This is a genomic window from Rickettsia montanensis str. OSU 85-930, assembly GCF_000284175.1.
Lineage (GTDB): Bacteria > Pseudomonadota > Alphaproteobacteria > Rickettsiales > Rickettsiaceae > Rickettsia > Rickettsia rickettsii.
In genome coordinates this window covers 345,425-459,711 of the sequence record NC_017043.1, presented here as the reverse complement: position 1 = coordinate 459,711, position 114,287 = coordinate 345,425, and the positions used below count along the sequence as shown (strand labels likewise).

The window sequence follows — 114,287 nt, the reverse complement described above, 5'->3', positions numbered from 1 at the left end:
TGCTTGGTATTTAGGTCTGTTATTTTTGCATCGGGATAAATTTCGGTAATATATTCTGTTACTTTTGGTCGAGATTCCAATGGCTCACCATAGGGATCATTATACATAAAGTTTATATTACCTTTATCATCTTTACTAGCCATTAAGAGTAACCAATGTTTATGTCCTGTATTTAGTGGTATAATTGCAGGCTTATTATCTAGTATTAAACCCTCTACTGTAACACGAAGAGTATCTTTTAGTATTTCCGGCTCTTCTAAAGAGGCATGATGAAATATAGAGAACATATTCTTATCTATATTTGCTTCCAATATATTTTTTATATCATCTTCAGTGTATAAATAAGTAGGTTGTTTTATATTTCCTGTATTATAAACACCAACTTGATCTTCAGTATTTATAACCGGTGATGATTTTTTTTCAGGTATCTGCTGTTTTGGCTCTATTACTGGTTTGGCTAATTGTTGTTCTGCTTTTAGAGATTCCTTATACATTTCCTGTGGAATTCCTAATTTTCCCCATGGTTTTTGATTATTAGCGGGAGCTTGCTGTTGCGGTGGATTTATAGAAGATGCAATAGTGGTTAGTGGTTCTTCTGTTATTGTCGGCTTTGCTTCCGTAGTTGGAGTTGTTGATTCGTGAGTTTTAGGTTCTTCTTTTTTGCCAAATATTGCTTCTTTAAAACTAGTTATTATATCTTTAAAATAGTTAAAAATTCTTTTTAAAAAACCTTGCGGTTGTGGTTGGTTTGCTTTTGGAGGTTCATATGATGTTGTTTGTTCTACTTGTATATCCTTAGGTCTATCATTCATAACTTTCTTTGTATTAAAATTAAAGTCAATAGGATTTACCTCAGTTTTACCTAAATCTTTTTGAAATTGCCTAGATATTTGTGATACATATTTTTTTAAGTTTTCAGCAGCATTATTTGAATCTTTTAAGATTTCATTAATTTCGAGTTTCAATCCGTAAATTTGATCTTCAGAGGTAATACCGAATTTAGCAGTGATAAGATTTGTTGCTTCGTCTGCAGAAAGAGGCCAAGTTTCTATAATCACTCTACCGCCTTGATTTTTAGCGTTTTTTATTATTTTATCTAGCTTTTCTTTATCAGGTATTGTACCGGAAAGTAATTGATCAATTTTACGATCATATACAAGATTGTTAAAAACAGATGTTACTAAACTTATATCCGTAATTGTAGTGGCTTTATCTTTTGGTACTATACCATCGGCTATAGATAAATTTTGATCTGCTTCATTTGTAAAAAAAACATGATCAACTTTTTTCATAATTTGCTTCCAATAAGCTTCTAGTTCAGAATTTTGGGGTAATGAATTATATTGATCAAAAGTAATAGTAGTTTTTATATTTAAATTTTGTAAATTAATTAAATCTTGTACCTTAAAAATAGGTTGTATATTATTGTTATTAAGTTGAATATTAAAAATCGGTGTTTTGCCCTTTTTGCGGGATTCTTGTAAGATCTCCGAAAAAATACGTTCTTTATCGGGTATATGTGATGTTTTATTAACTTCTAGCCGGATAATAGGCAGTTTATTTTGAACTTCCTGCTTGTTTATTTTCTCTAATATCCGATCTTTATCTCCAAGTAAAAGAGTAAATATAATAGGCTCAGCCATTACTAACCTTTATTAAAAGAATATTAGGTTCTGTGAAAATTTCTAATTGATTTACTATTTTAAGATATTTTTTAGCGAAAATTAATAAGGTTTTTGAAGGAATAGTTATTCATATTTTAAAAAAATCTTATAATTTGCAGCAAAAAAGAGCCAGAATTAAATCTTTTTAGAAACCTTCACAGAATCTACATATAATTATTAGAATTTTTGAGCTTTAAATCAAGCTATATTTAATAATCCGTGCTTTAGCTTATATAATTTATCCATTTTATGTGCTAACTCATGGTTATGTGTTACCATAATAACTGCGGTATTTTGTTCTCTTGCTACTTTTAAAAATAAATTAAATACTTCATTTGTAGTTTTTGGATCTAAATTACCTGTCGGTTCATCTGCTAAAATAATTTTCGGCTTATTAATTAAGCTCCGAGCTATAGCGACCCGTTGTTGTTCTCCTCCCGATAATTCTCCGGGCATATTATAGAGTTTTTTCCCAAGCCCTAAATCATCTAATATCTTTGTTGCATCTTCTATTACTTCTTTTTGATCAAGACCACTAATAAGCCTTGGCATAATAACATTTTCAAGAGCGGTAAAATCTTTAAGTAAATGATGTTGTTGATAGATAAAACCTAAATAATGAAGACGAATGAGATGATATTTTTGATACTTGCTATTGGGTATGATGACTTGACCGTTTGTAGGTTTATCAAGCAAGCCGGCAATATGTAGTAAAGTTGATTTGCCGCTACCTGAAGAACCTATTATAGCGATTAATTCACCTTCATTAACCGTTAGATTAAGATCATCTAGTACTCTAACAATAGTTTTGCCTTGGTTGTAATGTTTTGAGATATTTTTTAAAATGAGGACTGTATTACTCATATCTTAGGGCATCCACGGGATTTAATTTTGAGGCTCTATAAGAAGGATAAATTGTCGCAAGAAAACACAATATTATAGATAAAGAGGTAATTAAAATAATATCCTCAGCTCTTACTTTTGAAGGTAAACTATAAAGAAAATAAATAGCTGCCTCGAAAATTTTAGTACCGGTTATACGTTCCAAATAATTCTTGATAGTTTGAATATTATACGCAAAGGTAACACCAAGGATTACACCTAGTGTTGTGCCAAGTAATCCTATAAACATTCCGTTATAGATAAAAATAAGCATTATTTGCTTAGTGCTTGCTCCCATAGTTCTAAGAATTGCAATATCTGAAGTTTTATCTTTAACAAGCATAAATAAGCTTGAAATAATATTAAATGCGGCAACCGTAATAATTAAAGATAGAATAGTAAACATAGCCGTACGCTCAACAGCAAGAGCACTTAAAAATTGTGAATTTAAGATTTGCCAATTAAATACATATAAGGTTGGACCTAATAGTGATTGTATTTTATATGAATATGCGAGAGCTTTATCGGGATCTAGACTATTAATTTCGATTAAATTAATATCGTCGCCGAGAGATAAGAAATTTTGTGCTGCGGTAAGTGGCATTAATATCGTTGTCAAATCATAATCATACATACCGCTATTGAAAATTGCTATAACTTTAAATTCTTTTGATCTTGGCATACTGCCAAAGGCGGTAGAAACTGAATTCGGTGAAATTAATCTAATCTTATCCCCAACGGTTACGCCTAAATTGCTTGCTAATTGTTCTCCGAGTGCTATTACGTTTTTGCCGTGAAAATTATCAAAACTACCAAAATTTACATTTTTAAAAATTTCATTTCTTACACTTAGATCCTTTAAGTTCATACCTTTAACAAGCACACCGCTATTATTACTTTTACCAAGAGCCAAAGCTTGACCGTGAGCAATGAATGTTACATGCTTTACATAATCTTGTTTTAGGAGTTTGGCTTTAATCTCTTCATAGTTATCGATACTACCACCTTGCCGATTTATCACTATATCCCCATTTAAGCCGATAATATTTTTAGTAAGCTCTATATGAAAACCGTTCATAACGGACATGACTATTATCAATGCTGCAACGCCGATCATTACGCCCACTAAAGAAAAGGCAGAAATAATAGAAACAAACTTTTCGTTTTTCTTAGCTCTAAAATATCTGAAAGCTATCTTGAAGATAAAATTGTTATTGATCATTTGTTTATTTTTTCTTACATCCGTTTCTAGGTTATTCCTGCGTGAATCAGCTTTTTTGTCATTGCGAGCAGCCGTAGGCTGCGTGGCAATCGTATGAAATAATAACAAATTCCTGAGATTGCTTCGTCAAAACTTACAGTTTTTCCTCGCAATGACGACACAATTGATGACATAAAGACATCTACACGTTACTAGAAATCTCAAAGACTTTATCGTACTTAAATAATTTAGGTAATATTACTAACCCAAATAGCGTAACACTGGATATAGTAATGCCAAGAGGAGTAAAAGTACCGTTATATAAAAATCCTACTAATTGCAGCCCAAATGCCGTTAAAATTAATCTAGCCGCAGTGAAAACAGCCGCCATACGAGCTTTACCGTCCGGAATAGCTTCTAAAAGCAATGGCCATAATATGTTAATCGGATATATCATGCCAAGAGATAATAATAAAGTAACTATTGTTATGGTTAAAGGATTATTAATATTATATACAACTAATATGCTATTTCCTAGTAGGAATAGTATTATAAATATAACTCCAAAATAGAAGCAATTTTTAATACCGAATTTTTTAAAGCAATAACCGCTTGAAAAGCTCATAATTGAGAATAGAGCCGCCATTGCTCCTTGATAAAGTCCGAAATATTCTAAAGTTACACCTAAATCTTGCATATATAAAATAGGAGCAATCCCAATAAATATCCAATATCCTTGTGCAAGAAATATCATTGTAAGTATATAATATATAGCTTTTGGCGATTTGAAGATAGGTATATATTCTTTTAAAGAAATACGTATTTTTTTATTAACTTCTCTTTTGGGAATAAATAATATACCAAGAGTTAGGCTGATCAAACCTGCTATAAGCAACAAAACAAAATTGCCATGCCAGCCCCAAAATAAATTGACGTAGCTACCTATAACTGGTGCTATTGCCATAGAAAGGGCAATAGTGCCGTTTAAAATGCCCATTAATCTTTGCTGTTCTTGTACCGAATAAATATCGGCAAGAACAACATATACTAGCACTGCAACCGATGATATCCCGCATCCTTGCAAAAATCTTCCAAATAATATAACTGCATAATTATTTGCAAATACACAAAATAAACTACCAAGATTAAAAATCAGTAAACCGAGTATAATAATCGGTCTGCGTCCGTACCTATCTCCTAAATTACCGACTATAAGTGAAGTAATACAATAAGCAGTTAGATTAACACCAAGTAGTAACTCTGTCATAAAAGTTGAAAGGTTGAATGTATCTTGTATTTCAGGAAAACTTGGAACGAATAAATCTATTTCCGCTCCAGCGAGTATTTCCATGATGATTACGGTAATAATTAATTTCATAAGTAATTGTTAGTTTGAGGTTATTTTAGCAAAGTATTATTGAATCCGAAAGCCTGCGCGATGTCATCCCTGTGAGGCATTGTTGCATAGATACCAAGTCGTCATTGCGAGCGAACGTTAGTGAGCATGGCAATCTCAGGAATTCTTCCCAAGATTGCTTCGTCAATTTACTATTGTAAATTTTCTTGCAATGACGGAAAAACCGATCCACGCAACAACATTTTTGCGGGAATGACATAAATAAGGGCACAGGAATGGCAGTAAAGCCACACAACAAATTAGCTTTCCATATTCTTATAGCTTACAATAATTAGTGTATTGTTTACTAAAGAAAGAATAAATGAATATTTATGCTCGTCTAGCAATTTTCATTTATCAGGAGTATATACATGACACGGTAACAGGAAGACTGAAAGGAAGTTGCAAGCAGAAACTTTTAGTGATATATGTTAAGAATAATGATTCCTAACATGTGAGACTATTAACAAAATAAATTTTAAAGCTAATTAAATTTATTTTTACTGCAAATTATAAGGCTTTTTTGAAATAGGATTAACTATTCCTTCAAAAACCTTATTAATTTTCGCTAAAAATTCTTTTTAATTATCAATTAAAATTATTTTGTTAACAGTCCCCTATCAATTTAAAAAATTAATTAAAATATTACTGATTAATTCCTAAAGCTTGTTTTTGAGTATCGGTAGTATTCTCCATTACCCACTTTTGAACATCAGGACTTAACATATTATACTGACCTGCTGTTAAACTAGCAACCCAAGCTTGTTGATCGTCAGTACTCATAGCTTGTATTTGGGTTGTTGTAATTGAAGCTGGGTCAGGCATTTGCATTGATGAAGCAAACACTGGGCTTGCGAAAGCTAGAATTAATAAAATCTTTAATAAATTTTTCATTTTGTAAACCTTTTTTGTTTTGTAATTACGATTATAACAAAGCCACGGCAGCTTTCAAGCTAAATTATATTAAACATTTAAATTTTTTTATACTAAGGAACTTTATATTGTAATAAATATATCAATTATATACTTTATTGTCATTCCCGCGAAAGCGGGAATCCAGTAAAAAGCGTTCAGTATCATACCGTGGCTTGACCACGGGCTCTTGTGTCACAGAACGCCCTAAGATACCACGATCAAGTTGTGGTATGACATTAAGGTTGACTGGATTCCCACTTTCGTGGGAATGACACACCCCTTTATATTGTTAACTGCTCTCTGCAAATATTTCGATAAATTTCTGAGTTTTTAGATAAATCATTATGTGATCCTTCAGCGACTACTCCTCCTTTATCTATTACTAAAATATAATCAGCTGATTCTATACTACTAATTCGATGGGCAATTGATATAATAATGTTCCCTTTCATTATTTTTTTTATAGACTCTAGTAATTTCTGTTCGCTCATCGTATCTAAAGCACTCATTGCCTCATCAAGAAGCAAAATTTGCGGCATGCGTAGTAATGCTCTAGCAACCGCTATTCTTTGTTTCTGTCCTCCTGATAATCTAACCCCTCTTTCACCGATTTTAGCATTTATACCGTCATGAAGTTTAGCAGCAAATTCTTCTATTCCTGTAATTTTTATTATCTCATTTATTTCGTCGTCGCTTGCTTTATTATTACCGAATATAATATTTGATTTTATAGTGCCGGAAAAAATGCTAGCCTCTTGAGGAACATAGGCAATTAATTTACGAATTTCAGCAGGATTTAAAAGAGTTATATCTTGATTGTTAATAAGGATAGTGCCGTTTTCTTGCCGGTAAAAACGCAGCAGTAACTGCATCACAGTACTTTTTCCTGCACCTGATCTACCTACAATACCAAGAAACTTATTGGCATTTATCTTCAAAGACATATTATTAATAATCCTTAAATTAGGTCTTGAATGATAGGTAAAATCGACATTTTTGAATTCTATTGAGATTGGATTGGAATTATTTAATTCTAAATAATTATTATGTGCTACAGGTGTCTTATCTATAATTGTAATTATTCTCTCAAGGGCTGTAACAGGTAAATGCATTTCGCTTAGTAGCTCAAAAATACCGCCACAGCTAACTCCGGCGATAATCGCATAATAAATAAACGAGATAATTTGTCCCGCAGATAAATGACCTTGCACTATATCTGAAGCTCCGATCCAAACGACTAAAGTAATCGCAAGAAATATAACGGCTATTGAAATCGCAAAGAATAAAGCACGAATTTTTAAACGGGTTTTGCAGTATATTAAATAGTTTTGTAATTTAGTGTCAAAATCGGCAATTTTGTTTATTTGATGGTTAAAAGCATAAATAGCTCTAATATTATTAAAGGTTTCATCAATATCCGATGCTAAAAGTGACTTAGATTCTAGAGCTTTTTTAGATAAAACCTTAACATGCTTGCCGAATTTAATTAAAGGAATTAATAAGATAGGAATGGTAATAATTACTATAGAAGCGAGTTTAAAGCTTTCAAAAAACATTAATGTAATGCCGCCAATTAGCATCACCGAATTGCGAATAAAAAAAGATAAGAAATTAACGATTAGAGTAGATATTTGATCTATATCATTTGTTAGGCGTGAAATTATATCGCCGATTTTTAGTTCTTCAAACTCTGCAATTTCATAATTAATTAAATTACTATAAGCTTCTTTTCTTATTTGATTAACTGCCTTTTCAGCAACATTATTGATAAAATATGAACGAAAAAAACTAGCAATACTTAAGATGATAATTAATAAACAAATATATAATATAGATTTATCAACCGATAAAATATGGTCTTTGCTCAAGCCTTTATCAACTAAATTTCTAAAAACACTACCGATTAGTAATAATGAAGCTGATACGCTAAGTAAAGAGATCATAACGATGATCAAATCTTTTTTATAGAACCTTAGATATTTAGCTAGTCTATATAAAAGTTTGATATCCATAAGAAAAAAATGTCATTGCGAGCGACTGTAGGCGTTGTTGCATGGATGTCAAATCGTCATTGCGAGGAGCGAAGCGACGTGGCAATCCAGAAAAATAATAAAATTCGTCAATTACTTTGTAATTTTCTTCGCAATGATGATTTGGTAACCACACAACAATTCCAAAATATGGGGCGAGTGACGGGATTCGAACCCGCGACCCTCAGAACCACAACCTGATGCTCTAACCAACTGAGCTACACCCGCCATAAATTAACAATGTAAATTTAGATTATCAGAAGGAGTTAGTCAAGAATATTTATTGTATTAACATGTATTATTTGACTTATATATTATAACTATATATAGTTACAACATGAATCAGTATATAAAACTTATAAGTAAAGCTAAACAAAATCCTAAAGGATTGAGTTTCTCTGATTCGTACTTTAATGACTAAGTGCGATTGGGTTAAAGATAGGCAAAAAGGTAGCCATCAGATTTGGTACTCGCCCAAAGGAAATAGGTTATCTATTCACACTTTTGGAAATATGGCAAAAGAATATCAAGTTCGACAATTTTTAAACTTTGCAAAAGGAAATGAAGATGAAAACAAATGATACATTTGACGGGTTTACTATAGAACTTTTTAAAGATACGGATGGAGATTGGCTAGCAAGATTTGAGGAGCCACCGAATGTATCAGCTTTTGGCAATTCGCCTGAAAAAGCACTGCAAGAATTACAACAAGCTTGGACTTTAATGAAAGAAAGTTACATAAGTCATAATCAATCTATTCCCTTAGCTCCGTCTAGGAAAGAGTATAGCGGACAGTTTAATGTTAGAGTAGATAAACGTGTGCATCGAGCTTTAGTACTTGAAGCACTTAGAGCAAAAATTAGTTTAAATGCTTTAGTATCTCAAAAATTAACTTTATCGGTAAAACAATGAAAAAAAAAGCAGTTATTTTATTAAGCGGTGGACCTGATTCTACTACGGTTCTTGAGATAGTTAGCAAAATGGATTATGAAATTTATGCTCTAAGTTTTAATTATCATAGACGCAATGGTCCGGAAGTCCAAAAAATCCAAGGATTAATTAAAGATTATAATGTAAAACAACATAGGGTTATTAATATTGATTTGCAGTCATTTATCGGTTCTGCATTGACTGATGATAATATAGATGTACCAAAATTTAAAAACACAGATCAATTACCAAGTGACATACCGGTTACTTATGTACCGGCACGTAATACAATATTTTTAAGCTACGCACTAGGAGTTGCTGAGGTTATAGGAGCTAGAGATATTTTTATTGGGGTACACACTAATGATTATACTAACTATCCTGATTGTCGTCCTGAATATATAAAATTTTTTGAAGCAATGGCAAATTTAGCAACTAGGGTAGGAGTAAATGGAGAAAAAATTACTGTCCATGCTCCTTTAATAAATATGACCAAAGAGCAAATAATTAAAAAAGGGCTTGAGCTTGGAGTAGATTATAGTAAAACAATATCATGTTATGATCCAACAGAAGACGGTTTATCTTGTGGTCAATGTCTATCATGCATTGCACGACTTGATGCTTTTAAAAAGAATAATGTACAAGACCCGATTAAGTATGTATAATTATAGATATATACTCGTTATTTAAAAATCTTCTGTATAATATGAGAATATGCAATATTTATATTATAAAGAAAAATAGTCAGTATATATGATAAATAGAGGACATTTATATGCCCCTTTTCCTGTGCTTGATTTAAACGATATAGTTTTACGAGAGTTAGCCGCGGAGGATGCACAAGATTATTTTAATTATATGAGTAAGCCGGAAATGGCTATTTATATAACTGATAGCAATAGGCCTAAAGACATAGAAGAAGCTGGAGAAGAAATACGTTATTGGTCTAGTTTATATAAAAATCATAGAAGTTTTTATTGGGGAATTGCCATTAAAGACGATAATAAATTAATAGGTACTGCTGGTTTTAATATAATAAATCTAGAGCATCATAGAGCAGAAATAAGTTATGATCTAGATCCTAATTTTTGGGGTCAAGGTATGATGTTGAAATCTATAAAGAATATTTTAAAATTTGCTGATTATATTGGTATTATAAGAGTACAAGCAACAGTAATTACTGATAATTTTCGTTCGATTAATCTTCTTGAGAGATGCGGTTTTGCTAGGGAAGGAATTCTTAAAAAATACGAAATAGTTGCAAATGAGCATAAAGATTATTATATGTACGCAAGAGTATTATAGTAAGAATTGTTAAAATAAACATAAAACAGAAAGTTAATGGTAGTAGACGCTGATAAAAAAGAATTGATTTGTTCGTTTTGTAGTAAAAAACAACATGAAGTAAAAAAACTGATAGCAGGTCCTGCAGTATTTATTTGTGATGAATGTATAGATTTATGTACAGATATTATGAAAGAAGAAAGTAAAGTTGCTTTAAAGCAAATTACTTCTTCAATTCCAACGCCGCAAAAAATATGTGAAATTCTAAATGATTATGTAGTTGGGCAAGATCAAGCGAAAAAGATTTTAGCAGTAGCGGTTTATAACCATTATAAGAGGCTTGGATATGTACAATCCAGTAATAATGACGTTGAGCTTAATAAGTCGAATATCTTACTGATTGGTCCTACCGGCTCAGGAAAAACTTTACTTGCTCAAACGCTTGCTAAAATTTTAGACGTACCTTTTACTATGGCGGATGCTACTTCTTTAACGGAAGCTGGGTATGTCGGTGAAGATGTTGAGAATATATTACTACGTTTATTGATAGCAGCTGAGTTTAATATAGCAAAAGCACAAAAAGGTATAATTTATATTGACGAGGTTGATAAAATTGCCCGTAAATCGGAGAATCCTTCTATTACACGGGATGTATCGGGTGAAGGAGTACAGCAGGCATTACTTAAAATTATGGAAGGAACAGTTGCTTCCGTGCCTCCTCAAGGCGGTAGGAAACACCCACAACAAGATTTCGTACAGTTAGATACTTCAAATATTTTATTTATTTGCGGTGGTGCTTTTATGGGGATTGATAGCATGATAACCTCAAGAACTAATCATAGTTCTATAGGCTTTGCAGCTAACGTAAATATAGATAAAGAGAAAAATAATAGTGAGATTCTTAAATCCCTAGAGATTGAGGATTTAACTAAATTCGGTTTAATTCCTGAATTTATCGGTAGATTACCCATCGTTACTACTTTAGATGAGTTAGACAAAAAAGCTTTAATTACAATTTTAACTAAGCCTAAGAACGCCATAGTAAAGCAATATCAGAAACAATTTGAGCTTGATGATGCTGAGCTTGTAATTGACGATTCAGCCTTAGAAGCTATTGCCGAAAAAGCTCTAGCTAAAAAGACGGGAGCAAGAGGACTTCGTTCAATACTTGAGCATCTTTTGCTTGATAGTATGTATAAAGTTGCCGAGCTAAAAAAACAGCGTGTTACTATTACAAAAGAGGTAGTTAACGGCTTAGTCGAACCGATGATGACCTCTCTCATTTCTACAAAATCAAACAAAAAACAACCGATTATTGAAGATATACCGGCGTAAATATTATTTCTTCTCTATGTCATTCCCGCGAAAGCGGGAATCCAGAAAAATAACTTCAATATTGATATAAGAAGTTACACATGCGATAAAGTAAACATATACAACACAAGTTTTTATATGTTTTACTGGATTCTCGCCTACGTGGGAATGACATAAACGAGCCTGCAACAAGACCTACGACTGCTCGTAATGATGGGTTGGTATCCACACAACAACGCCGGCTTGACCACGGGACAATACTAATTTAGTATAAAATTTATCCTAAACTAGTATTATAGCGGTTTAAGTACCATTAAGAAAAAAATAATGCTCAAACTGATAAATGCCGGCCAGCCTAGGTAGAACCATAATTTAAATAATTTATAATATTTTTCCGGTAGGGGTAATTCGCTGTTTTAATGCTTCAAGTGCCATATTTCGTAGTTGAATTTGAATCCATACCACCGGAAGCCGACAACTACCGGCGATTATGTACCCGATATAAGTTAAGGTAAGCCATAAATCAGAATAATTATAGCCAAGCATATTTACTAATATTATACCGCTAACCGGTTGAATTATCACAGTTGGAGTAGTAAAAAGAAGATCAGCAATAACTGTAGTGCAAGCTGCATATGCCGTTGCATTCAAATCACCGATTTTATTTGCCCACCACATAAAAAAAGCAGTACCAATTCCAGTACCAAAAATGGTAGAGCTAGTAATATGAATAGTTTTTATAAAGAGATAATCCATTATTTATCTCGTTCTATCGCCATGAATACTAAAGTAAGTAATATTATTGGAATATTTTTAAATATCGGACCAAGCGGATCTAGCCACAATATTGGCTTAAGATATGTTAATAGTAGAGTATAAGCTAGTATTAATAAAATTTGTAAACTACATATCCTATTTATTTTATTTTTGATAATTAGTAGAATTCCAAGAATAATATCTGTAAAGCAGCTTCCATATAACATGTAAGGTGCTATTTGTTTATCAAATCCTAGTGATATTATAATTTGCATACTAGCATCATAAGCAAAAATGCTTGAAATAATTCCTGTCATTATCCAAAATAGTCCTAAGACAATTTTTATTATAGGTTTTAAAAAATAAAGCCTAGCGTGCCATATGGATCGTACGGTTAAAGGTGCGGTTGCAAAACCTTGTTGCAAGTTTCTAGGGATTATAGAAGTAAAATCGATAAAATCTTTTTTATCAGCAATATTAGGTTGAAGTAACATATTATACGCAGTAGAATTTAATGGGTCCTATTTTTAGAAAATCCCCTAATTTAGCTGCTATTTTAATGAATATTAAAGGAATTTTTATTAGTCTTCCAGGATTGACTCCAAGCCATCTTCTAAATCCAAGCAAGATATACTTCATGGTCACTATGTTTGGTCCAACTATTTTTAATAATGTGTGGATTTTTCCTTCCCTTTCTATACAGTGAATAATTACTTTCGTTAAATCATCAATATGAATAGGTTGAAATTGTTGTAAACCATCACCTATTAAAGGAATAAAATACGGTAATGTTGCAAGAGCCCTAAATAGCGAGGTACCACCATAACAACCGCTTGCGTAAACAAGAGACGGTTGTAAAATTACTCAGTCTATATTTTCTAATTTTTGTAAATATTCTTCAGCTGCTTTTTTAGTTAAAGCATAAACAGTGTTTTTTTCATCATCTATTCCAAGAGCTGAAGTATGAATAGTTCTTTGTACGTTAGTAAGGTTGCAAGCCTTAAATAGAGCCTTTGGACCATTGACATGAACATTGTCAATATTATTAGCATGACTAGACGTTAACACACCTGATACATTAATAACTATATCTATGTTATTTAATCTATTTATCCAGCTTTGTGGTGTTAGGTCTATATTAAAATCACAGTATATCACTTCTGCAGTAGGGAATTTTTCCTGGTCGATTCAACATCTCTAACACAGCATATTACTTTATATTGAAATTATGAGTAATAAACTAGAAGTGATAATAAAATATTATAATGATATATCAAATTTAGGCGTAAGATTATGGAAAACTACTACAGCACTTGCTAGTTTTAATTTAGGTGAGGTATGGAAAATATGGTTCTGTGATAAAAATTTTAAAGATCTACCGACACTAGATCAAAGTTTGATTTATACTCAATATTTAGAAACAATGTTAAGTAAAGTAGCTGCTACCGGAAAGTATCAAGATAATAATATTGATCATTCTCAGTGGAGCAATTGTTTTGAAGAGCTAAATAATCGAGATCATTCTGAACACTTGATTAAAGCAGCCAAAGAAATCGATGCTATGGCATATCCTCTGACGAGAGAGTATTTTTTATATCGCTATATAGCTAAAGCAATATTACTTATACAAACACTTTAAATGTGTCTTCCTCTTATGAAAACGAGTTTAATATAGTAAAAAAAGCTCATTTAAATTTTGCAAATTATCTTAATTCATTAGAGCAAAGTCTTACTAGAATAGAAAAAGCTACTGATACGTATAATGAAGATCACAAAATTGCTTCTTGGTTAACCGAAAAATCAGCTTTAGTTAGTAATCATTCAGGTAAAATAGCAATTACTTATGTTTCTTTTATAGTGGGTGTAATTGCTTTACGTTCATATGTAATTGACGCAAAGGATCCTTGGTATGAATTATGTGCTTTACGACCACTAGCCTTGCGATGCTACAAATTTTATTATCTTTTCCCGGTACGGTCTTGTCAAATAGACAAACTAAAGAGATTAATAATAATATGTTTCAAGCATTAGAAAATAACAATGACAATGCTGAAGATGTTAAATTTTTATTTGATCACACTCCAAGCTTTGCTAATGATACTATTAATCGTATAATTGCATATACGGGCTTTACGATGGTATACAGTTGCAGGAGTAGTAGAAGAACAAAGTAAAGTTATAAATTTTATGCAAAATAAATTAATTAAATTTTTGCATGATAAAATTGTACCGGCTTTAATTGGGAATAAGAAATTTACAGCTGAAGAAATTAAACCATATTTTCAGTTACTATATAAACATTCCAAAAAAGATAAGAATACGCAAATAAAACTTCAGGCAATATATAATAAACTTACCAATCAAGATATAGATTTTAACAATGTTGAATCAGACATTAGTATCCATCATGGATGGAAGAGTACTGCTATATGTTCGGCAATAGCCACACTGATTTTGGATTATATCTGTTTTTATTTTCGTAATCCAGCATTAGAATTTTATGAAGATCCAATGTTTTATGCATCAACTTCTGTGAAATTTATGCGTTTTGCTTCTTTATTAGTATCAACATATTGCGGCAATAAAGTTATAGAAAATATCACCAGCGAAAAATTAACTAATGATGTGTTTTTTCAAAAGTTTTACTATAATGATGTGGCAAGATTGACCGTAGCGATAGTACCTTTAATAATGTTTGAGTTTATTAAAGATTTAAAATTCTTAAGTCTTGCAACTTTAATAGATGTTTTAACAACTGCTATATCGGATTTAAATGTCGGCAAGGTAATTAGTAGTATAGGCAAGAATATTGCCGAGAAAACCGCTACTACCCTTACTTGGCTTAATAAGGTTGCCTCAGGCACAAACGATGATACAGTTATTGATATTGATACTACAGAAGCATTACCATGCTTAGGTTTTGTGGACACTGCTAATTGATTTGCTATTTTGCAGCAAAAAATAGCCAAAATTAAATCTTTTTAGCAATGTCCACAAAACCTAGATTAAGGTTGTAAAATTTACGTTATTTAATGTGCTCTTCCCATTTCAAATATAATTGAATCTTCAGAATTAAGTGTTGCATGTATTAAAAAAGGCAAGGTGACATAGGACTGCACTTCGCTATGCATAAAAGCTTGGTACATTACATTATCAATCTCTAAAGTAAAGTTTTTGAGCAGCTTTTAAGTGTATCAAATAACCTGTAGTTGTATTAAAGTAACCACCATGACCTATCTTCTTTAAATACGGATTATTGTAAATATTATAAAATACTTTATTTTTAGAAGGTAAATGCTTAAGCATTGTTAAAAATTTATTATGGAAATCGTCATTTAGTATAGCATCATCTTCTATTATTAGGGCATAAGGTATATTGTCTTTAACCATTTTAAGCCAAATTTCTCTATGGCTACAATAACAACCGAGTTCACCTGCCGTTAAAGTATGATTTAATATTTTGCTATCGGAATAATAATTTATATTTTCCGAAGGACAAAGTACAGTATAACCGTTATCAAGGGATAAAAGAGCAGGGTTATTTTTTACATCTAAGCCGGTAAATCTTTTTCCCCATGCATCTGTTATAGATAAATTATAACCGTCTACTGCACTAAACCTTTCATAGAATAAATTATTATTGTCGATTCGACAATAATATTGTTTACTAATATTGTTATATCTATCAGTGTTGCGATCTAGGTTTACTATAAAAATTTTAATATCTTTTTCTTCAAGTGGAGCAGAACCTATTTGATAAGTTTTTAAAAATATAAAAAGCAATGATAAACAAATAATTATAATTGATATTATAAAAATAGTTTTTAATTTATCGCATTATAGGTTATTTAATAAAGGTAATTTTTTTCTTAATTTTTCTTTTACTGCGATGTAATTATTGTCTGAAGTCGGTGCAATCTTTATTATATATCTTATAATATTTTTCATCATCTTTATCAACAGAAATGATATAATTATATAAATCTTCTTCTGAATAATCTTTAGCAAATATTACTGCATTAGGGTTTACATCTTTTATATAACTTTTATCTGCATAATATATAGGTACTGCTCCTGCTAAATAAGTTTGAAAAGGTTTTTCAGTAACATACCCCTCATATGTTTTATTTTCAAAAGCAATAACAAATTTACATTTAGATAACCATTCACGAGTTTTTTTTGGTATAATTGTAGATTCAGTATTTAAATATACCGTCGCTTACTACTTTTTTATACAGCGACAATTTATGAAAAAATCGATTTCTTGCTATGCAGCCGTCGTTTTCAGGATCTTCTATACCGTTAGAGACTAAGAAACAAGCAAAATACGTTTTGTTCGGATTGTATTTTGAGCGTTTATATTCAGTACTGACGTCATTAGTACAATACATATAATATAAAGGTATTCTTATATAATTTGGATGATCTATATAATCAAAACCTATAGATATATCATAATTTTCTAGCTTTGGTCTAACGGACTCACCGGAAATATCTTTATACTATCTTTATTACTAATAGTTCTTTGACCAAAAACACTATCAATAATAAGGTCATAATTGTTATGATCTATAACAATTGTTCGTCCGTTTTCTTCAATGATTTCTTTTATCATCGGTAGCTCGTCTATTGTAAAGCCCGGCCACATATTAATAAAACTCACTCTTATAGCATGTTTGTTTTCTTTTTTAGGAGCTTTAATCTTATATGCTTATACATAGTAACAATATGGTTATACAAATTATGGAAAGTTTTTTTTAACATTTAAATTACCTATTACGAGAAAAATTTATTTATAATTTTTCTGCTATTTGTGGTGGATTTTCTGCTTCCACTTCAATAATCTCAGATTTAGAGGAAACGATTTGATAACGTTCTAAGGTAGCCGGCATGGCTTTATTACCTGAATCAATACCGAGTTTTTGAATATTCTTTACTCTTGACATAAAATTACGATTAAACGAGGCAGCAAATTTATCGTAATTAGTAACCATATTATGCAGGTTATTACCGATCTTTTGAGAATAATCTGCCATAGTACCGATGGAGCTTAATAGCTTTCTCACTTCTTCAATGATTACCTTATAATTTTCCGAGCGGCGATGATCGGTAATTTGAAATTTTGCAAATGATAGCATATTCATAAGTCCGCTAGGTCCTACCGGAAAGATATTACAGCCCCAAGCTTTTTGTAAAAATTCAGGGTCGGCTGCAATAACTTTCTCAACCGCTTGTTCAGTCGGCAAAAACATTAAAGTAATAACATTGTTAAAGCTCTGATCCTTTTTGTTTAGATTAGTTAAAATATTTGCGGCATAGTCTTTATTCGCCAAGGATTTTAAATGGTAATTCATAGTTTTATTAAGACTCATGTCATTATCTTGCTCGTCTACAAGAAACTTTGAAGCTTTAGAATCAATAACCATTAAATTACCGGAAGGAAGAAAAATGAGCGCATCAGGTCTTAGCTTTCCGCTATCTGATGTAGTTAGACCGTATTGCATAATGAAATCTAAATTAGGACGTAAGCCCGAAGATTTTAAGATATTCTCAAGGGTAATCTCAGCAAGTAGCCCCGCCCCGATCGGAGAAAGCAGAGACTGTTTTATCAAATCAACCGTACCTTTTGATTGCTCTATATCTTTATTTAATGCTCCCACCATCGTAATTAACCGCTCAAACTCACTATTAAATTTTTCTGAAGCAGTAGCGATATTTTTCTCGGCTAGCTCTCTTGCCGCCGTGTTTTCCATTTTATGTATCGCTATTAATTGCTTAGACAAATCTTGACCTAAATCAAATAACGCAGCTTTAGCCGATGAAAATGACTCTTCTCTTATTTTTTCTGAATCCTTAATAGTCTGTTCTTGATATTCTATTTTACACTTCAATTGCTCAATTTTCTGTAAATATCCTATCTTTTCTTGATTTAATAATTGGTTGTTATTGCTAATTTCTAGATTCTGCTCTGATAAAAATTGTAACTGTGTCCTTAAGGTTTTAGTTTTTACATAAAACCAAATTATTAGCGCTAATAAAATAAGTAGCGTAGTTATAATAGTTGGTAATAAATAAGGCATAGAATGAAGCAAAGTTTAATGTTAAATAATACTAAAGTACCGCATAATTTGTACTAATTATTTTGGCATTGCCTAGAAAAGGTTGATATAGTCATTGCGAGTTACTGCAGGTGTTGTTGCATGGCTCGTTTTATGTCATGCCTGCGCAGGTCTTGTTGTGTGGACCGAAAAACCCGTTTGGTGTTATGCCGTGGCTTGACCACGATATCCAAAAAAACAACTTAAAATACTAAAATTTTAATGTTTTAAACTGGATCCCGCGATCAAGTCACGGGATGACAATTAGGAAACTGGTCCACGCAACAAAGCATTCCCGCTTTCGTGGGAATGACATTGGAAGGCTAAACTATAAAACAACTTTTTCTAGGCAATGCTCAATTTCAATACTACAAGTAAGACTATTTCGTTACTGATATCGAAATAGTCTTGACCATTTCGATATTAGTCTATAATATTTTTATAAACTTATAGAAATATTATAATGGATAGGTTATATAAAAAGCAAGTTGAAGAATATCTAACAAATTACGGTAAGCTTGTATTTATAAGCGGAGCAAGGCAAGTAGGAAAAACTACAATATCAAAACAAGTAATTAAGCCTAATCCTAATTCAATTTACCTAAATTGGGATTATCTAGAAGATAGAAATAAAATCTTAAACAAACACACCGAACTTTTTTAAAATCTACTTTCTACTATATCCGATAAGAAACCGTGCTTAATATTAGATGAAATTCATAAATATAAAGATTGGAAAAATCTTGTAAAAGGATTTTATGATAAATTCGGAGAAAATATTTAATTTATTATAACAGGTAGTGCCAAATTAAATATATATAAAAAAGGCGGCGATAGCCTAATGGGACGTTATATAAGTTTAACCGTGCATCCGTTATCGGTATCTGAAATAGCTAAAAATTTTGATAATTACATTGATTATATAAAAAGCCCCAAAAATATCACTATAGATGAATTTGAAGCTTTAATAAATTTTGGAGGATTTGCGGAAAGTTATTTAAAAGCAACTGCTAAATTTCATAGAATATGGAGTAATCAAAGATTCGAGCAATTATTTAGAGAAGATGTAAGAAATACTGAGGATATCAACAATATTTATGCGTTAGAATTACTTGTTAGCATTATCAATGAGCAAGCAGGCTCATTAATAAGCTATACAAACCTTGCTAACAAAGTTAGAGTTGCAGACCAAACAATAAGAAGATGGCTCTCGAATATGGCTCTCTTTGCTAGAAAAGCATTATTATTGTTTTGCTATCAAACCTTGGTCTAAAAATGTTGTAAAAAGTTTGATCAAAGAGCCCCAAATTTACCTTTGGGATTGGTCGCAAATAAAAGATATAGGAGCGAGATTTGAAAATCTTGTAGTTTCTCACCTTTTAAAAGCTGTATATTTTTGGAACGAAACAGGGCTTGGTGATTTTGGTTTATACTATCTTCGTGATAAACAAAAACGTGAAGTCGATTTATTAATAACAAAAGATAACCAACCGTGGATTTTAGTGGAAGCAAAAGTAAGTGACTCAACCGTTTCTTTAAGCTTAAAATATTTTCATGAATTACTTAAACCTGAGTTTAGTTTTCAAGTAATTCAAAATAAACAAGCTATTTCGGGCTCTTGCTTTGATAAACCGGGTTTATGGATAGTACCGGCTATTACTTTCTTATCTCAACTTGTTTGATATGAATTTTTGCAAAAAAGATAATCTAGGCAAGTGTAAATCATATAACTATTTCGTTGCTTATATCGAAATAGTCATTACCAATTCGACATTTAATTATAAGCTGTATCCTCGCACATACCACTAAATGTAGTTGGATTGACTATATTCACTTTATCTTCTAGCGGTCCGAGTGGTTGAGCCGGCTTTAACAATTCCGGCGTTAATATAAATTTAGTTTTTTTCTCGATATTCGATAAAAAAGGTAAATGTAAGCTATGAGGGCTGTATATTATTGCATATTTATCCCATTCTAGATATTGTCTATTCAAATTCTCTTTATATTCAGATGGACCATATACTTCTATACTACCAAATTTATATTTTTTTAAAGGATATAGCTCATAATCATAAAAAAAATCATTTGGATATTTATTACGCATACTTTGATTAAAATGAACAAATTTATCATTTTCTTTATGAAATACGAAAATATCTAAGCATCTTTCCCCGCAAATTACATAAATTTCATTATGTTTAACACGATATCCTAATTGTTCAAATTGCGGTAATATTTGTTGCAAACGTATTTCGTCTTCATGCATAATGCCGATATCTAAATCATCGTCAAAAGGAATTATGCCTTGATGTCTAACGGCTCCAAGCAGAGTGCCGCTGTCTATCCAATAATTAATATTATTCTTACCAAGTAGCTCATGAGTGTCTTTCATTAACTGATAAAGTGCAATAGCTTTTTTCTCGCTAATCCTGTATTTTTTTACTTGTTCATCACTTAAGGTTACATATCGCCAATCATGTTCTAATATATAAGCATAACACAATATACCGACGAAAATAGTAAGAATTAAGCGTAAAATATTTTTAAAGGATAATGTCGACTTTAATTTTATCACCTTGAACCTTAAATTACATTTTCCATGCTGATATAATATTTTTTTAATCTATATAAAACAACCGGTTATGACTTTTTTATCTCAATTTGTTTAAAAGCTTATTCTATCCTCTAAAGGGCTAAAAGGCTGAGCCGGTTTTAACAATTCCGGCGTTAATATAAATTTAGTTTTTTTCTCGATATTCGATAAAAAAGGTAAATGTAAGCTATGGGGCTGCTCTATCACTGCATACTTATCCCATTCTGGATATTGCCTATTTAGATTTCCTATAGGATCAGCGGGACCGTAAACCTCTATACTACCGAATTTATATTTTTTTAAAGGATATAATTCATTATCATAAAATGAACTCTTCGGATATTTATTTCGAGCCGCTAAATTAGTATGTATAAATTTGTTTTGTTCTTTATGAAAAATGAAAATATCTAAACAAGCTTTTTTGCATATATTATAAGCTCTCTCATAGGAAACAGTATAACCGAGTTGCTCAAATTGCGGTAATATTTGTTGCAAACGTATTTCGTCTTCATGCATAATGCCGATATCTAAATCATCGTCAAAAGGAATTATGCCTTGATGTCTAACGGCTCCAAGCAGAGTGCCGCTGTCTATCCAATAATTAATATTATTCTTACCAAGTAGCTCATGAGTGTCTTTCATTAACTGATAAAGTGCAATAGCTTTTTTCTCGCTAATCCTGTATTTTTTTACTTGTTCATCACTTAAGGTTACATATCGCCAATCATGTTCTAATATATAAGCATAAAAAAATATCCCGGCAAATATAATTAATATTAAACCTATAATATTTTTAAAGAATAATATTGACTTTAATTTTATCATCTTTCATCTCAAATTGTATTTCTTCTGCCGATGTGACGTTTTTTAAATCTTCTGCTAATTCTGCAGATAATACTATGCCGCTAACTTCAAGCAATTTTATTGGAGCTTTTATAGATAGATTCTTCTCAGCTTTGAATTTTCTGACGATATCTAGTATTTCAAGCAGCCCTTCTGCTCCTTTTGCATCGATTTCATAATTTAAGTCACTGTAATTAACCCAGCTACCTTTAACATGAATAGAATTTTCACTATATAATATTTGGTATAATTCTTCGGTAATATGCGGCATGAAAGGTGCAAATAGTTTCAGTAACGTTTGCATAACATGATATAAAGTTAATATGCTACTATATTGTCCTTGTGGATTTTTGTTTTCCTCATCATAGCTTCTTGTTTTGCTTATTTCTAAATAATTATCACAAAATACCACCCAAAAGAATTTTTCCGTCAGATGCATAGCATTTGCATATTCGTAGTTTTGTAACTCATTTGTAGCTAGCTTGACTAATTCCACTAGCTTATTAACCATCCATTTATCAAACTCGTTAGTGATTTTTTCTTTAATATCGAGCAAACTCGCTTTTTTATCTTCACCTTTCAGTTTATCAAAATGTATAGAAACAAATTTAGCGGCATTCCATAGCTTGTTAACAAGCCTTTTGCCGTTTTTCATAACGTCTTCAGAATAGGCGGTATCAGCACCTAGCTTTGAATTTGCCGACCAATAACGTATCACGTCGGAACCATATTGTTCTAGCAGTTTTTCAGGAACTAAAACACTGCCCTTAGATTTTGACATTTTACTTCGATCTTCAGCTAAACACCAACCGCTTACCATGATGTTTTTCCACGGCAAAGTATTTTGGTGTAAATGAGCTTTTAAAATAGTATAGAACGCCCAAGTTCTGATAATTTCATGTGCTTGAGGTCTTAAATCCATCGGAAATAATTTATCGTGCCTATCTTTATTAACAGCGAAATCGTCAGAAATCCCATGAGTAGAAAGTTGAGGCGAAACGGAACTTGTTGCCCAAGTATCCATTACGTCATAATCAGGTTCTACTTCCTCTTTACTATAACCCATAGGTAAATCTTTTAACGGATCGATAGGCAGCTGCGTAACATTGGCATATAAGATTTTTCCTTCCTCACCTACTCTTTTAGAGTACCAAACAGGGAAAGGCACGCCAAAATAACGCTGCCTACTTATACACCAATCCCAACTAATGGCATTAATCCAATTCTCTAAACGAATCTTCATATTTTTAGGATGCCAATTTAACTCATTTGCTCTTTTAAGCAATTCTTCTTTATGTGATATAGTTTTAACGAACCATTGCGGTACAGTTAGTATCTCAAGAGGAGCACCTGACCTCTCGGCACATTTAATGGTATGGGTGATGTCTTCTTGTTTAATAAGCAACTCTTGTTCTTTTAAAATATCTATTATTTTTGTTCGAGCTTCTTTAATTTTCAATCCATCTATAGAAGTTTCATGTTGGAAGTCTATTGTACCTTTTTTAGTGATAATAGTTTTTAAAGGTAAATTATGCGTCTTCCACCAAGTAATATCCGTTTGATCACCAAACGTACAGCACATTACCAGCCCCGTACCTTTATCTTGTTGTACTAAAGGGTCAGCAAGCAGTGGAACTTTCTCATTAAACAGTGGGGTTATAGCTGATTTACCTGCTAGATGCTTATAACGTTCATCGTCAGGGTGATAAAATACGGCTACGCAAGCCGGTAATAACTCAGGTCTGGTAGTGGCTATAGTAAGCGGGTCTCCTTGCTCGGTTTTAAACGTAATATAATTCATGAAAGAGGTTTTTTCCTTATCCTCAATATCGGCTTGGGCAAGAGCTGTACCATCTACTGGATCCCATAAAATCGGTTGATTAGCACGATAAATTTCCTCTTTTTGTACTAAATCAAGAAAAGACATTTGTGATATTTTTCGTGATAACGGACTAATAGTTTGGTACTCTAAACTCCAATCAACCGATAAAGCTATTTGGTTAAATAGACTTCTAAACTTTTCTTCTTCACTTTCTACTACCTCTTCGCAAATTTTTATAAATTCAGATCGATCCATATTATAAGCTTTGATCTGTTTCTGCTTTTCAACCAGTCTCTCGGTCGGTAGCCCGTTATCGTCAAAACCCATAGGATAAAAGATATTTTTACCCATCATACGCTGAAAACGTACAATAAAGTCGGTTTGCGTATAGCTATAAACATGACCGATATGTAACTGCCCTGAAACTGTCGGAGGCGGAGTATCGATTACATAGGTTTCTTCTTTTGCAACGTTTGGATTATAAGCATAAATTTGTCTCTCTTGCCAAATTTGCTGCCACTTTTGTTCATTTTCGGTAAAATTATAATTTTTTGGAAATTCTTTCATAGATTTTGTAGTTGATTCAAGAATATTATTATAAAGGTTATATGTGATTATGACAATAGATGCTTTTCTTTGGGAGGATATGGATATTTAGGATTTGTGCAAGTGGTGCTTGCATGATTAATTACTTTTGAGCGAACAAAAGTTTCTTGAAGACCTATAATTTTGGCAATAACAGGAATTTTAAAGCCTGACTGAACATTTCCTTCGCTATAATTACTGCCTTATTATGTTCGCCCTCAGCTTTGCCTATCTCAATACCCTGCACCTTTCCTTCATCTCTATATGTATCAGCGATAGTTTTCATAATAGTATCCTTATCTTGTGGTAATAGATGTGTATCCAATACTTCTACTAATTCCGGTTGTTTTTGTTTTGATAATTTTGCGTCATTATACCATAAGAACGATCTTAGGTAAATATAACCTTTTTCTTTATCCAATATTATAATATGCTTAAACTCTGTTAAAAATTTCTCCCATAGTTTTATCATATCCTGCATATGGATATGCTGCATCATATATTCTAGCATACCTAAATGTTTTTTCTTGACGATTTCATCATCTGTCATAGCTTAAAATCTACTAATTGATAATCTTCCGCCATTAATTTCTTTGCCATCACACTATCAGTAAATAAACTCCACAGATTTCTTGGAGCATTATAAATTTCTTTACCGTTGTAAATAACTAAATTATAAACTAGCGGCAATTTATCCTTTCCTTGCTTATGTCTTTTACATAATAATAGTGTATATTTCCATAACCGCAAAGCCGTCCAATAATCAATTGTTGATTGGGCCTCTACTAATACATAAACAAATGCTTCTTCTTTATTATTGGTGCTAATTTTATATGTTATATTACTATATTGCTTATTTAAAGATTCCTCAATGTAGCTTTCTTGTTCTACCGTTATTTTTGATAAATCTACTAAACTCTTAAAATCATCGGGTAAATAATATTCCAAAAATTCTTGTGCTACTACCGGGTTGTTCATTATTATTTTTACTAATGAATCATGTTTTAATTTTTTAGCCATAAAAATCTAGTAGCTTTATTTCGTGGCGTATTTTATCTTAAATTATCTATAATATCCATATTTAAATTTAAAGTTTAATATGCTAATTCTAGACAAACTTTTACTTACTTTAAAATTAATGCGTGCAGATAAGCTGGTAGCTTATTTGCTGGTTTTTTTCCCTGCTTTATTTGGGCTACTGCTTGCAAACCCTTCAAGAACGGAGTTAATACATTTATTACCGTTATTTATTTTAGGTAGTATAACAGCTAGAAGTAGCGGGTGTATTATTAACGATATATTTGATAGAAAATTTGATAAGCATGTCGCAAGGACTAAAGAGCGACCTTTAGCTAGCAAGGCTTTATCTGTTTCTTATGCTATTTTGATACTCTTTATTCTTAGCGTTATCTCACTTTGTATTTTGCTACTTTTAAACAAAACAGCCATATATACAGGTTTTTTTGCGGTAATAATGATTAGCCTATACCCGTTAATGAAACGTATTACTTATTTCCCGCAAATCTTTTTGGGATTTACCTTTAAGCTAGGGGCCTTAATAGCTTATGCGGCAGTTCAGGATACACTTGATATAGCAGCGATTATTATGTATTTAGCATGCTGTTTTTGGGCCATCGGTTATGATACGATTTACGGATATATGGATATAAAAGATGATAAGAAAATAGGAGTGAAATCGTTAAGTATATATTTAGAGAACAAGCATTCTAAGCTTTGGCTTTATATATGTTATATAGGTTTTATATTGTTATTTATTCTAGCAACAAAAATGGCTAACCATAATATCGACTATTTACCTATTTTAGCTGCTTTAATTTTACTGATATTGCAAGTAGCAACTCTTGATATTGAAAATCCTGCCAATTGTATGACAAGATTCAGAGCTAATAATTATATCGGATTAGTTTTGAGTATGGTGTTTTATTAAATTCTTGTCCTAATCACAGTCTTGTTAGGGATTAGATAATGTTCTTGATGTCATTCCTGCGAAAGCAGGAATCCATAAAAATAACATTAATATTGCTGTAAGTATTACATTTCTAGTAAAAAACATATAAGAATTTAATTTTTATATGTTTTACTGGATTCCTGCTTTCGCAGGAATGACATTGACCCGTGCAACAACTCCTCTAACAGCCCATAAAGTTGCCATCGATATTGCGGTTATATAAACCGCAATTGATAAAGAGTTGCCGGTTACGTACCATAGCATTAGGCAGATTGACGGAGTAAGACGTCCGATTAATGAAGCACCTATACTACTGCCAATACCGACTAACATATATTTATCGGCAGTTTTAAATAAATCATTTAGCCAGCAGTTTAAAGGTGCCAAGAACCCGATACCGAGTATTATAATCCAAATACGTACAAAATTAACATACCATATAGATGAATTATTCAAGCAGAGCCATAAAGGAATTATGCTTAAACTCATTAAAATAAGAGTACCGTTTAGTATTTTAAGGTAATGTAACTTTTTTGTTAGATGCCCTATTATCGGAATCATAATCATATCAAAAATTAGAAACTCAGTATTAAATTTTATCATTATTTCGAGTGATATATCAGTGATAAGCGGAATAAAACTATTCATAAAGACGAAAGGCACTATATAAGTCATATATGAGAAACCTATGGCAAAACTAATGCGTAAGATACTTAGTTTACAGTTCCAAATTGTAGTTAAGTCTTGTAATAGTGATGATACTACGTCATTGCGAGGAAAGGACCTAGGTGTCATACCGTGGCTTGACCACAGTATCCAAAAATTACGTAAAGTAATTTTATCTTTTTTCTTGGATCCCGCGATCAAGCCGCGGGGTGACAATGAGGGCTTTACTACAATATCCTCGCTCTTTCTTAAAAAATAACCTATCAATGTTGTAAGCCCGCCAAATATGAAACATAAACGCCAATATGTATTATACTCTACATTTAAAACTATAGTACTGATAAATGAAGCAAGAATAATACCGACCATAGTAGATGTTTGATAAAGGTAAGAAGCTTTAAACGCTTTTTTTTCTTCTTTATTCTCTAAAATAAATAATTTAGCAATGGCACATTCACCCTCGGAATATACTCCTTGCAACGTTTTAAGCAACACTAATAATAGCGGTGCAAGCCAGCCTATTTGAGCATGTGAAGGTATTAAACCGATTAGGCTAGTTGTTAAAGCAACGCCGATTAAAGAGTAAGATAAAGCAAAAACACCGCCGTATTTTTTAGCAATTACGCCAAAAAAATAAGAGCCTATGGGACGTGTAAATAAAGACGTAGCAAGAACACTATAGGTAAGTATTAAAGCAATGACTTTATCATGATTCGGAAAAAAAATACCAGCAAGTAGCGGAGCAAGAAACCCATAAAGTGCAGTATCGAAATGATCCATCGCATTACCGATTAGGATCGAAAAATCCCTTTTACTTAATGAATTATTCATATATTAATAATTTAAAATTTATAATAAATTATACTCGATGAACTTGGAACATTGGTGACAATGTCTTTGTAAGTCCTCGGATGCTGAACGTTTAATATACTCTCCACTCCTCGGCTTACAGACCGATTACTCTTTCCCAAGTTGATCTTCGTATAACAGCTCTTCATTTTGTAGGAGTATATAAGTATGTAATCTTTCTTGTAAATATTTTTTTAAGAGATATGATTATAAAGTTATAGCTTAAAGTAATTGTAATGAATGAATAATTTGAAACAAGGAAAGTTTATTACATTTGAGGGAGGGGAAGGGATAGGCAAATCTACTCAATCTCAAATGCTCTATGAATATTTACAATCTCAAAATATTCCCGTTATTTTAACTCGTGAAGTTGGTGGTACTATTGTAGCCGAAAAAATGCGTGAAATTCTAGTACATGAAGAATTACTACCCACGTCCGAGCTATTACAAGTTATGGCAGCACGTTATGATCATATGGTACGGAAAATTATACCAGCTCTACAAGAGGGACATATTGTAATATGTGATAGGTTTATTGACTCAACTGCATGTTATCAAGGATTAGAGCTAGAAAACGGCATAGATTTAGTTTATAATCTGCACAAAACTTTAATGCCTTCTCTTATGCCGGATATTACGTTTTTTATTGACGTAGAGCCGGATACTGCTATTAAGAGAGTCAATTCACGAAATATGAGCAATAAATTTGACATAAGAGGTATAGATTTTTATAAAAAAATCTATGATTGCTTTAAAGAATTAAGTAATAGATTTCCTGAGAGAATAAAAACAATTAAAACTTTAGATTTAAGTCCACTTGAAGTACATGAGTTAATAAAAAAGCATTTATGAACAATACTTACTACATTACTACCCCTATATATTACGTTAACGATGTTCCCCATATCGGTCATGCTTATACTAGCGTTGCAAGTGACGTAATCGCTCGTTTCATGCGACTTCGAGGTTTCGATGTAATGTTTTTAACAGGTACTGACGAACATGGGCAGAAAGTAGAAAAAGCAGCTATTAATAAAAATATTGACCCACAAAAATTTACCGATCAAACATCCGAGAGTTTTCGTCATCTGATGACTGCTATGCATATTTCCAATGATGATTTTATCAGAACAACGGAACACAGGCATAAAGAAGCTGTAGCTGTTTTTTGGCAGAAATTACTAGATAACGGTACTATTTATGAAGGTTTTTATGAAGGGTGGTATGCAGTGCGAGATGAGGCTTTTTTTGATGAGTCGGAACTTACGAGTGACGGTTTAGCACCGACGGGTGCTCCAGTTGAATGGGTTAAAGAGCCTAGCTATTTCTTTAATCTTTCAAAATGGCAGGATAAATTGCTTGAGTTTTATGAAGCAAACCCTGATTTTATCAGACCTATATCAAGGCGTAACGAAGTAATTAGCTTTGTTAAATCGGGTTTAAAAGATTTATCGGTATCGCGTACTACTTTTAACTGGGGAATAAAAGTGTCAAACAATGAAAAACATATAATTTATGTTTGGCTTGATGCACTGGCTAATTATATTTCAGCACTCGGTTATCCTGACGAACAAAGTAATTACGGTAAGTTTTGGCCGGCTGATTTACATGTAGTCGGTAAAGATATCTTGCGTTTTCATGCCGTCTATTGGCCTGCTTTCTTAATGGCTGCAGAAGTTCCGCTGCCGAAAACAATTATGGTTCATGGCTGGTGGACACATGAGGGGCGGAAAATCTCTAAATCTCTTGGTAATACCATTGATCCGATTAAGTTAATTGATGAATTCGGTGTTGATCAAGTTAGGTATTTTCTGATGCGTGAAGTAACTTTTGGTGCGGACGGCAATTTTGCTCGTAGTAATTTAATTACCCGTATTAATAGCGAGTTGTCAAACAAAATAGGTAATTTATTACAGCGTACTACATCTTTTGTTTATAAGAATAATGATGCCAAAGTGCCTTTGCTTACGCAAGGTGTTATAGATAAAATATATGAGCTACCGATTTTAAAAACCGCAAGTAAATTTGTCGAGCAGAATATTTTATTGATGGACAAAACAGAGATTAATAAAATTCTTGAAAATATTATTAATTTGGCCGAAGAGGCAAATATCTATATTGATAGCGCAGCACCCTGGAATTTGAAAAAAACCGATCCAGATAAAACGTTAGAAGTGTTATACGCTTTACTAGAAGTTTTACGCTATATTGCGATAATGCTTCTGCCTTTTATACCGAGTTCAGCAAATAAAATGCTTGATCAGTTAGGGGTAAATAAAGAAGAACGTCTATTTAAGCATTTAATACGTGATTATACTTTAACAGCGGGTAGCAATATTTTAGAACCTACTATAATATTTCCAAAATTTGAATAGTGTGTCATATCGTGGCGAGACCGCAGTATGGCACACCTACTAAGAGTATAATATGTTAATAGATTCACATTGTCATCTTAATTTACGTAGTAACTTGTCATCCCGCGATGCGATCGCGAGATCCAGTGAGGGTATTAAAACAACTAATATTAGTTGTTTTCTAGATACCGTAGTCAAGCCATGGTATGACGCAGTGCTTTTAGATTCTGTCATTCAAAGAGCATTAGAAAATAATGTGCAGTATATGCAAACTATCTGCACTAAAATTGAAGATTTACCTATTATTTTAGAGATAGCTGAAAAATATGAAAATGTTTTTGCGAGTGTTGGGGTGCATCCGTGTGAAGTGAATTCTTTTATTAGTCATTGCGAAGCATTGCAAGTGCTGTGGCAATCTCAGGAAGCTTGGACAAGATTGCTACGTCAAGACTACGTCTTTCCGAACTCAGATGCTGAGGCAATTATTATGCTAACCCAGCATCCGAAAATTATCGGAATCGGTGAAACGGGGCTTGATTATTATCATCAGCCTTACGATCAAAAATTACAAAAAGATTCGTTTGTAGCACATATACATGCGGCGTCTAGTACACGCCTGCCTGTTATTGTTCATACAAGAGAAGCAGACGAAGATACTATTGACATTTTAACCTCAGAAATGCGTAACAGCAAATTTCCAGGTTTAATACATTGCTTTACCTCTTCAAAAAATCTGGCGGCAAAAATGCTAGATATCGGTTTATATATTTCAATGTCAGGGATTATAACTTTCAAGAATGCTACTGATTTACAAGAAATAGTCAAATATATACCGCTTGATAGGTTATTAATAGAAACCGACACTCCTTACTTAGCTCCTACGCCTATGCGCGGCAAACAAAACGAACCGGCATTTGTTAGGTATGTTGCTGAAAAAGTTGCCGAACTCAAAAATATAACATCAAAAGAAGTAGCAAATGTTACTACTCATAACTTCAAAACATTATTTTCTAAATTTGAAAAATATATAAATAATACTTTATAAAAACATCAAGTTTGATAATTTAAAGTTGAAATTTTTAAAATAATATGTATATTTTATAGTATTTCAATTATTAGTATATTTGATATGGAATTTAATCGCAAAAATGCCATCATTGGTTTTTTAAAAGCACATGAAGATCAGAAATTTACCTCTTATGGCATAGCTGAATGGCTTGTAGAAAATCACATTGACGAAGCAAGACTCAAAGCAAATGCAAGTACAAATAAGAGATTGTTAGAAGCAAAGACTCAAGAAGAAAAAGATAAGGAGATTATAGGAATTGATGCAGGTGAAATTAGCAGTAGTAAGCTTTTTGCTGAACGAAGACAAGAACCTAATATTAGAATAGAGCTAAAACCTAAGCTAAAGTTTTATTATTCGCAAAACCCTGATTACTGTGTCAATAATGAACAAACCACAGAACCTACAATAAATGCAAATAAAGAAGATAAAATAACCGCAGTGTAAGTATGTGATGCACTTGCATTATATCTTCAAAACAAATTGAAGATTCATAATATGCCTATTAAGCATAATTTTTCTTCAAATAAACAAGGAACTAAAGGTAATAATAAATGGTTACACCCAGATTGGGTAGGTATGGAAGTTCTTAATGAAAAGTGGAGTTCACTAATTAAAGATTGTGCTAAATATTATGCAGGAAAACAAGCAAAGCTTTGGTCTTTTGAAGCAAAAAAAATTATCAATCGTAGTAATTTACGAGAATCTTTTTTTCAGGCTTTATCAAATTCCTCATGGGCACGTTATGGTTATTTAGTTGCTACTGATTTAATTGAAAGTAGATAAAATGATACTAGGCATGGTATAGGATTTATTTTAGTAGATATAGAAAATCCTGAAGATAGTAAAATATCAATTCCTGCTAGAGAAAGACCGGAAATAGATTGGAATATGGCTAATAGGTTAGCAGAAGAGAATAAAAATTTAAGCCGTGAATCCTAAAATTAATGTACTGAGAAATTTTTAGTGTTAAACTAAACTTATATTAATTATTTTTAAATTTGTGGATAAATTATGATTAACTGTGATTTAAGTACTAATTATACATATTATATGTTAGAGGGGCTTAGAGCACAAATTGCTCCAATGCATTTAGGTATCAGAATTCTAAAAGAAGCATATGAACATGAGTCATTAGAAGATAACGGTTTTGCAAGAATTATGCATGCTTATTTAACGCTTTGTGAACGCATGACTAGAAAATATGAAAAACCCTTAATATCCTTGAAACAATTATTGATGATAAAACCTGTAACATTAATGAAAAAGTTATACTAAAAAAGTCTTTTTGTGAACTAAGGCATTTTCAGAAAATAGGTTTAAAAAAAGAATTACCTCAATTATTAATAGTAACACACATGGCGGGACATCACGCTACTTTACTTAGAACAACAGTACAAGAATTATTACCGTATACCGATATTTATATTACAGATTGGACGGAAGCCAGTTATGTGCTGCTTGAAGTAGGGTATTTTGATATGGATGATTATATTGATTACGTAATGGAGTTTATCAATTTTATAGGACCGCATGTTCACACTATGGCAGTTTGCCAACCTACTGTTCCACTGCTTGCCGCCATTAGCTTAATGTCGGAGAGTAATAGTCCAAATGTGCCGAGTTCGATGATTTTGATGGGTGGCCCTATAGATGCTAGAAAAAATCCCACGGCAGTTAATGAATTCGCTCAAAGTAAAAGTTTAGAATGGTTCTGCCAAATGGTTACAATGCAGGTGCCGCCAAACTATCCCGGACATGGTAGACAAAGTATATCCCGGCTTCCTCCAACTTGCCGGCTTTATGAGTTTAAACTTATTTCGTCATATAGATTCATATTTAGAATTATGGCAAAGTTTATTAAATTCTGATTATAAAAAAGCCGATCATACTATTAAATTTTATGATGAGTATTTAGCAGGTATGGATATGCCGGTAGGGTTTTACTTACAAACTATAGATGAAGTATTCCAACAATTTTCGTTAGCAAGAGGTAAATTAGTTTCTGAGAAACGTCCGATCGATTTAAAACATACTTACTAAATGTGCTTTATGCGGTGTTGAAGGGGAATTAGATGATATTGCAGCGGTAGGGCACACAAAAGCTGCTTTAAACCTTTGTTCAAATATACCTAGAATCAATGAAAAGATACCATTTACAAAAAGGAGCAGGGCATTACGGGGTATTTAGCGGAAGTAAATTTAAACAGTTTATAGTGCCTATTATCAAAGATTTTATCTATGATTTTGATAAAACTAATTTCAAGCAATCTAAACTTAAGGCAGTATAAAAATAGTCATTACGAGCGGGCATTGCCTGCGTGGATTGTTTTTTCCGTCATTGCGAGGAAATTACGTAAGTAATTGACGCAGCAATTCAGTGAAAAATGCTGATTTACAGCATTTTTTTGTTATTTTTTCTGGATTGTCACGCTCCTTTCAGTCGCTCGCAATGACGGGGTGGTATCCACGCAACAATGCCTTGCTGGAATGATATCGCAGCCATACAACAAGATCATAATTAAAGGAGAAGTGTGGTAATCTAGTATTCAACTCTTATTAGTTTTTTGAATTTCTTGTTGTTGCTGTTGTTTGTATTCTTCCGCTTTTTCTTCTATGTAATTAAAAAAGAAATAAGTAAAAGTTAAAAAACCGGTCAAAATAATACCAAATGTTATTAGTATTGCTTTAAGTTGCTTTCGTGAATCTTCTGCTTTTAACCTTTTCTCTTCTTCATCTATGTCTTCATCATTTTTGACTTCAGATATTATTATTTGTTCTTCTGTAGTATTTTCCATGTTGTAACTCAACTAAAATGAACCGCTTTATTACTAAGTTGTTCCTATAACTTACAGATTTCTGAAGTTTATAAGATTAGCTATATTTGAATGATGAGGTTTAAACTCATAAAAATAGGATATATAAGCAATAACGCTATGTCAATAGCCTTGAATATTAGCGGTGTTCAACCAAGGTTATACATATTATTATAATTTGAGTCTCCTAACATTGAAGTATTTAAAGTATCGGAGTAAGCAGCTGATAATATAGCATCATCAAAAGATAGTCTTGAATAAAATTGTTAACAGTAGATTCAAAGCTTGTATATTTTATAGGATTATGAATAAACAAGCTGTGTACATTCTGTATTTCCTAATTTACTTCCAATCAATGTTAATAACATAGAGTTATATTCATCTTGGGGGTTACGATTAATTATTTCGTAAGTTTTAGCAAGAATATAACAAGCTTCGTTATTTCCCTTCATAGTTTCTAATTTTATTTCTTCAGAAGATAAAATATTATTTAGAAAAGCTTTTTCATATATTTCATAATTCGGTGATGAATCAGATTTTCCGTTAAAAGGAGCAGTAAATAGGATTTTAGCTTTCTCTAGATCATTCATTTTAATTTTGCTCTATTTTCATTACTAATTCTTTGATTTCATTCATTTTTGATTTATCGGCAACCAAAAGACCGTTCATAGTATCGATAATTATGACATTGTCAAGACCTACTACGGTAGTTAATTTATTATTAGAACTAATGAAAGAGTTTGTAGTATTGCTTGTACGTTTCCCTCGCAATAATTATCGTTTATATTCCGGTGTTTTACCTGTAATAAGGAATGCCAAGTACCAAGATCGTTCCAAGCAAAATCGGCTTTTATCATGACCATTCCCGAAATATATTCCATTATGGCATTGTCTATAGAAATTGCTGCGATTTCATTATAAGCCTCATTGTCTATTGCCAAACTATTCTCATTTTTTACGACAGTATTAAATGCTTTTTCTGCAATACAGAATAAATCAGGTTGAAGGTTCATTGCTAAGTTTAAGAAGAAGTTAACATCGTATACACAAATTCCTGAATTCCAAAAATATTCATTACTTAAAATGTTTGTTTGCTTGCTCTAATATAGGTTTTTCAATGAAATGATTAACTAGATAAACATTTTCTGCAATTGATAATCCTGTGTTTATATAGCCATACTCGGCGCTTATAACATTTATAGGAATACCTATAGTGCAAATGCCGAATTCATTAACATAATGTAAAGCTTTATTTATAGTATTAAGATAATTTATATCATCCGCTATATGATGGTCTGAAGGTAGTAACACTACAATATCAAATCCTTGTGCTTTAGCCGATAATGTCGTAATAATGGCACAAACGGCAGTATTTTTTTGTAAAGGCTCGGTAATTAATGCTATTTCTACATCTATTTCTGTTGCTTGTTCTTTAGTGATTGATTCATATTTTTTGGAAGTAATAATAGTAGGTTGTCCTAAAAATTTATTTCGGTTTAATGTTTGCTGAAGTTTTTAAAGTTAGATCACTCAATATTTTTTTAAACTGTTTCGGTTTATCCTTAGATGACAAAGGCCATAGTCTTTTACCGTTACCTCCTGCCCATAATCACCGGCTTTATTAGACTCCTTGCATAATCTCCTTCTAAAGGTAATTTGTATACCTTTGATACTTCAAGATTTTTGGTACGTTAAATTTCGGGATTTGCCTGTGCTCACGTATTGTTATACGCTGTGCAGGCTCACCACTTATTTGACTTCCAACTTTTGAAGTATCTGCGATATACGTCGATCCAATACTCGCATCCTCACTTACCTTTTTGTATGCTGCGGTGCTGCGTTTCGTGTCTCCTTCAAACTCCTCTTTATAAGATAGGTTATGCAAGGAGTCTACTTTCATATATTTTACAACTATTAATTTAATAAATAATAAAGAGCTTTATAAATAGTTTTAAAAAATATGTCAAGTGAATTAACTATATTGGCAAGTTTTACAATAAAAAGTACTTCTGCCTGAGTGTTTTGTCTTGATAATAGTGCTAGAGCAGCTTAAACAACTTTGTCCCTCTCTACCGTAAACTGTAAATTGCTGAGTAAAATAACCAGGTTTGTTATCGCCGTTTACAAAATCTTTAAGAGTAGTACCGCCGGCAGTGATAGCTTTAGTTAACACATCTCTAATCGATTTAATTAAATTTTCTATTTCATCATCCCTTAAATCGCTACCTGATTTATCCGGATGAATTCTAGCTAAATGAAGACTTTCGGAAGCATAGATATTACCGACTCCGACTATAACTCTATTATCCATAATCAAGTTTTTTATCGGTATTTTTTTAGTTTGTAGCTTATCTTTTAGATATTCTAACGTCAATAAATCAGAAAAAGGCTCTATGCCTAAATCATTAAAAAATTCTTTTTCTAAGAGATCAGTCTTAAAACTATAAATCATACCGAATCGTCTAGTATCGTTGAAAATTAACTTTTCGCCGTTACTTAAATCAAAAATCACATGATCGTGTTTTTGAGTTTTATAATTAGCAGATTGCAGAGTAAATCTACCGCTCATGCCTAGATGAACTATTAAAGAATAATCATTATTAAAATCTATAATTAAATATTTTGCACGACGCCTAACATCCAGTATATTAGTATTTAAGATTTCTGTAGCTAAAAGTGGGGATAGCTTATAACGTAAATTATCTCTTTTTAACTCTACATTTTCTATAATAAGCCCGATTAGCTTATCTTTTAGAGAGTTTTTAAGAGTTTCTACTTCAGGAAGTTCCGGCATTTGATACTAATATTTATAATAAAAAACTATGAACCAAACAAATTTTGGCCTTAAAAAAGTAGACTACACTAAAAAACAAGGTTTAGTAAATAACGTTTTTTCTAATGTCGCTGATAAGTATGATTTAATGAATGACTTAATGAGTTTGGGATTACATCGCTTATGGAAAGATGAATTTATTAGGCAAATTCCAAATCTTAACTCTCATATATTAGATGTTGCTAGTGGTAGCGGTGATATTGCTTTAAAACTTGCTAAAAAAGCAAGAGATAGAGTTAATAATATCTCTTTAACTTTAAGTGATATTAATGAAGAAATGTTAAAGCAAGCTAAGAAAAAAGCAATAGATCTGAATTTATTTCAAAATCTTAAATTTACTGTAGCAAGTGCTGAAGAACTACCGTTTCCGGATGATAGTTTTGATTATTATACTATAGCATTCGGTATTAGAAACGTACCTGATATAAATAAGGCTTTAAAGGAAGCATGTAGGGTTTTAAAGCCAATGGGCAAGTTTATATGTCTTGAGTTTTCAAAAGTAAAGGAAGGGTACATAAAAGATTTCTATAAATTCTACTCATTTAATATTATACCGAGTATTGGTCAAATGATAGCGGGTAATAAAGAGGCATATGAATATTTGGTCGAAAGTATAGATTTATTCCCCTCACAAGACGAGTTTAGAATAATGATTAAAGACGCCGGTTTTGAGGAGGTCGGTTATAAAAATCTAAGTGGCGGAATAGTTGCTATCCACAGTGCGTATACTCGATGAACTTCAAAAATTGGCTACGTCGTTCTACAAGATCTGCGGTACTCACGTATTAAGTATACGATCCGCTCCTCGACTTGTGAACTCCTTGCTCTTTTTGAAGTTGAGCTTCGTATACTACTCTTTATTTTACTTCGGAGTATATAATAGATGATAAGTAATTTTTTTAATTTAATACGTATTTTTCGTATCATCAGTAAAAAGCAAATCTTAATTGATTCAAGAAGCCCTAAATATTTCAGGTTTATCGGTTATATATTAGCCTTATTTTTTGCTCCGGTCTCGTTAATAAAAAAATCACGGGAAGATTACGGCAAACGCTTAATAGATTGTTTAAGTGATCTTGGACCTATTTATATAAAATTCGGACAAACTCTTTCGACAAGAGCCGATTTAGTAGGAGCAGAGATAGCAGGTTATTTAAGATTACTGCAAGATAAGCTACCTCCGTTTGATGGTGGGGTGGCTAGAAGGTTGATAACGTCATTGCGAGGAGACATTTATGTCGACGAAGCAATCTCAGCAAGCCAACAAAAGATTGCCACGCAGTCTACGACTGTGAGTCATGACGCCCTCCCTTTCTTACACCTCGACGATACCCCCATCGCTGCCGCATCAATTTCGCAGGTACATAAAGCACAACTTATAACCGGTGAATATGTTGCGGTAAAAATTTTGCGTCCGGACATTCATAAAAAATATAACAGAGATATTAAGCTGTTATATTTTCTTGCAAAAATTATCTCAAAATTTTCTAAAGCAAAAAGGCTAAAACCGATTAAAGTAGTCGATAAATTTCATGAAACTATGAAATTTGAGCTTGATTTACGTTTAGAGGCGGCAGCAGCTTCTGAGCTTACGGATAATATGCGAAATGATATTAACGTGATAATCCCTAAAATATATTGGGATTTAACATCAGAAAATATACTAACCACCGAGTGGTTAGACGGCACTTCTATATATGATACTTTGCTACTAAAGGAAATGGGGTTAGAGCCTGCAAAAATATCTCAGGATTTTGCCGTAATGTTTTTCAATCAAGCCTATAGAGACGGATTTTTTCATGCTGATTTACATGCAGGGAATATTTTAGTGAATAAGCAAGGTAAGATAATTTTACTTGATTTCGGTATTATGGGCAGACTTAAAGAAAAAGATCGTTTAGCCGTTGCCGAAAGTCTATTTGGCTTTTTAAGGCGTGATTATAAATTAGTTGCTAAAGTACATTTAAGAGCCGGCTACATCCCATCAAATACCGACTTAGATTTATTCGCTCAAAGTTGTAGAGCAGTTACCGAGCCTATAGTAGGGACGCCCATAAAAAATATTTCCATAGGTAAGCTGCTTGCACATTTATTTAAAATCACGGAAGATTTCGGCATGGAAGTACAACCGGAGTTGTTGCTATTGCAAAAGACTTTAATAATGGTGGAAGGGATAGGCAGACAGTTAGATGGTAATGTTAATATGTGGCAGCTTGCCGAACCTTGGATTAAAAAATGGGCCGTGAAAAATCTAAGCCCTGAAGCGAAGTTGTTACGATTGGTAAAGCATGACCTAGATAGCCTAGAGGATATTATTTGACATATAAAAATTATTAATAGTATAGCCTTATATATTAAGAAATTTATTATTATGAAACTAAAAGATTTAGTTATTAAATATCCTATTACTACTCCTTTTTTGGTTGATTGTAAAAAATTAGTATTTCCTTCAGATAAAGAACAAAAATATAAAAGAGACCTAAAAGAAAAAATAGGAGAGGAAGGGTTTGAAAAATTAATGGCTTTAGATAAAATTGTTCAATGCCCCGAAAACTTAGAAAATATAGCTTTAGTAAGTATAGAAAAACATCTCGATAAACCACTTATAGTAGTGAAATTGTTTAATGATGTACAACGTGAATATTATAAATCCATATAGATCCCGATAATAATATTAAATCGATTTTGCATTTCTCAGAAATATATTTTATCGGTGATGTAGGGTGAATGCCGGCTGAAGTTTTAAAACGCGAGTATAATGTCGGTACTATACAGCAAAAATTTTTACCGAAAATCATGGAATTATGGCCTGACCCTTACTATTACAACTGGATTCAGAAAAATAAAGAGTATAACAACCCGGATATAGATCTTCAGGTAATGGAGAATATCGTTTTATTGTGTAGAGAGGTTAGTATGGATTTACCAGTAAATGAAAAATTATAGTAAAAAACCATTGCAAGATAACCATGACTTTTAAAATTAACAAAAATTAAAAAGTAAAATTTTATAAACCTTTAAATTATATAAAGGTATTTAAATATCTAAAAACCAAAGGCAAGAGCAGGAATCCATTGATAATATAAGGCGACAGCTTGATGAAGAATATAAAAACCTTTCGTGGGTTCAAGTTGGATATTTAGCTCTTGGAGCTGAAACAGGTAACAAAAAATATGATGAGTTAAATAAAAGATATCTAGATCTTAATAGAGATAATTTAGGTATAATACAAAGTGTTATCCAAGCAGTCGGGAATGTTCCTAGTGCATTGCAGTTTACCTGGGAGGCTTCTCAAGTTTTACCTGATCTTGCACTGGAGCTTAATAACCTCAGAAAAGCGAGAAGTGCTACCACTAGTGTAGGTTCTATTGAAGCTGGTTGCAAGATGATAGCAGATGCAGAATCGCTTATAAAAAAATGTGCTTCTGTTTTACATTCCGAAATTATATCCAATAGTTCAAAAGAAACTCTTTTACAGTCTAAAGTTATCCCATATCTTCTCACGCCTATTTTAAATAAGAGGTTTAGCAAAATAACAAAAAACTTTCAAACTTCCGAAACAGAAAAAACAAATGTATTAGACAAAATAAGTCCTAAATTTATCAGAGAATTATCTACACTAGGAGTAGGTTTAATATCTAAAGCACTAGAAAGCGATTTAAACCCAAAAGTACAAGAAATATATAAGAATATTAAACAAAAAAACGCGTCATCTCAAGGTGCTATATTAAAAATATACATGACATTATTACTTCATACAAAGTAAAACCCCTTCTTAATCACGAGTTAGTACAATTTTAAAAAATCCTGATAATCAAAAGGGGTTAGTTCAAATTACGGAAAATATAATAAATAATAAAGCACAAAAAATCGCTAAACCTGAATTAAATACAGTAGCACTACTTGTAAATTCTAGCGAAAAATTAATTGAAAGTACTCCTTCAGCTATAAAAGCTTATAGTCAGCTTAAAGAAAATCAGCGTTGGACTAAAATTAACCTAAATATGGAAGGGTTAGATACTGAAACTAAAAAAGAGTTATTAAAAGGCAAAAAACCTCAAATAGTAGAGTTAGTTGAAAATGCCAAAAAAATTATTGATAATTTATCTCCTGTTTTAGAAAAAGAATTACCGCGATATTTAGTGTTTTAAAGCATCCTAAAGTAACAGAAAGAATAGCATTCACAAGGGAAAGATCCGGAGCATAGGGCATTAGATGCATCTACGCCTTTTTTAAAAGATGCTCTGCCGTCAATTACTAAACTTGCAAGCCTCGTTCTTGCCGGTAGCGATAAAGTTGCTGATATAATACAAAAATTTCAGTTAATTAAGCCACTTCCAAAGGAAGAGAAATCAAAAGAAGAAAAGGTAAAAGAGGTAAAGGAATTGATTAGTCCTTTGATACAAATTAAAAACCATAATCCGGAAATAAGCAAAATAATTGAAAAAGACCTTCCTGAACTATTAACAAAACATGCAAGTAGTTTAGGACTGGTTGTAGATGAGTTTTGAAATAAAACACCTAAGGGTCAAAAATTAAAATTAGATGGTAAAAAATTAGTAAAGATAGCCGGTAAACATGCACCTGAATTAATTCAAATTGCCGATAAATTTAGCAAACATGAATACGGTAAAATTATATTGCTGGCGTTAAAATTATTATCAGACCCAAAAGTGCTAGGAGTAGTAGCAGAAACTATAGTTAATTTAGGAAAAAGTAAGTTTAGTAAAGATAAAGAAGCGGTAGGACCGCATATAAGTAAGGTATTAGAAGAAAGACAAAGAGAGATAAGAAAATCCGGTAGAGGAGCCTAGGTCCTGTGCACTTTGTAATAGAATAATCATAATTATGGCTCTTTTTAGCTGGAAATTATAAAATTTTTTTGAAATATGCATAACTATTCCTTCAAAAATCTTATTAATTTTCGCTTAAAAATATCTCATAATTATAATCATTAATCAAAAGTGCACAGGACCTAGAAACATCTTGCTATTATTTGATTAAAATTATATTGTAAATTCAAAGTGTCGTTATGAAATTACAAGGATGATAGAAAGAAATTATTATCTAACACATATCACAGGTGCCCTTGAGATATTTCCTATTTGTACCATTCTCGGTCCAAGGCAATGTGGTAAAACTACTTTAGCTCACGCTTATATTAAACAGCTTAAAGAAGATGAAAAGAGCTACTTTTTTGACCTTGAGGATCCGACTCACTTAGATCAATTTAAGAATCTTAAAACAACTCTTGAGCCTTTAAACGGTTTAATAGTAATTGATGAAATTCAAAGACAACCTGAAATTTTTCCTTATTTAAGAGTTCTTGCTGACTGTTCAAACAAAAAATTTTTAATATTAGGTAGTGCTTCTGGAGAATTATTGCGACAATCTTCAGAATCATTAGCCGGCCGTATTGAATATACGGAGCTTACTCCGTTCAATTTAATAGAGATAAATGATTTTAGGGAGTTATGGTTAAGAGGTGGTTTTCCTAAATCATATTTAGCAAAAAATTATGTCCAAAGTCTTAGGTGGCGTAATAGCTACATCACTAGTTTTATCGAGCGTGATTTGCCTAGTTTAGGAATATCTCTTAATGCACATGTAATGAGGCAGTTATGGATGATGCTTGCTCATAATCATGGGCAATTATTAAATTATAGCGAGCTTGGAAGGTCGCTCGGTTTAACGGATATGACTATCAAACGTTATACTGAAATATTAGAGAAAACTTTTATGATTCGGTTATTAAAACCTTGGTATGAAAATATCTCAAAACGTCAAGTGAAAGCACCGAAAGTCTATATACGAGATAGCGGAATACTACATGCATTATTAGGGATTCACGAACATGATTGGTATGTTCATCCAAAACGCGGTCTTTCATTTGAAGGGTTTGTAATAGAGGAGTTAATACGTAAATTTAAAACGGATACAGAGTATTTTTTTTGGCGAACGCAAACAGGAGCAGAATTAGATTTATTAATTATTAAGAATGGTAAGAAATACGGCTTTGAAGTAAAAAATGCTGATGCTCCTAGTATTACTAAATTAATGCATACCGTTCTTGCCGATTTGCAGTTAGAACATTTATATATTGTTACCGCCGGGAATAATACATATAAAAAAACAGAAAAAATAAGTGTAGTTGGAATAGCGAACTTATCTAATTTACAGCTTGGTTAAAGTATATAAGTTACCATATTTCATTACCTTTAGTCTTATTATTACTTAATAATTCATGATGACAATTAGAATCAGTAATATTATCTAGTAATATATCTAATTCAGATTTTTCGGTGCTAATAACTAAACTGTTATTAATTAATTTTAAACTACACATACGGGTTTTTAGTTTTGACGTAAATGAATCTAATAGGAACGCCCGGCATGTCAAAAGCCTCACGCATCTTGTTTACTAAATACCTAGTATAGCTATCGGTAATTTTTTCCGGATTATTGGAGAATAGCTTGAAAGTAGGGGGGCGGGTTTTTGTTTGAGTCATATATTTTACACGCACTCTTCTGCCGCCTTTTTGTAAAGGCAGTGGATGTGCTTCCGTAGTAAAATTAAGCCATTCATTTAATTTGCTAGTAGTTATTTTCTTATTCCAAATTTTATAAATTTTAAGACAAGCATCTAGCACTTGTTCAATATTTTGTTTATTTATTGCTGAAATGAATAGAACGGGGATACCTTTAACCTGAGGCAAATGAGTATTTATCTGATAATAAAATTCTTCCTGAAATGTTTCTTTTTCGGATTCTTTAACTAAATCCCATTTATTCACTACTATAACTATACTTCTTCCTTCATTTACCACATGGCTTGCAATATTTAAATCTTGCTGTTTTAAAGGAGCTAAAGCATCAATCATTAAGATTACGGTATTAGCAAATTTAATACTGTTAATAGTATCCGATGCCGATAATTTTTCTAAAGATTCTGTAATAGTAGATTTCTTGCGGAGTCCTGCCGTATCAATCAATTTAATATGATTATTTTTATATTGCCAATCAATTTCAATTGATTCACGAGTAATGCCGGCTTCAGGACCGGTTAATAATCTTTCATCATTAATAAGAGCGTTTATAAAAGTAGATTTTCCGGCGTTAGGTCTGCCACTAACTACTACCTGCAAACAATCTCCTTTAATTGGATCGGCTATATTTGTCTCGATTGATTCTTCTTCAGGTAACTTGGCAATAATTTCGTCATATAAATCAATTAAGCCTGTGCCATGCTCGGCAGAGATAGCCATCATACTATCAAACCCTAATTTGTAGTACTCTTTATCAAAATCAAAAGCTTTCTCACATTTATTAACTACCAATATAGCAGGCTTATTATATTTTCTAACAAAACTACTAAGTAGCTTATCATCAGGTAATATTCCGCTTCTACCGTCAACCATAAAGCAAATTAAATCTGCCTCTAAAATTGCTTTAGTAGTCTGCTCCATTAACCTCTCTCCCATACTATTAGGATTCTCGTCAAGTCCTGGGGTATCAATTAACAAAAATTCAAAAGAGCCGATTTTGCCGTCTGTATATTTTCTATCTCTAGTGACGCCTGGCAAATTGTGAACGATAGCTTTTTTACGTATGCTTAATCTGTTGAAAAGCGTTGATTTGCCTACATTCGGACGACCAATTAAAGTAATGATTTTCTTAGTCATTATTAATATATTATTATAGTTAAGAGAACTAATAATGCCCCGATAAAACCTACTATATTTGCTATTATAATAGGTGTATTTTTTATTAATATGCCGTATATAAGCCAACTACAAAGAGCAATAGCGCTTATAGTAAAGGCGGGCATAGAAACAGAAGCCGAAGATTGGCAGGTGAAAATCTTATGAGCCTGTACATAAAACATAAAATTGCCGATTGTACCGACAATCGTCATATATTTTTCGTAAAATGTCATGAATTTTGGAGACATATATTTATTTTTAAAAAGTGGTCTATGTCATTCCCGCGTAGGCGGGAATCCATTAAAATCATATAAAAACTTGTTTTTATATGGTTATTTTATCAAATTATGTAACTTCTATATCAATATTAAAGCTATTTTTTTGGACTCCCGCCTACGCGGGAATGACATACGGCATCCTAAGATAGCAACATTCCACATTGACTATCCCTTAAAACTCGCAATTACAGGTATATGATCTGAAGGTTTTTCTTGAGTCCTTAAATTATAATCCATATAGCAATTTTCTAAATAGTCAATAGTATTATTACAACCAAGAATCATATCAATCCTCATACCTTTATTTTGTTCAAAACATCCGGCTCTGTAATCCCACCATGAAAATTCTTGTTTACTCGGATGCATTAATCTGTACAAATCCTCAAATCCGGAATTTAGAATAGTGCGTAATTTTTTTTGTTCAACCTCAGTAAAACAAGTAATTTCAGCCAGTAGCTTAGGTGAATATACGTCTATATCGAACGGTGCAATATTGAAATCACCGCCTATGATAGTTTTTTCATCAAAAGATTTTTTAGTTGATAGATAATTGATAAAATTATCATAAAATGCTAGTTTTGCTACAAATTTATCGCTACCGACAAATGAACCGTTAGGGGCATAGAGCGAGATTATATTACAAAACCCTATAGGTAATGATAATTTTATTTCTAAGAATCTTGCTTGATCACTGCAGTAATTATTCGGAAAATCCTTAATTATTTCATCGGCAGGAAATTTGGAAATTATAGCAACGCCGTTATATGATTTTTGTCCGTGAACATAAGAATTATAAGGTAGATCGGATAATGCATCAAAAGGAAATTTTGTGGTTTCGCATTTTATTTCTTGCAATAATAAAATATCCGGATTTTCTTTAGATAAAAAATTACGCAATAAATTAAGTCTTGTTTTTATGGAATTAATATTCCAAGTAGCTATCTTCATGTTTGTTTTTCTATATCTTCTAATTTTTCATTACGGGATCGCCACTCAAGAAAACCAAAATGATAAACTAAGAGACTAGTAATAAATGCTCTGGAAATTACTATACTCATTGAATATTTTATTGTATGATAATTTGGATTACTACTATACATATCTAATAATACGCTAAAAGCTATACCCCATAATACAGTGATTTCAATACTAACTCCTCTTAGTATCCTCTTAATTGAATTTTCTTTCATAATAAAATCTCGTAATATTGCACCGCAATTAGCCGTAATGAAAGCAAAAAACGGTCCCCAAAAACTTAGAGGCTCAATTTTGTGAATAATAACCATTGCAACTCCTATAATTATAAAAGTTGCTTGTCAGAATTACTATATTATTTAATGATTGTTCTCAATAATTATCTTCAGCAATTTATTATAATAGCTGAATAATTTAATAATTGTAAAACCGAGTAAAACTACTACAAATATGTAATAGAAATAAGAAGGAGTAAAATAGCAGTTTAAATGTCCGGTATCATGGTTTACTATTAAATCTAGCATTATACAGCTACTAACAGACGGTAATACCGCAAATAAAAATGTACCAAATAAAGTACTATTTTTTCTGCTGCTCAAAATAATTCCCGAAAAAGCAAAAGCAAGGCAACCAAGTAAACCTATATGGCACCAACGAGAATCTATAGATTTAGGCAATAGAATATGATATATGTATGTCTTAATAATTTTTTTATACTCGTTATTTGCAAGAAAACCATCTATAACAAAATTAAATTGTTCAACTATATTTAAAGATACAGTTTTTTTGCTAAACATTAAATGTAGAGGAGTTTTAATATTTAAGGGAACTTCTAATATATTCCTGTCTATTGTTCTTCCTGAAATATTAACGGCACCGACAATGCGATCACTAATGAAACCGTCAATTTCTTTCTTGATTATTCCGTTTATCAATTCCATATTATTTTGATATATTCTAATTATATCTTGATTTTTCTCATTATATAAAAACTCCGTAAATTTAGGATCTACGTATACAGTACCTTTCACTATTCCTAACTGAAGATTAAATAGACGTATTTGTGCTGTTAGTTCATTAACATTTTGGAAATTTAACTTTTTGGCAAGTGGTTCAATAATAAATAATGACAGTTCTTCAAGACGATAAGGCTTTGAAAAATAAGCGTAGTTACTGCTCTCAGTAGTATAAGTAGCTCCTGCTGTCATGTCGGCATGGCCGCTTTGAATATCTAATTGATCTTGATACCAGCTATCTTGATTGTACTCAATATTTATACCTATTTTTGCAGCAATAGCGTTAATTAATTCTATATCCATACCGGAAACGGTAGTATGACCGTTTGAAGCAGCAATTAAGTATTGATAAGGCTCATTTACATACCATGCATTTATCAAAGTTTTTTTATCAGCTATCTCTTCGCATTCTAAAATTGCTTGTTGTTCGTTCGTGCCTATGCTTAAAGCATACAAATTTTTAAAAATGAGAAGTATAAAAATAAAAAGCTTTAAAATTTTCATGGCCTGTATTTTTTTAGAATTAAAATGTCATCCCGTAGCAATATTTTATCGTCATTGCGAACAGTCGTTGTTGCGTGGATATCCGAGTCGTCATTGCGAGAAGAATTACGCAGTAATGCGACGAAGTAATCTCCGGAGCTTATCATTATTTCATGAGATTGCTACGCAGCCTACGGCTGCTCGCAATGACGTTAAAAACCAAAGCCTCTAATCACGAACTACTTTAATTTCACCATCAGAAAATTTAATATTAAAAATTTTTTCATTCGCAGCAGTAATTTTAGAAGATAAAAAATTACCCGTTTCTCCTTTAACTATAGCAAAACCTCGTTTTAATACGTTGTGATAATCAAGGCTTGCAAGTAACGTACTATTTAATTCTAATTTATACTCAAAGTTTTTCAAAGTATTATTTGCCGATTTTGATAGATAAGCTGCTTGATGTGTTAATTCTAATGTTTTGTAATTGATTATTTTAGCAGGGTTAACTCTTTCTTTAGAAAAAGATTTAATCTTTGTTTCTTGTAGTTCAATAAAGCACGGTAAAGCATCTAGTAAATTAAAACCGGTTTCGTCCAATAATTGCTGCCTATTATTTATATAGTGAGAGAGATATCTGTGTATTTTATCGTAATTTACTATATTTTGTTCGTGGTATTTAATTAATCGGCTAGTATTATTCAATAATATTTTTTCATAAGATTGTAGCGTATTATTTAAAATAGATCGTACCGGTACGGCAAATTCTGCGGCAGCAGTTGGTGTTGGAGCTCTTTTATCGGCTGCTAAATCTATTAAAGTATAATCCACTTCATGACCTACTGCGGAAATAATAGGAATTTTTGAGTTATAAGCAGCACGTACTAATATTTCATCGTTAAATGACCAAAGATCTTCTATAGAACCGCCACCTCTAGCGACGATTATAACACGTGGTTTATTTACCTCTTCTAAATTGTTAAATCCTTCAATTGCTTCAGCAATTTCATTGCCGGAATTTTCGCCTTGTACGCTAACCGGCCATATTATTATCCGAGTCGGAAAACGTTCGCGAATACGATGAATAATATCTTTAATAACAGCACCGGTTATTGAAGTAATAACGCCTATTTTATCAGGTAAAAAGGGTATAGGAATACGTATTTTATTAAATAAGCCTTCTTTCTCGAGCCTTGCTTTACGCTCATTTAGAATTTGCAGCATAGCTCCAAGTCCTGCGGGTTGCAAATTATCTACCGATAATTGATAACGTGAATTACCTGCATAACTTGAGAGTTTACCACTAATTACTACTTCCATGCCGTCATTTAAAGGAAATTTGATTTTAGCAAGAATAGGACGCCAGCAAGTACAGGCTAAAATGGCGGTATTTTCTTTTAAGTTAAAATAAGCATGACCTGAGCTTGCTATTTTTAAGCCTGAAATTTCGCCTTTTACCTTAATATAGCCAAAATTATTTTCTAATAGCTCTTTGATTTTATTAGAAATCTCACTAACTGAAAACTCTTTGGTTGCTTGATGCGCAATGAAATTGTCTAGCATTTTATTAGTACTTGGTTTTTTGCGCTGAGGGTAGCACATTATTCGTCATTACGAGGAGAAACTATAAGTTTTGACGAAGCAATCTCAGGAGTTTATCCTACTTCATGAGATTGCCACGTCGATGCTATGCATCTCCTCGCAATGACGGTTATCATCTCCATAGAATAACCTTGCACTACAAAAGAGCAAGCAAAATTTTTTATTATTTGATATATTGCTAATAGCTTGCTATTATTTTTTACTATTAAAATATATTTATTAATATAAATGCTACTGCGAATAATATGTTTGCTTATTATCATAATATTTTCTTTGGTAAGTTTTGCCGCTCTTTCTAAGAATGGTCAAAATATTAAAATAAGCAATATTATAGCTGACTTCGTAGAGTATAATGAAAATCAGGATTTGATATATGCTAAAGGTAATATAAGAATTATCACGGATGAGTATTTATTAACGGCAGATAATTTACTTTATGATATAGAAAACGATATTTTATGGGCAGAAGGTAATATCCGAATTAAGGATAAACAAAATCGGATAATAGAGGGAGACAAAGCGGTTTTAAAAGATGAATTTAAGAAAGGTATCATATCGGAATTCATTTTGCTTTCCGGTGATAATAATCTTTTAATTGCTAAACTTGCCGAAAGAATAGATGAAAATAATCTTAAGCTGCACCATGCCGAGTTTACCCCTTGTTATGTTACTTGTAATAGAAACCCTATTTGGCAAATTGCTGCTAAGGATACTTATATTCATTCCGCAGAGCATAGAGTAGTTTATAAAAACATGTTTTTTGAAGTATACGGTATACCGATTTTTTACTTACCGTATTTTTTCCATCCGACTCCTACGGCCCCTGCAACTTCCGGATTATTGGTACCTGAAGTCAAAAATAAAGGGTTTGGCATCCCCCTATATCTACGTGCAAAACCTAATATGGATTTTACTCTCACTCCAAGAATTTTTAGTAAATATCAAACTTATGAGCTAGAAGCACGTTATCGCCTGAATGATACCGATAATATGAATTTTCAAGTTAGTTACGGTAAATTACCGTATTTTCTAGAAAAAGACGGAAGTGTAGTGAAAAATAAAAAAGTTTCTTCTTATCATTATATAGCAAGCGGTAATTTTATTAGTACCGATAAAGTTTATGATTACGGTTTCAGGGTGGAACATACATCGGATAAAGCTTATTTAAAAAATTATTATAATAACTACGCTTCATATTTAACTTCTAAAATATTCTTAAATAAAATTCATGAGGCTGATTATTTTTCGGCGGAAGGATTAAGTTTTCAAGGCTTAGGTAGTAATGATCGTAAATATACCGATCCTCTAGTATTACCAAAAATCAATACAAAAAACGTGATAAATTTGAATGATAATGACAACAGCCATATCGTTGTTGAAAATAACACGTTAATGTACAAAGAAAGAATAGGAAAACAAGTTGCTAGAACCTCTTTGCAACTATCCTTTATGCATAATGTGCTGACTGCTTCAGGACAAATTTTTGATTTTGCTGCTAAAGATAGAGGCGATTTTTATCTTGCTAGACGGGTTTATGTAGATAAGCCGAGAGAAAGTAAATCATTTCAAAGGAATATACCGGAATTGCAAACTTTATGGCGTTATCCGTTAGTAGGCAATATAACAAAAACGATAAATTTACTTATTGAGCCGGTAGTTTCTTTTACTATGGGACGTAAACTATCTAAGAAAGATAAAAAATTTGTTATAATTGATCCTGCTAAATATGAATTATCCGAAAAAAATATCTTTTTATCCAACCGTTATAGCGGTATTGATTGCCATGATTTCGGTAATAGATTAAGTTACGGCTTAAATACTAGTATTGCTAAAGAAGAAAATTATTTAAAATTATTTTTAGGACAATCCCGTAATACAAGGTATAGTATGGATTTGCCGGCTGATAATACGGAAAATGTAGGACAGATACTAGGTAATCTTTCTAATAATTTAGAAGTGTTTTATAGCTTTCGGAAAGATAGATATTTCAGACCTATTAGAGATGAAGTGGGAGGAAATTTTAACTATGATAAGATTAACTTTCTAGGTAGTTTTATTCAGCTTACCAATCTTAACAAATATTATTCCGTAGAAAGTATAAAGGTTTCAAATAATAGAGCACGACAATTTTATGGAGACATAAATTATCAGCTAGCGGAAAATTGGACTATAGGCTTTGGTGTACGCATTGATCTCTCTAGACGATCTCCAGATTTACTTACTCGAACTATTAGGATGACATATGCTAAAGATTGTGTTAGAATTACTGCAAAGATTTATTCCGATTATCTAGCCGATGGAAGTAGAGGAATCAAAAAGACTACCTCTTCGCCGACTATTTCTATCGGTTTAAAAGTTTTAAACATGTGAGTATACTCGTTTTATTTGAAAAATTGGCTACGTCGTCTTGTAAGTTCTGCGGTGCTCACGTACTAAATGTACGCTCCGCTCCTTGATTTGTAGACTCCTTGCTCTTTTCCAAGTAAAACTTCGTCTACTTACTGGTCACTTATTCAGAGTATCACATGAGAAAATTATTATTAATCATTACCGTTTTTTTTACTTTTAATGTAGCGCAAGCATCATTACCGAATATAGTAGCATTCGTAAATGATGAACCTATTACTCTTAATGAGTTCCGTGCTAGAAAAAAAGTGATTATGGCACTAAATAATGTTGAAAGTCTAACGCCTGCTCAAGATAAGCAGCTAAGTGACTTAGCACTCAAGAGCTTAATTGACGAATCTTTGCTTTTTCAATATGCAGGAGATAGAGAAATTTCGCAAGAAGAGATAGATAACGCTATTAAGTCTATTGAAGATCGTAATAAAATGCCTCACGGTTCTCTTCTTCAGTATCTAAAAAGCAGATTGGTTAATCCTGATAGTTTTATTTCCCAAATTAAATCCGAGTTGATTAAAATGAATATTTTATCAAGTCTATCAAGGTCGGTACAAGTAAGTAATAAAGAAATAGATGTTGCAATTTTGTCTAGCGATCAAAAAGACGTAGAAATTTCAATGCAAGTATTTACATCTAAAGATGGTGGCAATAAAGCATTTACGCAGATGAATAATTTGAAAAATCGGCTAAAAAAATGTGCGGATGTTAAAAAATCGCTTTATGATAATTTTGCTACTATGCAAATTATTACCGATAAGCTTAGCAAGATAGAAGGCGTAAAACAAACTATTGTAAAGGACTTAACTCCTGATAAAGCAAGTAATGTTTTTGAAGTAAATAACAAATTTGAAATAACATTAGTGTGCAGCAAAAAAATCTTAAATGTTAATGAAGATGAAAATAATTATGTAGTAAATTTCCTAACCAATAAAAAGATTTCGCAAAAAGCACAAAAAATGTTTGAAAATATGCGTAAGAAAGCAGTTATAAAAATAATGCTGCCGTCTTAGTGTGTGTTATTCTATGTCATTCCCGCGTAGGCGGGAATCCAGAAAAATAACCTTGATTATTAATACAGAATTATATTTGATAAAAACAAACATATAAAAACAAGTTTTTATATATTTTACTGGATTCCCGCTTTCACGGGAATGACATACCCTATGCTCCCTTCAATTGCAAAACACGCAGCTTTACATCAAGTTAATCCTCTTAAAAAGCACGGACAAAATTTTATTTTTGACAGTAGTCTATGTGATAAAATCGTACGTGCAAGTAATCTGGCAGAAAATAGCCGAGTATTAGAAATAGGGCCCGGCACAGGAGGGTTAACTAGGTCAATATTGCAGAAAAATCCTGAATCCTTAACTGTTATAGAAACAGATGAGAGATGCCTCCCGCTCCTTAATGAGATTAAAGAATATTATCCTAATCTAAATATTATTAAACAAGATGCTCTTAAAATAAATTTAACCGATTTAAGCTATGATATAGTCAATTCAGTTGGATTTGCATATAAGACGCTAGAAGCGAAGCCTATAACTAATAGGAGAGCGACGAGTAACGATATAGGTGAGTCCAAATCAATTGACTATAAAGTAACTATAATCTCTAATTTACCGTATCATATAGGTACTGAGTTAGTGATTAGATGGCTGAAAGAAGCACGGCTAATTACTAGTATGACGCTAATGTTACAAAAGGAAGTAGTAGAACGTATTTGTACTATGCCCTCAACTAAAGCATATGGCAGATTATCGGTAATATGTCAGCTAGTAGCTAAAGTGGAAAAGTGCTTTGACGTAGCGCCAACTGCTTTTTATCCACCTCCTAAAGTATATTCTGCTATAGTTAAACTAATACCTTTAGAAAATCCGCCGTCTATTGCTCTGATAAATAAAGTTGAGCAAATAACAAAGCTTGCTTTTGCAGGACGACGGAAAATGATCAAATCATCACTGAAAAATCTTGTACCTAATATACATGAAGTATTAACTCAGTTGAAAATCAATGATAATTATCGTGCTGAAAATCTTGCCCCTCAAGATTATTTGAGAATTGCTGAAATATTATAAAATATTATAGCTTGCATCATTCAGCTTTATCTAACTTTTTTGCTTCTGCTTCTTGCTGTAGTTTATATTCTGCTGCTTTTTCTTCTATATAGTTAAAAAAGAAATAACAGAAAGTTAAAAAACTAGTCAAAACTATTCCAAGAGTTATTAGTATTAACTTAAGCTCTTTCCTTGCATTTTGAGCTTTTAATTTCTTTTCTTCCTCTTCATCAATATAAGACTCAGAGGTTAAAATTTCTTCTTCTTTATATTTTAACTCTTTAAAATTAGCTTATATATTAATGATAGAGTTTAATTATCATGTGAGAGAAGTAATTTTAGGGGGGGAAATAAGTCAATCTTACTCAAAAATACGGCTTTTTCTATTTACTAGGTAAATACAATTTAGTTCTTGAGTCTTATAATAAAGCAATTGAACTTGATCCTACAAATTCTGAAGCACAATATAATAAACAACATTTATTAAAGCGTATGTATTATTAAGTAAAAAACGCTGAAAAGCTTTTACTTATTGCCTTTTCAATCTATTCTGTTTGCTAGATTTCTTTAGTCTAAAATAAGCGAGGCAGTGATGCTATTCGTCTACTGTAATTTGCTTGATTTCGACAATTGTCTTATGCAAATGTTCAGCTAAAGCAAACATATTAAATAGCATTGGCTTGGTGGTTAGTTTTTTGCGGCAATCTCTAAATCAGTTTCGCTCATAATATCTAGTTGCGATGCGAATTAATACATTAGGGGCACAGCTACGCAGTAATTTCGGTTATCGCTACAGGTTTCCTTGATATCAACAGCCTCAAGTGCCTATAAGATATTTAAAAGTTCCAGCGTGAGCGAAAAAAGACGTTTAGTAAATTTAATATTTGGGAACTTAATATTGAAACCTGAAAAGCTTGATTTTATGCTGTGTTCGCCGTTTGATACATTGGTGAATTTGCCTAAAAACGGTGGATGGTACCCGCGGCCGGACTTGAACCGGCAAGAGCTTACGCTCCACGGATTTTAAGTCCGTTATGTCTACCATTCCATCACGCGGGCAGCTGTGGATATTAAGGTTGCATTTGCTAAGTGGACAGACTAATAAAAAAAATACAAAAAAGCAAGTACTTTTATCGTTAATATATTAGTCTGATATGAAAAAGTTATTAAACACCTTTAAAATAGTTAGTTTACTCATTAATTTATTAGATAATTAACTTACGATAGTGACAAAATAGTAATAATATGATAGATTAGTTTCAGAAAGTAATACTTTCTCTTGCATGTTATTGACATGTTTATTGACAAATGCCGCAAGGTAAGATAGTTTTACATAATGAATTTTATCGGCTCTTATATTTAAGTAAAGCTTAAAGTAAAATTTAAGTTTTAGTTATTATAAGCGTGTGTTAAGTTCAAATAAGTAATTTCTATCTAATAAAGGTTTTTATGACTACAAATATAGTAGGTAAAGTTAAGTGGTATAATTCTACGAAGAATTTTGGATTTATTGAACAGGAAAATGGCGGCAAAGATGTGTTTGTACACAAATCAGCCGTAGACGCAGCAGGTTTACATAGCCTTGAAGAAGGACAAGATGTAATTTTTGATCTTGAAGAAAAGCAAAGAAAAGCCTATGCTGTTAACCTCAGAATTAAATAAATATATTTATAATACCAAAAGCAGCTATCCAAAGTTGTTTATAATTTAGGGTAGCCTAGTCATCTTTATCACAATAGTAAATATTTTGTTTTTGTCTTATAATAACCTATATAATTTTAAGTATAATAAATTATTTTTACTAAAGGGCATGAAAATGCCCTAAATCTAATAGTATTATTCTGGCTTGAATAAGATTCTAAAATAGTTTCATTATTCATTATCGTTTTATATGTTTTATATATTTAGTTGGTGTTTTGTAATCTAGCTTAAGCATATTTTTTGATTCAGGATAATTATATAAGTCGTTATTTTAATTTACTATAACTTATTTTTTATACAATAGACCTCTTGCATAACTTATCTTATAAAGGGAATAAGAACTGCTACTCTACGCAGCGTACATAGTTAAGTATGTAAGGATGAGAGAGCAGCTCTCATATATCTTTAAGAAATGAGTTATGTTAAGAGGTCTAATCAATAATGTGCATATTTTGATTTAAAACTATATTGGATTATATAATGAAAAATTTTAATTTATCTGAAGAATTAATTATTGCTCTCGAGACAATGAATATAACTGAGCCGACTGAAATACAAAAGCAATCGATTCCGGTTGCAATGGCGGGATCGGACATACTCGCTTCTAGCCAAACAGGTTCAGGCAAAACTCTTGCTTATTTATTGCCGTTAATTGATTCATTTATTAAAAATAAAACTACTGCTTTAATTCTTGTGCCGACTAGAGAATTAGCAACGCAAATACACAGTACTTTAAATAAAGTAACTACATCCTATAAAATTAATAGTGCAGTTTTGATAGGCGGTGAACCGATGCCTAAACAATTTATGCAATTAAAAAAGAATCCAAAAGTGATTATCGGTACGCCGGGGCGTATTATCGATCACTTAAATAGGGGAAGTCTAAAAATTGATCGTATAGGCATCACCGTACTTGACGAAATGGATAGAATGCTTGACATGGGGATGAAAGAACAATTAGAAGAAATCAATAAATTTTTACCGGAAAAAAGACAAGTTTTAATGTTTTCCGCTACTATGCCAAAACATATTATTGCTGTTTCTCAAAAATATCTAAACAATCCGGTACGTATTATGGTAGGTGCTACTAATAAAGCAGCTGCAGAAATAAAACAGGAATCAATGCATGTTTCTGATAAAGAAAAATTTAGTGAATTAACTAAACAACTTGGTAATAGGGAAGGATCGGTTATTATTTTTGTGAAGACTAAACGCTCTGCCGATCAATTAGCTAAAATGTTGAAATATGAAAATCATACAGCAGAAGCTATACACGGTGATTTAAGTCAGCGTCAACGTGAAAGAGTAATTTTATCATTTCGTAAGTCAAACCATAGAATAATGGTAGCAACTGATGTAGCGGCTCGTGGGCTTGATATTCCTCATACACAGCATGTTATTAATTATGATTTACCTATGTGTCCTGAAGATTATTTACATAGGATAGGTAGAACTGGTAGAGCAGGGGCTACTGGGCATGCGTTGTCTTTTATTTCTCCTGATGATGTTATTAGATGGCGTGCAATCGCTCGTCTAGTAAATAAAGGAGAATCTACGCCACGTAGTGAGTTTAGAAGTGATAAAAATAATCGTAAAAGATCATTCGGTAAAAGAGCCGGCGATGACGGTAAAAAGTTTAATTCTTTTGATAGTAGCCGTAAAAGAATCTTTGATGGTAACAGCTACGGTAATAAAAGAAAGAAAGTATCGTAGTTTAGATTTATGTCATTTATATCATTGCGAGGAAATTACGTAAGTAATTGACGAAGCAATCTCAAGAGTTTATTATTATCTCATGAGATTGCCACGCAGCCTTATGGCTGCTCACAATGACGATTAGATATCCATGTGGGCAATGCCTTCGCAGGAATGATATCCGTATATTTTAAGGGAGGATAAATTCATAAGTTTAAATTTTTCACGATTTCAATATATATCTAATATTTTCTTTATATTAATAATTTCTTTTCCCGGAGGTTTAATTTATTTACTTACCGGTTCAACTCTTTCTTTTTGGCTTCGAGAATCCGGTTTTGATAAAATCACTATCGGGCTTTTTAGTTTAGTGAATTTTATTCATATATTTAAATTTTTATGGGGTCCTTTGCTTGAAAAAGTAAGTTTTGCTCCTTTAAGTAAGTGGGGATATAAATATTGTTTAATTATTGCTTTGGTTAGTTGTATTTTTTGTGTATATGTTCTAACAAATTTTAACCCTAACACTCATTTTATACCATTTGCTTTATGCTTAGTAGCTGTAGCATTTTTTGTTTCCATTTATGATATGTTACTTCAATCATCACAGATGTTACTGGTTACAAATAAAAATTGGGGTATAAGTGAGGCAGCTTGTACTACAGGCTTTAGAATAGGTATACTTGTAGCAGGTTCAGGAGCGTTATATTTATCTACTATCATATCCTGGCAAGGTGTTTATCGTGCTATGGCAATTTTATGTATACCGTCATTACTATTAATTATAATCTATCCGCTTAAATTTAAAGATAAGATAATTATTAATGATTTTGATAGATTTTGGCATGCTTTTTATGATTTTGTCAAGAAACCTAAATGGCTAATGATTGTTAGTTTTATGCTTCTATATCGTCTTCAAGATAATTTTCTGTCAATTATGCCGAATATGTTTTATCTCGATATTGGGTATACGAAGAAAGATTTAGCTTTTGGATATAAAGCTTTCGGTATGTGTGCTACAATCCTTGGAGGTTTTATAGGTGGGTTTTTGTGCCGAAAATATGAATATTCTTATTTGCTTAAAAGAGCATTAATATATCATGCTTTATCTAGCCTATCTTTTTTATATCTCTATTTTTATAATCGAGATATTACAAGTTTGTATATAGCGGTCTTTTTTCAAGAATTTACCAAAGGCTTAACTATGTCGCCGTTTTTTTCTTACCAATTAAGATGCTGTAGTTCTAAATATTGTATAACCCAAATTGCTTTAATTACTTCTATTGCTTATATTAGTACCATATTGTTTGGTAGTATTTCAGGATATGCAGCTACTTATTTAGGTTGGACTTATTTCTTTATTGTAGCAGGATTTTGTTTTATACCGGCTTATATATTAATTAGATATTTACCGCCTTATGTTATTCCTAGCTAAAAGCGGGAATCTAGCAAAATATTTATAATTGTCATTGCGAGGAGGCGTTGTTGTGTGGATCAATTTCACCTCTGTCATCCCGTGGCTTGACCACGGGGTCCATAAAAACAATAAAAAATACTAATAATTTTAGTATTTTTAACTGGCTCCCGTGGTCAAGCCACGGGATGACACTGAGTGCTTTACCGGTCCCTGCAACAATGCCTTGCGAGGAGCGTAGCGACGTGGCAATCTCTCTTAAATTTCATGAGATTGCTTCGTCGGCATAAATGCCTTCTCGCAATGATGTGGATAGGTAGTACTGGATTTCTGCTGCCGCAGGAATGACATATAAGGCTTTTGAGCGCCATGCAAAAATGCCTAAATACAAATATATTGTAAAAGTAGTACTATCAATTTATAATAATCAACAAATTTATTAGTGTGCTTTAATTATGTTTATTCAAACTGAAGATACTCCAAATTCGGATGCAATAACATTTTTCCCGGGGCAGGAAATAAGTAGTGATCAGCCGGTATTTTTTAGTGAGCTTGCTGAAGTAAAAGGAAGAAGCAAACTTGCAGAATCATTATTTCATATTAATAATGTAAAATCAGTGTTTTTCGGTAGTGATTTTATAACAGTAACTAAACAAGCTAAGGGTAATTGGCAAGTTATAAAGCCTGAAATTTTAATGGTTATTATGGATCATTTTGTTTCAGGTTTTCCTGTATTTGAAGAAAACACCAAAGCAGATAATGTAAATCATAACCTTGATGGGCTTTCGGAAATAGAGAAGCAAATCGTAGAGATTATTGAAACTAGGGTGCGTCCATCTGTTGCACAAGACGGCGGCGACATAATATATAAAGGCTTTGAAAACGGTGTAGTTAAATTAGCACTTCGTGGTGCATGCCTTGGATGTCCTAGTTCCACCATCACCTTAAAAAACGGCATTGAGTCCATGCTTAAACATTTTGTACCGGAAGTGCAAGAAGTTGAAGCTGTAGAGGAAGATTTTGAGTAATTTAGTATGCTAACTGCGAGCGACTACGGACCTTGTTGTATAGGTTAGTCTTCGTCATTGCGAGAAGAAACTGAAAGTTTCGACGAAGCAATCTAGTAAAAAATTCTGATTTACAGAATTTTGATTATTTTTTTTGGATTGCCACGCAGTCTACAACTACTCGCGATTAAATGTCATATAGTATATTGAATTTTTTTGAAGAATAGTATGGTCCTATTCTTCCTTTGCAAAATTGATTGTATCATTTTGATGCCAAATAACGTAATGTAGTTCAACATCTTTTGGAGCATATACTATGATAGGTAGTTTGCTATTATATCTTAAGAATGTTTCATCGCCTAAAAATACACTAATCGGTTGTATGGTTGCTTTTACGTTTGGGCATGCCATCATTGTACTAGCAGGATGATCGCTAACTTGATCGATTATATAATAATTGTATCCCCATCCTTCTAAAGTTTTTGTTTCCAGCTTACCACCAAACCAAACACGATTACAGTCTTGCGTTGCATTTTTTGTTGCTTGCAATTCTACTTTTAGCTTTTCTTCATTGGACCTTGTAGGTAAATGAATTACATAACGCTTTTGATTTTCAAGTGGCGTAGGACAGGGTGCAATATATAGAATTTTCAAATTTATTTTCTTTTAATATAGGCTGATTATTTAAACTAAAAACTTTTATGGCAAGCCTTTCATTATTAGGGAATCTAAAATATATTTCTGATCCGTTATTGGATTCAAAAAGATTACATTTATTATAAGTAATAATAAATTATTTAATATATCTATGGTAACTTGTTCTTCAAGGTTTATAATCTTAGGAAATAATATGTAATTATTGTGATTATTTTGTATATTTGAAATAAGAATACTTTGAGAGTTATATTGCTGTTTTTCCAAATATATTTTTGCAAAATTATTTTGTTTTAATTCTGTAAAGGTTAGTTCAGCCTTATATTTTTGTTTGCCACTAGAAAAGTTAGGTAGCGTTTCTATTAAATGAAAATCAAGGGAGGTTGCGCTAAATCTTGTATTCAGCATATTATTTTGATTTAATTCGGTAAAATCTAATGCGGCATAGTATGTTGCTCCGTCAATGTCTAAACTATATACAGGCTTATCTTCCAATATCTCTTCAAATAAATCTTCCCATAGCTCGTGTAACTCTTGTAAAAAATTTTGAGCATGTTCTTTAGTTTTACAAACATCAATTTGATTTGCAAAGCTTTTTGCTATAAAAAACTTTAAATCTCTTTGATCCGATAAAGATAAATCATGAATGTGACATTTAAATGTTTTATCTACATAATTTATTAGTGATGCAGTATCTGCAGGAAAATTTTTAGTTATTTCTAATAATTCTTTTTTATGCTGTTCTGAAATTATATTCATTTTCTAATCTAATCCCGTTTCTTTCTTAAAAAAGCCGGTATGTCATGAATATCAGACTCTTTATTATCTTGATCTAGAGTACTAACAACAACGTTTTTGCGTTCTAAAGTTTGATTATTTGAAGCACGCAGAGAACCCCATATTTTCCCTAAAAATGATGGTTTGGGTGAGTCATCTTCAGATTTGTTGAAAGTATTTGCATGTAACCCTAGCTCTTTTTCATTTCCGATAAAATTTTGATTTATTGGAGAGTCGGTAATTTCAATATTTTCGGTACTGTAGCTGTTAAAATCAGGAATTTCTTCTATTTGTGTAGGTTGTGCTATAGCTTTATTATAAGTTTCCTCAGGAACTATATTGGTAGTTTCAGCTATTGTGGGTTTATATGTCGGTACTTTATCGGCATCAATACCGGTAGCAACAACTGATACTCTGATAATTCCTTTTAATTCCGGATTAAATGTTGAACCGAAAATAATATTAGCATCAAGGTTATCTACTTCTTCTCTAATTCTATTAGCAGCGTTGTCAACTTCAAATAAGGTCATGTCGGAACCGCCGGTAATATTGATTAATACACCTCTTGCACCGCACATTGAGCTATGATCTAGCAGTGGATTTGAAATTGCAGATTCTGCCGCTTTAATAGCTCTATCTTCGCCACTAGCTTCACCTGTACCCATCATTGCTTTACCCATTTCGCTCATTACTGCTTTAATATCGGCAAAATCAAGATTAATAAGTCCCGGCATAATCATTAAATCCGTTACTCCTCTAACGCCTGCATGTAATACATCATCTGCCATTTTGAAAGCATCGGCAAACGTCGTTTGTTCATTAGCAATACGGAATAGATTTTGGTTCGGTATTACAATTAAAGTATCAACGAATTGCTGTAATTCAATAAGTCCTTTATCGGCAGTTTTCATACGATGACCGCCTTCAAAATGGAAAGGTTTAGTTACTACCCCAACCGTAAGGATGCCTAGTTCTTTAGCAATGCGTGCAATAACCGGTGCAGAACCGGTACCTGTACCACCGCCCATACCTGCCGTAATAAATACCATATTGCTATTTTCTAGGTAACTACGAATTTCGCTTTCTGATTCTTGAGCAGCAAGTGTTCCAACCTCAGGAGAAGCTCCTGCCCCAAGACCTCTAGTCGTAGAAACACCGAGTTGTATTTTGTTAGTGCATAAAGAATGTTCAAGCGATTGTGCATCAGTATTAGCTACTACAAAATTAGCACCTTGCAGATTAGCACTAATCATATTATTTACTGCATTACTACCTGCACCCCCAACGCCAAAAACTGTAATGGTCGGCTTTAATACTATATTTTCAGGAGCTTTGATATTTAAAACCATGATACTCTTTTATTTTATATAATTAATGTTTAAGTATAATAAAAGATTTAGAAATTTCCATAAACTTTTTATGAAAAATGTGGATTATTTTCTTTTATAGTGAATTAGCTTGAATTATGGACAATTTCTATATCATCTTTTAATTTTTTAAGAACATATCTCATACCGTAAATGGATTAGCATTAACGGTATTCACTATGCCCTTAAAAAAATAAAATATTTCTTATAAATCATCCATAATTCAAGCTAATTCACTATATAATAGCGGCATGCTGTTATTATGACATGCTTTGATTAATGCTTTATCGTTAGTGGCCATAGGAAGTCCTTCATGCATGGCAGTTAATAAATAAATTGTATCATATGCAGTAAGATTGTTGGCTCTTGCAGTTTGTATAATTTCATGTATGGAAAAATTAAAATTTGATATATTAAGGGGGGGAGAGTTTAAAAAATCTATAATTTTAATAACCTCTACTGATTTTATTCTAGCACGTTTTTCTGCTATTAATATTACATTAGTTACTTCAAGTTTCCAAAGAGGCGGTACTATCACTCTAAACTTATAACAATAATCTAATGTAAAATCTGAATATTTATCACGTTCATCATAAAAGAACCATGAGATAGTTATGGAGCAATCGGATATAAACGGTTTAGAATTCACCATTTTCTACCTTCATCTCTAAGCTCTTTAATAGTATAAGGAGCTAATGTTTTGCCTTTGCTGCATTCTCTTATTTGCTCTACTATATTATCCATTTTAGGTTTTTGAGTTATAATTTTTGCAACCGGTGTATTATGCTTACAAATGGTAATTTGCTCTCCGTCTTGTACACGCTGTATTAGATCGGGAAAATGAGTTTTTGCTTCAAGTAGGTTAATGTGATTAGATAAATTTTGTTTCACATAGGTAATATTATCCTATTTATAAGTACAGTAATGTTAATAGTTTAAATTAATATCTTTATATAAAATCTAAGATTGACTAACCATTTTTTCAGGTACTACTATTTTATCAAATTCTGCTTCCGATAGAAGATTGAGTTTTTTAGCTGCTTCTTTTAAAGTGATCCCGTGCTTATGTGCTTCTTTAGCAATTTTTGCGGCATTATCATAGCCTATATGCGGATTAAGAGCTGTAACAAGCATTAGAGATTTATCACGTAAATCATTAATGCGTGCTATATTGGGTTCTAATCCTTTAACACAGTGAGTAACAAAGCTATTTACGCTATCGGATAACAGCTCTATAGATTGTAGGATATTGTATATTATTACGGGTTTAAATACGTTAAGTTCAAGATGTCCGTTTGAGCCGGCAATAGTAACCGTAACATGATTTCCCATCACCTGACTGCACACCATTGTTAAAGCTTCGACTTGTGTAGGGTTTACTTTACCGGGCATAATAGAAGAACCAGGTTCATTTTCAGGTAAATGTAGCTCACCAAGACCGCATCTTGGACCGGAGCCGAGCAGTCTTATATCATTTGCTATTTTCATTAAGCTCACTGCTATGGTATTAAGAGTTCCTGAAAATTCTACTAGTGCGTCGTGAGCAGCTAGACTTTCAAATTTATTAGGAGCCGTCTTAAAGGGTTGTTTAGTAAACTCTGCCACTTTCTCGGCAAATTTTATATCAAAGCCTATTTTTGAGTTAATACCTGTACCGACTGCCGTTCCTCCTTGGGCAAGTAGATAAACTTTTTGTAGTGCATTTTCTATGCGTTCTAAAGCATACTCTATTTGTGTAATATATCCGAAGAATTCCTGTTTAAGAGTTAAAGGAGTTGCATCCTGCAAGTGGGTGCGTCCTATTTTTATGATTTTGTCCCAATCTTTTGACTTATCCTGCAAAGAGGTAAGTATATTATTCAAAGCTGGTATCAGTTGCTGTTTAGTTGCAAGTACGGTTGCTATATGCATAGCGGTTGGAAAAGAGTCGTTGGATGATTGTCCTTTATTAACATGATCGTTAGGATGTACCGGAGATTTGCCGCCTTTCTTGCCTGTTAATTCTTCGTTGGCAATAGAGGCAATAACCTCGTTCATATTCATGTTTGTTTGCGTTCCTGAACCTGTTTGCCAAACTACTAAAGGAAAATTATCCTCAAATTCGCCTTCTAAGATTCTATCCGTGGCTTTATCTATACTTATAGCGATTTTAGTTTCTAAATCACCAAACTCATGATTAACCTGTGCTGCACATTTTTTTAAAATAGCAAGAGCACGAATTAAAATTTCAGGCATTTTTTGCTTGCCTATTTTAAAATTTTCTAAAGATCTTTGAGTTTGAGCCCCCCAATAAAATTTTTCTTCTATTTGAATTTCTCCAAAAGAATCACTTTCGGTTCTGTAATTTTTCATAAATTGTTAAATGTTATATAATTATCTATTTTTTTCATAAAATGATCACTTACTGCATTCAAGTCTAATTGTTGGGCTAATTTAGCAAAACTATAATATAATTTGTCTGTTAAAGAAGCTTTTTGTAGATTCTTAGCAATAAATATTAATGTGCTTTCTATCATAAGATTACGATTAAAACTATAAAATTTTTGCCAATGTTCGTTATATTTAGGTTCGGAAGATGCTATATAATCGGAATATATAGGTTTAGTAATTACTGCTTTACCTTGATATATATCAAATATAGTATCATTAATTAATCTTTCATTCTTGAGGTTATTGATCACTTTATCAAAAAAATTGTTTAATATAGCTGTTGTTATCTCTTTTTCTGTAAGTGCATTTATAAATATGTCTAATTGTTTTTCAAAACTCTCGATAATTTGTTCATTTGGTCCCCTTTTCATGACTTTTCTCTCAAATTAATTGATAAAAGTTTATGACTTTAATTTTAGTAGACTAAATATTTATATCGAAGTAAATAAAAAACAATATTTGATTTATTAAAAATATTATTTATGTAATGAATGAAAAATTATAGAAGCGGCATTTGATACATTAAGACTTTCTACTCTCTGAGAAATAGGGATTTTGGCTAAATAATCACATGTTTCTGCGACTAATCTTCGTATGCCTTTATCTTCTGAGCCAAATACCAATACTATTTTGTCGGAAATTAATTTATCAGTAAAGTAGTCATTTGCAGAACCTGTTAGACCTATAATCCAAAAGCCGTGTTTTTTAAGATAATTCATACATGAGCGTAAGTTAGTAACTTTAATTATAGGTATTAATTCTAAAGTACCGCAAGCTGCTTTAGCAATGCTGCCGCTTTCATTCGGAGAATTATCTTGAGGTAATATTATAGCATTTATATCAAAAGCAGCAGCACTACGAATAATTGCTCCAATATTTTGTGTGTCTGTTATTTGATCAAGAATCGCAATTTTACATTTTGGATTTGTTATATCTATGTCCTCTAAATTGTAAGAAAAAATTGGTCTAATTTTTGCAGCTATTCCTTGATGTGTTTGGTTTTCCAGTAATTTAGATAAAATATCGTTATTAACAATTTCATAAGATCTAGTACCTATTAATTTTTTGTTTGTATCAAAAATTTCCCTAGTGCATAAAATATTGTCAATTTGACGTTTTGGATTATTTAGAGCAGAAAATACAGGATGTTTCCCATACATATAATAACAATGTTTAGAATCAAGTTTTTTATTTTGCATCTTATTGAAAACCGTCAGTAATTTGTTCTTGACAGAAACTACTATTTATTATAGAAAGTTACAACTAAATAAATGTGCAAGTTGCTATTTGTTTATTTGATGATTTGGCAAGAAGTTTTATTAAGTCCTAATACTAATTGATATATTGTATTTTACAGTGAATTAGTCTATTTAATACAGTAAAGTTCTTTAGGAGGGGTGGCCGAGTGGTCAATGGCAGCAGACTGTAAATCTGCCCGTGTAAGCGTTCGAAGGTTCGAATCCTTCTCCCTCCACCACTTAAATGGTTCAGGGAAGCGTATCATTTTATTTTAAAAGATTTCATGTATATATGTTTAATTTTATTTAAAAATAATAAATTGTGTATATTTATAAATCTGAATAAAATTGATATAGCACTGTTAACAAAATAGCTTTGAAGTTATTTTATTAATAGTGCTACAATGCGGGTGTAGCTCAATGGTAGAGTTCCAGCCTTCCAAGCTGGCTGTGTGGGTTCGATTCCCATCACCCGCTCCAGAGATAGTGGTAACAAATAAATTTAGCAAAAAAATGCACTTAATAAAAAATTAACTTGTATTAAACCTAAAAAATTGTAGAGAGTAATAATATGGCAAAAGCAAAATTTGAACGAACTAAACCGCACGTTAATATAGGTACGATCGGTCACGTAGATCACGGTAAAACTTCCTTAACAGCAGCAATAACTATGGTACTTGCTAAGACAGGTGGAGCACAAGCTACAGCGTATGATCAAATTGATGCTGCTCCTGAAGAAAAAGAAAGAGGTATAACTATTTCTACTGCACACGTAGAATATGAGACTAAAAATAGACACTATGCACACGTAGATTGTCCGGGACACGCTGACTATGTAAAGAACATGATAACTGGTGCCGCTCAGATGGACGGTGCAATATTAGTAGTTTCTGCTGCTGATGGCCCTATGCCGCAAACTAGAGAGCATATATTACTAGCAAAACAGGTAGGTGTGCCTGCTATGGTAGTATTCTTGAATAAAGTAGATATGGTGGATGATTCTGATCTATTAGAACTAGTAGAGATGGAAGTAAGGGAATTATTATCAAAATATGGTTTTCCGGGTGATGAAATACCTATTATTAAAGGTTCTGCACTTCAAGCTTTAGAAGGAAAGCCTGAAGGTGAAAAAGCTATTAATGAGCTAATGGATGCAGTAGATAGCTATATACCGCAGCCTGTAAGAGCTACGGATAAACCTTTCTTAATGCCGATAGAAGATGTATTCTCTATTTCAGGAAGAGGTACTGTTGTAACTGGTAGAGTAGAGTCAGGAATAATTAAGGTAGGTGAGGAAATTGAAATAGTCGGTCTAAAAGATACGCAAAAAACTACCTGTACCGGTGTAGAAATGTTCAGAAAATTACTTGATGAAGGACAAGCCGGAGATAATGTCGGTATATTACTACGCGGTACAAAAAGAGAAGAAGTTGAAAGAGGACAAGTTCTCGCAAAACCTGGTAGCATAAAACCGCATGATAAGTTTGAAGCTGAAGTATATGTGCTTAGTAAAGAAGAAGGTGGACGTCATACCCCATTTACTAATGACTATCGTCCGCAGTTCTATTTTAGAACAACAGACGTTACCGGTACAATAAAATTGCCTGCTGATAAGCAGATGGTTATGCCTGGAGATAATGCTACTTTTACAGTGGAATTAATTAAACCGATTGCGATGCAGGAAGGGTTGAAATTCTCTATACGTGAAGGTGGTAGAACAGTGGGTGCCGGCGTAGTAACTAAAATAAATAATTAATTGATGTTATAAATACCTATTATTAAAAAATAATAGGTATTTATTTTTAAGATGTCTAAAAAACATCTTGCTGTTTAAATATTAGGTTTACTGAATGAAAAATAAAATCAAAATTCGTTTAAAATCATTTGATCACCGTAGTATTGATCAAGCTACAAAAGAGATAGTTAGTGCTGTTAAAAGAACGTTTGCTAACATTAATGGTCCTATTCCTTTACCTAGAAAAATTGGAAGATTTACCGTAAATAGGTCTCCTCATGTACATAAGAAGTCAAGAGAGCAATTTGAAATTAGAAAGCATAAAAGATTATTAGTTATAGGTGATCCGAATCCGGCGGTTGTCGATGCTTTAAGTAAAGTTGATTTAGCAGCAGGTGTTGATGTAGTGATTGAATTAGAGAGTGGGGAATAAATGAGAACCGGTATAATTGCTCAAAAAATTGGGATGACTAGTGTTTTTAATGATAAAGGCGAAAGAATTTCTTTAACATTAGTAAAAGTTGATGATTGTCAAGTAGTAGGACATAAAACTCTAGAAAAACATGGATATAATGCTTTGGTTATAGGTGTAAAAGATAAAAAAATATCTAGAGTAACCAAACCTATGAAACAAGTTTTTGCTAATGCTAAAATATCTCCTAAAACTAAATTAAAAGAATTTAGAATTTCTGAAGAGAATTTTATTGATATAGCGGCAAGTATAGAAGTAGACCATTTTACGGCAGGACAATTTGTGGATATAACGGCAACTACTATAGGTAAAGGATTTGCCGGTAGTATGAAAAGACATAATTTTAGAGGTCTTGAAGCTTCTCACGGTGTTTCGATATCCCATCGTTCGCATGGTTCTACAGGACAAAGACAAGATCCAGGAAAGGTTTTCAAAGGCAAAAAAATGGCCGGTCATATGGGATGTAACCAAGTTACTATTCAAAATTTGAAAATATTTGCCGTTGATAAAGAGCGTAAGCTTATTATGATTCAGGGTAGTATACCCGGTCACAAAAATTCGTATCTTTCAGTAAAAGATGCAATAAAAAAGATTTCAATAACTGTATAATAGATATTTAGACATGTTTGTTGAGGTTAAAGATTATCAAATTAACAAAACGCCATGCAATATTATTTATATAAAATTATTTATATAAGACTGTATAAGGTTAAATAAAGATGAAAACTAAAATATTAAGTCTTGCTAATGAAGAAGTTGGTGAGATTAGCTTAAATGAAGATATATTTGCTGTTGAATTTATCAGAGATGATATAGTAAAGCAGGTTATTGATTGGCAGAGAGCTAAGGCAATGTCCGGTAACCACAAAACTAAAACAGTATCAGAAGTATTAGGAACTACAAAAAAACCTTTTAAACAAAAAGGTACAGGTAATGCAAGACAAGGCTCCCTTAGATCGGTACAGATGCGTGGTGGTGGTGTAGCTCATGGACCTAGAGTACGTAGTCATGCAACAAAATTACCTAAAAAAGTACGAAAACTTGGTTTAATTCATGCTTTATCCGAGAAATTCGCTGAAGGAAAATTATTAGTAATAGATTCTTTAAAGCTAGATAAGCCTAAAACTTCTGCTCTTGTAAATATATTAAACAAATTTCAAGGGAAAAGTTTCTTTGTAATAGACGGAAATGAAGTGGATATTAATTTTTCTTTAGCTGCAAAAAATATTTATAATACTGTGATTGTTCCACAAATAGGAGCAAATGTTTATGATATAATACGACATGAATATGTCCTATTATCACAAGAGGCAGTGAGCGTTTTAGAAGAGAGGTTAAGATGAGTTCTTATAAATACTACGATTTAATTAGAAAACCTATTATTACAGAAAAAACTACAACCCTTTCGGAACAAAATAAATACGCTTTTTATGTAGATAAATTTGCTGAAAAACTTACCGTTAAAAAGGCTATAGAAGAAATATTTAAAGTAAAAGTAAAAAAAGTGAATATTTTAAACTTTAAAGGTAAGAAGAAAAGATTTAAAGGAATTGTAGGGACTCAAATCAATAGAAAGAAAGCTATTGTTACATTAGAAAAAGACCATAATATCGATTTTGCCGGAGGAATTAAATAAATGGCTTTAAAAAACTTTAATCCAATTACTCCTTCTCTTAGAGAGTTAGTTCAAGTTGATAAAACTAGTTTATGGAAAGGCAGACCTTTAAAATCTTTGACCAAAGGTATATCTAAAACCGGTGGACGAAATAATCAAGGTAGAATTACTTCTTGGCACAGAGGTGGAGGACACAAAAAATTATATCGTATTGTTGATTTTAAAAGAAATAAAGTCGATATTTCTGCTATTGTTGAAAGAATAGAGTATGACCCTAATAGAACTGCTTTTATTGCTTTAATAAAATATGAAGATGGGGAATATTCTTATATTCTAGCACCGCAAAAATTATCTGTAGGTGATAGAGTAATATCAAGTCAAGATGCTGATATAAGAATAGGAAATTGTTTACCTTTAAAATTCATTCCTATCGGTACTACTTTACATAATGTTGAAATGAAAGTCGGTAAGGGCGGTCAAATTGCAAGGTCTGCAGGTACTTCAGTAGATCTAGTGGGTAAAGATTTAGGATATGCTCAGATTAAATTAAGATCAGGTGAATTTAGGTTAGTACCTTTAGATTGTAAAGCTACTATAGGTAGTATATCTAATCCGGATCAAAAAAATATTAATTTAGGCAAAGCAGGTAGAAATAGATGGCTAGGTTGGAGACCGCATGTTAGAGGTGTAGCAATGAATCCTGTAGATCACCCTCATGGCGGTGGTGAAGGTAAAACTTCAGGAGGTCGCCATCCTGTTACTCCTTGGGGATTCCCAACAAAGGGTAAGAAGACACGTAAAAATAAGCGTACTTCAAAATTTATCGTAAAGAAAAGAAAATAGATTTTAAATTAATTAGGTATTAGTATGGCACGTTCAATATGGAAAGGGCCTTTTGTAGACGGTTATTTAATAAAGAAAGTTCAAAAATTAATGGAATCAGGTAAATCTGAAATGATTAAAACTTGGTCTAGAAGATCAACGATTTTACCTATTTTTGTAGGGTTTACCTTTTCTGTTCATAATGGAAATAAATTTATTCCGGTTTCTGTAAATGAAGAAATGGTTGGAAGAAAATTAGGTGAGTTTGCTCCTACTAGAACATTTCACGGTCATGGAGCAGATAAAAAAGTCAAAAGAAAGTAAAGATTTATATGGTACAGGAAAATAAAAATTTTGCTACGGCACAAGCTAAGTCTATTAGAGTAAGTTCAAGGAAGCTCAATTTAGTTGCAGCCTTTATTAGAAATATGAAAGTATCTGAAGCATTGGTACAATTAACTTTTTCTCCTAAGAGAATTGCAAAAGTTGTAAAAGATTGTTTACAATCTGCTGTTGCTAATGCTGAAAATAATTTAGGTCTAGATATAGATAGATTGGTTATTACTAAAGCGACTGTAGGTAAGGCTTTAGTAATGAAAAGAGTTATGCCAAGAGCAAAAGGAAGAGCAACTAGAATAAATAAGTTTTTTAGTAATCTTTATATAACTGTTACAGAAAAAGAGGATAATTAAAATGGGGCAGAAAGTTTGTGCACATGGTTTTAGAGTTGGACCGACTTTAATTAAAGGTTGGGATTCAGTATTATATGCAGAAAAACATTATAAAACTCTTTTTATACAAGATTTAAAAATTAGGGATTTAATAAATAAGGGTCTTAATCAAGCTCAAATTAGTAGAGTTTTAATTGAACGCCCTTCTAATAAAAGTATTATAATTAATATTAATGCCAAAAAACCAAATATCATTATCGGTAGAAACGGTAGTGAAATTGATAAGCTAAAAAAAGCTATCGAGAAAATGACTTCTTTAAAAGAAGTTTATATAAATATTCACGAAGTTAGAAAATTTAATATAGATGCTGCTATAGTAGCTCAAACTATAGCACTACAGCTTGAAAAAAGAGTTTCTTTTAGAAAAGCCATGAAAACAGCAATTCAGGCTTCATTTAAACAAGGTGGACAAGGTATCAGGGTTAGTTGTTCAGGACGACTTGGAGGTGCTGAAATTGCTAGAACCGAATGGTATATAGAAGGAAGAATGCCGTTACATACTTTAAGAGCTGATATTGATTATTCAACAGCTGAGGCTATAACTACTTATGGAGTTATAGGGGTTAAAGTGTGGATTTATAAAGGTGAATATACAGAAAATAAAAGATATAATTAATTTTAAGTATTAAAATGTTAGCTCCGAAAAAACAAAAATTTAGAAAAGCTCATAAGGGTAGAGTTGCTTCAAAAGCAAAAGCAGGTACGACGCTTGCTTTTGGATCATTTGGTCTAAAATCTATAGACGGTTGGCGTGTTACCGCAGGACAAATAGAAGCAGGAAGAAAAGCTGCTACTAGATGTATGAAAAGGCAAGGAAGATTATGGATTCGCATTTTTCCGGATGTTCCCGTTTCTAAAAAGCCTGCCGAAGTAAGAATGGGTAAAGGTAAAGGTTCTCCTGAATTTTTTGCAGTTAGAGTTTCGCCTGGAAGAATTATGTTTGAAATTGAAGGGGTAGAAGAAAATGTCGCACTTAGAGCTTTGGAGCTTGCAAGTGCAAAATTACCTGTTAGAACAAGGATAGTGAGACGTTATGAATGATTTAAAATTATTAAGAAGTAAGTTATCTACTGAAACAATAGAAGAGCTTTATAAAAACCTTAATCTTTTAAAAAAAGAATTGTTTAATTTAAGATTTCAACAAGCTTTAGGTGAGTTAAAAAATACTAGTAGGTTTTCGTTAGTCAAAAAGTCTATAGCACGTATTAAAACTGAATTAACAAAAAGATCTAATAGTGAGGGATATTAAAATGCCGAAAAGAGTGTTACAAGGTGTGGTTATAAGTTCAAAAGCTGATAAGACGGTTACAGTGAAAGTAGAAAGAAAATTTAAGCATCCTATTTATAAAAAATTCGTGAAAGTATCTAAAAGATATGCTGCTCATGATTCAAAAAATAAATATCAAGAAGGAGATAAAGTTAGTATAATTGAAGGTCGTCCTATCTCAAAAACCAAAACATGGGTAGTGGTAAATGGGGAATAAAGTTTTTTAATCTTTGACTTTATAAGGTAGATTGTTTATTTTATTTCTCGTGTATAAAAAATTGGAAGTAGTTTATGATTCAAATGCAGAGCATCTTGGAAGTTGCAGATAATTCCGGTGCTAAAAAAGTTATGTGTATTAAAGTTTTAGGTGGCTCTCACCATATGGTGGCAAAGCTGGGTGATGTTATAGTTGTATCTGTTAAAGACGCTATACCCGGCGGTAAGGTTAAAAAGGGTGATGTTTATAAAGGCGTGATTGTTCGTACAAAGACTGGAGTAGTAAGACCTGACGGTAGTACAATAAAATTTGATAAAAACGCATTAGTGCTTTTGAATAAACAAGATGAACCTATCGGTACTAGAGTTTTCGGTCCTGTGACAAGAGAACTGAGAACGAAAAAATATGTTAGAATAATGTCGCTTGCAGAGGAAGTGTTATAAATGATTAAATTAAAAGTAAAAAAAGGTGATGAAGTTGTTGTTATTACCGGAAAGCACAAAGGAAAAAAAGGTAAAATATTAAAAGTTTTCCCAGAGGACAGTAAAGTAATTGTTGCTGGAGTAAATTTAGTAAAAAAGCATACTAAATCTAATCAAATGAGTGAAGGCGGGATAATAACTAAAGAATTACCTATACATATCTCAAATATTGCACACATCGATCCAAAAGCCGGTAACCCTACCAAGGTAGCTTTTAAATTCTTAGAAGACGGTTCTAAGGTTAGAGTAGCAAAGAAATCAGGGGAAATTATCGGTAAGGAAGGTAAATAATGTTAAGATTTAAAGAATTATATCAGCAAAAAATTATTGAAAACTTACAAAAAAAATTTTCTTATAAAAATAAACACGAAATACCGCAAATTAAGAAAGTTGTTATAAATATGGGAGTAGGGGAAGCAACAGCCGATTCCAAAGTAATTAATAATGCAGTAAATGATCTTACTTTGATTTCCGGTCAGAAGCCGGTTGTAACGTTAGCAAGAAAATCTATTGCAACTTTTAAGTTACGCGAAAATATGAAAATAGGCTGCAAGGTTACATTACGTAAAGATAGAATGTATGATTTTTTAGAGAGGTTAGTAATTGTTGCATTACCCCGTGTTAAGGAATTTCGTGGTTTTTCTTATAAAAGTTTTGATGGTAAAGGGAATTTTACTTTTGGATTAAAAGAGCAGATAGTTTTTCCTGAAATTAATTACGATAAAATCGATACAATAAGGGGTATGGATATTACAATCGTTACATCTGCTAAAACAGATCAAGAAAGTAAATTTTTGTTATCAGGGTTTAATTTACCTTTTTATAATTAATTTTTAGGATATATATAATGGCAAAAGTAAGTTCTATAAAAAAGAACGAAAGTAGGAAAAAAAAATCACAAAGTTTACATAATAAACGTTTAGCACTAAAAAGTAAAATTTATGATAAAAATATTTCGTTAGAAGAGCGTTTTTCTTTGGTAATGTCACTTGCACAATTACCTAGAAATTCATCATCTACTAGAATAAGAAATAGATGTGAGCTTACAGGTAGACCAAGAGGTGTTACAAGAAAGTTTGGTATATCGAGGAATAAGCTTAGGGAATTAATAGGCAGAGGCTTAGTTCCCGGTGTAGTTAAGTCAAGTTGGTAAAAGTCGATAGGTAAATCATATGTCAATGACGGATAATGTAGCAGATATGTTAACTAGAATTAGAAATGCTTATAAAAGCAAATTGATAAATGTTTCTTTTCCTAGTTCTAAAATTAAAACTTCGATTTTAGATGTTTTGCAAAAAGAAGGTTATATAAAAGATTATATAACTACTCAAAAAAATAATATTAGTTATACTGAGGTAGCTTTAAAATACTCTGTTAATGGCGATGCTTCTATATGCGAAATTCATAGAGTATCAAAGCCTGGAAAAAGAGTATATTCTGCTATTAAAGATTTGAAGGGATATTATAATAATATGGGTATATATATTCTTTCTACTCCTTACGGTGTTATGTCTGATAGGGAAGCTCATATTAAAAATGTCGGCGGCGAAGTAATTTGTAAAGTATTTTAAGGTAAAAAAATGTCACGTGTTGGAAAATTGCCGATTACTATACCTGAAGGTGTGAAAATTGGTTTAAATGATTTAGAAGTAAAAATATCCGGACCTAAAGGCGAGTTATCAAAAACTTTTAAAGGTAATATAGCAATTTCATTGGCAGAAAATAAGCTTTTAGTAAAACCTTTAGCCGCAAATAAAAATGCACGTGCTATGTGGGGTACTGCAAGAAGCATAATATCAAATATGGTTATCGGCGTTAAAGAAGGTTTTAAGCTTAAACTCGAAATTAACGGAGTCGGTTACAGGGCAATGGTAAAAGGTAAATATTTAAATTTAATGCTTGCTAAAAGTCATAATACAAAAATTGAAATACCTTCAGATATTAAAATAGAGGTGCCTAAGCAAAATATTATTATTCTTGAGGGAACAGATAAAGAAAAATTAGGACAATTTGCTTCAATTATTATAAAACAGAGACCACCTGAGCCTTATAAAGGAAAAGGAATTAAATTTGAAAATCAATTTATACCGCGTAAAGAAGGTAAGAAAAATTAAATTTAAGAGTTAAATATGCGTAGTGCTAAGCTAAAATTTGAAAAAAGAAGAAGTAGAATAAGAAGTAAAATATCTAAAACATCCAATAGAGTTAGATTATCAATATTTAAGTCAGGTAGACATATATATGCACAAATTATTGATGATTCTAAGTCTGTAACGATTGCTTCTGCTTCAACTTTAGATGAGAAAATAAAAAAATTAAAAAAATCTCATTGTAATATTGAAAATGCTATCAAAGTAGGCGAAGAAATAGCAAAAAAAGCTGATTTTGCAGGGATAAAAGACGTAGTGTTTGATAGAGGCGGATATAAGTATCACGGTGTTGTAAAAGCTCTAGCTGATGCAGCTAGAGAGAAAATAAAATTTTAGGTTATAAGGTTGTAGTAATGTCTAAAGTTAAAAAAAATGACGAGACTTTAAGTGAAGTTTTAGTTGATGTAAATAGAGTTACAAAAGTAGTAAAAGGCGGTAGAAGATTTGCTTTTTCTGCTTATGTAGTTGTCGGTGATAAAACCGGCAGAGTCGGAGCGGGACACGGAAAAGCTAAAGAAGTAAATGAAGCTCGAGGCAAGGCAAAACAAGCCGCTAAAAAGAGAATGATGAAAGTACCGTTATATCAAAATAGGACTATTCACCATGACGTTGTCGGTAAAAGTGGAGCTGCTAAAGTGATTTTAAGAAGAGCTAAAGCAGGTACAGGCGTTATAGCCGGAGGATCTATGAGAGCAATTTTTGACTCTTTAGGCGTTCATGATATTGTTGCTAAATCAATAGGTTCAACGAATGTTTACGCAATGATTTCTGCAACATTTGATGCATTAAATAAACTTGCATCACCAAAATCTATTGCTATGAGAAGAGATAAAAAAGTAAATGAAATATCTGTAAAATCTTCTGACATTCAAGTTAATGAATAATGTTGCGTAAGTAAGGTGAAGTTATGAATAATAAGATCAATAATATAAAAATTACTCAAATTCAAAGTGCTATAGGTCGTAAGTATGATCAAAGATTGATATTAGTTGGGCTTGGTTTAAACAAAATTAATAAGAGCGTTATTCTTGCAAATACTAATTCAATCAAAGGGATGGTTGAAAAAGTAAAGCATTTGTTAAAAATAGAAAATATGTAATTAGAGTTTTTAAATGAAATTAAATGAATTATATAATAATATAGGTGCTAAAAAAAATAAGAAAAGAATAGCACGCGGTATTGGTAGTGGTAAAGGAAAAACCGGTGGTAGAGGAATTAAAGGTCAAAAATCTAGATCCGGCGTTGCAATAAAAGGTTTTGAAGGTGGTCAAACACCTATGATCAAAAGACTACCTAAAAGAGGGTTTAATTGTATTTCAACTAAAAAATACAATATAATAAATATTTATAATATTGAAGAAGCATTAGCCGATGGGCGTTTAAGTGCTGATGATACTATTACGAAAGAAAAATTGGTAGAAGCCGGAGTAGTTAATAATAAAAATAATAAGAAATTAGTGAAATTATTATCTATTTGTAGTGATGATTTCGCTTCTCCTCTATCATTAAAATTAGATGCTTATTCTTCTAAAGCTAAGGATTTAATCGAGAAAGCAGGTGGAAAATTATTATAGTATATGGGGCAGAATTTTTCTAAAAAATCCGGTAATGATTTAGTTAGTCGCATTGTTTTTACTATTCTCATTCTTATAGTATGTAGATTTGGGTCTTTTATACCTATACCTGGTATAGATTCAATTGCTTTAAGTAGTGTGGCTGCAAAGAATCAATCCGGAATACTCGGAATGTTTAATATGCTATCCGGAGGATCGCTAGGTAGAATGTCCATTTTTGCTTTAGCAATTATGCCGTATATTACCGCCTCAATTATTATCCAATTAATGTCAGTTGCATATAAACCTTTGGAAAATTTAAAAAAAGAAGGGGAAGGCGGCAAAAGAAAAGTAAATCAGCTATCGAGATATTTAACGGTTCTGCTTGCTGCTTTTCAGGCTTATGGAGTTGCTATAAGTTTAGAGTCGATTGTAACAAATACCGGTCCTGTAGTAGTTTTAGCGGGTTTTTTCTTTAGAGTGACAACCGTAATTACTTTGGTTGTAGGCACGATGCTATTAATGTGGTTAGGAGAACAAATTACACAACGCGGGATAGGTAATGGTACGTCTTTAATTATATTTATAGGTATAATTTCGGGAGTACCTAGTGCTATTATTAGTATGTTTGAATTATCAAGAAAAGGAGCATTATCGCCTTTAATAGCGATAGCTGTTTGTATTGGAGTAGTTGTATTAATAGCTATAATTATATTTTTTGAAAAAGCCCAAAGAAAATTATTGGTGCAGTATCCTAAAAGACAAGTAGGAAATAAAATTTATGGAGGCGAAGCAACCCATATGCCTCTCAAGTTAAATACTTCTGGTGTAATACCTCCAATATTTGCTAGTTCAATTTTACTATTTCCTGCTACGCTTGCTAATTTTTCTAATAGTAATTCAGAAACTATGGGCATGCTTACTTATTACTTAGGGCATGGAAAACCCGTATATATTTTATTATATATAGCATTAATTATGTTTTTTAGTTTTTTTTATACTGCAATAGTATTTAATTCTGAAGAAACTGCTAATAATTTAAGAAAATACGGTGCTTATATTCCAGGTAAAAGACCAGGAAAAAATACGTCTGATTATTTTGATTATATACTTACAAGGCTTACGGTTATAGGTGGGATATATTTAAGTGTAATATGTGTAATTCCGGAGCTATTAATGAATAAATATGTAATTTCTCTTTCTTTAGGAGGTACGAGTTTTTTAATTGTGGTGAACGTGGTACTTGATACTATGACTCAGATTCAAACTTACTTATTTAGTAATAAGTATGCAGGTTTAATGAAGAAAGTAAAATTAAAAAATTAAAAATGAGCTTAAATAGTGATAGTAATTTTTTTAGGTCCTCCAGGAGCGGGAAAGGGAACACAAGGAAAAAAGATAGCTAAAAAAATTGATTTACCACATATAGCAATCGGTGATATATTTAGAACAATTATTAAAACATCAACTAGTGAAGCAGAGTTAATTAATAATTATGTTAAGCAAGGGGAGCTTATCCCTAATGAAATAGTTAATCAAGTAATCAAAAATTTTTTATTATCCTCTGAATATAAAAATGGCTACATATTAGATGGATATCCGCGTAATTTAGAGCAAGTGAAATTTTTTGAATCATTTATTAAAGAAAAAATTAAAATAATATATTTTGATGTTTCAGATGAATTATTAATTAAAAGAATTTTAGGGAGATATAGTTGTAAAAATTGCGGTAAGATATATAATAGTTACTTCTTGCAGCCTAAAACTGGTAATGTATGTGATGTTTGCGGTTCAAGTACATTTGATTATAGAAAAGACGATAATGAAGAAGTAATAAAAAAAAGAATTGAAGTATATAAAACAGAAACATATCCGTTAATAGATTATTATAAAAATAGTGGTAATTTTTATATAGTTAATGGAAGTAAAAATGAACAAGAAATAGAAATTGATATACAGGAAATACTAAAAATAAATTGACTTTATCAAAGATTTTTATATTATTTTTTAGTTACCAGTAAAATTTTGGAGATTATTTGTGGCAAGAATTGCAAGTGTTAATATTCCTGATAATAAACGTTTAGTTGTGAGTTTAACTTACATTTACGGTCTTGGGACTACTATGGCAGCAGAGGTCTGTAATAAAGCAAAAGTATCGAAAGATAAAAAAGTGAAAGAACTGACAGATCAAGAGTTAATAAGCTTACGTAATATTATTGAAAGTGAGTATAAAGTTGAGGGTGATTTAAGACGAGAAGTTACGCTTAATATTAAGAAAAAGAAAGATATAAGATGTTATCAAGGACTTAGACATATACGTAAGTTGCCGGTGAGAGGACAGAACACGCATTCTAATGCTCGAACTAGAAAAGGTAAAGCTATTGCGATAGCCGGAAAGAAAAAAGCTGTAAAATAATAGTTTAAGTATAGAGTATAAATAATGAATCAGACGGTTAAAGTTAAGAAAAAGAAAAAAACTATCACTCTTGGTGTTGTGCATATCCGAGCATCATTTAATAACACTATAGTAACATTTACTGATATCCAAGGTAATACTATTTCTTCTGCATCGGCAGGAGGTAATGGGTTTAAAGGGGCAAGAAAAGCAACACCTTATGCAGCTCAAGTAACAATTGATAGAGCATCGGAGAAAGCAAAAGAATATGGTCTAAAAACTATTTCTATTAGGATTGGAGGACCGGGGGCTCAGCGTGAATCAGCAATGAGAGCTTTATTCGGACAAAATTTTGTGGTTACATCAATTTTAGATGTATCGTCAATTGCTCATAATGGAGTAAGACCGCCAAAAAGAAGAAGAGTATAAGAGAATCATAGGTATTAAATGTTATCGTTAAGTAAAAATTGGAATACTTTAATAAAGCCGAATAAAGTCGCTTATGAAAATTTTCCAGAAACCAATAATAAAGCTAAAATTGTAGTTGAACCTTTAGAAAGAGGTTTTGGTTTAACACTTGGTAATGCTATGAGAAGAGTATTACTTTCTTCTTTACAAGGAGCAGCTATCACTTCTATAAAGATCCCTGCTGTAGAACATGAATTTTCTTCTATACCCGGTGTAAGAGAAGATGTATCGGAAGTGATTTTAAACATTAAAGGTATTGAAGTAAAAATGCATGTTGCGGAAAAACGTATCATGAAATTAAAAGTAACAGGACCTTGTGTTGTAACGGCCGGTATGATTGAAACAGGTCATGATGTAGAAATACTGAATCCGGATCATGTAATTTGTGATCTAGCGAAGGACAAGCAGCTTGAAATGGAATTAACTTGCAAGGTTGGTAAAGGATACGTGCTTAGCACAAATAGTTATGAGGATAATTTACCTATTGGTGAGATAGCTATAGATGCTTTATTTAATCCGGTAAAGAGTGTTACTTATAAGGTAGAAAATACTAGGGTAGGTCAGGTTACCGATTATGATAAATTAATTATGTTTGTAGAAACTAACGGTGATGTATTACCTGAAATGGCTGTAGGTTTAGCTGCACGTATTTTACAGGAACAATTACAATTATTTATTTCTTTTGAAGAACAGGAAGAAGATAAGCAAGTTAAAACTGATGCTTTACCATTTTCACCTTATTTACTTAAGAGAGTCGATGAATTGGAATTATCGGTTAGATCGGCAAATTGTTTGAAAAATGATAATATAATATATATAGGGGATCTAGTAAAAAGAACGGAAGCAGATATGCTGAGAACTCCAAATTTCGGTAGAAAATCTTTAAATGAGATTAAAGAAATATTGGTAAAATTTAATTTAAGATTCGGTATGGATGTACCGGATTGGCCACCGGAAAATATTCAGGAATTATCTAAACGTTATGAAGATTCTTATAATTAAGGACTAAAAAATGCGACATAAAATTAAAGGCAGAAAGTTAAATGTAACAAGTAGTCATAGGCAAGCAATGCTCGCTAATATGGCTGTAGCGCTTGTAACCCATGAACAAATTAAAACTACTTTACCAAAAGCTAAGGAATTAAGACCTTACATTGAAACTCTAATTACTAAAGCTAAAAAAGCTGATTTAACGGTAAGAAGAAGCGTTTTATCAAAAATAAAAGATAAAAAAGCAGTAGAAAAGCTTATAAATATTTTAGGTACCAGATATAAAGATAGACCTGGTGGTTATACTAGAATAATAAAAGCCGGATTCCGTTATGGTGATTTAGCACCGATAGCATATATTGAATTTGTAGATAGAGATATTAATGCTAAAGGAAATATACAGCAAGATGCTAATGAAGAAATTAAAAATTAAAATATAAGGGACTCGGTGATGGCTAATCATTCTTCAGCAAAAAAAGCTGCTAGACAAACAGTAAAAAGAACTCTAATCAATAAAAAACGGTCTAGTGCAATAAAAACTTTTATAAAGAAAGTTGTACATGAAATCAGTCTTGGTAATAAAGAAAATGCTAACTTAGCTTTATCTGTTGCTCAGTCTAAGATAATGCAAGGTGTGAAAAAAAATATAATTAAATTAAATACCGCCTCAAGAAAAATCAGCAGATTATCAAGGCAAATAAAAAGTTTGAACGAAAGTAAATAACACTTTGTAGTAATTTAAAAGCAAAAACTAATAAAATTTTGCTAAATTGTTTATATACTTCTTATTAATTATAAATGATGTTATTTTACTAATTAATAAAAAATATGGGCGGTTAGCTCAGCTGGTAGAGTATCTCGTTTACACCGAGAGTGTCGGCGGTTCGAGTCCGTCATCGCCCACCAATCAAAAGTTTTTAGTATTTCAACGAAAATATCAAACAATGAATGAAGCTTAAACTCAAGCTTTTCAGTTTTAGATGTTACAATAGTTAAACCTATCAAGAAAAACAGTATCTTTTTTATCTCGCTTTAGCCATAGTTACGTATTTCATTATAATATTACATTACGAGTTTTTAGAATCTTTCATATACAGCATAATTCATAAAGCTTGATACAAGCGAATTTTGTACTATCGCCTTTGCTCACATATTAATATACGCCTAGCTCGCTCGCCTTTAAATTTATCTTGTCGGAACCTTTCTGAATTCTACTGTTTCCGCATTATTTATTACTTTTGCCGTTATTTTTACTAGATTTTCAAAAAAAATAGCAAAGTATAAATTGTACGAGGAAGTGGAAGTTAAAGCAGCTAATAAAGTAAAATGATAGTTGTTAAAATACAAAATAACCAAAGGTTGCTAATATATTTAAAGTTAAAATACTTTGCTTTAATTGTAATCAACTATTATTAACAAAAAATAAAAAATAACTTTTATGGAAGATATAGGCTCTGGGAAAAAAAAGTTTGAAGTATACGTTTACGCTAAAAAATTACTTGATAAACTCGAAAATTTAAACACTAAAATAAAAAATCCTATTGATATAGAGGAGGTTAAAAAAGGCATTTACTACGCTCGTAAATATCACGGTTCTCAAATGCGTCAATCAGGTGATCCTTATTACTCCAATCCGATTGAGGTGACGATTATGCTTGCGGAGTTTGTAGCTGAAGAAGTTCCTAAGCTTTTTATGACCATAAGTTACTTCATGATACTATTGAGGATATAGAATTAACTGAAGAAATGATTAACGGCATTTTTGGAGCAGACAGAAAAGATATAATACAGCACTTATAAAACTTTTTGATAGGGTCCATAATATACAGACTTTAGGAGCTAAATCACCTGAGAAAGCTAAAAAAATTATTGAAGAGACTTTATTCCCCAATTATCAAAATATTTAACTAAAAAAACTAGTCCAAAAGAGGTAATAATATGCATTAAGGATTGTGATAAAGCAAATAACCAACTTGGATAGGTAAAACGTTTAAAAATTGGAAAATGTTTTATATATATAGGTACAGCAGGAAAAGCATCAGGTCTAAAGATAATAAAAAATGATTGTATAAAAAGAACTGCAAAAGGACTGGCTACGGTTGATAATAAATAAGGATATATAAAAGCAAATAACCAAAATATTAATAACCTAAAATAACCTAAATTTTATAAGAATTAATGGATATATTTTATAGCATAGATAAGTTAATATTATATATGAACCTAAATTTACTAATAATTTTACAATTGTAAAATTGTTATGTATGATCTGTTCACTGGTGTAACCAAAGGTATTTTTTAATATTTACATCTCCTTTTTCAACAGCATCAGTTAAGCTTTCTTGAAGTTGGTGTTTTGCATCTGCCAATACAGGAATTTCCCGTAAAGTAGTTCGTGCAGTTAGTCCAATCACGGCAATAACTGCTCCCATCCAAAAGGCTATACGCCAACTAAAACTATAGCTGGTAACTATAGATGCTATACCGAGTGCTGCAACGCCTCCTACAGTAGATGCTGTGGCAATCATAGCCACGCTTGAATATTGAGTAGGAGGTTTTATGATTTCGGTTAAGTAAATTTGAGCCCCCATAATCTCGCCCATTGATGAGATCCCTTGAGCAACTCTACATAATGTTATAACTATAGTAGCAGCTATACCTATTTCTGAGTAAGGAGAAAGAGTTGCTGTAATAATGCAGGTAATTGCCATAATAGCTGTGATGATAATACCAGTTACTTTTTCTGCCTATATTGTCACCAATCCAACCAAATATAGCCCCTACCGGTCTAAAAATGAAAGTAGAACAAAACGCAAAAGCATTAAGAAGTGAATTAACAAAAGGATCATACTTAGGAAAAAATAAATCATTTAAAAGTACTGCCATATGCACGTAAGGCATTAGGTCAAAATACTCAAGAAATGTACCAATAGATAATAGTCCTATTGCTTCTTTTTGCTTACGTGTTAAGCTTCTTTGTTCTTTCTCATAGCCGAGCATAATTTCTTTACAAAAGTTAAATTGTAAAGAAATTATACTGTTTTATATAAAAGTCAATAGGAAATTTCGCTTTATACGATAAATAAAGAAATAAAATACAACTTTATTAGCTTATTTTTACCTATTCATTAATGATGTTAATAGTATGATAATAAACTAATTGAGAGAAAAATATTTGTACGTCAATCTGATACTCATATCCTTACCTACTTTTTGTATGTTGCAGTGTGCGGTGAGAGTGTTTCCTCTTTATAAGATAGGTTATACAAGAAGTCTATTGATTAGTTTGTTTATATCCTATCTCTGCTAATGCTTGTATATTTTTATAATTACCTATATCTGCTTTTTGTGTTCCTTGATTAATATTATGGTTTAGCTCCTTAATTAACTTTATCCTATCATGGATCTGATTGACCGAATCTTTAGAACCTTTTAATGATTTGTAATCCTATATTTATTGATGAAATTATTTGTGCTACATTATTACCGACTATAGCTGCTGATATCCCCGACACGTTTACTATATTACTTATTCCATTTGTTATAACCGATGCTATAAATAATGATTTGGTACCTTTATTACTTTTGTCTTTCGTTTGTTGCTGCTCATTATGTATATATAAATCATCTTTACTTATTTACTGTTTCTTGAGAAATTATACGCTCCAAGTTACGCCTTTGTATAACTTCTATATCATCCATACTTCTAAATATTGGAGGCTGCTTTTTAGGTACTGTGTCTATATTATTGGATGATGCATTTACAATATCTAAATCTTTTTCTAGTGATTGTGCATATTTATTTTTTTCTTCTATTATTAAAATTTGTTAATAGTTATCTATAATTAAATTACTTAAAATGCAAATTTAAGGTAAATCTTTATCATGAATTAGTGTTAATTAGAGCAAAGAGAGATAAATAATAACATAAACTAACTAAAGGTGATTGTATTATTAAAAAATTCATATATTAATTAAAATACAAAGTTATTTATTAATCATTATGTCAAATACACCTAAGTTAGAAAATTACTATAATAAATTGTTACAAGATATTATGCTTAAAACATTAGAGCAGAATAAAACTGTAGAAACCTATTTAATACAAGAAGATTTTAGTAGTACTTTAGATGAGCTGCAAAAAATAAACGAAAAGCTTGAAGAATATTGTAAGGTTTTTGCTCTGCTTGAAAGAATTAAAACCGAATTAGCTGAAGAAGATACAGTATATAACTAATTAAAATGTGATATACCGAGGCTATACCCTATAATAATATTAAAACGTTCTGTTAAATAAACAAGCCCAAAAGAACTAATTACATACATAGCGGCTCTTGAATAAGCATATATAAAGCTAGCATAGGTAAATCGTTTAAAAACCGGAAAACTTTTATAAAATATTGGAATTGTCGGGAATTCACTTGGAGAAAAAGTAACTACAATTAGTGGAATTAAGAGAATTTGCCAACCTTGCGTTATATTATCTAATATTAATGGACTAAATAGAAGAAAAGTTAAAAATATTACTAATTGCGTTTTTAAAATTTTTAGTGGATGAAATTTATAGCATAAACACGTAAGTGCTAGTGCTACAAAAAATTCTACTATAGAAATAATGAAATTTTGATGTATTACTGCTTCAGTGGTATAGTGTAACGAATCTTTAAGTATATTACTACAATGAATATAAGCAAAATAAAACCATACTGGTTGTGCTAGTTGTATTAAAAAATAATAGATTGCAGTCTTCTTATTAACTTTTTCCTGCCATACAGGATTATTTTTTATCTTTGCTACATCAATTATATTACTATCTTTTATCATTTCTTGTATTCTACGCTTAGCATCAACAAAATCCGGTGTTTCTCGCAAAGTAGTCCTAGCAGCACTACCTATTAATGCAATTCCTGCACCTACCCAAAATGCGATACGCCAATTAAAGCCATAGGATGTAACTAAGGTTGCTACGCCAAGGGCCACAGTTAATCCTAAGCTAGCACACACCCTTACAAATGCTACGGCAGGAAAGCGTTTAGGAACTCCAACAGATTCCGTTAAATATAATTCTGCTCCTACTCTCGCTCCCATGGATGATATACCTTGCACTATACGGCATATTGTTACTATCCAGGCACTAGCGCACCTACTGGGCATAAGTAGGAAGATTAGCCATAACGATGCAAGAAAATGACATTAAAATAGTGGTATAATGACTGTGGATTTCCGACCTATATTATCTCCTATCCAGCCAAATAATAAAGCTCCTAAGGGTCTAAAAATAAAAGTAGAACAAAAAGAAAAAACTGCAAGAAGTCGATTAACGTGAGTATCATATTGCAGAAAGAAAAGCTCATTAATGTTTAAACTTTTTTGTTTTTTTTCGTATCCCAACACAATTTTTTCTAAAAAGTTAATTTATAGAAAGGTTATATTGAGAAGAGTTCAAGTCAAGGAAAAAGTTACAATGTTTTATGATTATACTTATTTAAAACTTCTTTGACTAATGAAGTTGTTATTTTTCTTTTGGAAATTAAAGCAAAATAGTTAATATTGTCTAATATTTCTATAATTTTAGAATATTCCCTAGGCAAATTTACTAAAAGAAAATCTATTATTTGTCCGGATATTGTTACCGAAGAAATAGCAAAATGCTTAAATATTAGAATTTTGATTAATTCATCGTCAGGTGAGTTTAATAGAATACTAAGTACTGATTTAATACGTGAAGATAAATCGGGTAAAGTAAAATTTCTGCTTTTATCAGATGCGGTAAGTAAAAGATATTTTTGTTTTTCGTTAATAATATTAAATATATGAAGTAATGTCGGCTCTTGCCAGTTTTCAATATCTTCAATGATGAAAGCATTATATTTTTCTAAAATTTCTTCATTAAAAAAAATATCTTTAATAATATAGGCATTGCTTAAATTTTGCCATATTTTGGTTAAATAAGTTTTGCCTGACGAAGAAGGTCCTTTAATTAATAAAGTAAATTTATAAGGGGTAACACCAAAGCCGCACTGCCAATTTTTTATAATATTATAAGCTTGATCGTTAGAACTAGAAACAATAAATTCATCAGGATGATATTTATTAGAAGTAGTAAAACGAAATATATATTGCTGCACTGTTATAAGAATTTTTTAGCAGTTTATTCGATAGAATTTGCTAGATTTATAAAATTTAATTAGATTCAAAAGTAAAATTTTTGTAATCCCTGCAATCGGTATAGCAAAAAATATTCCAATAATTCCAAATAAACTGCCGCAGGCAAAAATTGAGAATATAATCCAAAGAGGATGCAACCCTATTTTATCACCGATAATTTTAGGGGTGAAAATATAAGACTCGCAAATATTTCCCACTAGATAAATTATCATTATATATAGTAATTTGGTAGTTACACCAAAAGTTAAATAGCCGATAATTAGAGTTAAAAGAAACGATATAAAAGTACCAAGGAAAGGAATAATAACTAAAAATCCTGTTAAAATGCCAAGTAAAAGAGCGAGATCAATACCTATTACGGTAAATGCAATACTATAATAAGTAGATAATAATAAGCAAATATTTAGCTGTCCTCTTATGTAAGCAGATAACAGATTATTAATTGCCGATAATGTTTCAAGGATTTTCGGTCGGGTTTTTATAGGTAATAATGATTTCATGTTTGCAATAATTTTAGCCCAATCACGTAAGAAATAGAATAATATTATAGGTATAGATAAAAATAAAACAAATATGTTAATAGTTATAATAGTATAATGCCAAAAATTATTAGCAATACTGCCAAGTATAGTAAATATACTATTTATAAAATTGCTTAAAGAATTCTTGATTTTATCGGCAATATCAGGTTCTATCGAATAAATTTTTACCATTATAGGCGGTAATATTTCTGTCTGTAAATAATTGTTATATTTTGGAATATTATTTATAAAAGTAAAAACTTGTCCATAAATTATCGGCACTAAAATAGTTAAGCTTAAGAAAAATATGCTCAAAAATATCAGATAAATTATTCTTGATGCAAATTTATTTGATATTTTAAATTTTGATGCGATAAAACCTATAGCAGGTTGTAGTAAGTAAGATATTATAAATGCGATAAAAAATGGTTTTACTGCGTCTGAAATTAGCATAAAACCGCTTATAAAAAGCCCTAAAAAAACTAGCCAAAATATAACGGTTCTATTCATATTATTTTTCCCATTTTCTATACGAAGATCAATTTCAAAAAGAGCTAGGAGTTCACAAGGCGAAGATCACGGCGTATACTTAATACGTGAGAACCGAAGCTCTTGTAAAACGACGACGCAAATTTTTGAAGTTCATCGAGTATTAAGGTTTTTTAACTACTTGTACGGTAGCAGGACGAAGTAGTCTATCTCTAATTTTATATCCTGATTGCATTAAAGTAATAATACTATTCGGTGCATGATCAGGATGTTCTATCTGCGCAATTGCATTATGTAAATTATAGTCGAACATTGATCCTATTTCCGGCTTTATTTCTTCAATATGATGTTTATGAAAGACTTTGTCTAGCTCGTCTTTAGTCATCTGAACGCCTGCAATAATATTTGTGACTTCTACATCAGAATTTGCCGGTTTATGTGCTAATGCTCTTGAAAGATTATCACTAACATTTAGTAGTTCTTTAGCAAATGTAGCAATTGCATAATCTTTTGCTTCGTCACGTGCTTTTTCTAAACGCTTCCTTGTATTGTCTATTTCGGCAGTAGTTCTTATTAGCTTATCTTTTAGCTCTTCAATCTCGGCTTTTAACGCTGTTATCTCCGGATTTTCCGTTTCAACTATCTCTTCAGCAATATCATTTATTGTTTGTTCATTATTTTCTATATTATCGTCTATCATATTATTTACTTTATATTTATGTTCTTTTTTGAGATATATATAGATATAATAAAAATTTTTTCAATGGTATACTCGTTTAATTTGAAAAATTGGCGTCGTTGTTTCGTATTTTTTTATCCTCACGTACTAGTATGTACGCTGCGGTCAAAAAATATGAAACGCCTTGCTCTTTTCCAAATTAAACTTCGTCTACTATTTATTTTTACTTATGGAGTACAGATTGTATTATGATGAGACAGTCAGGAAGAAAAAGCAATCAATTACGTCCTATTTCATTAGAATTATCCCCGCTTATTAATGCGGAAGGTTCATGTCTTATTAAAATCGGTAATACACATGTCATGTGTAGTGCTACTTGTGAAACTACCGTACCGCCATTCTTGAGGGGACAAAATCAAGGCTGGATTACTGCCGAGTACGGTATGCTTCCCGGTTCTACATCACAGCGTATTAAAAGAGAAGCGGCACTCGGAAAACAAGGCGGCAGAACGCAAGAGATACAGCGTTTAATAGGTAGGGCGATGCGATGTGTAATTGACGTGAAGAAACTCGGCGAGAGGCAAATTATCATAGATTGTGATGTTATTAATGCTGACGGTGGTACTAGAACTGCAGCAATAACAGGGAGCTACGTAGCATTGCACCTAGCTATTAGGTCCTTGATGAAAAAGAGAGTTTTAAAGGTGAACCCGTTAATTAGTCAAATTGCAGCTATTTCTTGCGGTATATATAAAGGTGAGGCGATACTAGATTTGGATTATTTAGAAGATAGTGATGCGGACGTGGATAGTAATTTTGTGTTTGCAGGTAACGGTAATTTAATCGAAGTACAAGGCACGGCAGAGAAAAATCCTTTTTCCGAAGAGCAGTTTTTAGCAATGTTAAAACTTGCTAAAGGCGGAGCTGCGGAATTATTTAAACTACAAAATCATGTACTGCTTGGGTCTTAGAAAGTTGCTAAGTGGATCCGTTTTCCCGTCATTGCAAAAAATGCTAATTTATAGCATTTTTTTGTTATTTTTCTGGATTGCCGCATCGCTTTGCTCCTCGCAATAACGGTGCATGTATCCACGCAACCAATCTTCCACGAGAATAACGTATTTATTAAGCGTATGGATTATCATCAAAAGCAATATGTTCACCTGATAATATAATTGTCTTATCTCGATTGGTATTATTTATAAATACCTTATGATTAAGATCTGTTACTTTAACACTACTATGTGGTCCTAAGATTAATTCTGCAACATTGCCTAGGCTTTCAAACGTAACACGCTGATTAGCTCCAATTGTTATTTTATTGGGGTATATATTAATATTTGCTGTTCTACTTTCTTCGGTAAAAGTAATAGTTCTATATTTTGGATCGTTCATATTTTCCTCTTTGAATGAATTTTAAGTTATAAAATCATTACTACAATATTCCATATACTACTTCAATTAAAAATTTTTTAACCTAGCTCTTTACTCAATTTATAATTGCTATTATAGTGTATTTTTTAAATTTAAGCGGCTATGGTATTAAGATTATATTATTGTCTAGTATGCCTTATAATTATTTTTGATATTAATAAGGTACATGCTTCGGCATGGTTGTTAGAGCAGGGAAGATATAGATAGGGGGTTAATAAAGTTAATAAGATATCAAAAAACGAGAAAAAGCAAAGAGAAGAAGCCGTTTTATACATAAGAGAAAGAGTAGCTTATCTATGGGAATACCTCAAAAAAGTAAGCGATCAGCCGAGTCTTCATGCAAAAATCTTACGACAAATAAAAAGATTAGAGCAGAAGATAGTAGAATTATCCTCTGATCAATATGAGCAATTTGTAAGTAGTACTGTAGAATACGGTATTACCGATAATCAAAATATTGGAGTACATTTTTTGTACAAAGAAGATAAATTTTTGAATGAAAAAAACATAAGCACGGATGCTTCTATTTACTATAAATTGAAGCTATTTGAAGATAAAGATTTTGTTATTTCGGCTCAGCCTAAAATTTTAATGAGTAAGAGTAAAAAATTTAAAGAAGATTTTTTAGGCGAGATATCTTTACTAATGGGAATGTCTAAAAATATCCGCCCTGTTACTATTTTTAATCAAAATATATTTAGCTTTGGACATTCAATTAATATTGGTTCTAAGAAGATGTATTATAATTTTTCTACTTGTGAAGGGATTAAATTTAAAAACAGCATAATGCTTACAAGTTTTACAAAATACCATACTCGGCAAAATTACGGCTATGTATATGATAGTTCAGTTTATGAGCAGCTAGGAATTGCAAAGATAATTAATTTTGGTAAAGAGAATAGAAACTTGTTAACTGCTCAAATCGGTTATTTTGGGGATCGCAGTTTTTCAAATAAGAAATATAAAATATCAGGTATAAGTTTTTCAGCATGGTTAGATGTATAAATGAAGATATAATATTACAGATAATCAGAGATAAAAACTTATTAGGTAAAAAACAAGCTACTAGTTTAAAAGCTATGATCGAAGAAGCAATTATCGATAATGAGATAATGATTGATATATTATATGAAAATAGAATATTGCCGCTAATAAGCAATATTGCTTATATTAAAATTTATAATTATTCTTATATACAAGCCTATGTAGTGAATGGTTATTGTATATATGAAGATGTTCACGGTAATACCATAACTGCTATACATGATCTAAAAATATTGTTTAGTAATAATAATATTTTTAGATCTATAATGCTGATCAAGAAATATTATTTTTATAAATTATTAGAAAAAAATTTCGCCCATTTAACTAGTATCAAACCAAAATATGCTCTTGAATTTAAAGTCGGACCGATTATTGCTAAGAATATTAATTATACCAATAAAATAATTAATATTTTTCGTCGTGTTTATAGCCACATTGATTTATCTGCCGGTTTTATTTCATGTTGCTAATAATATAGGCTATTGTTTGCAAAATATTTTAAAATCTCTGTTATTTATAAGGGCAGTAAGAGAATCGCCTTCGGTAGGGTTGCATGGATTGAAAAGCATATTTGGTGTCATACCGTGGTTTGACCATATTAGTATTTTTAACTGGATCCCGCGATCAAGTCGCGGGATGACAGAGGTGGAATCGCTTCACAAAACAAGTAGTACTAAAAATCATTCGGTGGAATCACAAATTTTTCAAAATGAGGCGAAAGCTTTACCGGTTTATACAGTACCGTTATATAAAATTAAGTAAGTTAAGGTCAATAATTAAAAATATTTCATTAATTAATTATCCAAAAGATAAGCTAGGCGTTAAAATTATTATCGAAGATGACGATTATCTAATGATTAAAGAAATAGTGTTATATAATTTACCGTCTTATTTTCATGTTATATCTGTTCCGAAAAGTCTACCAAGAACTAAAAGCCGAAAGTCCTTAATTATGCTCTAGAATATTCACGTGGCGAGTATCTAGTAGTATATGATGCTGAAGATAAACCTAAACCTGAACGGCTACTTAAAGCTCTAGCAATATTTAAAAACTTGCCTCTAGAATATGCTTGTCCTCAAGCTAAGCTTAATTTTTATAATAAAAAGGAGAATATTTTAACCAAAATGTTTAATATAGAATATAGTTTATGGTTTGAATATATCTTGAAAGGATTAAGTTTGCTAAAACTTCCTACACCTCTTGGGGGTACTAGTAATCATATTAAATAAGCTTGGCGGATGGGATGCTTATAATGTAACAGAAGATGCCGAACTTGGTATAAGAATTTACTCACAGAACTATAAAGTAGCTATTCTTGATTCCTATACTCTAGAAGAAGCTCCGAATAGTTTAGGTAATTGGTTAAATCAAAGATCACGTTGTATTCAAGGCTTTTTGCAAACATTTTTGGTATTTAAAGCACAAAAAGATAAATGCCAAAAGTTTACTTTATTGCAAGTAATAACAATTTATATTTTCATCGGCTTATCTACTTATAATTTTTGGAGTTTACCCTTTATAATATTGTCTATTGTTATAAATAAAAATTCTATAATTAATTATTTATGGCTTATTAATAGTATTTTTTCGCTTTTATATCTATATGGTACAGCTCTGTATATATTAAAAAATTCTTTAAAAAGCGGAAAAGTAAAATTTCAGGATATAGTAGCTTTGATCTTATGGGCTAGTTATTTTATATTACATACTGTAGCTTCATATAAAGTAGTATTTGAAATAATTTGCTACCCTTTGAATTTGAAATGGAGTAAAACTAAACACGGCACTATTTTAGAGGATTTTGAGAAAGAATAGACCTCTAATAAAAAAAATTTTATTCTTGCCCCTTGAACTAACAAAAATAAAATATATATAGTATGTACATTTAAAGATTTAATAATTGGAGGTTAAAATGTCTTTTAAACCATTACATGATAGAATTGCAATAAAGCCTATCGAACAAGAAGAAAAAACTAAAGGTGGAATTATTATTCCGGATACTGTAAAAGAAAAGCCGATGCAAGGTGAAATAGTAGCCGTAGGTAACGGTATTCGTAATAAAAAAGGCGAAATTCATCCTTTAGAGCTAAAAGTAGGCGATAAAGTTTTATACGGTAAATGGGCAGGCACCGAAATTGAAATTGAAGGCGCAAAACTGATCGTTATGAAAGAAAGCGACGTATTTGGTATTATTAATTAATTATTTATTTTAAGGAGAAATTAAATATGGCAACAAAACTTATTAAGCACGGTTCAAAAGCTCGTGAGCAAATGCTAGAAGGCATTAATATACTTGCAGATGCAGTAAAAGTTACTTTAGGTCCAAAAGGTAGAAATGTACTTATCGAGCAATCATTCGGTTCACCGAAAATTACCAAAGACGGTGTGACGGTTGCAAAATCGGTCGAGTTAAAAGATAAAATTAGAAATGCAGGAGCTCAGCTATTAAAATCAGCTGCTACAAAAGCTGCAGAAGTAGCCGGTGATGGTACTACTACAGCTACGGTACTTGCTAGAGCTTTGGCTCGTGAGGGTAATAAGCTAGTAGCTGCCGGTTATAATCCTATGGATTTAAAGCGTGGTATGGATTTAGCGGTAAACGCAGTAGTAGAAGAAATTAAAAAATCCAGTAAAAAAATCAATAGCCAAGAGGAAATCGCACAAGTTGGTACTATCTCTTCAAACGGTGATAAGGAAATCGGTGAGAAAATTGCTAAGGCAATGGAGGAAGTCGGTAAAGAAGGTGTAATAACCGTTGAGGAAGCAAAGAATTTTAGCTTCGATGTTGAAGTAGTTAAAGGTATGATGTTTGATAGAGGTTATCTATCACCGTATTTTGTAACGAATTCCGAGAAAATGGTTGCTGAGCTTGAAAATCCTTTCATCTTACTATTTGAAAAAAAATTATCAAATTTACAACCGATGTTACCTATACTTGAGGCTGTAGTACAATCACAACGCCCGCTATTAATTATTGCTGAGGATGTTGAGGGCGAAGCTCTTGCAACGCTTGTAGTCAATAGATTACGTGGTGGTTTAAAAGTTGCGGCAGTAAAAGCTCCCGGTTTTGGCGATAGAAGAAAAGCAATGATGGAGGATATTGCTATCCTAACTAAAGGTGAGCTTATTACTGAAGATTTAGGTATGAAGCTTGAAAATGTGAGTATTAAGAGTCTAGGGACGGCAAAAAGAGTAACAATTTCTAAAGAAAATACCGTAATTGTTGACGGTAACGGTGATAAGAAAAATATTGAAGATAGAGTATTACAAATTAAATCTCAAATAGCTGAAACTACTTCTGATTATGATAAAGAAAAACTACAAGAGCGTTTAGCTAAACTTTCCGGCGGTGTTGCCGTATTAAAGGTTGGCGGTGCTACGGAAGTTGAAGTGAAAGAGCGTAAAGATCGTGTTGAAGATGCACTTGCTGCTACAAGAGCGGCAGTTGAGGAAGGTGTTGTTGCCGGTGGCGGTGTAACATTACTTCATGCATCACAACCTTTAACAAAGCTTAAAGTAGAGAATAAGGATCAACAAGCAGGTATTGAAATAGTAATAGAAGCTTTAAAGGATCCGCTAAAACAGATTGTTGAAAATGCCGGTGAAAACGGTGGCGTAGTAGTTGGTAAATTACTAGAACATCAGGATAAAAATTATGGCTTTAATGCTCAAGATATGCAATATGTCGATATGATTAAAGCAGGAATTATTGATCCGGCTAAAGTAGTGCGTACTGCACTTCAAGATGCTGCTTCCGTTGCTTCGTTAATTATTACCACGGAAACTTTAATTGTTGACGAACCTTCTGATAAGGAAGAGCCAATGCCAATGCGTGGCGGTATGGGAGGCATGGGCGGTATGGATTTCTAAGTCTATATCTCTATAAGATAGGTTATGCAATAGATCTAATAAACCCGTTTTGTTGTATTGCTTGTTTCCCTCATTGTAAGGAGGCATTGTTGCGTGGACCGCAAAACCTGTTCAATGTCATATCGTGGCTTGATCACGGTATCCAGAAAACAACTAAAAATACTAATGATACTAGTGTTTTAAATTGGATCCCGCGATCAAGTCGCGGGATGACAATTAAGAAACTGGTCCACGCAGGCAATGCCTGCTCCGCAATGATGATTTTAACAACGTGCCGTACAACACATTATTAAGTCGTAGTAGGACACTGAAAAACTGATTCATGTAACAAATGGGTTTTAAAGCGATTCTTTGCTTAATTTGAAAATAAACTCTTTAATAAAACTCTTCCTCAAAAAATAAAATATAGAATTTCTTGTAATTATTTCAGTAAATGATTGCAAATATTTTTTAATTAATTATAATGGTTCAACCTTTGGTATTTATCCTATGAGACTGTTAACAAAATAATTTTAAAGCTAATTAAATTCTTTTTAACTGCAAATTATAAGATTTTTTTGAAATAGGGATATTTATTACTGTAAAAATCTTGTTGATTTTCGTTTAAAAATCTCTTTAATTATCAATTAAAGTTATTTTGTTAACAGCCTTATATAGGATGATCAAAAGGTTTAAAGCGGTTTTACGCTTTAATTATTAAGAATAGATTTCTTGTTGAAGCTATAGGCAAGGTTAATCTATTTTTAGCTTTTGGTCGGTTAAACTATGCTAACTAAAATTAGTAAGGTTTTAGAAAAATTACTATTCTTATTTTAAAAAAATCTTATAATTTATACGGTTAAGAAAGACTAAAATAAGATAATTTAAATTTTATATATAAAACTTAAAAATTAGGTTCTAAAAGCAATCTAAATAATGTGAATTTAGGATAAAAGATAAAATAATAGGGTAGGGTAGTGCGAAGCTTGCCACAAGCTTAATTTTTCCTGTTAATATCAACTAAAGCTGGGTTTTATTAATATTTACTAAAAATAGCAAATTAATTAGAAATATTAATAGAACTTAATCAAGTTTATTGCTTTAATTGGTGTTTAGTTATTCGTAAGTATAACTATTAACTGAATTAGTATAAATTAAAGAGGTAGTTTTGCTTCAAAGGGTTATTAAAAATTTAAATCATAATTTATCTAAACATGATATTGCTGCTCAAATAACAGGTAGGATCAAACATCCAATATCAATTTTATATAAATTATATCGTAAGGGTATAAAGTTAGAAGAATTAACAGATATTTTTGTGATAAGCATAGTGGTAATAGATGAAGAGAAATGTTATAAAGCTTTAAAAGCAGTTCATGATCTTTATGAGTATGAAAAGGATAAACTTAAAAATTATATTCTTAATCCTAAACCAAACGGCTATCAATCTTTGCATACTATTATCACAACTGAGGATAATTATAAAATAGAGATACAAATACGTGATCATAAGATGCATTATCATGCAGATAGCGGTGAAGCTGCACACTGGAAATATAAAAATAGTTTTTAGCTGATATACACTTCTTTTTTTTCTAAAGTATATGCCTATTCCTTTAGGAAGAAGTTTGAAATAATGAATATCCAAGATGAAAGACGACTTCTATCTTAATTTATTTTTTTATTTTGTATTATTTCACCGGAGCTAATTTTACCGTATGGCTTAATTCTTGTTAAACGTTCTACGCTATCGGCAATATTCTTATCAAAAATTTTGCTAATATCAGCATGTGTACATATTGTATCCTCTATAGCATCATGAAGAAGGGCAACATTTATCATATATGATTTGTAAAGTTTAGGAGCTTCAGGAGCTGTAAAATCTGCAAGCATGATTGCAACTTCTATAGGGTGAGAATAATAAGGCTCACCTGATTGACGCATTTGAGAAGCATGATATTTACGGGTATAATAAAGACCTTTTTCAATTTCTGTTATATCTATAGGTGAGTCTACTATAGTATTCAAATATTTAATTCGATCAATTAATTTTTTACTATAATCACAAACCTCAAATTTTTTCTGCCAAATATCAATATCTTCCATAAACCTACTAATTATTTAAACTTCTTCCTAAAGGAATAGGCATATACTTTAGAAAAAAAAGAAGTGTATATCAGCTAAAAACTATTTTTATAAGAAAATTAATAAGATTTTAGAAAAACATGATATTTATTTTTTAAATTTATCGATAATCAATGGTTAAGCACAAGTTAAACTATATCTTGATTTTTAAATAGGATTATATTTTTGTGATTTTTTTACACAGTTACATTACATTAATATTAATTTTTGTTAACATGATAAATTGAATATATTACTATAATAATAGCTAGTATCTTAAGTAAAAATATAAAAATAGTTAATAAAACTTAATAAAAAGAAAAGCATTTTTTTATTTATTCTCAAATATTTTTTCACTTTAGTGGTTTATAACTTCTTGCAATATATTAAAAATTTAGTAAGCATTGTTAATTGTAAAGATGGATTATTATTCAATCTATTTTTATATATATCGAAATACAATTTAAATTAAAGGTAAATTATGACTAAAAAACTAGTTGATAACAAAATAGCTCCTAATAAAGCAGAGTACGATAAGAAATTTTCGCATGTCTTAGGTGTTACCCCATATCGTGGGGCAGTAACCTTACCGAAGACAATGGCTTGAGTTTGCGAAGAATTAAAGTTGTTAAAGGATAGCTCACAGAAAAATGAGATGGAAGGAGGAAAAAAGCCTTTCCTGGTGATGTTGACTTTCCTGATGATACTCTAAGTGCACCGGCAATTAAAGATGGACATCTTCTTAGCGGTGGAAAAGAAGATAAGAGGGATTCTGTTAATTATACTAATGCAGAAATGCGATAATTTTCATCTGACAAAACATTTGATTGGAGAGATGGAAGCAAGTATCATCATGTTCATGAAGTAAAAGCCGGTGACAAGTTTGATATACATTGGGATTATACCATGGCACATAAAACACGTGGTTATACATATGCGATCACTGATCATCCTACTGACTTTTCTCAAAGACTAACTTTAATGAGCTTAAGACATTTTTTGAAAATATAAGCCAAGCAAAACCATTTTGGAGACATCCATTACCTGCTTCTACCGATCACTCAATAATTCTCCCGGAAAGAGAAGCAGGATTTCGCGTTCTTTTAGAAAGATGGATAATCGCTGATACCGGCATGGCATTTCATCAATCATGGGTTCTTGAATATGAAGCAAGTTTAGGCAGTGAAGGGCCCTGGACATGGACACCATCATCACGATGCTTAATTAAGCTTTAAAGCAACTTAATAGCGAGTGGTTGTGCGCTAAGCGACTCAAAGCTTTGTTGTGCGGATGGATACCCAAGTCGTCATTGCGAGGAAAAATTGAAAATTTTGACAAAGCAATCGCGGACCAAAATCTTGAGATTGCCACGCTCCTTTCAGTCGATCGCAATGACGGTTTAGTATCCACGCAACAATGCTTAAATTCTTGCGTTACTATCTACTCAAAGCTTTTAGGCCTTCCTTTAAGCCGTCTTTTATAAATGAAATTTTAGCTTGTTTGCCGTCTGCGGTAATTAGTTCTATATAATTATCGTTTGATAAAATTATGTCTAGATCGTCTTTTGTAATAATAGCTAAAGCCTGACAGCCGTTTACTGTACAATTTACGTATTTTCCGGCTGCTATTCGTTTGTCACCGCTATTAATAACTGTACCTGCCGGAATTTGAACATTTGACGGGACTATTTCTATTATTTTTAATTCCTGTTCTTCTTGCTCCCCATTGAAATAACCTATGTGATAAATGGCTAATATTTCCTTTTCTTTATCTTTCTCTAGATTATTAATTTGTTGTGATAAGAAGCAAAGTTGTTTTTTCTCATTATTAAGAGTACAATTTAAAGTCCAAGCTCCGTACTTTTTTGGTGCTGTTGATGCGTTGACGTTTCCTATGCTATACAAAACAAAAGTGCCGGTTATTATAAATAATCCACTAAAAACAAAAGCAACTTTTTTTATACAATCTTTCATATAATTTTTAACCTTTTTAAAATATTTTCTTTTCCTAAAATTTCTGCAATCTCAAATACGCTAGGTGATGCAGTCATACCTGTTATTAAAGCTCTTACCGGTTTCATAATGTCATTCAGCTTTAAGTCGTTTGCTGCTGCTATTTCTTTAAATTTATTCTGTACAGATTCCTTATCAAACTGCTCAAGTTCGCTTAAGTTTTCTATAACTTGTTTAATTAAATTCTTATCGCAATTTTCTATAATTTCTTTTGAATCTTGGTTGTAGATAATAGGCGAATCTACTAGATAAATTTGAGCAAGGCGTGTTAGTTCTAGTAATGTTTCACTTCTAACTAACAAGCTTGGCATTGCTTGTTTGATATAGCCTATTTCCTGCTCACTAACCTTAAACTTCTTCGGCAACTCTACTGCTAGGGGTAATTTGTACGTCAATCCGGTACTCGCATCCTCACGTATGTCTATATACGCTGCGGTGCTGCGTTCCGTGTTTTCTTCAAATTCCTTCCTATAAGCGAGCTTCCGAAGAAGTTTATTATAATTTTGTTCCAATATCTCTACAGTCTTTGAAGTTAAGCTATCATTGTCAAGCATTCTTAAGTAATGAGCGTTAAGGCTATTCATCTTAGCAAAATCAAGCTTAGAAGGTGATTTACCAAGTGAATCAAGATTAAACCAGTCTATAGCCTGAGTCATTGAGATAATTTCATCATCGCCGTGACTCCATCCAAGACGCAGTAAATAATTACACAAACTTTCCGGTAAATACCCCATATCCTTATAAGCTTCAACGCCTAATGCTCCATGCCTTTTGGATAATTTTGTTCCGTCTGCTCCATGAATTAACGGTATATGAGTCATGCTCGGTACTTCATATCCGAAAGCCTGATAAATAGCGAGTTGCCTTGCTGCATTGGTTAAATGATCGTCACCTCTAATAATATGAGTTATACCCATATCATGATCGTCTACTACAACGGCTAGCATGTAAGTAGCAGTGCCGTTTGCTCTTAATAGTACCATATCGTCTATATGAGAGTTTTCAATTACTACCTCACCTTGTAAGGTGTCATGAATTGTTATGCTACCCTCTCTTGGAGTTTTTAGACGTATTACCGGCTTAATATCAGTAGGATAGATAGATGGATCTTTGTCACGCCACTCGCTATTAAAAATAAAATGTTGTTTATTTTCTAAAGCTTGTTGTCGCTGTCTTTCTATTTCTTCTTGGCTAGTAAAACAATAATATGCTTTACCGTTTTGCAGTAATTTTAGTGCAGCTTCTTTGTAAAGATTATTACGTTTAGACTGGAATATAACCTCACCGTTCCAATCAAGCCCTAGCCATTTTAGACCTGAGAATATAGCTTCTACCGCTTCTTTAGTTGACCTTTCTTTATCAGTGTCTTCAATGCGAAGCAAGAACTTACCGTTATGATGCCTTGCGAACAAATAATTAAAAAGGGCGGTTCTTGCCGAACCTATATGTAAAAACCCCGTTGGTGACGGAGCAAATCTAGTAATTACGTTATTAGTCATTTATTATCTTTTTTAAATATATACTAAGAACTGTGTCATACCGTGGCTTGACCACGGTATCCAGAAAACAACTAAACATACTAATAATACTAGTATGTTTAACTGGATCCCGCGATCAAGTCGGCTTTGTTGCATGGATCAGTTTTTGCGTCATTGCGAGGAAATTGCATAGCAATTAACGAAGCAATCCAGTAAAAAATGCTAAAATTAGCATTTTTTTATTATTTTTCTGGATTGCCACGCTCCTTACAGTCGCTTGCAATGACGATTCGGTATTCATGCAACAAGGCTGATCAAGTTAGCTAGAATAACACATACTCTTTCTCCCCAAACACATAAAATAATTTACGTCTATATCATCGCTTAATTTCCACTCATTTTTAGCCGGATCATATACCAAGCCTTTCAGCTCTTTAATTTCAATTTCGGTATCCGTAAGCATTTCGTAAATTTCCAACGGTTTTAGGAATTTGCTATAATCATGAGTGTTTTTTGGTACCCAACCTAAAATATATTCGGCAACTATTATTCCAAGTATATAAGCTTTTTTAGTACGGTTAATCGTAGAAATTATTGCCATACCGTTTGGCTTAATATGCTTCACCAAATTTAGTATAAATTGCTGTACGTTTTCTACATGTTCAATAACCTCAAGACAAATTACCACATCATATAGCTTGTTACTTTCTAATTCTTCTATAGTAGATTGTAAATAATTTACCTTTACGCCGTTTTCCTTAGCATAAGCAGTTGCCGTTTCAATATTACTTTGCAGTGCATCAATTGCTGTAACGTTAAAACCTTGAGCCGCTAAAGGCGTTGCAATTAACCCTCCACCGCAACCGACGTCTAATATTTCTAATTTAGAAATATCGTTAGACATCTTCTCAAACTCTACTTCTAGAGGTAATTTGTGCGTCAATCCGCTGCTCGCATCCTCACGTACTTCTATGTACGCTGCAGTGCTGTGCTGCGTATTTCCTACAAATTCCTCTCTATAAGCGAGTTTGGAAAGGTGTCTATTGTAATGCGTAGTTATTTTCTCTATTATATATTCAAAGCGAATAGGGTTTATTCGGTGTAAGATACCGAATTCTCCATCCTTATTCCACCAATTATGAGAAATTTTCTCAAATTTTTCTAATTCTCTTTTATCAATTGAAGACATAGTCTATGATTCTTTCCAATATCATCCCGTGGCTTGACCATGGGCTTCATAAGTACAGCCTAAGAACTTTAGTGGATCCCGTGGTCAAGCCACGGGATAACAAGAGGCCATACAACAAACATATATAATATACTCAGATGACTTTAATAATACTAGCCTTAATTTTAATTAGCTGCATATTTGCTCCGCTTGGCTGCATTGCCCTATGGAAGAGATATATTTATTTCGGTGACGGGTTTGCTCATAGTAGTTTTTTAGTGGCTAGCATAAGTATTATAGCACATGTTCCATTAATATATTCAGGCATAATAGTTGCAATTCTTTTTTCGTTTTTTGTGTTTATTTTTAAAAATAATTCTGAAAAAAACGCAGTTATTAATTTGATTTCTAGCTTCATGCTAGCTGTTGCTTTAGTTATTAATTATTTTACTTCTTTGCAGAATAATATAGTGAATTTGTTGTTTGGGGATATTTTATCCGTATCTTTTAATGATTTGATGATACTTGCAATAGTGCTAATAACTATTATAGGCTTTATAGTATATTTTTATAATCAAATTCTTCTTATCATTATCAATAGGGATATTGCCGTCATAAAAGGCTTAAAGGTTAATACTATTGAGCTAATATTTTTACTTCTTCTCTCATTATCGGTATTTTCTGCTATAAAGATTGTCGGAGTACTTATGGTAACTGCTATTTTACTTATTCCTGCAATGATTGCACGGTTTGTAGCATATAGCCCCTCCCAGATGATTATAATATCAATTCTTATATCTTTATTTATTAATTTTTGTGCCGCATTTAGCTCTCTCTACTTTGATTTACCTTTAACTCCATTGTTTATTATATTAGGTACGTTTCTTTATGGTTTGTTGTATTTAAAGCGATTATTATGAACAAAAATGAATTTACTGAATATGTCAAAGAATTGTTAGAACCATATGGTTCAGTAGCCGTTCGTGCAATGTTTGGTGGATATGGATAAGGGTGGTGTTATGATAGGAATTATTAAGAGCAATGAATTATATTTTAAGTCAGACCTAAGCACTTATGAATATTTTCAATCTTTCGGTTCTGAGTCATTTGTATATCAAAGTAAAGGTAAACTTGTAACTCTATCATATCGGAAGGTGTTACCTGAAATTATGGAGGATCAAGAGTTATTAGGTAAGTGGTTTAAATTAGTTTTGAATGCTGCTATTAATAGTCAAAAGACAAAATAAATGTTGCCCCGTGGTTTGGCCAGCATTGTTGTGTGTGAAGTTTTTTTCCGTCATTGCGAGAAGGCGTCATAGGCGTCGACGAAGAAATCTCAGGTACGATTCCTGAGATTGCCACGCTCCTTGCAGTCGCTCGCAATGACGTTAGAATCTATCCACGTTTTTCATAATCTCAAGATAATCAATTTTGCCGTTTGTAAGTAAAGGTATTTCTGAATCGGTAATAATTACTTTTGGTAAATGTAGTAAAGAAATTTGAGCTTTAGATACAGCATCTGCAAAGTTCTCTCTATTTATATCGGAACCGGTAGTAAGTAAAATAATCTTTTCTCCGTGCGTTTTATCGGGAATAGAAATAGCAGCGTGCAAGGAATCAGGATCAATTTCGCTTGCAAGCTCTTCAATTTTTGTAAGAGATATCATGTCCCCTGCTATTTTAGCAAAGCGTTTTAAACGTCCTAAAATTGTTATATATCCTTCAGAATCGATTTTGACTATATCGCCTGTGTCGTACCATTCTTTATAAGTACGGTGACCTTCTAAGTCCAAGTAACCAAGCATGATGTTAGGACCCTTAATGAATAAACGTCCCCCTTCATTTATGCCCTCTACTTTCTCAAGCTTATAATCAATTTTCGGTAATAATCTTCCTACCGTGCCTGCTTTATTATGCATAGGGGTATTGCAAGTTATAATAGGTGAGGCTTCTGTAATCCCATATCCTTCAAAAATACGTATGCCGTACTTGTTAAGCCAAAATTGTCTTGTAGATTCTTTTAATTTCTCGCTACCGGCAAATATATAGCGTAATGAGTAAAAATCATATGGGTGAGCGTAATTAGCATAACCGTTTAAAAAAGTATCGGTAGAAATTAATATAGTTGCTCCAATATCGTATATCACTTCAGGAATGCTACGATAATTTAGTGGAGAAGGATATAGAAACAGCTTAATACCGTTTAAAGTTGTAATAATTGCACCACTAAGACCAAAACAATGAAATAGCGGTAGCGCATTAAATACTATATCTTCAGGGCTAAAAGGTACTTTAGCAGTTATTTGATATCTATTAGTTTGTAAATTTCTGTGAGATAATAATACGGCTTTAGGTTCACCTTCAGTACCCGAAGTAAAAATTATCACTGCCGGTTTTTCGTCATCACGATTACGACAAAAATAATTGTAATAAGTTTGGGCACAATAACTTCCTATTTTTGCTTTTAGTTTTAGAGCTGTACCACTCTGATTTTTAAAATCTTCTAAATATATTATTTTAATACCGAAATCTAATAAGTTAGTTATTAATTCATGTAAATTTGCTTTCTCAATAAATTGTTTTGAAGTGTAAACTACTTTAACTTGTGCAAGTTTACAGGAATTAATAATAGTACTTATGCCGCTGCTCCAGTTAATTATAGCAGGAACATAACCGCTAGATTGCATAGCGTAAAAAGTAATTAACGTATTCGTGGTATTAGGCAACATTAAGCCTAAATTTCTGCCAAAGATATTATTCTTTTTGATTAAATCACCTAGGATAAAAGATTTTAATATTAAATCTCGATAAGTAACCGCATTATTTTCAAAATCATCAACTATTTTTTTCTTAAATCCATGAATTTTAGCAGCTTCTATAAGAGATGAGAATACAGTATTTTTATAGTCTGAACTCTCAAACATCATGTCAGCCATGATATCATAAAGAGTCCTAGATATATAACTGCGTCGTTCTTGATTGCTTGTAGCATCCATATTAGCGAATTTTACCGGCGGTAAAACGGTTATAGTAATTTTAGGAAATATTTTTCTTTTTAATATGTTTTTTAATTTTGATAAATGAGTAAATTGAGTACCGTCTATTCTAACCGGTAAGACGGTAGCACCGGCTTTATCGGCAATCATCCCCGGTCCTTCGTATATTTTCATTAAAGAGCCGGTAACGCTTATTCTACCTTCAGGGAAAATTGCTACTTTCTGATCCTTTTGTACTTCTTTTACTAAAGTCTTTATTGCCATTGGGTTACTTGGATCAACCGGCAAAGTTTTTGCCATACGTAAAAACGGTTTAATCCACCATATTTTTTGTATATCGGGACTAATTGCAAAAGTCATTTCTTCTCGTAAGTAAGTAGCAATTAGCGGCGGATCTAGATATGAAATATGGTTAGCGACCACTACTACTTTTTTACCTGCTTTTTGAAAATTTTCAAATCCTTTAACTTCAACCTTATACATAAGATCAAAACAGATTTGGAATATTCTTCGCAATAGCTTAAACGGAATAATTTTAACTTCAGGTATTAAACGGTAAATATGTATAGTAACGATTATATTAGCTAGGCTAATAAATAATATAATCCAGGGTATAGTGAAATTTAGGTAAAATAATAAAGATAGAATTATTGTTGATCCCACCATGAAAATGGAATTGATAAGATTGTTAACGGCAATAATTCGACTACGATGAGCAGGGTTTGCGTAATGCTGTAATATCGCAAAAAGAGGAACGATATATAATCCGCCTATTGCTGCTAAGAACAATAAATCTATAACTATTCGCCAATTATGTCTTTTCGATAAAAATACTAAAATACTTTTTAGCTGAGTAGGTTCGTAGTTAACTGAGCTAATTCTACTTGCAAAGAATAAATCAATACCGAAAATACTAATGCCTAGGGCTGAAATAAATAGATATTTAACGGTAATCTCATCTTCAAATATTTTGCTACATAAAAACGAACCGACCCCAACACCAAGCGAGAAAACCGCTAAAAATAAATTAGCAACATTCTCATCAGCTTTAAAAGTTACCTTAGCAAGTAAAGGTATTTGAGAAATTATAGCAGCTCCGATAAACCAAAACCATGAAATACCAAGTATAGCTAAATATATCTGTTTTTTTGCTTTGGCATATTTAATCATATTTATGCTTTCATCTATAATATTAAAATTCATTTTAATATCACGATTTGCGTTTTTAGATTTTGGGGAAAACAGGCTTGTAATAAAGCCAAGAAAAGCGATGGTAATTAAGGAATAAATTATAAAATTATTGCTGATTGTACAATAGCTGCCAATTATAGTACCGATAAAAATACCGATAAAAGTTCCGGCTTCAACAAAGCCGTTAGCTTCAAGTAGTTCGTCTTTATTTAGGTGATCAGGTAATACGCTATATTTGATTGGACCGAAAAGAGTAGAATGTATACCCATTAAGCAAATAGAACAAAACAGGATTAACAGATTATTATGATGAAATCCGTAAATTGCAAAGGCAATTATACCGATTTCACAAATCTTAATAATTTTAATAAGATTTGCACGCTCGTATTTATCGGCAATTTGTCCTGCTATGCTTGCGAATATTATAGAAGGTAATACAAAAGTAGCATTAGCAATTAAAACAAGTAGATTATTATATTTACTTAAAGCTCCTGAAATACCATAAGTTATAAGGATTACCAGAGCATTTTTTAATATATTATCATTAAGACAACCGCATAATTGCACTATAAAATTCGGTAAAAATCGTCTATCTTTGAAAAGATATAGTTTGTTTGTGTCCATGATATAAAATATTTTAAATGCCAATTTTGTTGGGTGACTCTTATGTCATTCCCGTGAAAACAGGAATCCAGTAATTAAAAAATATAAATACAGTAAGTTTTTAAAACTAAAAACTCGATTTATCTCGCCTTACCCTGGATTCCCGCCTATGCGGGAATGACATAAGCGAGCCATGCAACAAAACCTAAACTCCCCAAATATTAGCAATTTATATTAATATGTCAAATGTGGTGCTTATTTACTTTCTGTTTCTAAGCGTCTTGATTTTATTAATTCATCTGCAAGAGAAATTTTTTCGTCCGTAGAATCAGTGTAATTTTTTACTATTGTTTGTAATGCAGATAAAGCTTGGCTTGTAGTATCTTTCGTTTTAACTTTCTTTCTTCTTTGTAAATTCTTTTTTAAGGCAGTTGATAAATTATCAAATTTAGCTGGTGATTTGGCTTTTTTCGGTGCTTCTTTGATATCTTTGGTAGATGACATAAATAAATTATCTTTTCACATTAGTATTATTATATTATATTATGGATATTTTGGAAAATAAAACTATAAATAATCTATGAATCAAAGTAATATAATCTCTCCTGAGTTACTGGATGAGAGAAGAAATATTGCAAGGCAAGGGGGCGGTGAAGTTAGGATCAACGCACAACATCAAAAAGGTAAGTTAACTGCACGAGAACGCATAGAAGTATTATTAGATCCGAATAGCTTTACCGAAACAGGTATGTTTGTATCCCATAGATGCGATAATTTTGGGATGCAGGATAAAAAGTTTTTAGGTGACGGCGTTGTAACGGGACACGGTACGATAAACGGTAGGTTGGTATTTATTTATAGCCAAGATTTTACCGTACTCGGTGGCTCTCTCGGCGAATATCATGCTAAGAAAATCTGCGATATTATCGATCAAGCTATAGAAACCGGTGCTCCCGTAATCGGTATTAACGACTCAGGGGGAGCAAGAATTCAAGAAGGGGTTGATGCTCTGGCCGGATACGGTGAATTATTTCAGCGTAATGTTTTAGCGTCGGGTGTCATCCCTCAAATTACCCTAATTATGGGACCTTGTGCCGGTGGTGCGGTATATTCTCCTGCCTTAACCGATTTTATATTTATGGTTAAAAATAGTTCTTATATGTTCGTAACTGGTCCCGATGTAGTAAAAACCGTTACGGGTGAAGAAGTAAGCCAAGAAAAGCTTGGCGGTGCTAGGATGCATACCACTAAAAGCGGCGTTGCCGATCTTGCATTCAACAATGATATAGAAGCATTGCTTGAAATTCGTAAATTCTTTAATTTCCTTCCGTCATCCAATCGTAGTCCTCTTCCTGTCCGTTCGACTGTTGATCCTGCCGATAGAGTTGATATGTCTCTTAGCACGTTAATACCTAACACTCCTAATAAGCCTTATGATATGAAAGAGCTTGTTGAGCGTATCGTTGATGAGGGAGAATTTTTTGAACTACAACCTGATTTTGCTAAGAATATCATTATTGGCTTTGGTTATATGGAAGGTTATCCGGTAGGATTTGTGGCTAATCAGCCTTTGCATTTAGCAGGATGTTTAGATATAAACGCCTCAAGAAAAGCAGCAAGATTTATTAGATTTTGTGATGCTTTCAATATTCCTATAGTAAGCCTTGTTGATGTGCCTGGATTTCTGCCTGGTACATCCCAAGAGCATGACGGTATTATTAAACACGGGGCTAAGCTGTTATACGCTTATGCGGAAGCTACAGTGCCGAAGATTACTGTAATTACCCGTAAGGCTTATGGGGGTGCTTATATAGTTATGAACTCCAAGCATCTTAGAGGCGATATAAACTATGCTTGGTTTAATTCGGAAATCGCCGTTATGGGGGCAGAGGGAGCAGCCGAGATAATATTTAAGGAAGAATGTAAAAACCCTGAAGCTAAAAAACAAAAAATCGATGAATATAGGAAAGTAGTAACTTCGCCTTTTGTTGCGGCATCTAGGGGATATTTGGATGATATTATAAGACCGCAAAATACCAGATGGCGAATATGTAAGGCGTTAAATTTCCTGCGTACTAAAAAAGTAGCACTGCCTTGGAAGAAGCATGATAATTTGCCGCTTTAGCTGTCATCCCGTGGTTTGACCACGGGATCTCAGAATACAGTCTGTGACACAAGACCCCGTGGTCAAGCCACGGGGTGACATTAGGATACAAAAAACTATGAATAAACCATTATTTGATAAAATTTTAATTGCTAATCGTAGCGAGATCGCCGTTAGGATAATACGTACCTTAAAAAAGATGGGGATAAAGTCGGTTGCAGTATATTCTGAAGCAGATACAAACTCAATGTATGTGCAGCATGCAGATGAGGCTTATTATATAGGTGATTCCCCTGCAACGGAAAGTTATTTATCTATTAAAAATATTATTTCGGCGATTCGTGAAAGTGGCGCAAGTGCAGTACATCCAGGTTACGGTTTTTTATCAGAAAATCCGAATTTTGCCAATATTCTTAAAAGAGAAGGTGTTGTTTTAATAGGACCGAGTGCCGGAACTATTAAAAAAATGGGCGATAAAATCGAAGCAAAAAAGATAGCGATAGAAGCCGGAGTTAGCACCGTTCCAGGTTATATGGGAACTATAAACGATGTTAAACAAGCTATAGATATTGCTAAAGAGATTGGTTTTCCGGTAATAGTAAAAGCGGCTGCCGGCGGCGGTGGGCGTGGTATGAGAGTAGTGAATAATCCCGCTGAAATGGCCAATGCTTTTGAGTCGGCAAAGCTTGAAGCAGCCAATAGTTTTAGTGACGATAGATTATTTATTGAGAAGTTAATTCAAACTCCCCGTCATATCGAAATTCAGCTAATTGCCGATCAATACGGCAATAGTGTATGTCTCGGAGAGCGGGAATGTTCAATACAGCGTCACCATCAAAAAGTAATCGAAGAAGCACCAAGTTCTTTTATTACTGAAGATATAAGGCAAGAAATGTATAGGCAGGTAATATCCTTATCTCAAAAAGTGGGATATTATTCGGCCGGTACCGTTGAGTTTATAGTAGATAGCAATAAAAATTTCTATTTTTTAGAGATGAATACTAGGTTGCAAGTCGAGCATCCTGTTACTGAACTAATTACCGGTATAGATATCGTTGAAGAGATGATACAAATCGCAGCCGGCGAGAAATTATCATTTACGCAAGATGACGTAAAATTAAAAGGTTGGGCATTTGAATCACGAATTTGTGCCGAAAACCCAAGCCGAGGTTTCTTACCTTCTAGTGGTAGAATTATAGCTTATTCCGAACCTGCAAAGAGTCCTAATATCCGTATAGATACAGGGATTGGGCTTGGCGGCGAAGTAAGTATGTTTTATGACTCAATGATTGCAAAATTATGTACTTATGGTGAAACAAGAGAGCAGGCAATTGAGCTAATGCGTTCTGCTTTGAGTTCTTATATAATTAACGGTATTGCTCATAATATCAGTTTCTTAGAAGCGGTAATGCTGCATCCACGCTTTGTTAGCGGCGATATTTCTACTGCCTTTATTCAAGAAGAATATCCTGATGGTTTTTCCGGAGCTAGTCTAACTTCAGAAGTAACTACCGTATTTTTAGCAACGGCTATTTTTATTTATATATCGGAGCAAAGACGTGCTTCTTTAATTTCCGGCAATATTAACAATCAGGCTAACAAAATAGGTACAAGGTGGGTAGTAACTATCGATGATAAACTATTTCCCGTATTGATTACACCTGTTGAAAACGGCTATAATATACGTCACGAAAGCGATAGAATATATATTCGTAGTAACTGGAATTTAGGTAATGAACTTTTTACGGCTATAATTAACGGTAAAAAGACAAATGTGAAAATTGAGAATATCAGAACCGGTTATTTATTATCGCATGCCGGTATTAGCGTAAAAGCCTTTGTACGCTCTCCTCGTATATCAGAACTTGAAGCGTTGATGGTCTCAAAAGTAGTGGTGGAAGAAAGCTCCGAACTACAAGCTCCTCTAAGCGGTCAGATTGCTGCGATAAAGGTGAAAGAAGGGCAGGAAGTGACGGCAGGACAAGAAATTATGATTTTAACTGCTATGAAAATGGAAAACCTGATTCTTGCCGAAAGAGACGGAAAAATAGCTAAAATTTTTGTTAATGAAAAGGATAATGTTGTAAGAGGGCAGGTATTATTAGAATTTGCTTGATATACTAGGTTCTGTAAAGGAAAATTCAATTATTTATATTTTCAGATATTTTTTAGCGAAAATTAATAAGATGTTTGTAGTAATAGTTGTTCCTATTTCAAAACAATCTTATAATTTGCAGCAAAGAAGAGCAAAAATAGGTTAATTTAATTTTCCTTCACAGAACCTAATATATTGTCTTTCGCTTATAATTCGCTACTATAGTAAACTCAGCTCCATGTTATGACAAGCGTAAGGGTAGAGCCTATATATTAATAGGCAAGACAACGAACAACGAAGTACAAAATGGAGATCAGTTTACTATATTCATTTATTTAGAATGTATCCATATTAATTAAGTCAAAATTTTTCTCAATAATTGAAATATTTGAGCTAGCTTTTTCAAATAGATAATGATTTTTGTTTACCTTATTATATGCTTCTGCAGCTTCTATAAATTCTTCTTGATTAAGGTAACACTCTCCTAAATAATACTATGCTTCTTGATAATAATTAGAGCTTTTGTGTATTTTACTATACATGTCTATAGCTTCTTTATATTTCTCATTCCTAAAATAATTATTTCCTTCCGTAAGATTTGGATGAGCCATGGTTCCTCCGTATTTTAATTAGATACATATATTACCATGAAATATGAGAATCATATTTCATGGTAATATATGTATCTAATTAATGTGCAAGAGGTTTTGTCGTCATTGCGAGGAAAAATTGTAAGTTTTGATGAAGCAATCTAGTTAAAAGTACTAATAATATTAGTATTTTTAACTAGACCCCGTGGACAAGCCACAGGGTAACAATTAGGAAACTGGTCCACGCAACAACGCCTATGCGGGAATGACATAAGAGCAGGCAATGAAGCAATCTTATCGTCAGAATGACATTATTAAAGCTCAGAATTAAATATTTTTATATCACCGCCTAAAGACGTTTCTTCATCAAGTCCCTCAAGGACAAAAGTGTGAAATATACCTGATTTAGAAGGAGTATGTTCTAATCTAGAGCCTGTGTTAGGTTTTTCAGTTTCAACCTTAAAATCAGAAACATAGCCCTCGTCTTCTACTACAGTATTTGTATTTATTGGAATTTTCTTCCCGCTAGAATAATCTTCTAACAGTGCTTTAATTTCTGTGAAATTTTGTAAATCTTTAGATAGTTGTTTTTTGAATTTAGAAAATTTTTGCTTTATTTGTTCTGATGATAAATTCTTATATCCGTCATGATGTGATGATATACTTGTTTTTAATATCCTCTCTAAATATATATTTGTAGTTAGGATTATTAGCTTTTTCACACAATGTAGAAATCTCAGTGACTTGAGTTAGTTGACACGATACATCGCTATGTAAGTTATCTTTTTCCCATCCTTTAACATTATAGTTAGCACCGTGTTTAAGTAAATATTTTACTATTGTAACCTGCCCATGCTCTGATGCAGGCATTAAAGGTGATACATCTTTATTGCCATTAATCTTTGCCCCTGCATCTAATAATGTTTTTACCGCATTTAAATTACCGTATATTATTGCTATTTCTAGAGCTACATCTAAATTAGCATTTTTAGATAAAAGATACTTTGCAATTTCTTTTCTATTTTTTAAATTTGCGGTACTTAATGGTGTGTTAAAACGATATTCAGTATTAACATCAAAACCGTATATTTCAACAAATTTTTTAATTACTTCAAGCTTATTTTCGTTTATTGCTTTAAAAAAGATTTGCTTATGAAGATCGTTTACATTTTGACCACCTTGTGCTGCTTCTTCTAAGGTTGTATTTAAATAAGTTGCTCCTTTTATTAAAAGATCACATGTAATGTCTGTTTTCCAAACCGGCAGTCACATTTAGTGTATTAGAACCATAATGACTAAAATTTACATTCGCTCCTTTTTCTTCTACAAAATACTTTACTAAAATTAAAATTTTATTATGTATTGCTTGTATTAGGCTGGGATTAGGTTCAAACGTAAGATGCTTAAGTAAATGTTCAGCTTGTGCATTGTTGTTTTTAAGTGTAAATTCTAATGCTTTGTATTTATTTGCACCTTGCGATATAAGGCCTTCCATGAGATTTATTTTATTTAAATTCAGATCATCTAAGCTAGCTATAATATTTAATGCTGTCCCGTCTTTAGGATGAAACGCATCAAAATATTGTTTTAAATACCCTAGAGTTATTACATTTTCTGTTTTAGTAGTTTCCGGCTTAGTAGTTCTTTTAATTTTAGAACCACCGGAGTTGTGGAGGAGTTGTGCATGATAATTTACCTTAAATTAATTTATAGCGTGCGTACTATAGATTAATCTAAGTAAATTATCAATATCTTAATTGATAGTAAAATAATTTACGATTTCTTAACTTTAAGTTGTATCTGATGGTTCTCTAATTTTACTTTACTTACATAATCAGGCGTGAAATTTTTAGCAAACTCGCCTAAAGTTTGTTCTTTAATAAAGTCTCCATAATTATCAATTATCTTAGATAAATCAAACTCGCTTATTATCTCAATGAAAATCCTGTCAGTGATAGAGAAATCGGCATCTTTTCGAGCCTGTTGTATAAAGCGTACAATGTCTCTTGCGTATCCTTCTTCTATTAACTCAGGTGTCAGCTCTAAATCAAGTATTAACAAGCTACTATTATTCTCAAAACTTGCTGCTCCTTTGATATGTGAATACGGCTCTAAAACTAGCTTATATTCGTCACTATTTAAGGTTTCACCGCATATAGCTAAACCGCCTGCGATAGCTTCCCACTCACCTTTTTTAGAAGCGGCTATAATCTCTTTCATTTTATGCGGCAAACGTTTACCAAGCATTGGGAAATTTATCGATAGTTTTTTGTTGGCGTAATTCTCTAGATCGTCACGATAAATTACCGCCTTAACATTAATTTCATCTTTAATTAAATCTTCAAAATCTTTGAGGTTGTTATTATGTTTACTGATAATAGCTATGCTAGCAAGTGGCTGCCTTACCCTGATATTTTCAGTGCTTCGGATAAATAGGCTATTACTGCAAATATCAAGCGCGTTATCCATAGTAGCAACCAGCTCGTGATTTATTTCAAAGTCTGAGAGAGTAGGGTAGTTGCAGAGATGTACGCTAATCTTGTCATTGCGAGGCACTGAAAGTGCCGTGGCAATCTTATGAGATACTCCTGAGACTGCTTCGTCAAGACTTGTGTCTTTCCTCGCAATGACGTTTGATTTTTCTGAGAGTGCCGTGTCGTTACGCTCCTCACAGTGACGTAATCCCTTATATATCGCTTCCGAAATCATAGGCACTAGTGCCGACATCGCAATAGCCATGGTTTCTAAACATGAATATAGAGTATTATAAGCATTTTGCTTATCTGTATCTTTTTCGCTTTTCCAAAATCTAGCTCGGCTTCGTCTTATATACCAGTTATTCAACACTTCAAAAAATTCTGAAACTGCATGATAAGCTGTTTGCGTATCGAAATTATCTAAGCTCTCTTTAATTTTTTGTACGGCTATTTTAAGCTTAGATAATATATAAACATCAAGTACGTTTTTAGAGCTAAAATTAAGCTCGCCTTTAAGCGAATCAGCATTAGCATACATAGTAAAAAAATGGTAAGCATTCCATATAGGTTTGATAAATAGACGAAGCGTATCAAATACCATTTTGCCGTCTTTATCAATTAATAGCTCCTGACCTTTAACAACATTTGAAGATAACATCGTAACTCTTAAAGCGTCAGAGCCGTATTTATCAAATAACTCCAGC

The 114,287-nt window shown here is 32.1% G+C and carries 132 protein-coding genes, 5 tRNA genes and 13 pseudogenes (2 of these 150 running past the window's edge); 86 read left to right on the top strand and 64 right to left on the bottom strand.

The genetic code is table 11. The annotated features are described in order from the left end of the window. The 7 genes from MCI_RS02555 to MCI_RS02520 all read right to left on the bottom strand — a co-directional run. Nucleotides 1–1,643, bottom strand: the 5' portion of a protein-coding gene (locus MCI_RS02555) for a Ulp1 family isopeptidase (RefSeq protein ID WP_014409536.1). The gene continues 256 nt to the left of window position 1, outside the view; the window shows 1,643 of its 1,899 coding nt (coding positions 1–1,643); it begins with the start codon at nt 1,641–1,643; the stop codon falls past the left edge of the window. A 219-nt stretch (nt 1,644–1,862) separates the two neighbouring features. Then, nucleotides 1,863–2,528: an ABC transporter ATP-binding protein gene (locus MCI_RS02550; RefSeq protein WP_014409535.1), complete on the bottom strand. Its 666-nt coding sequence runs from the start codon at nt 2,526–2,528 to the stop codon at nt 1,863–1,865. Next, a complete protein-coding gene (locus MCI_RS02545) occupies nt 2,521–3,768 on the bottom strand; it encodes a lipoprotein-releasing ABC transporter permease subunit (RefSeq protein WP_014409534.1) in 1,248 nt (415 codons plus the stop codon). Before MCI_RS02545 ends, MCI_RS02550 begins: the two co-directional genes overlap by 8 nt. Before the next feature lie 181 nt (nt 3,769–3,949). Beyond that, complete coding sequence (locus MCI_RS02540) at nt 3,950–5,125, bottom strand: multidrug effflux MFS transporter (RefSeq protein ID WP_014409533.1); 1,176 nt, start codon at nt 5,123–5,125, stop codon at nt 3,950–3,952. 663 nt (nt 5,126–5,788) lie between these two features. Next, the gene (locus MCI_RS02535) at nt 5,789–6,037 is read right to left on the bottom strand and encodes a DUF2673 domain-containing protein (RefSeq protein WP_014409532.1); all 249 of its coding nucleotides are present in this window, start codon (nt 6,035–6,037) and stop codon (nt 5,789–5,791) included. 302 nt (nt 6,038–6,339) lie between these two features. Next, nucleotides 6,340–8,070, bottom strand: coding sequence for an ABC transporter ATP-binding protein (locus MCI_RS02530; protein WP_041404103.1), 1,731 nt, complete (start codon nt 8,068–8,070; stop codon nt 6,340–6,342). Between the two features lie 169 nt (nt 8,071–8,239). Continuing rightward, nucleotides 8,240–8,316, bottom strand: a tRNA-His gene (locus MCI_RS02520). Between the two features lie 185 nt (nt 8,317–8,501). Here MCI_RS02520 and MCI_RS07475 point away from each other — a divergent pair. The 5 genes from MCI_RS07475 (at nt 8,502) to clpX (ending at nt 11,637) form a co-directional block, all read left to right on the top strand. Then, nucleotides 8,502–8,669, top strand: coding sequence for a type II toxin-antitoxin system HicA family toxin (locus tag MCI_RS07475; protein ID WP_014409530.1), 168 nt, complete (start codon nt 8,502–8,504; stop codon nt 8,667–8,669). Next, nucleotides 8,656–9,000 (top strand): type II toxin-antitoxin system HicB family antitoxin, encoded by a 345-nt coding sequence (locus MCI_RS02515; protein WP_014409529.1) that lies wholly within the window; start codon nt 8,656–8,658, stop codon nt 8,998–9,000. Before MCI_RS07475 ends, MCI_RS02515 begins: the two co-directional genes overlap by 14 nt. Then, on the top strand, nt 8,997–9,683 hold the full coding sequence (gene queC, locus MCI_RS02510; protein WP_014409528.1) for a 7-cyano-7-deazaguanine synthase QueC: 687 nt from the start codon (nt 8,997–8,999) through the stop codon (nt 9,681–9,683). Before MCI_RS02515 ends, queC begins: the two co-directional genes overlap by 4 nt. A gap of 88 nt (nt 9,684–9,771) precedes the next feature. After that, nucleotides 9,772–10,323: a GNAT family N-acetyltransferase gene (locus tag MCI_RS02505; RefSeq protein WP_014409527.1), complete on the top strand. Its 552-nt coding sequence runs from the start codon at nt 9,772–9,774 to the stop codon at nt 10,321–10,323. A 36-nt stretch (nt 10,324–10,359) separates the two neighbouring features. Further along, nucleotides 10,360–11,637: an ATP-dependent Clp protease ATP-binding subunit ClpX gene (gene clpX / locus MCI_RS02500; protein ID WP_014409526.1), complete on the top strand. Its 1,278-nt coding sequence runs from the start codon at nt 10,360–10,362 to the stop codon at nt 11,635–11,637. A 272-nt stretch (nt 11,638–11,909) separates the two neighbouring features. Here the strand turns inward: clpX and MCI_RS10255 are convergent. From MCI_RS10255 to MCI_RS09620, 4 genes and pseudogenes are all read right to left on the bottom strand, one after another. Then, a pseudogene (locus tag MCI_RS10255) lies at nt 11,910–11,972 on the bottom strand (DUF2269 domain-containing protein); the annotation flags it as partial. Between the two features lie 25 nt (nt 11,973–11,997). Next, entirely contained in the window at nt 11,998–12,372 is a 375-nt protein-coding gene (locus MCI_RS02495) for a DUF2269 family protein (RefSeq protein ID WP_014409525.1), read from the bottom strand. Further along, complete coding sequence (locus tag MCI_RS08930) at nt 12,372–12,866, bottom strand: DoxX-like family protein (RefSeq protein WP_014409524.1); 495 nt, start codon at nt 12,864–12,866, stop codon at nt 12,372–12,374. The genes MCI_RS02495 and MCI_RS08930 overlap by 1 nt, the downstream gene beginning before the upstream one ends. Nucleotides 12,867–13,236: 370 nt before the next feature. Further along, on the bottom strand, nt 13,237–13,530 hold the full coding sequence (locus MCI_RS09620) for an oxidoreductase protein (protein WP_014409522.1): 294 nt from the start codon (nt 13,528–13,530) through the stop codon (nt 13,237–13,239). A 70-nt stretch (nt 13,531–13,600) separates the two neighbouring features. On the opposite strand from MCI_RS09620, the gene MCI_RS09615 reads away from it, so the two are divergent. From MCI_RS09615 to MCI_RS09605, 3 genes are all read left to right on the top strand, one after another. Then, nucleotides 13,601–14,011: a hypothetical protein gene (locus MCI_RS09615; protein WP_232202709.1), complete on the top strand. Its 411-nt coding sequence runs from the start codon at nt 13,601–13,603 to the stop codon at nt 14,009–14,011. 2 nt (nt 14,012–14,013) lie between these two features. Next, nucleotides 14,014–14,403: a hypothetical protein gene (locus tag MCI_RS09610; RefSeq protein ID WP_232202708.1), complete on the top strand. Its 390-nt coding sequence runs from the start codon at nt 14,014–14,016 to the stop codon at nt 14,401–14,403. 156 nt (nt 14,404–14,559) lie between these two features. Beyond that, nucleotides 14,560–15,312 (top strand): hypothetical protein, encoded by a 753-nt coding sequence (locus MCI_RS09605; protein WP_232202707.1) that lies wholly within the window; start codon nt 14,560–14,562, stop codon nt 15,310–15,312. A 213-nt stretch (nt 15,313–15,525) separates the two neighbouring features. Here MCI_RS09605 and MCI_RS02460 read toward each other — a convergent pair whose 3' ends face one another. The 5 genes from MCI_RS02460 to MCI_RS02445 all read right to left on the bottom strand — a co-directional run bounded on the left by MCI_RS02460 (nt 15,526) and on the right by MCI_RS02445 (nt 18,452). Then, nucleotides 15,526–16,155: a glycosyltransferase family 25 protein gene (locus MCI_RS02460; RefSeq protein WP_014409521.1), complete on the bottom strand. Its 630-nt coding sequence runs from the start codon at nt 16,153–16,155 to the stop codon at nt 15,526–15,528. Between the two features lie 112 nt (nt 16,156–16,267). Further along, nucleotides 16,268–16,513 (bottom strand): glycosyltransferase family 10 domain-containing protein, encoded by a 246-nt coding sequence (locus MCI_RS09600; RefSeq protein WP_232202750.1) that lies wholly within the window; start codon nt 16,511–16,513, stop codon nt 16,268–16,270. A gap of 55 nt (nt 16,514–16,568) precedes the next feature. Further along, nucleotides 16,569–16,817, bottom strand: a complete 249-nt coding sequence (locus MCI_RS09595) for a hypothetical protein (protein WP_232202749.1) — start codon at nt 16,815–16,817, stop codon at nt 16,569–16,571. A 17-nt stretch (nt 16,818–16,834) separates the two neighbouring features. Then, a complete protein-coding gene (locus MCI_RS08920; RefSeq protein ID WP_232202706.1) occupies nt 16,835–17,035 on the bottom strand; it encodes a hypothetical protein in 201 nt (66 codons plus the stop codon). Nucleotides 17,036–17,165: 130 nt separating this feature from the next. Beyond that, nucleotides 17,166–18,452 carry a DNA recombination protein RmuC gene (locus MCI_RS02445; RefSeq protein WP_014409520.1) on the bottom strand — a complete coding sequence of 429 codons (1,287 nt, stop codon included), beginning with the start codon at nt 18,450–18,452 and terminating at the stop codon, nt 17,166–17,168. Between the two features lie 481 nt (nt 18,453–18,933). On the opposite strand from MCI_RS02445, the pseudogene MCI_RS09590 reads away from it, so the two are divergent. From MCI_RS09590 to MCI_RS09580, 3 genes and pseudogenes are all read left to right on the top strand, one after another. Further along, a pseudogene (locus tag MCI_RS09590) lies at nt 18,934–19,254 on the top strand (AAA family ATPase). Nucleotides 19,255–19,311: 57 nt separating this feature from the next. Further along, nucleotides 19,312–19,743: a hypothetical protein gene (locus tag MCI_RS09585; RefSeq protein WP_232202705.1), complete on the top strand. Its 432-nt coding sequence runs from the start codon at nt 19,312–19,314 to the stop codon at nt 19,741–19,743. Then, nucleotides 19,697–20,152 carry a DUF4143 domain-containing protein gene (locus MCI_RS09580; RefSeq protein WP_410526313.1) on the top strand — a complete coding sequence of 152 codons (456 nt, stop codon included), beginning with the start codon at nt 19,697–19,699 and terminating at the stop codon, nt 20,150–20,152. The genes MCI_RS09585 and MCI_RS09580 overlap by 47 nt, the downstream gene beginning before the upstream one ends. A gap of 92 nt (nt 20,153–20,244) precedes the next feature. Here MCI_RS09580 and MCI_RS02430 read toward each other — a convergent pair whose 3' ends face one another. The 4 genes and pseudogenes from MCI_RS02430 to MCI_RS02415 form a co-directional block, all read right to left on the bottom strand. After that, entirely contained in the window at nt 20,245–21,045 is an 801-nt protein-coding gene (locus MCI_RS02430) for a LicD family protein (RefSeq protein WP_014409519.1), read from the bottom strand. Nucleotides 21,046–21,135: 90 nt separating this feature from the next. Beyond that, on the bottom strand, nt 21,136–21,888 hold the full coding sequence (locus MCI_RS02425; RefSeq protein WP_014409518.1) for a LicD family protein: 753 nt from the start codon (nt 21,886–21,888) through the stop codon (nt 21,136–21,138). Beyond that, entirely contained in the window at nt 21,857–24,295 is a 2,439-nt protein-coding gene (locus MCI_RS02420; protein ID WP_014409517.1) for a valine--tRNA ligase, read from the bottom strand. The genes MCI_RS02425 and MCI_RS02420 overlap by 32 nt, the downstream gene beginning before the upstream one ends. A gap of 47 nt (nt 24,296–24,342) precedes the next feature. Then, a pseudogene (locus MCI_RS02415) lies at nt 24,343–25,333 on the bottom strand (Rpn family recombination-promoting nuclease/putative transposase). A gap of 79 nt (nt 25,334–25,412) precedes the next feature. Here MCI_RS02415 and ubiA point away from each other — a divergent pair. Then, nucleotides 25,413–26,261 (top strand): 4-hydroxybenzoate octaprenyltransferase, encoded by an 849-nt coding sequence (gene ubiA, locus MCI_RS02410; protein WP_014409516.1) that lies wholly within the window; start codon nt 25,413–25,415, stop codon nt 26,259–26,261. A gap of 150 nt (nt 26,262–26,411) precedes the next feature. Here ubiA and MCI_RS02405 read toward each other — a convergent pair whose 3' ends face one another. Further along, on the bottom strand, nt 26,412–27,779 hold the full coding sequence (locus MCI_RS02405; protein ID WP_014409515.1) for an MFS transporter: 1,368 nt from the start codon (nt 27,777–27,779) through the stop codon (nt 26,412–26,414). 258 nt (nt 27,780–28,037) lie between these two features. On the opposite strand from MCI_RS02405, the gene tmk reads away from it, so the two are divergent. The 6 genes and pseudogenes from tmk (at nt 28,038) to phaZ (ending at nt 33,508) form a co-directional block, all read left to right on the top strand. Next, on the top strand, nt 28,038–28,649 hold the full coding sequence (gene tmk / locus MCI_RS02400) for a dTMP kinase (RefSeq protein WP_014409514.1): 612 nt from the start codon (nt 28,038–28,040) through the stop codon (nt 28,647–28,649). Beyond that, nucleotides 28,646–30,172, top strand: coding sequence for a methionine--tRNA ligase (gene metG / locus MCI_RS02395; protein WP_014409513.1), 1,527 nt, complete (start codon nt 28,646–28,648; stop codon nt 30,170–30,172). Before tmk ends, metG begins: the two co-directional genes overlap by 4 nt. 52 nt (nt 30,173–30,224) lie before the next feature. Further along, nucleotides 30,225–31,196 (top strand): TatD family hydrolase, encoded by a 972-nt coding sequence (locus MCI_RS02390; RefSeq protein ID WP_014409512.1) that lies wholly within the window; start codon nt 30,225–30,227, stop codon nt 31,194–31,196. A gap of 84 nt (nt 31,197–31,280) precedes the next feature. Then, the gene (locus tag MCI_RS09575) at nt 31,281–31,664 is read left to right on the top strand and encodes a hypothetical protein (protein WP_050982539.1); all 384 of its coding nucleotides are present in this window, start codon (nt 31,281–31,283) and stop codon (nt 31,662–31,664) included. Between the two features lie 51 nt (nt 31,665–31,715). Continuing rightward, a complete protein-coding gene (locus tag MCI_RS09570; RefSeq protein ID WP_050982537.1) occupies nt 31,716–32,003 on the top strand; it encodes a hypothetical protein in 288 nt (95 codons plus the stop codon). A gap of 228 nt (nt 32,004–32,231) precedes the next feature. After that, nucleotides 32,232–33,508: pseudogene (gene phaZ / locus MCI_RS10475) on the top strand (polyhydroxyalkanoate depolymerase). A gap of 258 nt (nt 33,509–33,766) precedes the next feature. Here phaZ and MCI_RS02370 read toward each other — a convergent pair. The 5 genes and pseudogenes from MCI_RS02370 to MCI_RS10230 all read right to left on the bottom strand — a co-directional run. Continuing rightward, the gene (locus MCI_RS02370) at nt 33,767–34,015 is read right to left on the bottom strand and encodes a hypothetical protein (RefSeq protein WP_014409511.1); all 249 of its coding nucleotides are present in this window, start codon (nt 34,013–34,015) and stop codon (nt 33,767–33,769) included. A gap of 320 nt (nt 34,016–34,335) precedes the next feature. Next, on the bottom strand, nt 34,336–34,623 hold the full coding sequence (locus MCI_RS08910; protein ID WP_014409510.1) for a hypothetical protein: 288 nt from the start codon (nt 34,621–34,623) through the stop codon (nt 34,336–34,338). A 1-nt stretch (nt 34,624) separates the two neighbouring features. Then, nucleotides 34,625–34,804 (bottom strand): hypothetical protein, encoded by a 180-nt coding sequence (locus MCI_RS10630; RefSeq protein WP_156794963.1) that lies wholly within the window; start codon nt 34,802–34,804, stop codon nt 34,625–34,627. Next, a complete protein-coding gene (locus tag MCI_RS10235; RefSeq protein WP_156794962.1) occupies nt 34,744–35,085 on the bottom strand; it encodes a hypothetical protein in 342 nt (113 codons plus the stop codon). The genes MCI_RS10630 and MCI_RS10235 overlap by 61 nt, the downstream gene beginning before the upstream one ends. A 22-nt stretch (nt 35,086–35,107) precedes the next feature. Then, a pseudogene (locus tag MCI_RS10230) lies at nt 35,108–35,452 on the bottom strand (sugar phosphate nucleotidyltransferase); the annotation flags it as partial. Here MCI_RS10230 and MCI_RS10225 point away from each other — a divergent pair. Then, nucleotides 35,388–35,543, top strand: a complete 156-nt coding sequence (locus MCI_RS10225) for a hypothetical protein (protein ID WP_014409508.1) — start codon at nt 35,388–35,390, stop codon at nt 35,541–35,543. The pseudogene MCI_RS10230 and the gene MCI_RS10225 overlap by 65 nt on opposite strands. Here the strand turns inward: MCI_RS10225 and MCI_RS10220 are convergent. The 3 genes from MCI_RS10220 to mutM all read right to left on the bottom strand — a co-directional run bounded on the left by MCI_RS10220 (nt 35,520) and on the right by mutM (nt 36,827). Next, entirely contained in the window at nt 35,520–35,606 is an 87-nt protein-coding gene (locus MCI_RS10220; RefSeq protein WP_269479132.1) for a hypothetical protein, read from the bottom strand. The genes MCI_RS10225 and MCI_RS10220 overlap by 24 nt on opposite strands. Before the next feature lie 72 nt (nt 35,607–35,678). Then, entirely contained in the window at nt 35,679–35,933 is a 255-nt protein-coding gene (locus MCI_RS08425; protein ID WP_014409507.1) for a palindromic element RPE1 domain-containing protein, read from the bottom strand. 72 nt (nt 35,934–36,005) lie between these two features. Further along, nucleotides 36,006–36,827, bottom strand: coding sequence for a bifunctional DNA-formamidopyrimidine glycosylase/DNA-(apurinic or apyrimidinic site) lyase (gene mutM, locus MCI_RS02345; RefSeq protein WP_014409506.1), 822 nt, complete (start codon nt 36,825–36,827; stop codon nt 36,006–36,008). A gap of 28 nt (nt 36,828–36,855) precedes the next feature. On the opposite strand from mutM, the gene ubiE reads away from it, so the two are divergent. The 8 genes from ubiE (at nt 36,856) to MCI_RS02310 (ending at nt 43,055) form a co-directional block, all read left to right on the top strand. Then, nucleotides 36,856–37,602, top strand: a complete 747-nt coding sequence (gene ubiE / locus MCI_RS02340) for a bifunctional demethylmenaquinone methyltransferase/2-methoxy-6-polyprenyl-1,4-benzoquinol methylase UbiE (RefSeq protein WP_014409505.1) — start codon at nt 36,856–36,858, stop codon at nt 37,600–37,602. A 147-nt stretch (nt 37,603–37,749) separates the two neighbouring features. Further along, complete coding sequence (gene ubiB, locus MCI_RS02335) at nt 37,750–39,186, top strand: 2-polyprenylphenol 6-hydroxylase (protein ID WP_014409504.1); 1,437 nt, start codon at nt 37,750–37,752, stop codon at nt 39,184–39,186. A gap of 51 nt (nt 39,187–39,237) precedes the next feature. Beyond that, the gene (locus MCI_RS02330) at nt 39,238–39,525 is read left to right on the top strand and encodes a hypothetical protein (protein ID WP_014409503.1); all 288 of its coding nucleotides are present in this window, start codon (nt 39,238–39,240) and stop codon (nt 39,523–39,525) included. Between the two features lie 68 nt (nt 39,526–39,593). Beyond that, the gene (locus tag MCI_RS02325) at nt 39,594–39,812 is read left to right on the top strand and encodes a hypothetical protein (RefSeq protein WP_014409502.1); all 219 of its coding nucleotides are present in this window, start codon (nt 39,594–39,596) and stop codon (nt 39,810–39,812) included. Between the two features lie 322 nt (nt 39,813–40,134). Continuing rightward, complete coding sequence (locus tag MCI_RS09540) at nt 40,135–40,632, top strand: hypothetical protein (protein WP_232202701.1); 498 nt, start codon at nt 40,135–40,137, stop codon at nt 40,630–40,632. Nucleotides 40,633–40,870: 238 nt separating this feature from the next. After that, a complete protein-coding gene (locus MCI_RS09535; RefSeq protein ID WP_232202700.1) occupies nt 40,871–41,017 on the top strand; it encodes a hypothetical protein in 147 nt (48 codons plus the stop codon). Between the two features lie 489 nt (nt 41,018–41,506). After that, nucleotides 41,507–41,680, top strand: coding sequence for a hypothetical protein (locus MCI_RS08895; RefSeq protein WP_198002876.1), 174 nt, complete (start codon nt 41,507–41,509; stop codon nt 41,678–41,680). A gap of 232 nt (nt 41,681–41,912) precedes the next feature. Further along, nucleotides 41,913–43,055, top strand: a complete 1,143-nt coding sequence (locus MCI_RS02310; protein ID WP_014409501.1) for an ATP-binding protein — start codon at nt 41,913–41,915, stop codon at nt 43,053–43,055. Nucleotides 43,056–43,065: 10 nt separating this feature from the next. On the opposite strand, the gene MCI_RS08890 is transcribed toward MCI_RS02310, so the two are convergent. The 8 genes from MCI_RS08890 to MCI_RS02275 form a co-directional block, all read right to left on the bottom strand. After that, on the bottom strand, nt 43,066–43,212 hold the full coding sequence (locus tag MCI_RS08890) for a hypothetical protein (RefSeq protein ID WP_014409500.1): 147 nt from the start codon (nt 43,210–43,212) through the stop codon (nt 43,066–43,068). Next, complete coding sequence (gene der / locus MCI_RS02305; RefSeq protein WP_014409499.1) at nt 43,205–44,548, bottom strand: ribosome biogenesis GTPase Der; 1,344 nt, start codon at nt 44,546–44,548, stop codon at nt 43,205–43,207. Before der ends, MCI_RS08890 begins: the two co-directional genes overlap by 8 nt. Nucleotides 44,549–44,550: 2 nt before the next feature. Then, nucleotides 44,551–44,817: a SemiSWEET family sugar transporter gene (locus MCI_RS02300; protein WP_010977607.1), complete on the bottom strand. Its 267-nt coding sequence runs from the start codon at nt 44,815–44,817 to the stop codon at nt 44,551–44,553. Nucleotides 44,818–45,012: 195 nt separating this feature from the next. Then, nucleotides 45,013–45,795: an exodeoxyribonuclease III gene (gene xth, locus MCI_RS02295; RefSeq protein ID WP_014409498.1), complete on the bottom strand. Its 783-nt coding sequence runs from the start codon at nt 45,793–45,795 to the stop codon at nt 45,013–45,015. Next, entirely contained in the window at nt 45,792–46,133 is a 342-nt protein-coding gene (locus tag MCI_RS09530; RefSeq protein ID WP_232202699.1) for a hypothetical protein, read from the bottom strand. Before MCI_RS09530 ends, xth begins: the two co-directional genes overlap by 4 nt. A 48-nt stretch (nt 46,134–46,181) precedes the next feature. Continuing rightward, complete coding sequence (locus MCI_RS07430; protein WP_232202698.1) at nt 46,182–47,342, bottom strand: transporter substrate-binding domain-containing protein; 1,161 nt, start codon at nt 47,340–47,342, stop codon at nt 46,182–46,184. 207 nt (nt 47,343–47,549) lie between these two features. Then, nucleotides 47,550–48,884, bottom strand: coding sequence for an exodeoxyribonuclease VII large subunit (xseA, locus tag MCI_RS02280; RefSeq protein ID WP_014409497.1), 1,335 nt, complete (start codon nt 48,882–48,884; stop codon nt 47,550–47,552). A gap of 92 nt (nt 48,885–48,976) precedes the next feature. After that, entirely contained in the window at nt 48,977–49,186 is a 210-nt protein-coding gene (locus MCI_RS02275) for a hypothetical protein (RefSeq protein WP_014409496.1), read from the bottom strand. On the opposite strand from MCI_RS02275, the gene MCI_RS02270 reads away from it, so the two are divergent. The 3 genes from MCI_RS02270 (at nt 49,152) to rsmA (ending at nt 53,401) form a co-directional block, all read left to right on the top strand. After that, a complete protein-coding gene (locus MCI_RS02270; protein ID WP_041404100.1) occupies nt 49,152–51,293 on the top strand; it encodes an LPS-assembly protein LptD in 2,142 nt (713 codons plus the stop codon). The two genes, MCI_RS02275 and MCI_RS02270, sit on opposite strands and share 35 nt — an antisense overlap. A 155-nt stretch (nt 51,294–51,448) precedes the next feature. Next, nucleotides 51,449–52,336 (top strand): SurA N-terminal domain-containing protein, encoded by an 888-nt coding sequence (locus tag MCI_RS02265; protein WP_014409494.1) that lies wholly within the window; start codon nt 51,449–51,451, stop codon nt 52,334–52,336. A gap of 153 nt (nt 52,337–52,489) precedes the next feature. Further along, on the top strand, nt 52,490–53,401 hold the full coding sequence (gene rsmA / locus MCI_RS02260) for a 16S rRNA (adenine(1518)-N(6)/adenine(1519)-N(6))-dimethyltransferase RsmA (protein WP_014409493.1): 912 nt from the start codon (nt 52,490–52,492) through the stop codon (nt 53,399–53,401). 16 nt (nt 53,402–53,417) lie between these two features. Here the strand turns inward: rsmA and MCI_RS07425 are convergent, their stop codons facing one another. Next, nucleotides 53,418–53,636 carry a hypothetical protein gene (locus MCI_RS07425; RefSeq protein ID WP_083837081.1) on the bottom strand — a complete coding sequence of 73 codons (219 nt, stop codon included), beginning with the start codon at nt 53,634–53,636 and terminating at the stop codon, nt 53,418–53,420. Between the two features lie 167 nt (nt 53,637–53,803). Between MCI_RS07425 and MCI_RS07420 the strand changes: the two are divergent. Then, nucleotides 53,804–53,884, top strand: a pseudogene (locus MCI_RS07420) (hypothetical protein); the annotation flags it as partial. A gap of 469 nt (nt 53,885–54,353) precedes the next feature. On the opposite strand, the gene MCI_RS02255 reads toward MCI_RS07420, so the two are convergent. Beyond that, nucleotides 54,354–54,439 (bottom strand) — tRNA-Leu (locus tag MCI_RS02255). Between the two features lie 390 nt (nt 54,440–54,829). Between MCI_RS02255 and MCI_RS02250 the strand changes: the two genes are divergently transcribed. The 5 genes and pseudogenes from MCI_RS02250 to MCI_RS02235 all read left to right on the top strand — a co-directional run bounded on the left by MCI_RS02250 (nt 54,830) and on the right by MCI_RS02235 (nt 59,218). Continuing rightward, nucleotides 54,830–55,042 carry a cold-shock protein gene (locus MCI_RS02250; RefSeq protein WP_014409491.1) on the top strand — a complete coding sequence of 71 codons (213 nt, stop codon included), beginning with the start codon at nt 54,830–54,832 and terminating at the stop codon, nt 55,040–55,042. Nucleotides 55,043–55,561: 519 nt separating this feature from the next. After that, nucleotides 55,562–56,794, top strand: a complete 1,233-nt coding sequence (locus tag MCI_RS02245) for a DEAD/DEAH box helicase (protein WP_014409490.1) — start codon at nt 55,562–55,564, stop codon at nt 56,792–56,794. Nucleotides 56,795–56,984: 190 nt separating this feature from the next. Next, nucleotides 56,985–58,211 carry an MFS transporter gene (locus MCI_RS02240; protein WP_083837079.1) on the top strand — a complete coding sequence of 409 codons (1,227 nt, stop codon included), beginning with the start codon at nt 56,985–56,987 and terminating at the stop codon, nt 58,209–58,211. 71 nt (nt 58,212–58,282) lie between these two features. Further along, a pseudogene (locus MCI_RS10625) lies at nt 58,283–58,450 on the top strand (tRNA(Ile)-lysidine synthetase); the annotation flags it as partial. A 195-nt stretch (nt 58,451–58,645) separates the two neighbouring features. After that, a complete protein-coding gene (locus tag MCI_RS02235; RefSeq protein WP_014409488.1) occupies nt 58,646–59,218 on the top strand; it encodes a NifU family protein in 573 nt (190 codons plus the stop codon). A 213-nt stretch (nt 59,219–59,431) separates the two neighbouring features. Here MCI_RS02235 and eco read toward each other — a convergent pair whose 3' ends face one another. The 8 genes and pseudogenes from eco to rlmB form a co-directional block, all read right to left on the bottom strand. Continuing rightward, on the bottom strand, nt 59,432–59,851 hold the full coding sequence (gene eco / locus MCI_RS02230) for a serine protease inhibitor ecotin (protein WP_014409487.1): 420 nt from the start codon (nt 59,849–59,851) through the stop codon (nt 59,432–59,434). Further along, nucleotides 59,811–60,346, bottom strand: a pseudogene (locus MCI_RS09520) (hypothetical protein). Before MCI_RS09520 ends, eco begins: the two are co-directional and overlap by 41 nt. Before the next feature lie 272 nt (nt 60,347–60,618). Then, entirely contained in the window at nt 60,619–61,977 is a 1,359-nt protein-coding gene (gene ftsZ / locus MCI_RS02215) for a cell division protein FtsZ (protein ID WP_014409485.1), read from the bottom strand. A 241-nt stretch (nt 61,978–62,218) separates the two neighbouring features. Beyond that, nucleotides 62,219–62,647 carry a type II toxin-antitoxin system VapC family toxin gene (locus tag MCI_RS02210; protein ID WP_014409484.1) on the bottom strand — a complete coding sequence of 143 codons (429 nt, stop codon included), beginning with the start codon at nt 62,645–62,647 and terminating at the stop codon, nt 62,219–62,221. Beyond that, nucleotides 62,641–62,886 (bottom strand): type II toxin-antitoxin system Phd/YefM family antitoxin, encoded by a 246-nt coding sequence (locus MCI_RS02205; protein ID WP_014409483.1) that lies wholly within the window; start codon nt 62,884–62,886, stop codon nt 62,641–62,643. The genes MCI_RS02210 and MCI_RS02205 overlap by 7 nt, the downstream gene beginning before the upstream one ends. Before the next feature lie 69 nt (nt 62,887–62,955). Further along, nucleotides 62,956–64,347: a class II fumarate hydratase gene (gene fumC / locus MCI_RS02200; RefSeq protein ID WP_014409482.1), complete on the bottom strand. Its 1,392-nt coding sequence runs from the start codon at nt 64,345–64,347 to the stop codon at nt 62,956–62,958. Further along, nucleotides 64,344–64,796, bottom strand: a complete 453-nt coding sequence (locus tag MCI_RS02195; protein ID WP_014409481.1) for a hypothetical protein — start codon at nt 64,794–64,796, stop codon at nt 64,344–64,346. The genes fumC and MCI_RS02195 overlap by 4 nt, the downstream gene beginning before the upstream one ends. A 105-nt stretch (nt 64,797–64,901) precedes the next feature. Continuing rightward, a complete protein-coding gene (gene rlmB, locus MCI_RS02190; protein ID WP_014409480.1) occupies nt 64,902–65,624 on the bottom strand; it encodes a 23S rRNA (guanosine(2251)-2'-O)-methyltransferase RlmB in 723 nt (240 codons plus the stop codon). 192 nt (nt 65,625–65,816) lie between these two features. On the opposite strand from rlmB, the gene MCI_RS02185 reads away from it, so the two are divergent. The 33 genes and pseudogenes from MCI_RS02185 to MCI_RS08420 all read left to right on the top strand — a co-directional run. Continuing rightward, nucleotides 65,817–65,902, top strand: a tRNA-Tyr gene (locus MCI_RS02185). Between the two features lie 167 nt (nt 65,903–66,069). Further along, nucleotides 66,070–66,143 (top strand) — tRNA-Gly (locus tag MCI_RS02180). Between the two features lie 91 nt (nt 66,144–66,234). After that, a complete protein-coding gene (tuf, locus tag MCI_RS02175; RefSeq protein WP_014409479.1) occupies nt 66,235–67,419 on the top strand; it encodes an elongation factor Tu in 1,185 nt (394 codons plus the stop codon). Nucleotides 67,420–67,513: 94 nt separating this feature from the next. Continuing rightward, complete coding sequence (gene rpsJ / locus MCI_RS02170; protein WP_014409478.1) at nt 67,514–67,831, top strand: 30S ribosomal protein S10; 318 nt, start codon at nt 67,514–67,516, stop codon at nt 67,829–67,831. After that, complete coding sequence (gene rplC / locus MCI_RS02165; RefSeq protein ID WP_014409477.1) at nt 67,832–68,479, top strand: 50S ribosomal protein L3; 648 nt, start codon at nt 67,832–67,834, stop codon at nt 68,477–68,479. A gap of 110 nt (nt 68,480–68,589) precedes the next feature. After that, the gene (gene rplD / locus MCI_RS02160; RefSeq protein WP_014409476.1) at nt 68,590–69,213 is read left to right on the top strand and encodes a 50S ribosomal protein L4; all 624 of its coding nucleotides are present in this window, start codon (nt 68,590–68,592) and stop codon (nt 69,211–69,213) included. Beyond that, a complete protein-coding gene (rplW, locus tag MCI_RS02155; RefSeq protein WP_014409475.1) occupies nt 69,210–69,506 on the top strand; it encodes a 50S ribosomal protein L23 in 297 nt (98 codons plus the stop codon). The genes rplD and rplW overlap by 4 nt, the downstream gene beginning before the upstream one ends. Beyond that, a complete protein-coding gene (gene rplB, locus MCI_RS02150; protein ID WP_014409474.1) occupies nt 69,507–70,328 on the top strand; it encodes a 50S ribosomal protein L2 in 822 nt (273 codons plus the stop codon). Nucleotides 70,329–70,352: 24 nt separating this feature from the next. Further along, on the top strand, nt 70,353–70,631 hold the full coding sequence (gene rpsS / locus MCI_RS02145) for a 30S ribosomal protein S19 (RefSeq protein WP_008580964.1): 279 nt from the start codon (nt 70,353–70,355) through the stop codon (nt 70,629–70,631). An 8-nt stretch (nt 70,632–70,639) separates the two neighbouring features. Further along, entirely contained in the window at nt 70,640–70,999 is a 360-nt protein-coding gene (rplV, locus tag MCI_RS02140) for a 50S ribosomal protein L22 (protein WP_004997796.1), read from the top strand. 1 nt (nt 71,000) lies between these two features. Further along, nucleotides 71,001–71,654 (top strand): 30S ribosomal protein S3, encoded by a 654-nt coding sequence (gene rpsC, locus MCI_RS02135; protein ID WP_014409473.1) that lies wholly within the window; start codon nt 71,001–71,003, stop codon nt 71,652–71,654. A 14-nt stretch (nt 71,655–71,668) separates the two neighbouring features. Next, nucleotides 71,669–72,079, top strand: a complete 411-nt coding sequence (gene rplP / locus MCI_RS02130; protein ID WP_014409472.1) for a 50S ribosomal protein L16 — start codon at nt 71,669–71,671, stop codon at nt 72,077–72,079. Beyond that, nucleotides 72,072–72,287, top strand: coding sequence for a 50S ribosomal protein L29 (gene rpmC / locus MCI_RS02125; RefSeq protein WP_014409471.1), 216 nt, complete (start codon nt 72,072–72,074; stop codon nt 72,285–72,287). Before rplP ends, rpmC begins: the two co-directional genes overlap by 8 nt. A gap of 1 nt (nt 72,288) precedes the next feature. Next, the gene (gene rpsQ, locus MCI_RS02120; protein ID WP_014409470.1) at nt 72,289–72,522 is read left to right on the top strand and encodes a 30S ribosomal protein S17; all 234 of its coding nucleotides are present in this window, start codon (nt 72,289–72,291) and stop codon (nt 72,520–72,522) included. 74 nt (nt 72,523–72,596) lie between these two features. Beyond that, nucleotides 72,597–72,965: a 50S ribosomal protein L14 gene (gene rplN / locus MCI_RS02115; RefSeq protein WP_014409469.1), complete on the top strand. Its 369-nt coding sequence runs from the start codon at nt 72,597–72,599 to the stop codon at nt 72,963–72,965. Continuing rightward, nucleotides 72,966–73,295: a 50S ribosomal protein L24 gene (gene rplX, locus MCI_RS02110; RefSeq protein WP_014409468.1), complete on the top strand. Its 330-nt coding sequence runs from the start codon at nt 72,966–72,968 to the stop codon at nt 73,293–73,295. Further along, entirely contained in the window at nt 73,295–73,834 is a 540-nt protein-coding gene (gene rplE / locus MCI_RS02105) for a 50S ribosomal protein L5 (RefSeq protein ID WP_014409467.1), read from the top strand. The genes rplX and rplE overlap by 1 nt, the downstream gene beginning before the upstream one ends. A 17-nt stretch (nt 73,835–73,851) precedes the next feature. Further along, nucleotides 73,852–74,157 (top strand): 30S ribosomal protein S14, encoded by a 306-nt coding sequence (gene rpsN / locus MCI_RS02100; RefSeq protein ID WP_008580947.1) that lies wholly within the window; start codon nt 73,852–73,854, stop codon nt 74,155–74,157. Between the two features lie 19 nt (nt 74,158–74,176). Further along, nucleotides 74,177–74,575, top strand: a complete 399-nt coding sequence (rpsH, locus tag MCI_RS02095; RefSeq protein WP_010977581.1) for a 30S ribosomal protein S8 — start codon at nt 74,177–74,179, stop codon at nt 74,573–74,575. A gap of 9 nt (nt 74,576–74,584) precedes the next feature. Then, nucleotides 74,585–75,118 (top strand): 50S ribosomal protein L6, encoded by a 534-nt coding sequence (gene rplF, locus MCI_RS02090; protein ID WP_014409466.1) that lies wholly within the window; start codon nt 74,585–74,587, stop codon nt 75,116–75,118. Between the two features lie 15 nt (nt 75,119–75,133). Continuing rightward, entirely contained in the window at nt 75,134–75,490 is a 357-nt protein-coding gene (gene rplR, locus MCI_RS02085) for a 50S ribosomal protein L18 (RefSeq protein ID WP_014409465.1), read from the top strand. 17 nt (nt 75,491–75,507) lie between these two features. Next, nucleotides 75,508–76,038, top strand: coding sequence for a 30S ribosomal protein S5 (rpsE, locus tag MCI_RS02080; protein ID WP_014409464.1), 531 nt, complete (start codon nt 75,508–75,510; stop codon nt 76,036–76,038). A 23-nt stretch (nt 76,039–76,061) separates the two neighbouring features. After that, complete coding sequence (gene rpmD / locus MCI_RS02075; protein WP_014409463.1) at nt 76,062–76,253, top strand: 50S ribosomal protein L30; 192 nt, start codon at nt 76,062–76,064, stop codon at nt 76,251–76,253. A gap of 13 nt (nt 76,254–76,266) precedes the next feature. Then, on the top strand, nt 76,267–76,728 hold the full coding sequence (gene rplO, locus MCI_RS02070; RefSeq protein WP_014409462.1) for a 50S ribosomal protein L15: 462 nt from the start codon (nt 76,267–76,269) through the stop codon (nt 76,726–76,728). Nucleotides 76,729–76,731: 3 nt separating this feature from the next. Then, nucleotides 76,732–78,033, top strand: coding sequence for a preprotein translocase subunit SecY (gene secY, locus MCI_RS02065; protein ID WP_014409461.1), 1,302 nt, complete (start codon nt 76,732–76,734; stop codon nt 78,031–78,033). Nucleotides 78,034–78,048: 15 nt separating this feature from the next. Beyond that, on the top strand, nt 78,049–78,687 hold the full coding sequence (locus tag MCI_RS02060; protein WP_014409460.1) for an adenylate kinase: 639 nt from the start codon (nt 78,049–78,051) through the stop codon (nt 78,685–78,687). Between the two features lie 58 nt (nt 78,688–78,745). Beyond that, nucleotides 78,746–79,123, top strand: a complete 378-nt coding sequence (rpsM, locus tag MCI_RS02055; RefSeq protein ID WP_014409459.1) for a 30S ribosomal protein S13 — start codon at nt 78,746–78,748, stop codon at nt 79,121–79,123. A 24-nt stretch (nt 79,124–79,147) separates the two neighbouring features. Beyond that, nucleotides 79,148–79,531: a 30S ribosomal protein S11 gene (rpsK, locus tag MCI_RS02050; protein ID WP_008580920.1), complete on the top strand. Its 384-nt coding sequence runs from the start codon at nt 79,148–79,150 to the stop codon at nt 79,529–79,531. Between the two features lie 18 nt (nt 79,532–79,549). Continuing rightward, nucleotides 79,550–80,572: a DNA-directed RNA polymerase subunit alpha gene (locus MCI_RS02045; protein ID WP_014409458.1), complete on the top strand. Its 1,023-nt coding sequence runs from the start codon at nt 79,550–79,552 to the stop codon at nt 80,570–80,572. 10 nt (nt 80,573–80,582) lie between these two features. Then, nucleotides 80,583–80,993, top strand: coding sequence for a 50S ribosomal protein L17 (rplQ, locus tag MCI_RS02040; protein ID WP_014409457.1), 411 nt, complete (start codon nt 80,583–80,585; stop codon nt 80,991–80,993). Nucleotides 80,994–81,011: 18 nt separating this feature from the next. Continuing rightward, nucleotides 81,012–81,284 (top strand): 30S ribosomal protein S20, encoded by a 273-nt coding sequence (gene rpsT / locus MCI_RS02035; protein ID WP_014365557.1) that lies wholly within the window; start codon nt 81,012–81,014, stop codon nt 81,282–81,284. Nucleotides 81,285–81,390: 106 nt separating this feature from the next. Beyond that, nucleotides 81,391–81,466 (top strand) — tRNA-Val (locus MCI_RS02030). Between the two features lie 532 nt (nt 81,467–81,998). After that, nucleotides 81,999–82,443: pseudogene (locus MCI_RS08420) on the top strand (guanosine polyphosphate pyrophosphohydrolase); the annotation flags it as partial. Between the two features lie 390 nt (nt 82,444–82,833). Here MCI_RS08420 and MCI_RS09515 read toward each other — a convergent pair. Then, a complete protein-coding gene (locus MCI_RS09515; RefSeq protein ID WP_014409455.1) occupies nt 82,834–83,271 on the bottom strand; it encodes an MFS transporter in 438 nt (145 codons plus the stop codon). 1,292 nt (nt 83,272–84,563) lie between these two features. Between MCI_RS09515 and MCI_RS02015 the strand changes: the two genes are divergently transcribed. Further along, on the top strand, nt 84,564–84,797 hold the full coding sequence (locus MCI_RS02015; RefSeq protein WP_014409454.1) for a hypothetical protein: 234 nt from the start codon (nt 84,564–84,566) through the stop codon (nt 84,795–84,797). On the opposite strand, the gene MCI_RS07380 is transcribed toward MCI_RS02015, so the two are convergent. The 4 genes from MCI_RS07380 to grpE form a co-directional block, all read right to left on the bottom strand. Beyond that, complete coding sequence (locus MCI_RS07380) at nt 84,794–85,714, bottom strand: MFS transporter (RefSeq protein ID WP_083837077.1); 921 nt, start codon at nt 85,712–85,714, stop codon at nt 84,794–84,796. The two genes, MCI_RS02015 and MCI_RS07380, sit on opposite strands and share 4 nt — an antisense overlap. A 305-nt stretch (nt 85,715–86,019) precedes the next feature. Beyond that, nucleotides 86,020–86,688, bottom strand: coding sequence for an HdaA/DnaA family protein (locus MCI_RS02005; RefSeq protein ID WP_014409452.1), 669 nt, complete (start codon nt 86,686–86,688; stop codon nt 86,020–86,022). Between the two features lie 15 nt (nt 86,689–86,703). Further along, nucleotides 86,704–87,759 (bottom strand): AI-2E family transporter, encoded by a 1,056-nt coding sequence (locus MCI_RS02000; RefSeq protein ID WP_014409451.1) that lies wholly within the window; start codon nt 87,757–87,759, stop codon nt 86,704–86,706. A 142-nt stretch (nt 87,760–87,901) separates the two neighbouring features. Further along, the gene (gene grpE, locus MCI_RS01995) at nt 87,902–88,438 is read right to left on the bottom strand and encodes a nucleotide exchange factor GrpE (protein ID WP_014409450.1); all 537 of its coding nucleotides are present in this window, start codon (nt 88,436–88,438) and stop codon (nt 87,902–87,904) included. A 230-nt stretch (nt 88,439–88,668) separates the two neighbouring features. Here grpE and rph point away from each other — a divergent pair, with 230 nt between their 5' ends. Continuing rightward, nucleotides 88,669–89,388: a ribonuclease PH gene (rph, locus tag MCI_RS01990; RefSeq protein WP_014409449.1), complete on the top strand. Its 720-nt coding sequence runs from the start codon at nt 88,669–88,671 to the stop codon at nt 89,386–89,388. Nucleotides 89,389–89,542: 154 nt separating this feature from the next. Here rph and MCI_RS01985 read toward each other — a convergent pair whose 3' ends face one another. Continuing rightward, nucleotides 89,543–89,812: a hypothetical protein gene (locus MCI_RS01985; RefSeq protein ID WP_014409448.1), complete on the bottom strand. Its 270-nt coding sequence runs from the start codon at nt 89,810–89,812 to the stop codon at nt 89,543–89,545. A gap of 510 nt (nt 89,813–90,322) precedes the next feature. Here MCI_RS01985 and MCI_RS01980 point away from each other — a divergent pair. From MCI_RS01980 to MCI_RS01955, 8 genes and pseudogenes are all read left to right on the top strand, one after another. Next, nucleotides 90,323–90,856, top strand: a complete 534-nt coding sequence (locus tag MCI_RS01980) for a hypothetical protein (protein WP_014409447.1) — start codon at nt 90,323–90,325, stop codon at nt 90,854–90,856. Continuing rightward, on the top strand, nt 90,841–91,365 hold the full coding sequence (locus tag MCI_RS01975; protein ID WP_232202697.1) for a hypothetical protein: 525 nt from the start codon (nt 90,841–90,843) through the stop codon (nt 91,363–91,365). Before MCI_RS01980 ends, MCI_RS01975 begins: the two co-directional genes overlap by 16 nt. 16 nt (nt 91,366–91,381) lie before the next feature. Beyond that, nucleotides 91,382–91,657 carry a hypothetical protein gene (locus MCI_RS09510; protein ID WP_232202696.1) on the top strand — a complete coding sequence of 92 codons (276 nt, stop codon included), beginning with the start codon at nt 91,382–91,384 and terminating at the stop codon, nt 91,655–91,657. 240 nt (nt 91,658–91,897) lie between these two features. Beyond that, nucleotides 91,898–92,125: pseudogene (locus MCI_RS09505) on the top strand (glycosyl transferase); the annotation flags it as partial. Then, a complete protein-coding gene (locus MCI_RS09500; RefSeq protein WP_232202695.1) occupies nt 92,097–92,711 on the top strand; it encodes a glycosyltransferase family 2 protein in 615 nt (204 codons plus the stop codon). The pseudogene MCI_RS09505 and the gene MCI_RS09500, both read left to right, overlap by 29 nt. A gap of 97 nt (nt 92,712–92,808) precedes the next feature. Then, the gene (locus MCI_RS01965; RefSeq protein WP_014409446.1) at nt 92,809–93,096 is read left to right on the top strand and encodes a co-chaperone GroES; all 288 of its coding nucleotides are present in this window, start codon (nt 92,809–92,811) and stop codon (nt 93,094–93,096) included. 26 nt (nt 93,097–93,122) lie between these two features. Then, nucleotides 93,123–94,766, top strand: a complete 1,644-nt coding sequence (gene groL / locus MCI_RS01960; protein ID WP_014409445.1) for a chaperonin GroEL — start codon at nt 93,123–93,125, stop codon at nt 94,764–94,766. Nucleotides 94,767–95,913: 1,147 nt separating this feature from the next. Then, the gene (locus MCI_RS01955) at nt 95,914–96,318 is read left to right on the top strand and encodes a bifunctional (p)ppGpp synthetase/guanosine-3',5'-bis(diphosphate) 3'-pyrophosphohydrolase (RefSeq protein WP_014409444.1); all 405 of its coding nucleotides are present in this window, start codon (nt 95,914–95,916) and stop codon (nt 96,316–96,318) included. A 116-nt stretch (nt 96,319–96,434) separates the two neighbouring features. Here MCI_RS01955 and MCI_RS01950 read toward each other — a convergent pair. Beyond that, nucleotides 96,435–96,851, bottom strand: a pseudogene (locus MCI_RS01950) (HD domain-containing protein); the annotation flags it as partial. Nucleotides 96,852–97,350: 499 nt separating this feature from the next. Here MCI_RS01950 and MCI_RS10215 point away from each other — a divergent pair. Continuing rightward, entirely contained in the window at nt 97,351–97,476 is a 126-nt protein-coding gene (locus tag MCI_RS10215; RefSeq protein WP_269479129.1) for a hypothetical protein, read from the top strand. A gap of 281 nt (nt 97,477–97,757) precedes the next feature. Continuing rightward, a complete protein-coding gene (locus MCI_RS10470) occupies nt 97,758–97,880 on the top strand; it encodes a hypothetical protein (protein ID WP_332248938.1) in 123 nt (40 codons plus the stop codon). A 425-nt stretch (nt 97,881–98,305) separates the two neighbouring features. Here the strand turns inward: MCI_RS10470 and MCI_RS01945 are convergent, their stop codons facing one another. The 3 genes from MCI_RS01945 to ubiG all read right to left on the bottom strand — a co-directional run bounded on the left by MCI_RS01945 (nt 98,306) and on the right by ubiG (nt 101,548). Then, nucleotides 98,306–98,842, bottom strand: coding sequence for an invasion associated locus B family protein (locus MCI_RS01945; protein ID WP_014409442.1), 537 nt, complete (start codon nt 98,840–98,842; stop codon nt 98,306–98,308). Continuing rightward, on the bottom strand, nt 98,839–100,380 hold the full coding sequence (gene gltX / locus MCI_RS01940; RefSeq protein WP_014409441.1) for a glutamate--tRNA ligase: 1,542 nt from the start codon (nt 100,378–100,380) through the stop codon (nt 98,839–98,841). The genes MCI_RS01945 and gltX overlap by 4 nt, the downstream gene beginning before the upstream one ends. 298 nt (nt 100,381–100,678) lie before the next feature. Further along, nucleotides 100,679–101,548: a bifunctional 2-polyprenyl-6-hydroxyphenol methylase/3-demethylubiquinol 3-O-methyltransferase UbiG gene (ubiG, locus tag MCI_RS01935; protein ID WP_014409440.1), complete on the bottom strand. Its 870-nt coding sequence runs from the start codon at nt 101,546–101,548 to the stop codon at nt 100,679–100,681. 137 nt (nt 101,549–101,685) lie between these two features. Here ubiG and MCI_RS01930 point away from each other — a divergent pair, with 137 nt between their 5' ends. Both MCI_RS01930 and MCI_RS01925 read left to right on the top strand, forming a co-directional pair. After that, entirely contained in the window at nt 101,686–102,447 is a 762-nt protein-coding gene (locus MCI_RS01930) for a metal ABC transporter permease (protein ID WP_014409439.1), read from the top strand. 81 nt (nt 102,448–102,528) lie between these two features. Further along, nucleotides 102,529–102,774, top strand: a complete 246-nt coding sequence (locus MCI_RS01925; protein WP_232202694.1) for a TfoX/Sxy family protein — start codon at nt 102,529–102,531, stop codon at nt 102,772–102,774. 141 nt (nt 102,775–102,915) lie between these two features. Here the strand turns inward: MCI_RS01925 and MCI_RS01920 are convergent, their stop codons facing one another. Next, nucleotides 102,916–106,338, bottom strand: a complete 3,423-nt coding sequence (locus MCI_RS01920; RefSeq protein ID WP_014409438.1) for an acyl-[ACP]--phospholipid O-acyltransferase — start codon at nt 106,336–106,338, stop codon at nt 102,916–102,918. A 234-nt stretch (nt 106,339–106,572) separates the two neighbouring features. After that, on the bottom strand, nt 106,573–106,821 hold the full coding sequence (locus tag MCI_RS01915; RefSeq protein WP_014409437.1) for a hypothetical protein: 249 nt from the start codon (nt 106,819–106,821) through the stop codon (nt 106,573–106,575). A 76-nt stretch (nt 106,822–106,897) separates the two neighbouring features. On the opposite strand from MCI_RS01915, the gene MCI_RS01910 reads away from it, so the two are divergent. The 3 genes from MCI_RS01910 (at nt 106,898) to MCI_RS08870 (ending at nt 110,682) form a co-directional block, all read left to right on the top strand. Further along, nucleotides 106,898–108,442 carry an acyl-CoA carboxylase subunit beta gene (locus MCI_RS01910; RefSeq protein ID WP_014409436.1) on the top strand — a complete coding sequence of 515 codons (1,545 nt, stop codon included), beginning with the start codon at nt 106,898–106,900 and terminating at the stop codon, nt 108,440–108,442. A gap of 97 nt (nt 108,443–108,539) precedes the next feature. Continuing rightward, nucleotides 108,540–110,537 carry an acetyl/propionyl/methylcrotonyl-CoA carboxylase subunit alpha gene (locus MCI_RS01905; RefSeq protein ID WP_014409435.1) on the top strand — a complete coding sequence of 666 codons (1,998 nt, stop codon included), beginning with the start codon at nt 108,540–108,542 and terminating at the stop codon, nt 110,535–110,537. Next, entirely contained in the window at nt 110,530–110,682 is a 153-nt protein-coding gene (locus MCI_RS08870; RefSeq protein WP_014409434.1) for a hypothetical protein, read from the top strand. The genes MCI_RS01905 and MCI_RS08870 overlap by 8 nt, the downstream gene beginning before the upstream one ends. Nucleotides 110,683–111,420: 738 nt before the next feature. On the opposite strand, the gene MCI_RS01895 is transcribed toward MCI_RS08870, so the two are convergent. From MCI_RS01895 to ileS, 5 genes and pseudogenes are all read right to left on the bottom strand, one after another. Then, on the bottom strand, nt 111,421–111,828 hold the full coding sequence (locus MCI_RS01895; protein WP_014409432.1) for a hypothetical protein: 408 nt from the start codon (nt 111,826–111,828) through the stop codon (nt 111,421–111,423). Beyond that, entirely contained in the window at nt 111,752–112,057 is a 306-nt protein-coding gene (locus tag MCI_RS09495; RefSeq protein ID WP_232202746.1) for an ankyrin repeat domain-containing protein, read from the bottom strand. The genes MCI_RS01895 and MCI_RS09495 overlap by 77 nt, the downstream gene beginning before the upstream one ends. A gap of 89 nt (nt 112,058–112,146) precedes the next feature. Next, nucleotides 112,147–112,451 (bottom strand): annotated as a pseudogene (locus tag MCI_RS09485) (hypothetical protein). Nucleotides 112,452–112,577: 126 nt separating this feature from the next. Further along, nucleotides 112,578–112,792: pseudogene (locus MCI_RS10465) on the bottom strand (hypothetical protein); the annotation flags it as partial. A gap of 87 nt (nt 112,793–112,879) precedes the next feature. Beyond that, on the bottom strand, nt 112,880–114,287 hold the end of the coding sequence (gene ileS, locus MCI_RS01875) for an isoleucine--tRNA ligase (protein WP_014409428.1). Its footprint extends 1,871 nt past the window's final position; 1,408 of the gene's 3,279 nt are visible here — the last part of the coding sequence; its start codon lies off the right edge, out of view; the stop codon is at nt 112,880–112,882.

Excerpts from the sequence above, each read along its gene's own strand:
- MCI_RS02550 (WP_014409535.1), bottom strand. The coding sequence starts at position 2,528 with ATGAGTAATACAGTCCTCATTTTAAAAAATATCTCAAAACATTACAAC.
- MCI_RS02545 (WP_014409534.1), bottom strand. The coding sequence starts at position 3,768 with ATGATCAATAACAATTTTATCTTCAAGATAGCTTTCAGATATTTTAGA.
- MCI_RS02540 (WP_014409533.1), bottom strand. The coding sequence starts at position 5,125 with ATGAAATTAATTATTACCGTAATCATCATGGAAATACTCGCTGGAGCG.
- MCI_RS02535 (WP_014409532.1), bottom strand. The coding sequence starts at position 6,037 with ATGAAAAATTTATTAAAGATTTTATTAATTCTAGCTTTCGCAAGCCCA.
- MCI_RS02530 (WP_041404103.1), bottom strand. The coding sequence starts at position 8,070 with ATGGATATCAAACTTTTATATAGACTAGCTAAATATCTAAGGTTCTAT.
- MCI_RS07475 (WP_014409530.1), top strand. The coding sequence starts at position 8,502 with ATGACTAAGTGCGATTGGGTTAAAGATAGGCAAAAAGGTAGCCATCAG.
- MCI_RS02515 (WP_014409529.1), top strand. The coding sequence starts at position 8,656 with ATGAAAACAAATGATACATTTGACGGGTTTACTATAGAACTTTTTAAA.
- queC (WP_014409528.1), top strand. The coding sequence starts at position 8,997 with ATGAAAAAAAAAGCAGTTATTTTATTAAGCGGTGGACCTGATTCTACT.
- MCI_RS02505 (WP_014409527.1), top strand. The coding sequence starts at position 9,772 with ATGATAAATAGAGGACATTTATATGCCCCTTTTCCTGTGCTTGATTTA.
- clpX (WP_014409526.1), top strand. The coding sequence starts at position 10,360 with ATGGTAGTAGACGCTGATAAAAAAGAATTGATTTGTTCGTTTTGTAGT.
- MCI_RS02495 (WP_014409525.1), bottom strand. The coding sequence starts at position 12,372 with ATGGATTATCTCTTTATAAAAACTATTCATATTACTAGCTCTACCATT.
- MCI_RS08930 (WP_014409524.1), bottom strand. The coding sequence starts at position 12,866 with ATGTTACTTCAACCTAATATTGCTGATAAAAAAGATTTTATCGATTTT.
- MCI_RS09615 (WP_232202709.1), top strand. The coding sequence starts at position 13,601 with ATGAGTAATAAACTAGAAGTGATAATAAAATATTATAATGATATATCA.
- MCI_RS09605 (WP_232202707.1), top strand. The coding sequence starts at position 14,560 with ATGCAAAATAAATTAATTAAATTTTTGCATGATAAAATTGTACCGGCT.
- MCI_RS02445 (WP_014409520.1), bottom strand. The coding sequence starts at position 18,452 with ATGCCTTATTTATTACCAACTATTATAACTACGCTACTTATTTTATTA.
- MCI_RS09585 (WP_232202705.1), top strand. The coding sequence starts at position 19,312 with ATGGGACGTTATATAAGTTTAACCGTGCATCCGTTATCGGTATCTGAA.
- MCI_RS02425 (WP_014409518.1), bottom strand. The coding sequence starts at position 21,888 with ATGATAAAATTAAAGTCAATATTATTCTTTAAAAATATTATAGGTTTA.
- MCI_RS02420 (WP_014409517.1), bottom strand. The coding sequence starts at position 24,295 with ATGAAAGAATTTCCAAAAAATTATAATTTTACCGAAAATGAACAAAAG.
- ubiA (WP_014409516.1), top strand. The coding sequence starts at position 25,413 with ATGCTAATTCTAGACAAACTTTTACTTACTTTAAAATTAATGCGTGCA.
- MCI_RS02405 (WP_014409515.1), bottom strand. The coding sequence starts at position 27,779 with ATGAATAATTCATTAAGTAAAAGGGATTTTTCGATCCTAATCGGTAAT.
- tmk (WP_014409514.1), top strand. The coding sequence starts at position 28,038 with ATGAATAATTTGAAACAAGGAAAGTTTATTACATTTGAGGGAGGGGAA.
- metG (WP_014409513.1), top strand. The coding sequence starts at position 28,646 with ATGAACAATACTTACTACATTACTACCCCTATATATTACGTTAACGAT.
- MCI_RS02390 (WP_014409512.1), top strand. The coding sequence starts at position 30,225 with ATGTTAATAGATTCACATTGTCATCTTAATTTACGTAGTAACTTGTCA.
- MCI_RS09575 (WP_050982539.1), top strand. The coding sequence starts at position 31,281 with ATGGAATTTAATCGCAAAAATGCCATCATTGGTTTTTTAAAAGCACAT.
- MCI_RS09570 (WP_050982537.1), top strand. The coding sequence starts at position 31,716 with ATGCCTATTAAGCATAATTTTTCTTCAAATAAACAAGGAACTAAAGGT.
- MCI_RS02370 (WP_014409511.1), bottom strand. The coding sequence starts at position 34,015 with ATGGAAAATACTACAGAAGAACAAATAATAATATCTGAAGTCAAAAAT.
- MCI_RS08910 (WP_014409510.1), bottom strand. The coding sequence starts at position 34,623 with ATGAATGATCTAGAGAAAGCTAAAATCCTATTTACTGCTCCTTTTAAC.
- MCI_RS10225 (WP_014409508.1), top strand. The coding sequence starts at position 35,388 with ATGGCACAAACGGCAGTATTTTTTTGTAAAGGCTCGGTAATTAATGCT.
- MCI_RS08425 (WP_014409507.1), bottom strand. The coding sequence starts at position 35,933 with ATGAAAGTAGACTCCTTGCATAACCTATCTTATAAAGAGGAGTTTGAA.
- mutM (WP_014409506.1), bottom strand. The coding sequence starts at position 36,827 with ATGCCGGAACTTCCTGAAGTAGAAACTCTTAAAAACTCTCTAAAAGAT.
- ubiE (WP_014409505.1), top strand. The coding sequence starts at position 36,856 with ATGAACCAAACAAATTTTGGCCTTAAAAAAGTAGACTACACTAAAAAA.
- ubiB (WP_014409504.1), top strand. The coding sequence starts at position 37,750 with ATGATAAGTAATTTTTTTAATTTAATACGTATTTTTCGTATCATCAGT.
- MCI_RS02330 (WP_014409503.1), top strand. The coding sequence starts at position 39,238 with ATGAAACTAAAAGATTTAGTTATTAAATATCCTATTACTACTCCTTTT.
- MCI_RS02325 (WP_014409502.1), top strand. The coding sequence starts at position 39,594 with ATGCCGGCTGAAGTTTTAAAACGCGAGTATAATGTCGGTACTATACAG.
- MCI_RS09535 (WP_232202700.1), top strand. The coding sequence starts at position 40,871 with ATGGAAGGGTTAGATACTGAAACTAAAAAAGAGTTATTAAAAGGCAAA.
- MCI_RS02310 (WP_014409501.1), top strand. The coding sequence starts at position 41,913 with ATGATAGAAAGAAATTATTATCTAACACATATCACAGGTGCCCTTGAG.
- MCI_RS08890 (WP_014409500.1), bottom strand. The coding sequence starts at position 43,212 with ATGTGTAGTTTAAAATTAATTAATAACAGTTTAGTTATTAGCACCGAA.
- der (WP_014409499.1), bottom strand. The coding sequence starts at position 44,548 with ATGACTAAGAAAATCATTACTTTAATTGGTCGTCCGAATGTAGGCAAA.
- MCI_RS02300 (WP_010977607.1), bottom strand. The coding sequence starts at position 44,817 with ATGTCTCCAAAATTCATGACATTTTACGAAAAATATATGACGATTGTC.
- xth (WP_014409498.1), bottom strand. The coding sequence starts at position 45,795 with ATGAAGATAGCTACTTGGAATATTAATTCCATAAAAACAAGACTTAAT.
- MCI_RS09530 (WP_232202699.1), bottom strand. The coding sequence starts at position 46,133 with ATGGTTATTATTCACAAAATTGAGCCTCTAAGTTTTTGGGGACCGTTT.
- MCI_RS07430 (WP_232202698.1), bottom strand. The coding sequence starts at position 47,342 with ATGAAAATTTTAAAGCTTTTTATTTTTATACTTCTCATTTTTAAAAAT.
- xseA (WP_014409497.1), bottom strand. The coding sequence starts at position 48,884 with ATGCTAGACAATTTCATTGCGCATCAAGCAACCAAAGAGTTTTCAGTT.
- MCI_RS02270 (WP_041404100.1), top strand. The coding sequence starts at position 49,152 with ATGCTACTGCGAATAATATGTTTGCTTATTATCATAATATTTTCTTTG.
- MCI_RS02275 (WP_014409496.1), bottom strand. The coding sequence starts at position 49,186 with ATGATAATAAGCAAACATATTATTCGCAGTAGCATTTATATTAATAAA.
- MCI_RS02265 (WP_014409494.1), top strand. The coding sequence starts at position 51,449 with ATGAGAAAATTATTATTAATCATTACCGTTTTTTTTACTTTTAATGTA.
- rsmA (WP_014409493.1), top strand. The coding sequence starts at position 52,490 with ATGCTCCCTTCAATTGCAAAACACGCAGCTTTACATCAAGTTAATCCT.
- MCI_RS02250 (WP_014409491.1), top strand. The coding sequence starts at position 54,830 with ATGACTACAAATATAGTAGGTAAAGTTAAGTGGTATAATTCTACGAAG.
- MCI_RS02245 (WP_014409490.1), top strand. The coding sequence starts at position 55,562 with ATGAAAAATTTTAATTTATCTGAAGAATTAATTATTGCTCTCGAGACA.
- MCI_RS02235 (WP_014409488.1), top strand. The coding sequence starts at position 58,646 with ATGTTTATTCAAACTGAAGATACTCCAAATTCGGATGCAATAACATTT.
- ftsZ (WP_014409485.1), bottom strand. The coding sequence starts at position 61,977 with ATGGTTTTAAATATCAAAGCTCCTGAAAATATAGTATTAAAGCCGACC.
- MCI_RS02210 (WP_014409484.1), bottom strand. The coding sequence starts at position 62,647 with ATGGTGAATTCTAAACCGTTTATATCCGATTGCTCCATAACTATCTCA.
- fumC (WP_014409482.1), bottom strand. The coding sequence starts at position 64,347 with ATGAAAAATTACAGAACCGAAAGTGATTCTTTTGGAGAAATTCAAATA.
- MCI_RS02195 (WP_014409481.1), bottom strand. The coding sequence starts at position 64,796 with ATGAAAAGGGGACCAAATGAACAAATTATCGAGAGTTTTGAAAAACAA.
- rlmB (WP_014409480.1), bottom strand. The coding sequence starts at position 65,624 with ATGCAAAATAAAAAACTTGATTCTAAACATTGTTATTATATGTATGGG.
- tuf (WP_014409479.1), top strand. The coding sequence starts at position 66,235 with ATGGCAAAAGCAAAATTTGAACGAACTAAACCGCACGTTAATATAGGT.
- rpsJ (WP_014409478.1), top strand. The coding sequence starts at position 67,514 with ATGAAAAATAAAATCAAAATTCGTTTAAAATCATTTGATCACCGTAGT.
- rplC (WP_014409477.1), top strand. The coding sequence starts at position 67,832 with ATGAGAACCGGTATAATTGCTCAAAAAATTGGGATGACTAGTGTTTTT.
- rplD (WP_014409476.1), top strand. The coding sequence starts at position 68,590 with ATGAAAACTAAAATATTAAGTCTTGCTAATGAAGAAGTTGGTGAGATT.
- rplW (WP_014409475.1), top strand. The coding sequence starts at position 69,210 with ATGAGTTCTTATAAATACTACGATTTAATTAGAAAACCTATTATTACA.
- rplB (WP_014409474.1), top strand. The coding sequence starts at position 69,507 with ATGGCTTTAAAAAACTTTAATCCAATTACTCCTTCTCTTAGAGAGTTA.
- rpsS (WP_008580964.1), top strand. The coding sequence starts at position 70,353 with ATGGCACGTTCAATATGGAAAGGGCCTTTTGTAGACGGTTATTTAATA.
- rplV (WP_004997796.1), top strand. The coding sequence starts at position 70,640 with ATGGTACAGGAAAATAAAAATTTTGCTACGGCACAAGCTAAGTCTATT.
- rpsC (WP_014409473.1), top strand. The coding sequence starts at position 71,001 with ATGGGGCAGAAAGTTTGTGCACATGGTTTTAGAGTTGGACCGACTTTA.
- rplP (WP_014409472.1), top strand. The coding sequence starts at position 71,669 with ATGTTAGCTCCGAAAAAACAAAAATTTAGAAAAGCTCATAAGGGTAGA.
- rpmC (WP_014409471.1), top strand. The coding sequence starts at position 72,072 with ATGAATGATTTAAAATTATTAAGAAGTAAGTTATCTACTGAAACAATA.
- rpsQ (WP_014409470.1), top strand. The coding sequence starts at position 72,289 with ATGCCGAAAAGAGTGTTACAAGGTGTGGTTATAAGTTCAAAAGCTGAT.
- rplN (WP_014409469.1), top strand. The coding sequence starts at position 72,597 with ATGATTCAAATGCAGAGCATCTTGGAAGTTGCAGATAATTCCGGTGCT.
- rplX (WP_014409468.1), top strand. The coding sequence starts at position 72,966 with ATGATTAAATTAAAAGTAAAAAAAGGTGATGAAGTTGTTGTTATTACC.
- rplE (WP_014409467.1), top strand. The coding sequence starts at position 73,295 with ATGTTAAGATTTAAAGAATTATATCAGCAAAAAATTATTGAAAACTTA.
- rpsN (WP_008580947.1), top strand. The coding sequence starts at position 73,852 with ATGGCAAAAGTAAGTTCTATAAAAAAGAACGAAAGTAGGAAAAAAAAA.
- rpsH (WP_010977581.1), top strand. The coding sequence starts at position 74,177 with ATGTCAATGACGGATAATGTAGCAGATATGTTAACTAGAATTAGAAAT.
- rplF (WP_014409466.1), top strand. The coding sequence starts at position 74,585 with ATGTCACGTGTTGGAAAATTGCCGATTACTATACCTGAAGGTGTGAAA.
- rplR (WP_014409465.1), top strand. The coding sequence starts at position 75,134 with ATGCGTAGTGCTAAGCTAAAATTTGAAAAAAGAAGAAGTAGAATAAGA.
- rpsE (WP_014409464.1), top strand. The coding sequence starts at position 75,508 with ATGTCTAAAGTTAAAAAAAATGACGAGACTTTAAGTGAAGTTTTAGTT.
- rpmD (WP_014409463.1), top strand. The coding sequence starts at position 76,062 with ATGAATAATAAGATCAATAATATAAAAATTACTCAAATTCAAAGTGCT.
- rplO (WP_014409462.1), top strand. The coding sequence starts at position 76,267 with ATGAAATTAAATGAATTATATAATAATATAGGTGCTAAAAAAAATAAG.
- secY (WP_014409461.1), top strand. The coding sequence starts at position 76,732 with ATGGGGCAGAATTTTTCTAAAAAATCCGGTAATGATTTAGTTAGTCGC.
- rpsK (WP_008580920.1), top strand. The coding sequence starts at position 79,148 with ATGAATCAGACGGTTAAAGTTAAGAAAAAGAAAAAAACTATCACTCTT.
- MCI_RS02045 (WP_014409458.1), top strand. The coding sequence starts at position 79,550 with ATGTTATCGTTAAGTAAAAATTGGAATACTTTAATAAAGCCGAATAAA.
- rplQ (WP_014409457.1), top strand. The coding sequence starts at position 80,583 with ATGCGACATAAAATTAAAGGCAGAAAGTTAAATGTAACAAGTAGTCAT.
- rpsT (WP_014365557.1), top strand. The coding sequence starts at position 81,012 with ATGGCTAATCATTCTTCAGCAAAAAAAGCTGCTAGACAAACAGTAAAA.
- MCI_RS09515 (WP_014409455.1), bottom strand. The coding sequence starts at position 83,271 with ATGGCAATTACCTGCATTATTACAGCAACTCTTTCTCCTTACTCAGAA.
- MCI_RS02015 (WP_014409454.1), top strand. The coding sequence starts at position 84,564 with ATGTCAAATACACCTAAGTTAGAAAATTACTATAATAAATTGTTACAA.
- MCI_RS07380 (WP_083837077.1), bottom strand. The coding sequence starts at position 85,714 with ATGCCCAGTAGGTGCGCTAGTGCCTGGATAGTAACAATATGCCGTATA.
- MCI_RS02000 (WP_014409451.1), bottom strand. The coding sequence starts at position 87,759 with ATGAATAGAACCGTTATATTTTGGCTAGTTTTTTTAGGGCTTTTTATA.
- grpE (WP_014409450.1), bottom strand. The coding sequence starts at position 88,438 with ATGATAGACGATAATATAGAAAATAATGAACAAACAATAAATGATATT.
- rph (WP_014409449.1), top strand. The coding sequence starts at position 88,669 with ATGAGACAGTCAGGAAGAAAAAGCAATCAATTACGTCCTATTTCATTA.
- MCI_RS01985 (WP_014409448.1), bottom strand. The coding sequence starts at position 89,812 with ATGAACGATCCAAAATATAGAACTATTACTTTTACCGAAGAAAGTAGA.
- MCI_RS01975 (WP_232202697.1), top strand. The coding sequence starts at position 90,841 with ATGGTTAGATGTATAAATGAAGATATAATATTACAGATAATCAGAGAT.
- MCI_RS01965 (WP_014409446.1), top strand. The coding sequence starts at position 92,809 with ATGTCTTTTAAACCATTACATGATAGAATTGCAATAAAGCCTATCGAA.
- groL (WP_014409445.1), top strand. The coding sequence starts at position 93,123 with ATGGCAACAAAACTTATTAAGCACGGTTCAAAAGCTCGTGAGCAAATG.
- MCI_RS10215 (WP_269479129.1), top strand. The coding sequence starts at position 97,351 with ATGACTAAAAAACTAGTTGATAACAAAATAGCTCCTAATAAAGCAGAG.
- MCI_RS01945 (WP_014409442.1), bottom strand. The coding sequence starts at position 98,842 with ATGAAAGATTGTATAAAAAAAGTTGCTTTTGTTTTTAGTGGATTATTT.
- gltX (WP_014409441.1), bottom strand. The coding sequence starts at position 100,380 with ATGACTAATAACGTAATTACTAGATTTGCTCCGTCACCAACGGGGTTT.
- ubiG (WP_014409440.1), bottom strand. The coding sequence starts at position 101,548 with ATGTCTTCAATTGATAAAAGAGAATTAGAAAAATTTGAGAAAATTTCT.
- MCI_RS01930 (WP_014409439.1), top strand. The coding sequence starts at position 101,686 with ATGACTTTAATAATACTAGCCTTAATTTTAATTAGCTGCATATTTGCT.
- MCI_RS01925 (WP_232202694.1), top strand. The coding sequence starts at position 102,529 with ATGGATAAGGGTGGTGTTATGATAGGAATTATTAAGAGCAATGAATTA.
- MCI_RS01920 (WP_014409438.1), bottom strand. The coding sequence starts at position 106,338 with ATGGACACAAACAAACTATATCTTTTCAAAGATAGACGATTTTTACCG.
- MCI_RS01915 (WP_014409437.1), bottom strand. The coding sequence starts at position 106,821 with ATGTCATCTACCAAAGATATCAAAGAAGCACCGAAAAAAGCCAAATCA.
- MCI_RS01910 (WP_014409436.1), top strand. The coding sequence starts at position 106,898 with ATGAATCAAAGTAATATAATCTCTCCTGAGTTACTGGATGAGAGAAGA.
- MCI_RS01905 (WP_014409435.1), top strand. The coding sequence starts at position 108,540 with ATGAATAAACCATTATTTGATAAAATTTTAATTGCTAATCGTAGCGAG.